This window comes from Constrictibacter sp. MBR-5, from assembly GCF_040549485.1.
Lineage (GTDB): Bacteria > Pseudomonadota > Alphaproteobacteria > JAJUGE01 > JAJUGE01 > Constrictibacter.
Map to the genome: position 1 here is coordinate 1 of NZ_JBEPTK010000006.1, position 115,343 is coordinate 115,343.

The 115,343-nt window shown below is 67.8% G+C and carries 105 protein-coding genes and 1 tRNA gene (1 of these 106 running past the window's edge); 62 read left to right on the forward strand and 44 right to left on the reverse strand.

Annotated elements, in window-relative coordinates; translation table 11 throughout:
* Positions 1-438: 438 nt before the first annotated feature.
* From ABIE65_RS14010 to ABIE65_RS14035, 6 genes are all read left to right on the forward strand, one after another.
* On the forward strand, positions 439-993 hold the full coding sequence (locus tag ABIE65_RS14010) for a hypothetical protein (RefSeq protein WP_354078474.1): 555 nt from the start codon (positions 439-441) through the stop codon (positions 991-993).
* Entirely contained in the window at positions 993-1,262 is a 270-nt protein-coding gene (locus ABIE65_RS14015) for a hypothetical protein (RefSeq protein WP_354078476.1), read from the forward strand. The genes ABIE65_RS14010 and ABIE65_RS14015 overlap by 1 nt, the downstream gene beginning before the upstream one ends.
* A gap of 1,814 nt (positions 1,263-3,076) precedes the next feature.
* Positions 3,077-3,571 (forward strand): Ros/MucR family transcriptional regulator, encoded by a 495-nt coding sequence (locus tag ABIE65_RS14020; RefSeq protein ID WP_354078478.1) that lies wholly within the window; start codon positions 3,077-3,079, stop codon positions 3,569-3,571.
* A 573-nt stretch (positions 3,572-4,144) separates the two neighbouring features.
* Complete coding sequence (locus ABIE65_RS14025) at positions 4,145-5,455, forward strand: MFS transporter (protein ID WP_354078479.1); 1,311 nt, start codon at positions 4,145-4,147, stop codon at positions 5,453-5,455.
* 83 nt (positions 5,456-5,538) lie between these two features.
* Positions 5,539-6,771 carry an MFS transporter gene (locus tag ABIE65_RS14030; protein WP_354078481.1) on the forward strand — a complete coding sequence of 411 codons (1,233 nt, stop codon included), beginning with the start codon at positions 5,539-5,541 and terminating at the stop codon, positions 6,769-6,771.
* A gap of 179 nt (positions 6,772-6,950) precedes the next feature.
* Entirely contained in the window at positions 6,951-7,298 is a 348-nt protein-coding gene (locus ABIE65_RS14035) for a 2Fe-2S iron-sulfur cluster-binding protein (protein WP_354078877.1), read from the forward strand.
* 24 nt (positions 7,299-7,322) lie between these two features.
* Here the strand turns inward: ABIE65_RS14035 and ABIE65_RS14040 are convergent, their stop codons facing one another.
* The 4 genes from ABIE65_RS14040 to ABIE65_RS14055 all read right to left on the reverse strand — a co-directional run bounded on the left by ABIE65_RS14040 (position 7,323) and on the right by ABIE65_RS14055 (position 10,556).
* A complete protein-coding gene (locus ABIE65_RS14040; protein WP_354078482.1) occupies positions 7,323-8,222 on the reverse strand; it encodes a M23 family metallopeptidase in 900 nt (299 codons plus the stop codon).
* A 155-nt stretch (positions 8,223-8,377) separates the two neighbouring features.
* Positions 8,378-8,674: a hypothetical protein gene (locus ABIE65_RS14045; protein WP_354078484.1), complete on the reverse strand. Its 297-nt coding sequence runs from the start codon at positions 8,672-8,674 to the stop codon at positions 8,378-8,380.
* A 258-nt stretch (positions 8,675-8,932) separates the two neighbouring features.
* Entirely contained in the window at positions 8,933-10,261 is a 1,329-nt protein-coding gene (locus tag ABIE65_RS14050; protein ID WP_354078486.1) for a tyrosine-type recombinase/integrase, read from the reverse strand.
* A gap of 220 nt (positions 10,262-10,481) precedes the next feature.
* Positions 10,482-10,556, reverse strand: a tRNA-Gly gene (locus tag ABIE65_RS14055).
* A 178-nt stretch (positions 10,557-10,734) separates the two neighbouring features.
* Between ABIE65_RS14055 and ABIE65_RS14060 the strand changes: the two genes are divergently transcribed.
* The 18 genes from ABIE65_RS14060 to ABIE65_RS14145 all read left to right on the forward strand — a co-directional run bounded on the left by ABIE65_RS14060 (position 10,735) and on the right by ABIE65_RS14145 (position 27,739).
* Entirely contained in the window at positions 10,735-12,120 is a 1,386-nt protein-coding gene (locus ABIE65_RS14060; protein ID WP_354078488.1) for a tetratricopeptide repeat protein, read from the forward strand.
* A 17-nt stretch (positions 12,121-12,137) separates the two neighbouring features.
* The gene (locus ABIE65_RS14065; protein WP_354078489.1) at positions 12,138-13,523 is read left to right on the forward strand and encodes a tetratricopeptide repeat protein; all 1,386 of its coding nucleotides are present in this window, start codon (positions 12,138-12,140) and stop codon (positions 13,521-13,523) included.
* 143 nt (positions 13,524-13,666) lie between these two features.
* Positions 13,667-14,695, forward strand: coding sequence for an amino acid ABC transporter substrate-binding protein (locus ABIE65_RS14070; protein ID WP_354078490.1), 1,029 nt, complete (start codon positions 13,667-13,669; stop codon positions 14,693-14,695).
* 68 nt (positions 14,696-14,763) lie between these two features.
* Positions 14,764-15,966 carry an amino acid ABC transporter permease gene (locus ABIE65_RS14075; protein ID WP_354078492.1) on the forward strand — a complete coding sequence of 401 codons (1,203 nt, stop codon included), beginning with the start codon at positions 14,764-14,766 and terminating at the stop codon, positions 15,964-15,966.
* 1 nt (position 15,967) lies between these two features.
* Entirely contained in the window at positions 15,968-17,071 is a 1,104-nt protein-coding gene (locus ABIE65_RS14080; RefSeq protein WP_354078493.1) for an amino acid ABC transporter permease, read from the forward strand.
* A gap of 58 nt (positions 17,072-17,129) precedes the next feature.
* Entirely contained in the window at positions 17,130-17,858 is a 729-nt protein-coding gene (locus ABIE65_RS14085) for an amino acid ABC transporter ATP-binding protein (RefSeq protein ID WP_502918538.1), read from the forward strand.
* Between the two features lie 12 nt (positions 17,859-17,870).
* Positions 17,871-18,209: a P-II family nitrogen regulator gene (locus ABIE65_RS14090; protein ID WP_354078496.1), complete on the forward strand. Its 339-nt coding sequence runs from the start codon at positions 17,871-17,873 to the stop codon at positions 18,207-18,209.
* A gap of 278 nt (positions 18,210-18,487) precedes the next feature.
* On the forward strand, positions 18,488-19,396 hold the full coding sequence (locus ABIE65_RS14095) for an STAS domain-containing protein (RefSeq protein ID WP_354078498.1): 909 nt from the start codon (positions 18,488-18,490) through the stop codon (positions 19,394-19,396).
* Positions 19,389-19,790, forward strand: a complete 402-nt coding sequence (locus ABIE65_RS14100; RefSeq protein WP_354078499.1) for an STAS domain-containing protein — start codon at positions 19,389-19,391, stop codon at positions 19,788-19,790. The genes ABIE65_RS14095 and ABIE65_RS14100 overlap by 8 nt, the downstream gene beginning before the upstream one ends.
* The gene (locus ABIE65_RS14105; RefSeq protein WP_354078500.1) at positions 19,780-20,199 is read left to right on the forward strand and encodes an ATP-binding protein; all 420 of its coding nucleotides are present in this window, start codon (positions 19,780-19,782) and stop codon (positions 20,197-20,199) included. Before ABIE65_RS14100 ends, ABIE65_RS14105 begins: the two co-directional genes overlap by 11 nt.
* On the forward strand, positions 20,181-21,218 hold the full coding sequence (locus tag ABIE65_RS14110; protein WP_354078502.1) for an ATP-binding SpoIIE family protein phosphatase: 1,038 nt from the start codon (positions 20,181-20,183) through the stop codon (positions 21,216-21,218). The genes ABIE65_RS14105 and ABIE65_RS14110 overlap by 19 nt, the downstream gene beginning before the upstream one ends.
* Positions 21,215-22,441, forward strand: coding sequence for a histidine kinase dimerization/phosphoacceptor domain -containing protein (locus ABIE65_RS14115; protein ID WP_354078503.1), 1,227 nt, complete (start codon positions 21,215-21,217; stop codon positions 22,439-22,441). The genes ABIE65_RS14110 and ABIE65_RS14115 overlap by 4 nt, the downstream gene beginning before the upstream one ends.
* A 75-nt stretch (positions 22,442-22,516) precedes the next feature.
* Positions 22,517-23,431 carry an ABC transporter permease subunit gene (locus ABIE65_RS14120; protein WP_354078504.1) on the forward strand — a complete coding sequence of 305 codons (915 nt, stop codon included), beginning with the start codon at positions 22,517-22,519 and terminating at the stop codon, positions 23,429-23,431.
* On the forward strand, positions 23,431-24,726 hold the full coding sequence (gene livM, locus ABIE65_RS14125; RefSeq protein WP_354078506.1) for a high-affinity branched-chain amino acid ABC transporter permease LivM: 1,296 nt from the start codon (positions 23,431-23,433) through the stop codon (positions 24,724-24,726). Before ABIE65_RS14120 ends, livM begins: the two co-directional genes overlap by 1 nt.
* Positions 24,723-25,571, forward strand: a complete 849-nt coding sequence (locus ABIE65_RS14130; RefSeq protein WP_354078507.1) for an ABC transporter ATP-binding protein — start codon at positions 24,723-24,725, stop codon at positions 25,569-25,571. Before livM ends, ABIE65_RS14130 begins: the two co-directional genes overlap by 4 nt.
* Entirely contained in the window at positions 25,571-26,299 is a 729-nt protein-coding gene (locus tag ABIE65_RS14135) for an ABC transporter ATP-binding protein (protein WP_354078509.1), read from the forward strand. The genes ABIE65_RS14130 and ABIE65_RS14135 overlap by 1 nt, the downstream gene beginning before the upstream one ends.
* Positions 26,296-26,652, forward strand: coding sequence for a DUF6867 family protein (locus ABIE65_RS14140; RefSeq protein WP_354078510.1), 357 nt, complete (start codon positions 26,296-26,298; stop codon positions 26,650-26,652). Before ABIE65_RS14135 ends, ABIE65_RS14140 begins: the two co-directional genes overlap by 4 nt.
* A 133-nt stretch (positions 26,653-26,785) precedes the next feature.
* Positions 26,786-27,739, forward strand: coding sequence for a complex I NDUFA9 subunit family protein (locus ABIE65_RS14145; protein WP_354078512.1), 954 nt, complete (start codon positions 26,786-26,788; stop codon positions 27,737-27,739).
* A gap of 15 nt (positions 27,740-27,754) precedes the next feature.
* Here ABIE65_RS14145 and ABIE65_RS14150 read toward each other — a convergent pair whose 3' ends face one another.
* On the reverse strand, positions 27,755-28,558 hold the full coding sequence (locus ABIE65_RS14150) for an undecaprenyl-diphosphate phosphatase (protein WP_354078514.1): 804 nt from the start codon (positions 28,556-28,558) through the stop codon (positions 27,755-27,757).
* A 292-nt stretch (positions 28,559-28,850) separates the two neighbouring features.
* Here ABIE65_RS14150 and ABIE65_RS14155 point away from each other — a divergent pair, with 292 nt between their 5' ends.
* The 4 genes from ABIE65_RS14155 to ABIE65_RS14170 are packed head-to-tail and all read left to right on the forward strand — an operon-like array spanning position 28,851 to position 36,494.
* A complete protein-coding gene (locus ABIE65_RS14155) occupies positions 28,851-30,293 on the forward strand; it encodes an NAD(P)-dependent oxidoreductase (protein WP_354078515.1) in 1,443 nt (480 codons plus the stop codon).
* 11 nt (positions 30,294-30,304) lie between these two features.
* A complete protein-coding gene (gene gltB / locus ABIE65_RS14160) occupies positions 30,305-34,876 on the forward strand; it encodes a glutamate synthase large subunit (RefSeq protein ID WP_354078517.1) in 4,572 nt (1,523 codons plus the stop codon).
* 59 nt (positions 34,877-34,935) lie between these two features.
* Positions 34,936-35,529 (forward strand): DUF1007 family protein, encoded by a 594-nt coding sequence (locus ABIE65_RS14165; protein WP_354078518.1) that lies wholly within the window; start codon positions 34,936-34,938, stop codon positions 35,527-35,529.
* On the forward strand, positions 35,526-36,494 hold the full coding sequence (locus ABIE65_RS14170) for a nickel/cobalt transporter (protein WP_354078519.1): 969 nt from the start codon (positions 35,526-35,528) through the stop codon (positions 36,492-36,494). The genes ABIE65_RS14165 and ABIE65_RS14170 overlap by 4 nt, the downstream gene beginning before the upstream one ends.
* Positions 36,495-36,521: 27 nt before the next feature.
* Here ABIE65_RS14170 and ABIE65_RS14175 read toward each other — a convergent pair whose 3' ends face one another.
* A complete protein-coding gene (locus tag ABIE65_RS14175) occupies positions 36,522-38,678 on the reverse strand; it encodes a glycoside hydrolase family 3 N-terminal domain-containing protein (protein ID WP_354078520.1) in 2,157 nt (718 codons plus the stop codon).
* A gap of 223 nt (positions 38,679-38,901) precedes the next feature.
* Between ABIE65_RS14175 and ABIE65_RS14180 the strand changes: the two genes are divergently transcribed.
* Complete coding sequence (locus ABIE65_RS14180; protein ID WP_354078521.1) at positions 38,902-39,588, forward strand: fumarylacetoacetate hydrolase family protein; 687 nt, start codon at positions 38,902-38,904, stop codon at positions 39,586-39,588.
* Positions 39,589-39,602: 14 nt separating this feature from the next.
* Positions 39,603-40,421, forward strand: a complete 819-nt coding sequence (locus ABIE65_RS14185; RefSeq protein WP_354078522.1) for an exodeoxyribonuclease III — start codon at positions 39,603-39,605, stop codon at positions 40,419-40,421.
* Between the two features lie 72 nt (positions 40,422-40,493).
* Here ABIE65_RS14185 and ABIE65_RS14190 read toward each other — a convergent pair whose 3' ends face one another.
* From ABIE65_RS14190 to ABIE65_RS14205, 4 genes are all read right to left on the reverse strand, one after another.
* On the reverse strand, positions 40,494-41,525 hold the full coding sequence (locus ABIE65_RS14190) for an SHOCT domain-containing protein (protein WP_354078523.1): 1,032 nt from the start codon (positions 41,523-41,525) through the stop codon (positions 40,494-40,496).
* Between the two features lie 94 nt (positions 41,526-41,619).
* Positions 41,620-42,108, reverse strand: coding sequence for a class I SAM-dependent methyltransferase (locus ABIE65_RS14195; RefSeq protein WP_354078524.1), 489 nt, complete (start codon positions 42,106-42,108; stop codon positions 41,620-41,622).
* On the reverse strand, positions 42,105-42,593 hold the full coding sequence (locus ABIE65_RS14200) for a cyclic nucleotide-binding domain-containing protein (RefSeq protein WP_354078525.1): 489 nt from the start codon (positions 42,591-42,593) through the stop codon (positions 42,105-42,107). The genes ABIE65_RS14195 and ABIE65_RS14200 overlap by 4 nt, the downstream gene beginning before the upstream one ends.
* Before the next feature lie 29 nt (positions 42,594-42,622).
* On the reverse strand, positions 42,623-45,256 hold the full coding sequence (locus tag ABIE65_RS14205; protein ID WP_354078527.1) for an ABC transporter transmembrane domain-containing protein: 2,634 nt from the start codon (positions 45,254-45,256) through the stop codon (positions 42,623-42,625).
* Between the two features lie 179 nt (positions 45,257-45,435).
* Between ABIE65_RS14205 and ABIE65_RS14210 the strand changes: the two genes are divergently transcribed.
* The 18 genes from ABIE65_RS14210 (at position 45,436) to ABIE65_RS14295 (ending at position 66,272) form a co-directional block, all read left to right on the forward strand.
* Positions 45,436-46,659, forward strand: a complete 1,224-nt coding sequence (locus ABIE65_RS14210) for a glycosyltransferase family protein (RefSeq protein ID WP_354078528.1) — start codon at positions 45,436-45,438, stop codon at positions 46,657-46,659.
* A 24-nt stretch (positions 46,660-46,683) separates the two neighbouring features.
* Positions 46,684-47,955, forward strand: coding sequence for a glycosyltransferase family 4 protein (locus tag ABIE65_RS14215; RefSeq protein WP_354078530.1), 1,272 nt, complete (start codon positions 46,684-46,686; stop codon positions 47,953-47,955).
* Positions 47,952-49,088 carry a glycosyltransferase family 4 protein gene (locus ABIE65_RS14220; RefSeq protein WP_354078531.1) on the forward strand — a complete coding sequence of 379 codons (1,137 nt, stop codon included), beginning with the start codon at positions 47,952-47,954 and terminating at the stop codon, positions 49,086-49,088. The genes ABIE65_RS14215 and ABIE65_RS14220 overlap by 4 nt, the downstream gene beginning before the upstream one ends.
* Positions 49,085-49,672 (forward strand): histidine phosphatase family protein, encoded by a 588-nt coding sequence (locus ABIE65_RS14225; protein ID WP_354078532.1) that lies wholly within the window; start codon positions 49,085-49,087, stop codon positions 49,670-49,672. Before ABIE65_RS14220 ends, ABIE65_RS14225 begins: the two co-directional genes overlap by 4 nt.
* Complete coding sequence (locus ABIE65_RS14230; RefSeq protein ID WP_354078533.1) at positions 49,669-50,841, forward strand: glycosyltransferase family protein; 1,173 nt, start codon at positions 49,669-49,671, stop codon at positions 50,839-50,841. Before ABIE65_RS14225 ends, ABIE65_RS14230 begins: the two co-directional genes overlap by 4 nt.
* Positions 50,838-51,638 (forward strand): polysaccharide deacetylase family protein, encoded by an 801-nt coding sequence (locus ABIE65_RS14235; protein WP_354078534.1) that lies wholly within the window; start codon positions 50,838-50,840, stop codon positions 51,636-51,638. The genes ABIE65_RS14230 and ABIE65_RS14235 overlap by 4 nt, the downstream gene beginning before the upstream one ends.
* A complete protein-coding gene (locus ABIE65_RS14240) occupies positions 51,635-52,138 on the forward strand; it encodes a hypothetical protein (RefSeq protein ID WP_354078536.1) in 504 nt (167 codons plus the stop codon). Before ABIE65_RS14235 ends, ABIE65_RS14240 begins: the two co-directional genes overlap by 4 nt.
* Before the next feature lie 3 nt (positions 52,139-52,141).
* Positions 52,142-54,025, forward strand: a complete 1,884-nt coding sequence (locus tag ABIE65_RS14245; protein ID WP_354078538.1) for an ABC transporter ATP-binding protein — start codon at positions 52,142-52,144, stop codon at positions 54,023-54,025.
* An 8-nt stretch (positions 54,026-54,033) separates the two neighbouring features.
* Positions 54,034-55,947: an ABC transporter substrate-binding protein gene (locus ABIE65_RS14250; RefSeq protein ID WP_354078540.1), complete on the forward strand. Its 1,914-nt coding sequence runs from the start codon at positions 54,034-54,036 to the stop codon at positions 55,945-55,947.
* Positions 55,948-55,957: 10 nt separating this feature from the next.
* On the forward strand, positions 55,958-56,956 hold the full coding sequence (locus ABIE65_RS14255) for an ABC transporter permease (RefSeq protein WP_354078541.1): 999 nt from the start codon (positions 55,958-55,960) through the stop codon (positions 56,954-56,956).
* A gap of 1 nt (position 56,957) precedes the next feature.
* The gene (locus ABIE65_RS14260) at positions 56,958-58,124 is read left to right on the forward strand and encodes an ABC transporter permease (RefSeq protein WP_354078542.1); all 1,167 of its coding nucleotides are present in this window, start codon (positions 56,958-56,960) and stop codon (positions 58,122-58,124) included.
* A gap of 79 nt (positions 58,125-58,203) precedes the next feature.
* Positions 58,204-59,418 (forward strand): tryptophan synthase subunit beta, encoded by a 1,215-nt coding sequence (trpB, locus tag ABIE65_RS14265; protein WP_354078544.1) that lies wholly within the window; start codon positions 58,204-58,206, stop codon positions 59,416-59,418.
* Positions 59,415-60,257, forward strand: a complete 843-nt coding sequence (gene trpA / locus ABIE65_RS14270; protein WP_354078545.1) for a tryptophan synthase subunit alpha — start codon at positions 59,415-59,417, stop codon at positions 60,255-60,257. Before trpB ends, trpA begins: the two co-directional genes overlap by 4 nt.
* 24 nt (positions 60,258-60,281) lie before the next feature.
* On the forward strand, positions 60,282-61,235 hold the full coding sequence (gene accD, locus ABIE65_RS14275) for an acetyl-CoA carboxylase, carboxyltransferase subunit beta (RefSeq protein ID WP_354078546.1): 954 nt from the start codon (positions 60,282-60,284) through the stop codon (positions 61,233-61,235).
* Positions 61,236-61,257: 22 nt separating this feature from the next.
* On the forward strand, positions 61,258-62,541 hold the full coding sequence (locus ABIE65_RS14280; RefSeq protein ID WP_354078547.1) for a bifunctional folylpolyglutamate synthase/dihydrofolate synthase: 1,284 nt from the start codon (positions 61,258-61,260) through the stop codon (positions 62,539-62,541).
* Positions 62,542-62,667: 126 nt separating this feature from the next.
* Positions 62,668-64,626, forward strand: coding sequence for a methyl-accepting chemotaxis protein (locus ABIE65_RS14285; RefSeq protein ID WP_354078549.1), 1,959 nt, complete (start codon positions 62,668-62,670; stop codon positions 64,624-64,626).
* Positions 64,627-64,720: 94 nt separating this feature from the next.
* Entirely contained in the window at positions 64,721-65,863 is a 1,143-nt protein-coding gene (locus ABIE65_RS14290) for a zinc-binding dehydrogenase (protein ID WP_354078551.1), read from the forward strand.
* 7 nt (positions 65,864-65,870) lie between these two features.
* Positions 65,871-66,272, forward strand: coding sequence for a TfoX/Sxy family protein (locus ABIE65_RS14295; protein ID WP_354078553.1), 402 nt, complete (start codon positions 65,871-65,873; stop codon positions 66,270-66,272).
* A 66-nt stretch (positions 66,273-66,338) separates the two neighbouring features.
* Here the strand turns inward: ABIE65_RS14295 and ilvC are convergent, their stop codons facing one another.
* From ilvC to miaA, 4 genes are all read right to left on the reverse strand, one after another.
* Positions 66,339-67,358, reverse strand: a complete 1,020-nt coding sequence (gene ilvC, locus ABIE65_RS14300; protein ID WP_354078555.1) for a ketol-acid reductoisomerase — start codon at positions 67,356-67,358, stop codon at positions 66,339-66,341.
* A 1-nt stretch (position 67,359) separates the two neighbouring features.
* On the reverse strand, positions 67,360-67,914 hold the full coding sequence (ilvN, locus tag ABIE65_RS14305) for an acetolactate synthase small subunit (RefSeq protein ID WP_354078557.1): 555 nt from the start codon (positions 67,912-67,914) through the stop codon (positions 67,360-67,362).
* 157 nt (positions 67,915-68,071) lie between these two features.
* Positions 68,072-69,835, reverse strand: a complete 1,764-nt coding sequence (locus ABIE65_RS14310; protein ID WP_354078559.1) for an acetolactate synthase 3 large subunit — start codon at positions 69,833-69,835, stop codon at positions 68,072-68,074.
* A gap of 122 nt (positions 69,836-69,957) precedes the next feature.
* Complete coding sequence (gene miaA, locus ABIE65_RS14315; RefSeq protein ID WP_354078561.1) at positions 69,958-70,956, reverse strand: tRNA (adenosine(37)-N6)-dimethylallyltransferase MiaA; 999 nt, start codon at positions 70,954-70,956, stop codon at positions 69,958-69,960.
* Between miaA and serB the strand changes: the two genes are divergently transcribed.
* Positions 70,955-71,860: a phosphoserine phosphatase SerB gene (gene serB / locus ABIE65_RS14320; RefSeq protein ID WP_354078563.1), complete on the forward strand. Its 906-nt coding sequence runs from the start codon at positions 70,955-70,957 to the stop codon at positions 71,858-71,860. The two genes, miaA and serB, sit on opposite strands and share 2 nt — an antisense overlap.
* Here the strand turns inward: serB and ABIE65_RS14325 are convergent.
* Entirely contained in the window at positions 71,857-73,326 is a 1,470-nt protein-coding gene (locus ABIE65_RS14325; RefSeq protein ID WP_354078565.1) for a DegQ family serine endoprotease, read from the reverse strand. The two genes, serB and ABIE65_RS14325, sit on opposite strands and share 4 nt — an antisense overlap.
* 296 nt (positions 73,327-73,622) lie before the next feature.
* On the opposite strand from ABIE65_RS14325, the gene ABIE65_RS14330 reads away from it, so the two are divergent.
* Both ABIE65_RS14330 and ABIE65_RS14335 read left to right on the forward strand, forming a co-directional pair.
* Positions 73,623-75,050, forward strand: a complete 1,428-nt coding sequence (locus ABIE65_RS14330; protein WP_354078566.1) for an aldehyde dehydrogenase family protein — start codon at positions 73,623-73,625, stop codon at positions 75,048-75,050.
* A gap of 117 nt (positions 75,051-75,167) precedes the next feature.
* On the forward strand, positions 75,168-75,614 hold the full coding sequence (locus tag ABIE65_RS14335) for a MaoC family dehydratase (RefSeq protein WP_354078567.1): 447 nt from the start codon (positions 75,168-75,170) through the stop codon (positions 75,612-75,614).
* Between the two features lie 214 nt (positions 75,615-75,828).
* Here ABIE65_RS14335 and pqqE read toward each other — a convergent pair whose 3' ends face one another.
* The 9 genes from pqqE to ABIE65_RS14380 form a co-directional block, all read right to left on the reverse strand.
* A complete protein-coding gene (pqqE, locus tag ABIE65_RS14340) occupies positions 75,829-76,953 on the reverse strand; it encodes a pyrroloquinoline quinone biosynthesis protein PqqE (protein WP_354078569.1) in 1,125 nt (374 codons plus the stop codon).
* Positions 76,950-77,237: a pyrroloquinoline quinone biosynthesis peptide chaperone PqqD gene (gene pqqD / locus ABIE65_RS14345; protein ID WP_354078571.1), complete on the reverse strand. Its 288-nt coding sequence runs from the start codon at positions 77,235-77,237 to the stop codon at positions 76,950-76,952. Before pqqD ends, pqqE begins: the two co-directional genes overlap by 4 nt.
* Positions 77,234-77,965, reverse strand: a complete 732-nt coding sequence (gene pqqC, locus ABIE65_RS14350; protein ID WP_502918536.1) for a pyrroloquinoline-quinone synthase PqqC — start codon at positions 77,963-77,965, stop codon at positions 77,234-77,236. Before pqqC ends, pqqD begins: the two co-directional genes overlap by 4 nt.
* Positions 77,962-78,897: a pyrroloquinoline quinone biosynthesis protein PqqB gene (gene pqqB, locus ABIE65_RS14355; protein ID WP_354078573.1), complete on the reverse strand. Its 936-nt coding sequence runs from the start codon at positions 78,895-78,897 to the stop codon at positions 77,962-77,964. Before pqqB ends, pqqC begins: the two co-directional genes overlap by 4 nt.
* A gap of 20 nt (positions 78,898-78,917) precedes the next feature.
* Positions 78,918-79,010: a pyrroloquinoline quinone precursor peptide PqqA gene (gene pqqA / locus ABIE65_RS14360; protein ID WP_354078575.1), complete on the reverse strand. Its 93-nt coding sequence runs from the start codon at positions 79,008-79,010 to the stop codon at positions 78,918-78,920.
* Between the two features lie 91 nt (positions 79,011-79,101).
* The gene (locus ABIE65_RS14365; protein ID WP_354078577.1) at positions 79,102-79,788 is read right to left on the reverse strand and encodes a 3-oxoacid CoA-transferase subunit B; all 687 of its coding nucleotides are present in this window, start codon (positions 79,786-79,788) and stop codon (positions 79,102-79,104) included.
* Entirely contained in the window at positions 79,785-80,462 is a 678-nt protein-coding gene (locus ABIE65_RS14370; protein WP_354078579.1) for a CoA transferase subunit A, read from the reverse strand. Before ABIE65_RS14370 ends, ABIE65_RS14365 begins: the two co-directional genes overlap by 4 nt.
* Before the next feature lie 6 nt (positions 80,463-80,468).
* Complete coding sequence (locus tag ABIE65_RS14375; protein ID WP_354078581.1) at positions 80,469-81,524, reverse strand: cyclase family protein; 1,056 nt, start codon at positions 81,522-81,524, stop codon at positions 80,469-80,471.
* Positions 81,525-82,053: 529 nt separating this feature from the next.
* Positions 82,054-82,626 carry a gamma carbonic anhydrase family protein gene (locus ABIE65_RS14380; RefSeq protein ID WP_354078583.1) on the reverse strand — a complete coding sequence of 191 codons (573 nt, stop codon included), beginning with the start codon at positions 82,624-82,626 and terminating at the stop codon, positions 82,054-82,056.
* 104 nt (positions 82,627-82,730) lie between these two features.
* On the opposite strand from ABIE65_RS14380, the gene ABIE65_RS14385 reads away from it, so the two are divergent.
* Positions 82,731-83,612 carry a DMT family transporter gene (locus ABIE65_RS14385; protein ID WP_354078584.1) on the forward strand — a complete coding sequence of 294 codons (882 nt, stop codon included), beginning with the start codon at positions 82,731-82,733 and terminating at the stop codon, positions 83,610-83,612.
* On the opposite strand, the gene ABIE65_RS14390 is transcribed toward ABIE65_RS14385, so the two are convergent.
* The 15 genes from ABIE65_RS14390 to urtA form a co-directional block, all read right to left on the reverse strand.
* Positions 83,590-84,837, reverse strand: coding sequence for an MFS transporter (locus ABIE65_RS14390; protein ID WP_354078586.1), 1,248 nt, complete (start codon positions 84,835-84,837; stop codon positions 83,590-83,592). The genes ABIE65_RS14385 and ABIE65_RS14390 overlap by 23 nt on opposite strands.
* A gap of 54 nt (positions 84,838-84,891) precedes the next feature.
* Positions 84,892-86,031, reverse strand: a complete 1,140-nt coding sequence (locus ABIE65_RS14395; protein WP_354078587.1) for an acyl-CoA dehydrogenase family protein — start codon at positions 86,029-86,031, stop codon at positions 84,892-84,894.
* A 32-nt stretch (positions 86,032-86,063) separates the two neighbouring features.
* Entirely contained in the window at positions 86,064-87,380 is a 1,317-nt protein-coding gene (locus ABIE65_RS14400; protein WP_354078589.1) for a branched-chain amino acid ABC transporter permease, read from the reverse strand.
* Entirely contained in the window at positions 87,377-88,000 is a 624-nt protein-coding gene (gene ureG / locus ABIE65_RS14405) for an urease accessory protein UreG (RefSeq protein ID WP_354078591.1), read from the reverse strand. Before ureG ends, ABIE65_RS14400 begins: the two co-directional genes overlap by 4 nt.
* On the reverse strand, positions 87,997-88,686 hold the full coding sequence (locus ABIE65_RS14410; RefSeq protein WP_354078592.1) for an urease accessory protein UreF: 690 nt from the start codon (positions 88,684-88,686) through the stop codon (positions 87,997-87,999). The genes ureG and ABIE65_RS14410 overlap by 4 nt, the downstream gene beginning before the upstream one ends.
* Positions 88,670-89,203: an urease accessory protein UreE gene (locus ABIE65_RS14415; RefSeq protein WP_354078593.1), complete on the reverse strand. Its 534-nt coding sequence runs from the start codon at positions 89,201-89,203 to the stop codon at positions 88,670-88,672. The genes ABIE65_RS14410 and ABIE65_RS14415 overlap by 17 nt, the downstream gene beginning before the upstream one ends.
* A 13-nt stretch (positions 89,204-89,216) precedes the next feature.
* Complete coding sequence (gene ureC / locus ABIE65_RS14420) at positions 89,217-90,929, reverse strand: urease subunit alpha (RefSeq protein ID WP_354078594.1); 1,713 nt, start codon at positions 90,927-90,929, stop codon at positions 89,217-89,219.
* A 4-nt stretch (positions 90,930-90,933) separates the two neighbouring features.
* A complete protein-coding gene (locus tag ABIE65_RS14425; RefSeq protein ID WP_354078595.1) occupies positions 90,934-91,251 on the reverse strand; it encodes an urease subunit beta in 318 nt (105 codons plus the stop codon).
* A gap of 10 nt (positions 91,252-91,261) precedes the next feature.
* Positions 91,262-91,564 (reverse strand): urease subunit gamma, encoded by a 303-nt coding sequence (locus tag ABIE65_RS14430; RefSeq protein WP_354078596.1) that lies wholly within the window; start codon positions 91,562-91,564, stop codon positions 91,262-91,264.
* Between the two features lie 10 nt (positions 91,565-91,574).
* A complete protein-coding gene (locus tag ABIE65_RS14435; protein WP_354078597.1) occupies positions 91,575-92,453 on the reverse strand; it encodes an urease accessory protein UreD in 879 nt (292 codons plus the stop codon).
* Positions 92,428-93,123, reverse strand: a complete 696-nt coding sequence (urtE, locus tag ABIE65_RS14440) for an urea ABC transporter ATP-binding subunit UrtE (RefSeq protein ID WP_354078598.1) — start codon at positions 93,121-93,123, stop codon at positions 92,428-92,430. Before urtE ends, ABIE65_RS14435 begins: the two co-directional genes overlap by 26 nt.
* A gap of 10 nt (positions 93,124-93,133) precedes the next feature.
* Complete coding sequence (gene urtD, locus ABIE65_RS14445; protein WP_354078599.1) at positions 93,134-93,946, reverse strand: urea ABC transporter ATP-binding protein UrtD; 813 nt, start codon at positions 93,944-93,946, stop codon at positions 93,134-93,136.
* A complete protein-coding gene (gene urtC, locus ABIE65_RS14450; RefSeq protein WP_354078600.1) occupies positions 93,924-95,102 on the reverse strand; it encodes an urea ABC transporter permease subunit UrtC in 1,179 nt (392 codons plus the stop codon). Before urtC ends, urtD begins: the two co-directional genes overlap by 23 nt.
* A gap of 3 nt (positions 95,103-95,105) precedes the next feature.
* Entirely contained in the window at positions 95,106-96,722 is a 1,617-nt protein-coding gene (urtB, locus tag ABIE65_RS14455; RefSeq protein ID WP_354078601.1) for an urea ABC transporter permease subunit UrtB, read from the reverse strand.
* A gap of 155 nt (positions 96,723-96,877) precedes the next feature.
* A complete protein-coding gene (urtA, locus tag ABIE65_RS14460) occupies positions 96,878-98,164 on the reverse strand; it encodes an urea ABC transporter substrate-binding protein (RefSeq protein WP_354078602.1) in 1,287 nt (428 codons plus the stop codon).
* Between the two features lie 379 nt (positions 98,165-98,543).
* On the opposite strand from urtA, the gene ABIE65_RS14465 reads away from it, so the two are divergent.
* The 3 genes from ABIE65_RS14465 (at position 98,544) to ABIE65_RS14475 (ending at position 101,438) form a co-directional block, all read left to right on the forward strand.
* The gene (locus ABIE65_RS14465) at positions 98,544-99,971 is read left to right on the forward strand and encodes an amidohydrolase family protein (RefSeq protein WP_354078603.1); all 1,428 of its coding nucleotides are present in this window, start codon (positions 98,544-98,546) and stop codon (positions 99,969-99,971) included.
* Positions 99,972-100,035: 64 nt separating this feature from the next.
* Entirely contained in the window at positions 100,036-100,437 is a 402-nt protein-coding gene (locus tag ABIE65_RS14470) for a YbaN family protein (RefSeq protein ID WP_354078604.1), read from the forward strand.
* A gap of 122 nt (positions 100,438-100,559) precedes the next feature.
* Complete coding sequence (locus tag ABIE65_RS14475; protein ID WP_354078605.1) at positions 100,560-101,438, forward strand: ImuA family protein; 879 nt, start codon at positions 100,560-100,562, stop codon at positions 101,436-101,438.
* A 90-nt stretch (positions 101,439-101,528) separates the two neighbouring features.
* On the opposite strand, the gene ABIE65_RS14480 is transcribed toward ABIE65_RS14475, so the two are convergent.
* Complete coding sequence (locus ABIE65_RS14480) at positions 101,529-103,070, reverse strand: acyl-CoA synthetase (protein WP_354078606.1); 1,542 nt, start codon at positions 103,068-103,070, stop codon at positions 101,529-101,531.
* A 171-nt stretch (positions 103,071-103,241) separates the two neighbouring features.
* On the opposite strand from ABIE65_RS14480, the gene ABIE65_RS14485 reads away from it, so the two are divergent.
* From ABIE65_RS14485 to ABIE65_RS14495, 3 genes are read left to right on the forward strand one after another with little or no spacing between them, the layout of a single operon-like run.
* Positions 103,242-105,578, forward strand: a complete 2,337-nt coding sequence (locus tag ABIE65_RS14485) for a xanthine dehydrogenase family protein molybdopterin-binding subunit (protein WP_354078608.1) — start codon at positions 103,242-103,244, stop codon at positions 105,576-105,578.
* 45 nt (positions 105,579-105,623) lie between these two features.
* Positions 105,624-106,517: an NHL repeat-containing protein gene (locus tag ABIE65_RS14490; protein WP_354078609.1), complete on the forward strand. Its 894-nt coding sequence runs from the start codon at positions 105,624-105,626 to the stop codon at positions 106,515-106,517.
* Positions 106,514-107,155 carry a LysE family translocator gene (locus ABIE65_RS14495; protein ID WP_354078610.1) on the forward strand — a complete coding sequence of 214 codons (642 nt, stop codon included), beginning with the start codon at positions 106,514-106,516 and terminating at the stop codon, positions 107,153-107,155. The genes ABIE65_RS14490 and ABIE65_RS14495 overlap by 4 nt, the downstream gene beginning before the upstream one ends.
* Positions 107,156-107,160: 5 nt before the next feature.
* On the opposite strand, the gene ABIE65_RS14500 is transcribed toward ABIE65_RS14495, so the two are convergent.
* From ABIE65_RS14500 to ABIE65_RS14515, 4 genes are read right to left on the reverse strand one after another with little or no spacing between them, the layout of a single operon-like run.
* Positions 107,161-107,814, reverse strand: a complete 654-nt coding sequence (locus ABIE65_RS14500) for an aspartate/glutamate racemase family protein (RefSeq protein WP_354078611.1) — start codon at positions 107,812-107,814, stop codon at positions 107,161-107,163.
* Positions 107,811-108,902, reverse strand: a complete 1,092-nt coding sequence (locus ABIE65_RS14505) for an Ldh family oxidoreductase (RefSeq protein ID WP_354078612.1) — start codon at positions 108,900-108,902, stop codon at positions 107,811-107,813. The genes ABIE65_RS14500 and ABIE65_RS14505 overlap by 4 nt, the downstream gene beginning before the upstream one ends.
* 2 nt (positions 108,903-108,904) lie before the next feature.
* On the reverse strand, positions 108,905-109,984 hold the full coding sequence (locus tag ABIE65_RS14510; RefSeq protein WP_354078613.1) for an Ldh family oxidoreductase: 1,080 nt from the start codon (positions 109,982-109,984) through the stop codon (positions 108,905-108,907).
* Positions 109,985-109,987: 3 nt separating this feature from the next.
* Positions 109,988-111,055 (reverse strand): Ldh family oxidoreductase, encoded by a 1,068-nt coding sequence (locus ABIE65_RS14515; RefSeq protein ID WP_354078614.1) that lies wholly within the window; start codon positions 111,053-111,055, stop codon positions 109,988-109,990.
* A gap of 253 nt (positions 111,056-111,308) precedes the next feature.
* Between ABIE65_RS14515 and ABIE65_RS14520 the strand changes: the two genes are divergently transcribed.
* From ABIE65_RS14520 to ABIE65_RS14535, 4 genes are all read left to right on the forward strand, one after another.
* Entirely contained in the window at positions 111,309-112,529 is a 1,221-nt protein-coding gene (locus ABIE65_RS14520) for an MFS transporter (RefSeq protein ID WP_354078615.1), read from the forward strand.
* A 125-nt stretch (positions 112,530-112,654) separates the two neighbouring features.
* Positions 112,655-113,935: an amidase gene (locus ABIE65_RS14525; RefSeq protein ID WP_354078616.1), complete on the forward strand. Its 1,281-nt coding sequence runs from the start codon at positions 112,655-112,657 to the stop codon at positions 113,933-113,935.
* Complete coding sequence (locus ABIE65_RS14530) at positions 113,880-115,226, forward strand: amidase (protein WP_354078617.1); 1,347 nt, start codon at positions 113,880-113,882, stop codon at positions 115,224-115,226. The genes ABIE65_RS14525 and ABIE65_RS14530 overlap by 56 nt, the downstream gene beginning before the upstream one ends.
* Before the next feature lie 46 nt (positions 115,227-115,272).
* A protein-coding gene (locus tag ABIE65_RS14535) for a methyltransferase domain-containing protein (protein ID WP_354078619.1) crosses the window boundary here: on the forward strand, positions 115,273-115,343 show its 5' end (the start). It continues 841 nt past the right edge of the window; only the first 71 of its 912 coding nucleotides appear in the window; its start codon is at positions 115,273-115,275; its stop codon lies beyond the right edge, outside the window.

Below are 115,343 nucleotides of genomic sequence, written 5' to 3' on the forward strand. Positions count from 1 at the left end.
CAGCCGCGCAGCGGGTGCGAGCGAGCGACGCGATGACCGATTTCGACGGTGCCGGCGGGCGCGGCGCAGCCGCGGCTGCCGAAGCCGTGGACGGTGCCAGATACGAAGGGCCGAACCGACTGGCGACAACCCGGTTTTGAGGCGGAACTGGCCCCGTCTTCGGGCCTTCGGCTGGAAGATTCTCAATGCTCGTAGTATCCGAAGGATACTATGGGTTTTGGGGTGCTTTTAGTCGTTGGCTATGAATGAGTAATTACTATGCCTTTTGGGGTGCTTGCCGATAGTCCCGCATAGGGGTCTCTTTGCCATAGCTAACGCCCGCACACGATAAAAGGCGCATCGCGCGGCAGATGATGAGCTTTTCCCGACTTTTTCTATTTCGAATCATACCGCGCGTTATTGTAAATATGAACATGCACCGCATTCAGGGCAAAGAAAATGATAGACCTCTCCGTGGCTGAGCGCGGAAAGCTCGTCGCACGTATTCACCGTCGATCGATCATCCGAGGACAGCACTTGATTTACCCACCATCGAACATCGTTCTTCAACGCGATAACATTCGGTACAAATTTCAAGCGCGCCGGGTCCTCTTTGAAGACCGCCACGGACCGCTCCCTGCTGGGTTCAATCTCCGTAAGATCTGCGACGAGCCGGATTGCGTTTCGTGCTGCCGGCCGATCGACGCAGACCGGCAGTGGGTGAACCGGTGGGTGGAACGGTACCATCCGATCGATCACCGGACGAAACGCTGGCGGCCCCGCATGCTCGCCAGGTTCCAGCGCGAGTTTCGCGATCATCTGATCGGTCAAATCCCCGATCGGCTCAGCCCCATCGACCGCATACGTACACTCCTGGCGATTGATGAGAAGGTCGAAAACTACTTCCGCGCGCCTAGCGGCAACATCAACGAGGGTGAGGGAAAATCATACTTCCAAGGCCCGCAATCCCCGCCAGCTGAAGCCGACGAAGGCTCCGACCAGGCAGAACCATGATGATCCGGATCACGATTGCCGATCGCGTCGTCGTCACGCCGGCGAATATCTCCCTCGCCGCTTCCCGGCTTATCGCGCGAGCAATCGCGGCTGACTGCGATCCCGACCTCACCAGCCCCTTGGAGGTGGTGAGACAAGCGTGGACGGACGTCTATGGCTGCGCGCCGATCGAAGTCAGTCTGGAAGCGGCGACGTTCGGTGTCCACAACAAGGCGGAGGCGCTGATATTCCTGCTCCGGCACGGAAGCATGATCGAGCCACCGCGGTAGGCATTCGCCTGGCCGGATGGATGTTCTGCCCCGGTTGCCCCAACGATCGCCGGACGCGCGCGGTGAGTTCCGACCCCGCAGACTTGGCGTGTCCGTCCACCCCGCTCGTCCACCATCGCAGTGGCTTCAAAAAGTTAACCACGATCAACTTCTTCGAGAGTCGGTCCGCCACCTCTTCGAGGGCGTTGCGTCAACAAGACGGGTGTAGCGAGAGAAGGGTCCTTCCGGAATCCGCAACTGGCTTCGCGCTCTCGATGTTCAGCGTCCAAGTGCGACGTTCGTGGTGAAGTCTGTCCGGATGGACTTCGGCGATCGACAAGGCTCTCCGCAGCGCCGGCTGCGAGGTGGAGATGTACTTTTTTCCAGCCTGCGGCCCTCCATTGTGCATCGGGTGATAGATGATCGGTGATGTACGCGGCGCCGTGACCCTAGATCTACCATCCATTAACAGAGGTCTGACTGATTTCTCCGCATAAATATCCGAACAGCAGGAGAGCAACCGTGAAGCGAGATGAAATTCTATCTGGTCGGCCGCGGCCCCGCACCAGCATAACTGTCGACCTCGGCAGTGACCTATACGAGCGGCTCCGGCAGATCGCTCGCCGTCACAATGATAATATGAGCAATGTCGCCTACGACATGGTCGAACATGCCATCCGACGCGCGGAGGACAACTGAGTTCTGCGATGCACCGATCTTGGGCGTGCCGATGAGCACGTCTCCCGGGCGTCATGCGGCGGATGAAGAAGGCCGCCGTGCCGTTTCAACGATCGAGACCTGGACCGTCCTTCGGTTCCTCTGCATGCTTGGCTGAGCAAGTGAATAGGTCGAATGCAGCAAGACGTGGAGCAACCTGCATCGGCAGCGAGACCGATCCGTGCCAGGTCTGGTTACCGAGTGGACACCAAAGCCGCGAAGAGTGGCGGAAGTGATGATGAACTGCCAAGTGGGGAACGTGGTCGTCACGACGTACCGATTTCGATGGTGGAATGAGTGACGGGTTCATCGATCTAGAATTTCGACAACCCGCGGCCCCACTATTACCGTCTCTGGAGCACTTCCGGAGAACCGACGATGATCATAATTACCATCCCCTGCCCTACTGTTCTTCCAGCGTACAATCCTTATCCCGCTGATCGCTGGCGGTTATCGGCGTTTCAGCTCGCGGACTTTGCCGCGAGATCTAGACGCGATCAAATGACGGAGCGGTTCGGTGCCCGCTGCGTGAGGATCGAAGCGGGCCGCGCAAGTTTTCATTTCGACCGCGAAGCGGACGCTGTCCTGTTCCGCTTACGGCACGGCGGAGAGGTGAGAAAGTCCGGGGTCATTGCTCCGCGCGCCGGCGCCGAGCCACCAAGCGTGGATTGAGTCTATCCACCCGCTATGACACCGTCGTGATCGTGGGCGTCCTGATGCGACGCTTGGCGCAGAGCACTCCGCGATCCAGATGCTGATCAGGATCAGCTTGTCGGGCATCGACGCCGGTAGCCAATGGCGATGAGCAATACAATCCGCCCCCGCCCGCCCTCTGCTCCGAGGAAGCATTCTGCAGAGGCCGAGAACGGGTGTCGGTTGGATCGGCACTAGTGTCCCGACCATCCGCTCCATCCCTGCAACGCCTGGAGAACGTTCTGAACGAGTCTGGGGAAGAAGCCGGAAACGGCTGCCAACCTGGGGTGGCTGTAAATGCCATTTCTACACATAACGACCATAGCCGCGAACTTCGTGTCGTGCGGCGCGTTTCAAACGTTGTGAATGCGGCCGACCGCACTTACTAACCCGATCATCCCTACTGGCCCCATGGAGCAACGTGTATGTCCGATGCTAATTCGACGGAGAACAAGCTGACGGAAGCTAGGCTCGCAGAATTGACCGCGCAGGTCGTATCTGCGTTCGTGAGCAACAACTCGACACCGGCCGCTGAACTGTCGACGATCATCAAGAGCGTCGCTGCATCGTTCACCCGTCAGCAGGAAGTGCCTGAGGCGGAAGAGATCCCCCCAGCGGTATCGATCAGGAAGTCGGTCGCTCCTGATCATCTCGTCTGCCTCGTCTGCGGAAAGCAGCAGAAGACGCTGAAGCGGCACATCTCCACCTCTCACGGGATGACGCCGGCTGAGTATCGCAACACCTTCGGCCTGCGCAGCGACTACCCAATGGTCGCATCTGCTTATTCGACGGCACGTTCGGAGATGGCAAAGCGGATCGGCCTCGGACAAAAGGGTCGTAGCGGTCAGCCCACGAAAGCTCTTCCCGCACCCAAAGGCCGGCGTACGCGCAAGCCCAAGGAGCAGCAGGAAGCAGCATAACGCACGCCGTGGAGGGGAGCCGCGTCGACGATGCGGCTCCCTCTGCCCCTCGCACGGAAGCGAGGCGCGGATGTAGGGGTTGTGCCTTCCTGGGGCGACGATTCTCATGCCGCCCGGAGGCGGCTCTGCGCCCAGACCTTGGCGAGCCATTTCCGCTCCGATCGCAGCCTCCGCCGCATGCATGAACTGCGCGGACAATATGCCGGGGATCGGCGGACAGGACCTCCCTCGAGACAACGATCGGGATGTTGACTGCGATCAACATCCCGATCCCCCCTTTGATCGCCAAGAGCGTCATCGCCGGCGGCGGCAAGCGATCAGCCGCTCCCGCAAAGTTTCCTGGAAACATCCAAGGTGCGTCTAGAGCCCGCCGGGCAACCCGACATTGCGCGTCGGTGACTGTGCTCACTCCGGATACGACGCCGGCAGCCCACATTCTGCCGCGTTGAGTGCTCGTCCAGCCATAGCTCTCCGCTATCGGCCTCGGACAGAACGACAAACTGGTGTTCCGTGGACAGACTCGCCGTCCAACCGGCACATGCCGAGAGTGTCGCGAGCCGTTCGGACATCGCTATGGGCCTGCGGCCTGCATGCGATGCCGGTCTCGTGACGCACGGCGCCCGGTTTGCCGTCGCCGGCTTCCTCACCCTCGCTGCGGGATATCATCTATCCTACCTCTACAAGTGCAGCGGCGCTCTGCTCGGCGACCACCTCCGGCTTGCTTTCACCTTATCGCCAGAGCAGTTGGGCCTCATCGGCGCAGTTCATTTCCTTCTCTTTGCGCTCGTGCAGATCCCCGCCGGCGTACTGCTCGACCGCTACGGGGCCGGCCACATCCAGAGCGCTCTTCTGGTGATCGCCGGAATCGGCAGCGCCCTCTGCGCGTCAAGCGACAACTGGATCATGCTCCTGACGGGGCGCGCCCTTATCGGCGTCGGTGTCTCCGGGGCTCTGCTCGCGGGCCTAAGGTGGATAGCGCAATGCTGCCCTCCTAACCGCCTAGCCCTCGCAAACGGCGTCCTGGTGGCGCTGGGCACGATGGGGGCGGTCAGCGCCACGGTCCCGCTGGAATGGGTTCTCGATGCCGTCGGTTGGCGCGGCGTGTTCGGCGGCTTGGCTCTCGTGGCATTGCTGCTCGCGATCTGCGTCCACACGACAATCGAGGATCGGCCGCCTTCGAACAGTCGGCGGATGCCGACAGCAAATCTGAAGGCCGTACTCTGCGACCGAACATTCCTGCGCGTCGCGCCACTTTCCGCCAGTTGTCTCGGGACGGCCTGGGCCTTTCAGAGCCTCTGGGCGGCACCCTGGCTGGCCGATGTCGAGAAGATGCCACGTGACCTGGTGGTGGGTCACATGCTCATCATGGCCTGTGGGCTCGTCTGCGGCGCCCTTTTCCTCGGATTGGCGGCGCACCGCTTGCGCAGTGTGGGCGTCAGGACGATCGACGTGCTCGCCGGTGCTGCGCTCCTGTTCGTGATGCTTGAGGGGTCGATCCTCTTCCGCGTTGCTCCCCCGACCTACGTCACCTGGGGCGCGATCGGCGCCTTCGGGAGCATCTCCGTCCTGAGTTTCACGGTGATGTCAGAGCGCTTTTGCCTGAACGGGCTCGGATCTGCGAATGCGCTGCTTAACCTGATGCACATGCTGACGGCGTTCGGGATGCAGTGGGTCATGGGTGCCATCGTCGGGCAGTGGCAACCAGACGTCGGTGGCCATTATCCCGCGCCCGCATACCTGGCAGCCCTCTCGATAGCGCTGACGGTGCAACTGGTGGCATTTGCCTGGTTCGCATTCCTGCCGGCGGTGTGGCGCACTCGAGACGATCAACGAGCCCCGCAGCCGGCGATTTCTCCGGGCCAACCCTGCGCTGGCGCAAGCTGACCCGCGCTGCCTCCGAAAGGGCTAGTGTCGCTCCTTGAGTTCCTCTGGCGGAGCGGTTGATGACGAGATTGTCTGGCCGACGGTTGACCGCACTGGTCTGCATCGCGCAAGTGCTGACGATGCTGGGCTTCTCGACCTATCCGGTCCTCCTAGGGCCGCTGCGCGACGCCTGGGCGCTCACCAACACCGAAGCCGGCTGGATCGGCGGCAGCTTTTTTGCCGGCTATACCGTCGCCGTCCCGGTGCTGGTCACGCTGACCGACAAGATAGATCCGCGCCGGATCTGGCTGGTCGGTGCCCTGCTCGCGATCCTCGGGAACGCGGGTTTCGCGGTCTTTGCCGACGGGTTGGGGAGCGCGCTGTTCCTGCAGGCGCTGGCTGGTGCCGGTCTCGCCGGCACCTACATGCCCGGCCTCCGCCTTCTGGCCGACCGCTTGTCGGGAAGCGCCCAGTCGCGCGCCGTCAGCTTCTATACCGCCAGCTTTGGTATCGGCACGGCTTCGTCCTACCTCCTGGCGGACTGGATCGTCGGCGACTTCGCGTGGCGGCTCGCCTTCGCCGTCCCGGCCGCCGCCACTGCGATGGCGATCGTGCTGATCCTTTTGTTCGTTTCCGGGAGCAAGCCCGCCGGGAAGGAAGGTGCACCGGCGGGGCTGCTCGACCTGCGGCCAGTCCTGCGTAATCGGAACTCGATGGCCTATTCGCTTGCCTACTTCGCACACAGTTTCGAGTTGTACACGATCCGCGCCTGGATCATCGCATTCCTGACTTTCTCCGGTGGCGGCATTGTCGAGGGTCTTTTCGGCCCGGCCAAGGTGGCGTTCGCGATGGCGGTGGTCGGGATTGTCGCCATCCTCCTCGGCGGCGAATGCTCAATCCGGTTCGGTCGCAAGCGCACGGTGTCGGCGCTTATGTCGCTCTCGGCGATCACCGGCATTGTCCTCGGCCTTAGCCAGGAGTTCTATCCGCTGGTGGTCGCTGTTGCCCTCCTCTACGGCATGTTCCTCACGTCGGAGAGTGCCTCAGTCACCGCCGGCGCGCTCGGCAACGCCGACCCCCGATTTCGTGGCGCCACGATTGCCGTGCATTCGATGATCGGCTTCGCTGGTGGGATCTTCGGCCCGCCCGTGTTCGGAGCCGTTCTCGACATCGCCGGTGGTGCCGCATCACCCGAAGCATGGCTGACCGCCTTCGTTATCCTCGGTGGGATCACCTTGACGGGGCCGGCTTGGATTGTGCTTTTCCGCCCGAAGGAGTTGGCAGGTGACGGCAACCGCGAGCGACCGGTGCATGCGGGGCCGGGCGTTGAAGTATGAGTGCATCGTGGCTTGCCCGCCCCCCACCTGGAGACTCATCACACCGCTGAGCACGGTCTGTGACCGGCCCGGCCAAGCGTCGAGCAGGAGCGCGCTATACATGGGATGTTGGTGAGTATGACCATCTACACGGGGGTCGCGGCGATCCCCATCTTCTTGGGCTGACAGCGCTGCAGGTAATGATTGGAAGACACACGCCGACTATCACATTCGTCCAGGCTGACGGGGCCAGCCGGCAGATCGTCGCATCGGTCGGAATGTCCCTGATGGAGGTCGCGTTGCGCGCCTCGATCCCAGGCATCGATGCCAAGTGTCGTGGCCATTGCGCCTGCGTCACGTGTCACGTCCATGTCGATCCTGCTTGGCGCGCGGTTCTCGAGTCGCCAACCGCGATGGAGGAAGACATGCTGGATTTCGCCTTCGCCGTCGACGCACGGTCCCGGCTATCCTGCCAGGTGCGGATCAATGATCTCTGCGACGGCCTAAGAGTTGAGGTACCGATGGCGCAGCGGACCCTGGGCCTTTAGCGGGTCGAGAAACCTCCGGAACCGTTAGTAGCTGTAGAGGCGGTTGCGGACCGGGTAGCGTCCATCGAATGTGATCGGCACGCCGGCACCCGTGTCCGGATCTACCGCGTGAATATGGAGATGCGGCTCGGTCGTATTGCCAGAGTTCCCGACCAGCCCCATCAGGTCGCCGACGCGCACGTCCTGGCCGGGTTCGACCCTGACGCTGCCGCGCTGAAGATGCGCCAGTTCGACCTGCAGCCCGCCGCATAAGAGCACCACATGGTTGCCTGCCGGGTTCTCGCGGTCAGCCTCCGGCGGCGGTAGATCCGGAAGCCCGTCTACGGTCGACATGACGGCTCCATCACACGGCGCCACTACCTGCTTCCCGAAGATCTCGTAATTGTCCAGTTTGCGCGGAAGGATCCCCCTGGCGCGGAAGCCTGCGGGGCCGATCGCAGTGATATCGGCCGCGAAACGCTGCGCCTCATGGCTGACATGTCGGTTTAGAAGCATGACGCCACCGCCCTGGCCTACGATGAAGCGGCCGTCCCGGAGCGGAAAAGCGAGGTCAATTGTCCGTCCGGGCGGAAGAAGTCCGCTGACGACATAAGCCAGCGCGGCGCTGAACGCGACGAGGGAGAGAATGGTAGGGAGATGTGTCCAAAGGAACCCTGCGAACGGTGGCGCCCACGGCCGCCGTGCATGGTGAACGAAGGAACGGATGGCCGCCGCCGCAACGAGTGCGAGCAGCGCGAACCGCACGTAGAAGCCTGCCATATCCCAGCGACCGACGAGCATGATCAACGCCACGAATGCGCAGGCGTCGGTCACCACGAGCAGCCAACTCAAAGCAGAAGGCTCGTTCAGCCGCCAAATCCGCCAAGCGTAGAACAGCGGCAGACCGAGGCAGACGGCCAGCAGGATGATGACGAGAGCGATCATAGGCTGCTCTCGAATTCAGCATGCCCATCCGTGTGTCGCCGCTTCTTGGCCAGTCGCCAGAACCGCTGTAGGCGGGTTCGGCCGAGCGTTACGGGCTTCTCCATCTCCGCGCATTGGTCGTGCTATGTGCCTGGGGCAATCAGAAGGCGCGATCACTAGCCGCCTTGATAGTCATCCTCCGCCGCCATGGCGTTGGGCAACTCCCGATCGAGCGCCTCGCGATACCGGACGCAGCCACGGAGAAACTGAGGCCAGGCTGGAACGGCAAGATCGTGCGGAACAGGCTCCGGCAAAAGGCCCCAAAGCTGCGGATGATGCCAGCACAGGTCGTGACCGCTACTATCGCGGTGGGCGCGGATCCCAGCGCGCAGCCGGACGATCTCGGCGACGAGTTCATCGCGCGTGAGGCTGTCAAGATCGTCATCCATTTCGATCACCAACTCTGGCAGCATGACAGTGGAAAATCCGTGCTCCCCCGGTATCGGTTCGCAAGAGGGCGCCGGCAAACAAGGCCGCGACAGGATGGTGAAGCCAAGGGCGCTTCGCTGCATCTGCCACCTTGGGACACATTCTGGACCTGGCCAAGAGGCCGATCCCGCTCGTCTGGCATCTAGGCCACCTGATCATCCGGAGATCCACCCAGCGACGCTTGGAGCGCGTCCAGAGAGCATCTGGGGCAGCAGCCGACAGGGACCGCTGCCCCGCCCCGGCTACGCTGCCTCGACCCTCAGCACTCCGTCCGGGCCAAGCACGATCCGCCGATCGTCGAGATCCGGGTCGAGCAGCCTCAGTTCATCCGCTTCACCCAGCCGGCGCAGATGCCGCCCTGCCCGCTCGCGCTCTTCGACCCAACGGCGCGCCATCTCGACAGTGCTCTGATCATAAAAGTGATCCAGCATCCGCCTGCTGGTGCCCATTAGTTTCGCCAGCACTCCGTCGACGCACCCCCTCCCGACCATGTCGGTGGCGAAGAGGTGGCGGAGGCTGTACGGGCAATAATCGTCCGCCACGGCGTGTCCGAACTGGCAGGCGGCGATGAGGTTCTCGAACGACTTCTTCACCGAGCCGGTTGGCGTGCCATCGAAGCCGGTGAATATCGCGGTCGACGGGTCGAGCTTCCCCTCCTGCGCGTCAGTATGCCGTTTTCGGATTGCAAGGAGGTGCTCAACGACATCATCGTCGATCAGGGCGACATCGCGCCGACCGGTCTTCCCGCCCCGCACACGCAGAACACGGTCGGCAATTCGCACGTCAGCCCAGGTAAGGCCGAACGCTTCATGCGGCCGCAGCCCTGTGTGCCTGACGACGATGATGAAGTCGCGCAAGACCGTCCGTTGGTACCGCTGCCGCTCATCTGGCGCGTTCTGGACGCGCTCCTGGGCGACAGAAATCATCCGCTCATAGTCGGTCGGGCTGATCGCTTCACGCCGGTTCTTCTTCTGCTTCATCGCCGGAACCGTCGGCACATCGGCTTTCTTCAGCCAACCCTTTGTCGCGGCATGATCCAGCAACTGCCGCAGAGCGATGTTCTCCCGGTTCAGCGTTTTCCCGGTGGGTTCCCCGTAGGTCTGCCGCTTTGCGAGAATGCGCTTACCGTTGCGATCGTAGGCGACCTGCTCCGACTGCCGAGGGCGACTGTGGTAGGTCCGCCGCCATTCCAGGTAGGCGGCGATATCGCCCTGAGTGACCGCATCGATCGTCCGGCCGAGTTCCTCGCCGAAGAAGGGGACGAAGAATCGCCGCACCACGGTTTCCTTGTTCGCGTAGTCGGAGTGCGAGGCTACTGACTTCAGGAAGCTTTGGGCAGCGCTGGCGAACGAGGGTTTCCGCACTGCCTTCTCGGCAACTCGATCCCCCTCACCTGCCTGGAAGCGGTTGTACAGGTCGACTGCACGCTGAATAGCGATGCCCAGGTCAGCCGTTCCCATAGAACGCCGAACCGGCTTGCGGCCATACTTGAAGTAACAGTAGAGGGAATCACCGATCATGTCGGCGCGGGTGTACAACTGGAGTCCGGGAAAAATCACGTGTTTCTTCATAATGTGAGCCATGCTTTGAAATCACCAATATCAGCATGGTATCCGAGCCGTCGATAGGCTGTCATTATTCGAAGAGCGAGCCGTGTTGTGCACGATTTGTGCACGACCCAGACTTTTCTAAGCCTTTGATATAGCTGAATCGGAGATTTTCGGGCTGTGCGCGGAAACGCGAAAGGCGCTGGCCCGGCAGGGCTAGCGCCTTGATATTGCTCCGAAAACTTGGAGCGGGAGAAGGGATTCGAACCCTCGACCCTCACGTTGGCAACGTGATGCTCTACCCCTGAGCTACTCCCGCGTCCGCGGCGCCGGTGTTCCCCGGCGTCGCGAGGGCCGGACTATACGCAGGCCGCGCGGCTTTGCAATATGCTTGAAAGCGGTCGGAGCGCGTTTTTTTCCAGCGGCCCCGGACACGGCCGAATCCGGCGGTCCGGAGCCCGCGCCACCGACTTCGGCAGCGAGGAGGGAGGCTCTTCATGTTGATGGATTCCCGCGGCGTCGCCTTCACGGCGGCGAATCAGGCGGCGGTCGACGCCTTCGACAAAGCCGTCGAGGCCTATCTCCGCTTCGGCCGCGACACCGGCGATCGTTTGCGTCAGGTCGCCGCCGTCGATCCGGACATGCCGATGGCGCACGTGCTGCGCGGCTATTTCTTCCACCTGATGGGCAATGCCGCCCTGCAGCCCCGGGCGCGCCGCGCGTTGGAGACGGCCGAAGCCGCCAGCGCCAGGCTCCTGCCGCGCGAGCGCATGCACCTCGCCGCCCTCGCCGCCTGGTGCGACGGCGATCTGTGGCGCACCGTCGGCATCCTCGAGGAACTGCTGATCGACCATCCGCGCGACGTTCTCGCGCTGAAGATCGCCCATTTCATCCACTTCTACACGGGCGAGGTACAGCATCATCGCGACTCGGTGGCACGGGTCCTCTACGCCTGGGACGAGTCCGTCCCCGGCTACGGGTTCGTCCTGGGCATGCGCGCCTTCGGCCTCGAGGAGGCCGGCGAGTATGTCGAGGCGGAGCGGCTGGGGCGGATCGCGGTCGGGATGGCACCGGCCGACGCCTGGGCGGGGCACGCCGTCGCGCACGTGATGGAGATGCAGGGCCGCCACCGCGAGGGGATCGCCTGGATCGCGGCGCACGAGGCGGACTGGGAACAGGCGAACAATTTCGCTTACCACCTCTGGTGGCACCAGTCCCTGTACCATCTGGCGCTCGAGCAGCACGATGCGGTGCTCGACCTTTACGACAGGCGCGTGCGGGCCGACCTGTCGGACGACTATCTGGACATCGCCAACGCCACCTCGCTGCTGCTGCGGCTGGACATGCGCGGCGTCGACGTGGGCGACCGGTGGATCGAGCTGGCCGACAAGGCGCGCACGCGCATCCACGACCATATCTTCCCGTTCATCGACGCACATTTCATGATGCCCCTCGCCGCGACCGGCGACCGCGCCCGGTGCGAGGATTTCATGGTCTCGATGCGGGGCTGGGCGGACGCCCACCGCGAGGCGTCGATGAGCCCGATCGTGAACGAGGTCGGCCTTCCGCTTTCGGAGGCCGTCTATGCCTACGGAACCGGCGACTACGGCGCCGTGGTCGATCTGCTGATGCCGGTGCGCTACCGCATCCAGCGCGTCGGCGGCAGCCATGCGCAACGCGATGTGTTTCAGCAGATGCTGATCGAGTCGGCATTGCGGGCCGGGCGGGCGCCGATCGCGCGGGCCCTGCTGACCGAGCGCCGCGCGACCAAGCCGTTCAGCCCCGCCGCCTGGAAGAACTACGCCCGGGCGCTCGACAGCCTCGGCGACGCCGACGGTGCCGCCGAGGCGCGCCGCGAGGCCGAAGCCCTTCTCGCCGCCTGACCGCAGGAGACATTCGCATGCGCACCTACCCCGATGCCCGCGGTCTGCCGCTGACCGCCGTGGCCGCCTCCGCGGTGGCAGCGTACGACCGGGCCATAGACGCCTACCTCGCCAGTGCGGCGGATACCGGAGCGCGGGTTGAAGCGGTGATCCTGGCGGATCCGGGGATGCCGATGGCGCACTGTCTGGAAGGCTACCTCCTCATCCTCGCCGGCCTGCCCGACACACTCCGCCGCGCACCCGCCAGCCTGTCCGCCGCCCGGCGGCGCGCCGAGGCGGGGACGGCGCGCGAACGGGCGCACGTGGACGCCCTCGCCGCCTGGTGCGCCGGCGACATCCGCGGCACCATCGACCGTCTCGAGGCGATTCTGGTGGAGCACCCGCGGGACATCCTGGCGTTCCGGATCGCCCATTACCTGCATTTCTTCATCGGCGACCTCTTCCAGATGCGGGATTCCGCGGCGCGCGTCATCGCGCGCTGGGACGAGAGCGTCCCGGGATACGGCTATGTGCTCGGCTGCCGCGCCTTTGGACTCGAGGAGACGGGCGATCTCGCGGCGGCCGAACGCGACGGCATGCGCGCGATCGAGATCAACGAGCACGACATCTGGGCGGGCCATGCGGTCGCGCACGTCTTCGAAACCGCCGGGCGGCCGCTCGAGGGCATCGCGTGGATAGACCGCTATCGCAGTGCCTGGGAGGGCCACGGGACGTTCGCGCGCCACCTGCTGTGGCACCGCTGCCTCTATTTCCTGGAGATGGAGAAGCACGATGCGGTCCTCGACCAGTACGACACGCTGGTCTGGACGGCATCCTCGGAGGACAATCTCGATGTCGCCAACGCCGCGTCGCTCCTGATGCGCTTGGAAATGCTCGGGGTCGACGTCGGGCGACGGTGGGAGGCGGTCGCCGAAGTGTCGGCCGGCCGTGTCGGGTTCCACAACCGGCCGTTCAACGACGCGCACATGATGCTGGCGATGGTCCATGGCAGCCGGCGCAATTCGGCGGCACGCATGCTGGAGGAGATGCGCCATTACGCCTCCACGGCCACGACGACGGTGGCACCGATCATGCGCGAGATCGGGGTGCCGCTGTGCGAGGCGATCACGGCCTATGCGGAAGGCGCATTCGGCCGCGCCGTCGATCTCATGATGCCGATCCGCTACCGTTGGTACGTGCTCGGCGGCAGCTGGGCGCAGCGTGACGTCTTTCAGCGCATGCTGATCGAAGCCGCCTTCGCCGCGGGCCGCCTGCCCCTGGCGCGCGCCCTCCTCGCCGAGCGCGTCGCCGTGATGCCGCGCAGCCTGCCGAGCTGGCGGCGGTACGCCACGGTCCTCGATGCTGCGGGCGACCCTGCCGCAGCCTCGGCGGCCAGACGCGAAGCGGATCGGCTGGCCGCCTAGGCCGTTCGGCTCGTGACTATCAGATTGCGGAAGCCCCGGATTCCCGGCACTTTTGTGGCAATACGATGGCGGCGCACTGTTTGCAGGAGCGGACCATCGAACAAGGGCCATGCGAAGAGTGGCCGTCAAACAGGAGGCACAGAATGCAGTTCGGGAAGATCGCGGCGACGGCAGCAGCACTCGCCTTCACGGCCTTTACCGGCACGGCTCACGCCGGGCCAACGATCGACGCCATCAAGCAGCGCGGCGAGCTTCGCTGCGGCGTGAACACCGGCCTCGCCGGCTTCTCGATCGCCGACGGCCAGGGCAAGTGGACCGGCCTCGACGCCGACATGTGCCGCGTCATGGCGGCCGCCCTCCTCGGCGACGCGAACAAAGTGCAGTGGGTCCCCCTGTCGGCGCAGCAGCGGTTCACCGCGCTCCAGTCGGGCGAAATCGACATCCTGTCGCGGAACACGACCTGGACCCTCACCCGCGATGCGTCGCTCGGCCTCGTCTTCGCCGGCGTCACCTTCTACGACGGCCAGGGCTTCATGGTGCCCGCCAGCCTGGGCGTGAAGAGCGCCAAGGAACTCTCCGGCGCCGAGGTCTGCGTGCAGACCGGCACCACGACGGAACTGAACCTCGCCGACTATTTCCGCGCCAACGGCATGGAGTTCAAGCCGGTCGTCTTCGAATCCCTGGAGGAATCGAAGGTCGCCTTCTTCAACGGCCGCTGCCAGGTCTATACGACGGACGCATCCGGCCTCGCGTCGATCCGTGCCGTCGATGCGTCCAAGCCCGAGGACTACGTCATCCTCCCCGAACTGATTTCCAAGGAGCCGCTGGGTCCGGTCGTTCGGCGCGGCGACGAGGAATGGTTCACGATCGCCAAGTGGGCGATCTATGCCACGCTCGAGGCCGAAGAAGCGGGCGTGACGTCCAAGAACGTCGACAAGATGAAGGCGGAGAGCAAGAATCCGACGGTTCAGCGCCTGCTGGGCACCTCCGGCGACATGGGCAAGCTGCTCGGCCTCGACCCCGACTGGGCCTATCGCATCATCAAGCAGGTCGGCAATTACGGCGAGATCTACAACCGGTCCGTCGGCCCCGAGACGCCGCTCAAGCTCGAGCGTGGCCTGAACGCGCTCTGGACCGACGGCGGCCTTATGTACGCGATGCCGATCCGCTGACGACATCGGCCGCGGCCTGACGGACGCACTCCGGCCGGCCGCGGCTCCGCGATCCGGAGGCCGCAGCAATGGCGACCCGCTCCGAGCCCCGCCTCCAGGCGATCGCGGCAAAGCCCGCATCGCCTGCGTGGTGGCGCAATCCCGACGTGCGCGCCGTCATCTATCAGGTGCTCGCGCTGCTTCTCGTGATTCTCATCGGGACCTATCTCGTCTCGATCACCATGCACAATCTCGAAGTCCGGGGCATTCGATCCGGCTTCGGCTATCTCGATCACGAAGCTGGATTCCGGGTCGGGGAGACCCTGATCTCCTACACGGCGGCGGACTCCTACGGCCGGGCGATCATCGTTGGCCTCCTCAACACCCTGCGCGTCTCCATCATCGCCATCGTCCTGGCCACGATCATCGGCACGGTCGTCGGCATCGCGCGCCTGTCGAAGAACTGGCTGCTGGCCAAGCTGGCCTCGGGCTACGTCGAACTCGTCCGCAACATCCCGCTCCTGCTTCAGCTGTTCTTCTGGTACTCGGCCATCACCGGCCTTCTGCCCGCGGTATCGGCGGCGGTGGAACTCCTGCCGGGCATCTATCTCAGCAAGAGCGGCCTGATGTATCCGGTGCCGGTGGAAAGCCCGGCGCACCTGTGGATGGCGAGCGCCTTCCTCGTCGCCGTCGTCGCGTCCGTCTTCTACACGCGCTGGGCGAACCGACGGCAGGAGACGACCGGGGTCCGGCCACCGGTCGTCCAGGTGGTCGCCCTCCTGATCGTCGGCCTCGTCGCCGCCGCCTGGCTCGCCGGCGGTGCCCCGACGGCCTTCGACGCACCGGCGAAGTCGCGCTTCACCTATACCGGCGGTGCGAGCATCTCCCCCGAATTCCTCGCGCTGCTGCTCGGCCTCACCATCTACACGGCCGGCTTCATCGCGGAGATCGTCCGCAGCGGCATCCTGGCGGTGCCATGGGGCCAGACCGAGGCCGCCTCCTCGCTCGGGCTGCGCCGCGGACTGGTGCTGCGTCTGGTCGTCCTGCCCCAGGCGCTGCGCGTCATCGTCCCGCCGATGACCAGCCAGTATCTGAACATCACCAAGAACAGTTCGCTCGCAGTCGCCATCGGCTATCCGGATCTCGTCTCCGTGACCAACACGACGCTGAACCAGACCGGTCAGGCGATCGAATGCATCAGCATCATGATGGGCATCTACCTGACCATCAGTCTCGCCATCTCGTTGACGATGAACTGGTACAACAAGCGCGTCGCGCTGGTGGAGCGCTGACATGAGCGAGACTCAGGCATTTGCCGAAACGCCCGTCGCCGAGCCCACGCGGGTCGATCTTACCCGGGACTGGGTCAGGCGCAGGCTGTTCGACGGTCCTTGGAACAGCCTGCTGACGATCCTGGCGATCGCCTTCCTCGTCTGGGCGGTGCCCCCTGCCCTGAACTGGTTCTTCTTCGACGCCGTCTGGAGCGGCGGCGACCCCGCGGCCTGCCGTGGCGCCGAGGGCGCCTGCTGGGCGATGGTGCACGACAAGTACCGGCTGATCCTGTTCGGGCGCTACCCGTACATGGAGCAGTGGCGTCCCTTCCTCGGCATGCTGGTGCTGATCGCCGCGGTCGCCGTCAGCTGTCGGCGGGCGAACTGGAAGCTGTGGCTGGCGGGGGTGTGGATCGCCGCCTTCGCCGTCTTCTTCGGGTTGATGTGGGGCGGCTTCCTCGGCATGACGCACGTCCGCTCCGAGCTCTGGGGCGGCCTGCCGCTGACGCTCCTACTCGCCATGGTCGGCATCGCCGCGGCCTTTCCACTGTCGATCGTCCTGGCGCTCGGCCGGCGCTCGAAGATGCCGGTCATTCGCGCGATCTGCGTCGTCTACATCGAGTTCATCCGCGGCGTACCGCTGATCTCGCTGCTCTTCATGGCGTCGTTCATGCTGCCGCTGTTCCTGCCGGAGGGCATCTCGATCGCTGCCCTCCTGCGGGCGCAGATCGCGATCATCCTGTTCAGCGCGGCCTATCTCGCGGAGGTCATCCGCGGCGGCCTGCAGGCGCTGCCGAACGGGCAGGTCGAGGCGGCCCAGGCGATCGGCCTCAGCTACTGGCAGACGCAGCGCATGATCGTCCTGCCACAGGCGATCCGGATGGTGATACCGCCGATCGTCAACACCTTCATCGGCCTCTTCAAGGACACGTCCCTCGTCGCGATCGTCAGTCTGACGGACCTGCTGCTCGCGATGCGGCAGGCGGTGGCCGACCCGGAATGGCGCGTCTACTTCGTCGAGGGCTATGTGTTCATCGCGATGATCTACTTCGTCTTCTGCTACTTCATGTCGAAGTACAGCCAGTATCTCGAGCGCGATCTCTACACCGGCAACCGTCGGAGCTGAAGGACACCACGACATGGCGAACGCTGCGATGCCCAGCCCGCTGCCCTCCGACGCGCCGATGGTCCAGCTGATCGGCGTGAACAAGTGGTACGGCCAGTTTCACGTCCTGCACGACATCGACCTGACCGTCGCCAGCGGCGAGCGCATCGTCATCTGCGGTCCGTCCGGCTCCGGCAAGTCCACCCTGATCCGCTGCATCAACCGGCTGGAGGAGCATCAGAAGGGCCGCATCATCGTCGATGGGACGGAGCTGACGAACGACCTGAAGAACATCGACCAGGTCCGGCGCGAGGTCGGCATGGTCTTCCAGTCGTTCAATCTGTTCCCGCACCTCACCGTCCTGGAGAACTGCACGCTCGGCCCGATCTGGGTGCGCAAGACGCCGAAGGCGGAAGCAGAGGCCGAGGCGATGAGCTACCTGGAACGCGTGCGCATTCCCGAGCAGGCCGCCAAGTATCCCGGCCAGCTCTCCGGCGGCCAGCAGCAGCGCGTCGCCATCGCGCGTGCCCTGTGCATGCAACCGAAAGTCATGCTCTTCGACGAGCCGACCTCCGCCCTCGACCCGGAGATGATCAAGGAGGTGCTCGAGGTGATGGTCGAGCTGGCGCACACCGGCATGACGATGCTCTGCGTCACCCACGAGATGGGTTTTGCCCGAACCGTCGCCAACCGTGTCATTTTCATGGACAGGGGCCGGATCATCGAGCAGAACGAGCCGGAGGAGTTCTTCAACAACCCCCGCTCGGAGCGCACGAAGTTGTTTCTGAGCCAGATCCTCCATCACTGAGGGAGTGGCAGCGTGAAACTCGTCATGGCAGTCATCAAGCCGCACAAGCTCGATGCGGTGCGCGACGCACTCACCAATCTCGGTGTCCACGGCCTGACCGCCACCGAGGTGAAGGGCTTCGGCCGGCAGCGCGGCCATACCGAGGTCTATCGCGGTGCCGAGTACGCCGTCAGCTACCTTCCGAAGGTCAAGGTCGAGGTGGCCCTGTCCGACGACCTCGCCGAGCGTGCCGTCGAGGCGATCAAGCTGGCCGCACACACCGGACAGATCGGTGACGGCAAGATCTTCGTCTACGATCTGAACCACGTCGTCCGGATCCGGACCGGCGAGCGAGGCACCGACGCGCTTTAGAATGGCTGCGCCCTCCACGGCGCCGCCTTCGCTCCGCCGGTCGCGCCGCTGACCGGCCCCGGCCGCACGCATCCAGCCGAAGCGACTCCCCCTTCTTCCTCGGGTCGAGCGCCCTTTGCTGCTGTCTCCGCTCGTGCGGCCTTTGCTGCGGGGGCGGATGGTCGCCTCTTGCACGGTCGTTCACTTCGATCCGAACATTATTGCGCTCTCGCCGTTTACCCGCAGGGTAAGGCCCCGTTCCCCGCCTGGGGACCACTTCCCGAACTCAGAAGGTCCTGATGCCGAACTCCTCGAAGAACCTCGACGCACTCCTCCGCAGGCGGTTCGACAGCATTCTCAACGCATGGATCGCCGCCCAGTCTTCGGAAGGCGTGCTGCGCCGGGACCTGATGCGGGAGAGCGAGATCAGGCAGCAGTCGCGGGCCATCCTTGATGCGCTCGCGACCTCCGTATCGCGCGTCGACATCAACGAGCGGATCGATCTCGATGCCGATGAGTGGGCGGACCTCAAGCAGCTTCTGAAGGAAGCCACCGACCGGCGCGTCGAGCGCGGCTTCACGCCGTCCGAAATGGCGACCTTCATCCTGTCCCTGAAGCAGCCCTTCTTCGAGGGCCTCACCAACGAACTGGCCGACTCTCCGTCCGACCTCCTGAAGCAGGCATGGTCCATCAGCCGGATCCTCGACCAGTTGGGCCTCTACACTAACGAGGTCTACATCGCCGAGCGCGAGGAGATCATCCAGCGCCAGCAGACGGAGATGATGGAACTCTCCACGCCGGTGGTTCAGCTGTGGGACAAGATCCTCGCCCTGCCCCTGATCGGGACGCTCGACAGCGTCCGGGCGCAGATGGTCATGGAGAACCTTCTTCAGGCGATCGTCGAGCGTGGCGCCGAGTTCGCCATCGTCGACATCACCGGCGTGCCGACGGTCGACACGCTCGTCGCGCAGCACCTGCTGAAGACGGCGGCCGCGGTCCGTCTGATGGGAGCGCACTGCATCATCAGCGGCATCCGCCCCCAGATCGCGCAGACCATCGTCCATCTCGGCGTCGAGCTGCCGCAGGTCGTGACGAAATCGGACATCCAGAGCGCCCTGGCGCACGCACTCCGCCAGATGCAGGCACAGACATACGCCCAGACGCAGCACGGTCCGCTGTTCGCCGAGCTGGGGCATCATCGTGGATGAGTTCGACCCCGGTGCGGGCGAAGTCCAGATCTTCGAGGTCCAGGACTGTCTGCTCGTCGCCATCCAGGAGGATCTCGACGACAGGGCCGTGCTCGACCTCCAGGACCGGCTGACGGAGCGGATCTCGAAGACCCACGCGCGCGGCGTGCTGATCGACATCTCGGCGCTGGACGTCGTCGACACCTTCATCGGCCGCATGCTCGGGAGCATCGCGCGCATGGCCGCGATCCTCGACGCGGCCTCGGTTCTGGTCGGCATGCGGCCGGCGGTCGCGATCACGCTCGTCGAACTCGGGATGCACCTGGATGAGGTACGGACGGCGTTGAACGTCGACCGCGGGCTGCGCCTGATCCGCGAGCAGATCGATGGCAGAGCGGCGAGCAATGGCCGATGAGCCCGGATTGCGCATCGAGATCCGCCGGCCGCAGGACATCGCTTCGGTGCGTCGCGCCGTCGGCAAGGCCATGGATTCCGTCGGCGCCTCGACGCTCCGCCGAACCCGCATCGTCACCGCGGCGAGCGAACTCGCCCGGAACGTGCTCGTCCACGGCGGTGGCGGGCGCGTAGAGATGCAGGTCGCCGGCCGGGAGGCGCCGAGGGGCAGCGGAGTGATCCTGACCTTCATCGACGAAGGCAAGGGGATCGCCGATATCGAGCTGGCGCTCCGGGACGGCTTCACGACCGGAACCGGTCTGGGAATGGGCCTGGGTGGCGCGAAGCGGCTGAGCGACGAGTTCAAGATCACGTCTGCTCCCGGTCAGGGAACCACGGTCAGGATCGCGAGTTGGCTCAGAAGACCCTAGTCGCCGTCGACGTCCGGGAGCGCAGCCAGGTGGCTGAAGCACGCAGGCGCGCCCTCCTCATGGCGAACGATATCGGCTTGTCGGAAGCCGACGCGGCGCGTGCCGCCCTCGTTGCGACGGAGGCGGCGACGAACCTTTTGCGGCATGCGGGCCAAGGTGAGATCCTGATCGCACCGCGCGCGGACGGCGATATCCGCTCCGTCACCATTGCAGCCCTCGACAGCGGCCCCGGGATGGCGAATCCGGCTGAGTGCATGGAAGACGGCTTCACGACGGGCGACGGACCCGGTGTCGGCCTCGGCACGATCCAGCGCCAGTCGGACATGTTCGAACTCTTCTCCCTCTCCGGGCAAGGCACGGTGGTCGTCGCAACGATCCACCCGCGCCATTCCATCGAGGCACCTGTCGCGCCCCAGCCCTTCCAGCCGCATGCCGGCGGGACGGTCTTCGGATGCTTCGCCGTTCCTGCGGCTGGAGAAACCGCATGCGGCGACGGCTGGGCAGTGCGCCGCAGCGCCGGCATCACCGACATCCTGGTGTGCGACGGCTTGGGACACGGCGCCAAGGCTGCCGAAGCGACCGATGCGGCATGCGTCACGTTCGCAGCGCAGACCGGCGTCGAATCCCTCGAAGAGAGCATGGAGCGAATCGACCGCGCGCTCCACGGCACACGGGGTGCCGCTGTCGCGATCGCGTCGATCGACCATCGCAGATCGCTGCTGAGCTTCATGGGCGTCGGCAACATCTCCGGCTGGCTGCGATGGGACGGCGGCACCAGCCGCACGCTCTCGTACGAAGGTATCGTTGGGCGGAACACCGGGCGGGCGCGGGTGATCGAGTATCCCTACGAGGGTGAGCTTTTGGCCATCTTCGCTTCCGACGGCCTGGGCACCCGATGGGACCTCGGCAAGTATCGCGGCTTGGCGAGCCGCCATCCACTGACGATCGGGGCGGTCCTGTACCGCGATTTCCGGCGCAGGCGGGATGACTGTACCGTCTTCACGGCCCGCATCGCATGAAGATCCCGATCTTCCGAGCGACCCTGCGCACCGGTGCGGATGTCGTCCAGTCGCGCCAGTGGGCGCGGGCGGTGTCGGCGGGGCTCGGGCTCGCCGAGCAGGATCAGACGCGCATCGCGACCGCCGTATCGGAGATCGCACGTAACGCCGTCTCCTACGCAGGCGGCGGTCGCATCGAATTCGGCGTCGCGAACACGAAGACGCGTCCGGCCCTCGTCGTCCAGGTCTCGGACACGGGCCGGGGCATCGGGGACGTCGAGGCGGTGCTGGGCGGGCGCTACCAGTCGAAGACAGGGCTGGGCCTCGGCATTCCGGGAGCCCGGCGTCTGATGGACGAGTTCACACTCGAGACGGGCCCGTCGGGTACGACCGTCGTCATGGCGAAATGGATCGCCGGCAGCGACATGACGCACGACACCCTGAAGGTGAAGGCTCAGCAGGCAGCCGGCCGCCTCGCCCGGATGCGTCAGGCCGATCCGGTGGCCGAGGTCCAGCAGCAGAACCGGGAACTGCTCGAGAGCCTGCAGCAGTTGCGCGTCCGCGAGGAGGAACTCGTCACCGCGAACGAGAAGCTGCGGGCCAATCTCGACGAGAAAGAGGTGCTGCTCCGCGAGGTCCACCACAGGGTCAAGAACAACCTGCAGATCGTCAGCAGCCTCGTGTCGCTGCAGGGCGCCCGTGCCCGCAGTCCGGAGGCGAAGCATGAACTCGCCGCGCTGTCGGGGCGTATCCGGTCGCTCAGCCTGATCCACGACCATCTCTACCATGGCGAGAACGTCGCGCGGATCGAACTCGGAGAGTATGTCGGCGATCTCTGCCGCCGCATCCGCGACGTCTTCGCGGAACCGGATCCGCGGATCATGCTGACATACGACATGCCGCAGATCGTCATTCCCATCGATCTCGCGATCAACATCGGCCTCGTGGTCAACGAACTGGTCACCAACAGCTTCAAGCACGCCTTTCCCGACGGCCGGACGGGGACGATCAGCATCATCGGCGGCCTTGAAGGCCGGCGGCTCTCCATGAGCGTCCGCGACGACGGGATCGGCGCCGGCGCAATCCTGCGCGACCGGACCCGCCGTTCGCTGGGCACCACATTGGTCGAAACGATGGTGTCGCGCCTGAACGGCAAGATTGAAGTCGAGGGAACGGGCGGCACTGCGACGCATATCGAACTGGACCTGCCGGAGCCGGATGCGGCGGACGGTGGAATCGCGTGATTTGACGCGATCCTGCGGGCATGCTGTTCTTTCTGAATGGCCCGTCCGGGCCGCCGAATGCGGGGTGCGGGGGGTATGGAGTATTTTCTCCAGCAGCTCATCAACGGGCTGACGCTGGGAGCGATATACGGACTGATCGCCATCGGCTACACGATGGTCTACGGCATCATCGGGATGATCAACTTCGCCCACGGCGAGATCTTCATGATCGGTGCGTTCGTGTCGCTGATCTCCTTTCTCGTCCTGGGGACGATCGGCCTTACCTGGATCCCGCTCGCCCTGCTGATCGTGCTGATCACGGCGATGCTCTTCACGTCCATCTACGGCTGGGCGATCGAGCGCATCGCCTACCGGCCCTTGCGCGGATCGTTCCGCCTGGCACCGCTGATCTCGGCGATCGGCATGTCGATCTTCCTGCAGAACTACGTGCAGATCCTGCAGGGCGCACGTGTGAAGCCCTTGCAGCCCGTTATCACCGGCGGCTTCGTCGTCGCCGACTCCGGTGATTTCACGGTGGTGCTCAGCTACCTGCAGATCATCATCATGGCGACGACGCTGGCGCTGATGATCGGCTTCTGGGCGGTCATCACGCGCACGCCCTTCGGCCGCTCCCAGCGTGCCTGCCAGCAGGATCGGCTGATGGCCGGCCTCGTCGGCATCAATGTCGACCGAACCATCTCGCTCACCTTCGTCACCGGCGCCGCGCTCGCGGCGGTGGCCGGGCTGCTGGTCACCCTCTACTACGGCGTCATCGACTTCTTCATCGGCTTCCTCGCCGGGCTGAAGGCCTTTACGGCCGCGGTACTGGGCGGCATCGGCTCCCTGCCCGGCGCCATGTTGGGCGGATTGCTCATCGGCCTCATCGAAGCCTTCTGGGCCGCCTATTTCGACAGCGAATACAAGGATGTGGCGGCCTTTTCGATCCTCGTCCTCGTCCTGATCTTCAAGCCGACCGGTCTGCTGGGTCGGCCGGAGGTCGAGAAGGTCTGATGGCCGCGCATCCCGAGCCAGCGCCGCGCATCGACGTCGTCGCCGCACTGAAGGAGGCGGGGCTGGCGGCCCTCGTGGCGTTGGGTCTCGCCATTCCCCTCGTCGGCTTCCAGACGGTCGAGCGGATCGACGGCCTCGGCATCGACACCCGCTTCGGCTGGGTCGCCGTGGCGGTCGCCGCCGTCTTCGCCGGGCGGTTGCTGCTGATCTTCGTGCAGGGCTCCCGCCACTGGGGAAGCCGGCCGAAGCGGCGCTTCGTCCGGCTCGGCGAGAATACCAAATCGCATCTGCGCATCGTCGGCATGATCGGTCTGGCGTTCGGCCTGGCCATGCCGCTGCTGCCGTTCGCCGACCGCTACTATGTCGACCTCGGCACGACGGTGCTGATCTATGTGATGCTCGGCTGGGGCCTGAACATCGTGGTCGGCCTGGCCGGCCTGCTCGATCTCGGCTACGTCGCCTTCTACGCTATCGGGGCGTACAGCTTCGCCCTCTTCGCGATCCATTTCGACGTGTCCTTCTGGGCCGCCCTGCCCGTCGCCGGCATCCTCGCGGCGTTCCTGGGGGTGCTGCTGGGCTTCCCCGTCCTGCGCCTGCGCGGCGATTACCTCGCCATCGTCACCCTGGGTTTCGGCGAGATCATCCGCATCATCCTGCTCAACTGGTACGACTTCACCGGCGGGCCGAACGGCCTGTCAGGCATTCCCCGGCCCAGCTTCTTCGGACTGGAGTTCTCGCGCGGCGAAGGCGGCTTCGCCGCCACGTTCGGCCTCGACTATTCGCCGATGCACCGGCTGATCTTCCTCTACTACGTGATCCTGGTGCTGGCGCTGATCACCAACCTCTTCACCCTGCGCATTCGCCGCCTGCCGGTCGGCCGTGCCTGGGAGGCGCTGCGCGAGGACGAGATCGCCTGCCGGGCGCTCGGTATCAATCCCACGATCACCAAGCTCTCCGCGTTCGCGATCGGCGCCATGTTCGGCGGTTTCGCCGGGGCGTTCTTCGCCACGCGCCAGGGGTTCATCAGCCCGGAGAGTTTCACCTTCCTCGAATCGGCGCTCATCCTCGCCGTGGTGGTTCTCGGCGGCATGGGCAGCCAGACCGGGGTCGTCATCGCAGCCCTGTTCCTGGTGCTGCTGCCGGAGTTCGCGCGCGAACTGGCGCAGTTCCGCATGCTGCTGTTCGGCGGCGCGATGGTGCTGATCATGATCTGGCGGCCGCGCGGCCTGCTCGCGCATCGCGAGCCGACCGTGCGCCTCTCGGACGGACCGCCGGCAGCGGAGCAGTCCGCATGACCGATCCCCTGCTGAGGGTCGAACACCTCACCATGCGCTTCGGCGGTCTCGTCGCGGTCGACGACCTCGAGTTCGAGGCCGCGCCCGGCGAGATCACCGCGATCATCGGGCCGAACGGCGCCGGCAAGACCACGGTCTTCAACTGCCTGACCGGCTTCTACCCGCCGACCGTCGGCCGCCTCACCCTCAGCAACCCCCGCAAGGGCCGGTTCCTGCTGGAGCAGATGGATGGCGACCGCATCGCGCGCGAGGCGGGCGTCGCCAGGACCTTCCAGAACATCCGCCTGTTCTCGCGCATGTCCGTGCTGGAAAACCTGATGGTGGCGCAGCACACCGAACTGATGCGCGCGTCGGTCTTCTCGATCGCCGGACTGCTCGGCCTGCCGAGCTTCACCCGCGCCGAGCGGCAGGCGATCGAACTGTCGCGCTACTGGCTGCACCGGATGCGCCTCGAGGACCGCGCCGAATGGGAGGCCGGCAACCTGCCCTACGGCGCGCAGCGGCGCCTGGAGATCGCCCGGGCGATGTGCACCAAACCGGCGCTGCTCTGCCTCGACGAGCCCGCGGCCGGCCTCAATCCGCGCGAGTCGGCCGAGCTCAACGAGATCCTGCTCGACATCCGGCGCGACCATGGCGTCGGCATCCTGCTGATCGAGCACGACATGAGCGTCGTCATGGGCATATCCGACCATATCGTCGTGCTCGATTACGGCCGGAAGATCGCCGACGGCGCGCCGGAGGCGATCCGCAACGACCCAGCCGTCATCCGCGCCTATCTCGGCACCGACGAGGAGGAGGAGTTGCCCGAAGAGGTGGCGCAGGATCTGCCGCGAGGGATGCAGTGATGCTCGAACTGCGCGGCGTCCACACCTTCTACGGACACATCGAGGCGCTGAAGGGCATCGACCTCGACGTGCGCCAGGGCGAGATCGTCACGCTGATCGGCGCGAACGGCGCCGGCAAGTCGACCCTGCTGATGACCATCTGCGGCAATCCGCGCGCGGCGCGCGGCAGCATCCGCTTCGAAGGACGGGATATCACGCGGGAGGAGACGTTCACGATCGTGCGTCGCGGCATCGCCCAGTCGCCGGAAGGCCGCCGGATCTTCCCGCACATGACCGTGACCGAGAATCTTCAGCTCGGCGCCCTCACCGCGCCGCCCGAGCATTTCGACGCCGACCTGGAGCGCATCTTCGGCCTGTTCCCCCGTCTGCGTGAGCGCCGGATGCAGCGGGGCGGGACGCTGTCGGGCGGTGAGCAGCAGATGCTGGCCATCGGTCGCGCCCTGATGAGCCGCCCTCGCCTGCTCCTCCTCGACGAACCGTCGCTGGGACTGGCCCCGCTGATCGTTCGCCAGATCTTCGATGTCGTGCGCGAGATCAACCGCACAGAGGGCATGACCGTCTTCCTGGTCGAACAGAACGCCTTCCACGCCCTGCGCCTCGCCCACCGCGGTTATGTGATGGTCAACGGCTCGATCACGATGACCGGCACGGGGCGCGAACTGCTCGGCAACCCCGAGGTTCGCGCCGCCTATCTCGAAGGCGGGCATGCGCCGGAGCCGGTACGATGACCGATCTGTTCGGCGCCTCGCCCGGGGCCTATCTGGGCCTCGTCGTCGTCCTCATGGGCTTTGCTGCCTTCATGACGGGGCAGGCGGTCGCGGCGTCCTGGAAGCCGGTCTGGCAGCTCGGACCCTACGGTCTGCTGCTCGCCATGGCCGCACGCTTCCTGCTGTTCGCACTGTTCGACGGTGAGCTGCTGGCGCTGCCCGGCTTCCTGATTGACCTCGTGCTGATGGTCGCCATCGGGCTGTTTGCCTGGCGGATAACCCATGTCCGCAAGATCGTCTCGCAGTATCCCTGGCTCTATCGCCGCAAGGGCCTTCTCGGCTATCAGCCGGGTGCGACGTCCACCTCCGGCTGACGTTCCATCCACCATCCGTCCCGCCCGATATGGCGGCTTATGGCGGCTTTGCTTGCCGGTGGGCGCGCAGCCGATAATATGCGCCGGCTGCAGCGGGTCGCCCCGCCGTCCCGCGATCGTTTAAGGGGGAAGTATGTTCCATCGCCGCGTCACCGTTTTCGGAGGATCCGGCTTCATCGGCCGGTATCTCGTGAAGCGTCTCGCGGCCGAGGGCACCGTGGTCCGGGTTGCGGTGCGCCGCCCGGGCGATGCGGACTTCCTGAAGCCGCTCGGCGCCGTCGGTCAGATCGTGCCGGTCGCTGCCAACGTCCGCGACCCGGCCTCCGTCCGGGCTGCCGTGGCCGGCGTGGAGGCGGTCGTCAACCTCGTCGGCATCCTTCAGGAGGGCGGCAAGCAGACCTTTCAGGGCGTGCAGGCGGAAGGTGCCGCCAACGTCGCCGCTGCCGCACGCGAGGCCGGCGTCGCGCGGCTGGTGCAGATGTCCGCCATCGGCGCCGACGCCCGGTCGGCCTCGGAGTACGCCCGCACCAAGGCGGCCGGCGAAGAGGCGGTGCGCGCCGCCTTCCCCGAAGCGACGATCGTGCGGCCCAGCATCGTGATCGGCCCCGAAGACGATTTCTTCAACCGGTTCGGCCAAATGGCGCAGCTCTTCCCTGCCCTGCCGCTGATCGGCGGCGGCAAGACGCGCTTCCAGCCGGTGGTCGTGGGCGACGTCGCGGATGCGCTGATGAAGATCCTGCGCGACCCGGCGACCGCCGGACAGACCTACGAACTCGGCGGGCCGCAGATCTACAGCTTCCGCGAGCTGATGGAACTCATGCTGCAGATCGTCGAGCGCAAGCGCTGCCTGGTGCCGCTCTCCTTCGGGCTGGCGAACTTCCAGGCGCGCATCCTGGAAAAGCTGCCCAATGCGCCGCTGACGCGCGATCAGGTCAAGCTGCTGCAGAACGACAATGTCGTGAGCGGTACGCTGCCCGGGCTGACCGACCTCGGGGTGGCTCCGACCGCCATCGAGGTCATCCTGCCGACCTATCTCGAGCGCTTCCGCAAGGGCGGCCGGTTCGTCAGGTCGCGCCGCGGCCGCTGACGCTGACGGCGGCGCTCACGCCATCGTCAGGAACGCGAGCATCCCGAGACCGAGCACGATCCGGTACCAGCCGAACGGCGCGAAGCCGTAGCGGCCGACGAAGGCCAGTAGCGACCGCACGACAACCAGCCCGGCGACGAACGCCGCCGCAAATCCGACGGCGATCGTCAGCGTGCCGTCCATGCTCAGCGACTCGCGGTTCTTGTACAGGTCGTAGACGACCGCGCCGAGCATCGTCGGTATCGCCAGGAAGAAGGAAAACTCGGCGGCCGTCTTCCGATCGACGCCCAGCAGCAGTGCGCCGAGGATGGTCGCCCCCGACCGGGACACGCCCGGGATCATGGCGAGCGTCTGGACGAAGCCGATCCCGAGCGCCGTGCGCCGAGACATGCCTTCGACCGAGAAGATGCGCGGCGTCGGCAGATTGCGTTCGATCACCAGGATCGCGATACCGCCGAGGATCAGGCTCACGCACACGACGTAGGGCGAGAAGAGCACGCCCTTGATGAAGCCGTGGGCGAAGAAGCCGATCACTGCGGCCGGCAGGAATGCGATCAACACCGCTGCCACGAACTGCCTCGCCTCGGCCGACCGGCCGAGACTGGCGGCGATGTGCGCGAGCCGCGCGCCATAGACGAGACAGACGGCGAGCACCGCGCCCAGCTGGATCACGACCTCGAAGACGAAGCCCGGCGGCCCCTCGAAGCCGAGGAGTTCGCCGACGAGGATGAGGTGGCCGGTCGAGGAGACGGGAATAAATTCTGTCAGCCCTTCGACGATGCCGAGCAGGAGAGCCTCGGCCAGTTCGGTCAACGTCATGCAGCGCTTTACTTGTCGAGGGGACGGGACTCGGGATTGAGCACGCCGAAGCTCTCGCGAAATGGACCGAACATTGCAAGTGAAAAGACGGGGACGTGCGACGTGTCGCACTCCTGCAATAGGCCCGATACGGGTATAATTTTCGCCCCTGATCTCGCATGCGCCATGCTGTGTGCCGAACAGCGGGCTTGGTCCGTGATATTATGGCAGTTATGCTTCCCTGTTTTGTCGATTATCCTTCGCGAGATCCGTGCAGGCCGTCATATTCCGCAGAGACAAGTCCGAGGATGGCATGGCTGAACGCATGCTGAAGTTCACGGACGTGCCGAAGGCCATGCCCGAGAAGCGGGAGCCCGAGGCGCGCCGGACCGACTTCAACGAGATCTATCAGGAGTTCGCCCGCGAGCAGGCTGCCGTGCAGGCCGCGCGATGCTCGCAATGCGGCGTGCCCTACTGTCAGATCCACTGCCCGCTGCACAACAACATCCCCGACTGGCTGCGCCTGACGGCGGAAGGCCGGCTCGAGGAGGCGTACGAGATCGCCGCCTCGACGAACAACATGCCCGAGGTCTGTGGCCGCATCTGCCCGCAGGATCGTCTCTGCGAGGGCAACTGCGTCATCGAGAAGGGCTTCGAATCGGTCACCATCGGCACGGTCGAGCGCTTCATCACCGAGACGGCCTGGGCCGAAGGCTGGGTGAAGCCGCCGCGGCCGCGCCGCGAGCGGCCGGAGTCGGTCGGCATCGTCGGCGCGGGCCCCGGGGGCCTCGCCGCCGCGGAACAGCTCCGCCGCAAGGGCTACCAGGTGCATGTCTACGACCGGCACGACCGCGTCGGCGGCCTGCTCATCTACGGCATCCCCGGCTTCAAGCTCGAAAAGGACGTGGTGCTGCGGCGCTGGCGCCTGCTCGAGGAAGGCGGCATCACCTTCCACCTCAACTTCGAGGTCGGCCGCGACGCCAGCCTGGAAGAGCTGCGCGGCCGCCACGACGCCATCCTGATCGCGACCGGCGTCTACAAGGCGCGCGAGCTGATGGCACCCGGCGTCGGGCTCGGCAACGTCGTTCCGGCACTGGACTATCTCGTCGCCAGCAACCGCAAGGGCCTCGGCGACTCCGTCCCGGCCTTCGAGGACGGCTCGCTCGACGCGAACGGCAAGCGCGTGGTCGTCATCGGCGGCGGCGACACCGCCATGGACTGCGTGCGGACGGCCGTCCGTCAGGGCGCTACCTCGGTGAAGTGCCTCTACCGCCGCGACCGCGCCAACATGCCGGGCTCGCAGCGCGAGGTGCGCAATGCCGAGGAGGAGGGCGTCGAGTTCGTCTGGCTCTCCGCGCCGGAGGCCTTCGTCGGCGAGGACACCGTGGCCGGCGTCCGCATCATCCGCATGCACCTCGGCATCGCCGACGCCACCGGCCGGCAGGTTCCCGTCCCGATCGAAGGTTCCGCTGCTACGATCGAGGCCGACCTCGTGATCAAGGCGCTCGGGTTCGATCCGGAGGACGTGCCGGCGCTCTTCGGTGCTCCCGAGCTGAAGGTGACCCGCTGGGGCACCATTCGGGCCGAACTGGCCACCGGCATGACCAGCCTCGACGGCGTCTTCGCCGCCGGCGATATCGTCCGCGGCGCCTCGCTCGTCGTCTGGGCCATCCGCGACGGCCGCGATGCCGCCGAAGCCATCCACAGCTACATCCAGGCCAAGATCGGCGCCGCGCCGGTCAAGCTGGCCTCCTGACGGAGGTGATGATGGACCGCATGCCTTCCGCCCCCAGCCTCTCTCCCGCGGACATCGCCGCTGAGGATTTCGTCGCCGAGTTCCGGGCGAACGCCGAACGGCTGGCTGCCGCCGGGCTGTACGACCCCGCGCAGGAGCGCGACGCCTGCGGCGTCGGCTTCATCGCGGCCCTCGACGGCAAGCCGAGCCGCGCCGTCGTGGCCAGCGCGCTGCTGGCGCTGAAGGCGATCTTCCATCGCGGCGCCGTCGACGCCGACGGCCGGACCGGCGACGGCGCCGGCATCCACGTGCAGATACCGCACGCGTTCTTCCGCCAGCACATCAAGCGCATCGGACACGAGCCGAAGGAGGACATCCTCGCGGTCGGCATGCTGTTCCTGCCGCGCACCGACATGGCGGGCCAGGAGCGCTGCCGCGTCATCGTCGAGAGCGAGATCCTGAAGTTCGGCTACACGATCTACGGCTGGCGGCAGGTCCCGGTGCACACCGAGGCGCTGGGCGAGAAGGCCAACGCTACGCGGCCCGAGATCGAGCAGATCATGATCGCGAACAGCCGCGGCGTGGACGCCGAGCAGTTCGAGATCGATCTGATGGTCATCCGGCGGCGGATCGAGAAGGCCGCCCTGGCCGCCGCCATCCCGGACTTCTACGTCTGCTCGCTGTCCAGCCGCTCGATCATCTACAAGAGCCTCTGCCTCGCCGAGCAGCTCACCGAATTCTACCCCGACCTGCTCGACGAGCGGTTCGTCTCGAACTTCGCCGTCTATCACCAGCGTTACTCGACCAACACCTTCCCGACATGGCGGCTGGCGCAGCCGTTCCGGGTGATCGCCCACAATGGCGAGATCAACACCCTGTCGGGCAACGTCAACTGGATGAAGAGCCACGAGCCGCGCCTGGCGAGCCCGAAGTTCGGCCAGCAGATCGAAGACCTGAAGCCGATCGTCCAGCTCGGCAGCTCGGATTCCGCGGCGCTCGACTCGGTGTTCGAGCTCGTCATCCGCGCCGGCCGCGACCTGCCGGCGGCCAAGGCCCTGCTGGTGCCGGAGGCCGCCGCGAACAACCAGCTCCTCTCCGACGAGGTGAAGGCGCTCTACAGCTACTTCAACGCGATCATGGAGCCGTGGGACGGCCCGGCCGCCCTCGCCGCCTATGACGGGCGCTGGGTGTTGGGCGGCATGGACCGCAACGGCCTGCGGCCGATGCGCTACAGCATCACCAAGGACGGCCTGCTGATCGCCGGCTCCGAAGCGGGCATGGTGCGCGTGCCCGAGGAGGACGTCGTCGAGAAGGGCCGGCTCGGGCCGGGGCAGATGATCGCCGTCGACCTCGTCGAGGGCCGGCTGTGGCGCGACACCGAGCTGAAGGAGATGCTCGCCAAGCGCCGCAACTACCGCAAGTGGATCAGGAACATCGTCCACCTGGAGAAGGTGGCGGGCCGCGACGTGGCGGAGACGGCCGAGCTCGAGCGCGAGGAGCTGCGCCGCCGGCAGCTGGCGGCCGGCTGGACGATCGAGGACCTGGAGACCGTGCTCCAGCCGATGGCCGAGGACGGCAAGGAGCCGGTCGGCTCGATGGGCGACGACGCGCCCGTCGCGGTGCTGTCGAGCCGCTACCGCGGCCTGCACCACTTCTTCAGGCAGAACTTCAGCCAGGTCACGAATCCGCCGATCGACTCGCTGCGCGAGCGCCACGTGATGTCGATCGCCACCCGACTCGGCAACCTCGGCAACATCCTCGAGGAGGACGAGGCGCAGTGCCGGCTGCTGCAGATCGAGTCGCCGGTCCTGACCAACGCGCAGTTCGACGCCATGCGCCGCTACATGGCGGACACCTGCGGCGACATCGACGCGACGTTCGACATCGGCGGCGGCGAACACGCGCTGCGCCAGGCGATCGAGCGGATCCAGCAGGAAGCCGAGGACGCCGTCCGCGGCGGCTGCTCCCACCTCGTCCTCTCCGACAAGGCGGTCGGCGCAGAACGTGCCGCGATCCCGACGATCCTCGCCTGCGGCGCGGTGCACACGCACCTCGTCCGGCAGAGCCTGCGTACCTTCACGTCGCTGAACGTCCGCACCGGCGTCTGTCTCGACGTGCACAATTTCGCGGTGCTGATCGGCGTCGGCGCCACCACCGTCAACGCCTATCTGGCGCAGGAATCGATTGCCGACAGGCATCGCCGGGGGTTGCTGGCGCCCCTCACCCTCGACCAGGCGGTGGCGCGCTACAAGAAGGCGGTCGACGACGGTCTGCTCAAGATCATGTCGAAGCTCGGCATCTCGGTGATCAGCTCCTACCGCGGCGGCTACAATTTCGAGGCGGTCGGCCTGTCCCGCGCGCTCGTCGCCGAGTTCTTCCCCGGCATGACCTCGCGGATCTCGGGCCTCGGCCTCGCCGGCATCCAGCAGAAAGTGCTGGAACTGCACGAGCGCGCCTGGGACGAGGAGACGGTCTCCCTGCCCGTCGGCGGCTTCTACAAGTTCCGGCAGAGCGGCGAACTGCACGCCTTCGAGGGCAACCTCATGCACACGCTGCAGACCGCCGTCGCGACCGACTCCTATTCCACCTACAAGCGCTATTCGGAAGCCGTCCGCAGGCTGCAGCCGATCCACCTGCGCGACCTGCTCGACTTCAGCTATCCGGCGGCAGGCGTGCCGCTGGAGGAAGTCGAATCGGTAACCGAGATCCGCAAGCGGCTGGTGGCACCGGGCATCTCGCTCGGCGCCCTCAGCCCGGAGGCGCACGAAACCCTCTCGATCGCCATGAACCGGATCGGCGCCAAGTCGGACTCCGGCGAAGGCGGCGAGGATCCGGCGCGCTACACGCCGCGCCCGAACGGCGACAACGCGTCGTCCGCGATCAAGCAGATCGCCTCCGGCCGCTTCGGCGTGACCGCCGAGTATCTGAACAACTGCTCCGAGATCGAGATCAAGGTCGCCCAGGGCGCCAAGCCAGGCGAAGGCGGCCAGCTGCCCGGCATCAAGGTCTCGGGCCTGATCGCCCGGCTACGGCACGCGACGCCCGGTGTCACGCTGATCTCGCCCCCGCCGCACCACGACATCTACTCGATCGAGGATCTGGCGCAGCTCATCTACGACCTGAAGCAGATCAACCCCGAGGCGCGCGTCTGCGTGAAGCTGGTCGCGCGCAGCGGCATCGGCACGATCGCCGCCGGCGTCGCCAAGGCGAAGGCGGACGTCATCCTCGTTTCCGGCCATTCGGGCGGCACCGGCGCCTCGCCGCAGTCGAGCATCAAGTATGTCGGCGTGCCCTGGGAAATGGGCGTTTCCGAGGTTCATCAAGTACTTATGATGAACCGCCTCAGGCATCGCATCAGGCTGCGGACGGACGGCGGCATCAAGACCGGCCGCGACGTCGTCATCGCCGCACTGCTCGGCGCCGAAGAGTATGGCATCGGCACCGCGTCCCTGGTCGCGATGGGCTGCATCATGGTGCGGCAGTGCCATTCCAACACCTGCCCGGTCGGCATTTGCACGCAGGATGAAAAGCTGCGCGCAAAGTTCGATGGGACGCCGGAAAAGGTCGTCAACCTGTTCTCCTTCGTCGCCGAGGAGGTGCGCGAGATCCTGGCGTCGCTGGGCGCGCGCTCGCTGGAGGAGATCGTCGGCCGCACGGAACTGCTGAGCCAGGTCAGCCGCGGCGCCGCCCACCTCGACGACCTGGACTTCAACGGAATCCTGGTGAAGTCCGCGGTCACGAAGGACTACGGCAACACCTGCACGGTCGAACGCAACGAGGTGCCCGACACGCTCGACGCGCAGATGCTGCGCGATGCCGCACCGCTCTTCCAGCGGGGCGAGAAGATGCAGTTGGCCTACACGATCCGGAACACGCAGCGCGCCATCGGCACTCGCCTTTCCTCGGCGGTGACGCGCCGGTTCGGGATGACGGGGCTGCAGCCGGGCCACGTCACCCTCCGGCTGCGCGGCTCCGCCGGCCAGTCGCTCGGCGCCTTCGCCGTCCAGGGCATCCGCATCGAAGTGTTCGGCGACGCCAACGACTATGTCGGCAAGGGGCTGTCCGGCGGCTCGATCGTCGTGCGGCCCTCGACCGCCAGTCCGTTGGTCACTAACCTCAACACGATCATCGGCAACACCGTCCTTTACGGTGCCACGGCGGGCGAGTTGTTCGCCGCGGGGCAGGCCGGCGAGCGTTTCGCCGTGCGCAACTCCGGCGCCACGACCGTGGTCGAGGGCTGCGGCGCCAACGGCTGCGAGTACATGACTGGCGGCACGGCGGTGATCCTGGGATCCGTCGGCGACAATTTCGCCGCCGGCATGACGGGCGGCATGGCCTTCGTCTACGACCCCGGCGACACCATCGGCAAGCGCATCAATCCGGAATCGGTCGTCTGGCAGCGCATCGAGACGGAGCATTGGTCCGAGGTGCTGCGCGAGCTGATCCAGCAGCATATCCGGCACACCCAGTCGCGCTTCGCCGAACAGCTTCTGGTCGACTGGCACCGGGAACGCGCGAACTTCTGGCAGATCGTCCCGAAGGAGATCCTGGCGAAGCTCGACCACCCGATCACCGCGCCCGGGCAGCCGGCGCTGAGAGCCTAGCGCGACGGTTGGGATCCGCCTCCATCTTCGTTATAAGGTAACGAGATTGGAGGGCCCGCATGGCTTGGTACACGAGGTGCCTGATCGGCGCGTTCGCGGCTTTGGCCGCCGCACCGCCGGCGTCGGCGCATCCGCATATCTGGATCGACGCGACGGTCGCGATCGTCGCCCGCGAAGGGGCGATCCACGAACTCGCCATGGTCTGGAAGTTCGACCCCCTGTTCAGCGGCATGGTCGCCGCCGACTTCGACACGAACCGGAACGGCAGTCTCGATCCCGACGAGATCGAGACCCTCGCCGCCCAGACCGTTCCGTCGATCGCCGAGTACGACTACTTCACGCATCTCCGCGTCGGCGACCGGGAGGTGAAGATCGAGTCGATCCGGGCCTTCCGAATCGAGGTGCACGGCAAGCTCCTCTACTACGGCTTCTCCATCCCGCTCGAATCGCCGGTCGATCCGCGGAAGACGGAACTGTCCTTCTCGCTCTTTGATCAAAGCTACTACACCGACGTCAGCACCGAGGCCGAGGGCGCCATCCGGCTGCTCGGCGACTGGCCCGCGGGATGCGCGGTCGAGAAGGGCGAGGATCTGGGCAACCCGATCTATTTCGGCATGGTCTTCCCCGTCCGTCACGTCGTCAGGTGCGGATGATCGCGCGGCTCATTCTCCTGCTGCTGTTGCTGCTGGCGGCGCCCGTGACGTCCGCCATGGCGGCGAGCCCCTTCCCCTCCGCCGGATCGGGCGGCGAGCGGCCGTCGGCCGCAGCGGCCCCCACCGAGCCGCCCGGTCTCGTCTCGCGCTATCTCCTGCAGCTCCGTCAGGTCCAGGCGTCCCTGCATCGCCAGTTGGCGGGCGCCGCCGGCGATGTCGCGGCGACGGGCAGCAGCGCCGCCATGCTCGCGCTGATCGGCATCGGCTTCCTGTACGGCATCTTCCACGCCGCCGGCCCTGGCCACGGCAAGGTGGTGATCACGTCCTACCTGCTGGCGAACGTCGCCCAGGTGCGCCGCGGGATCCTGCTCGCCGCCACGGCATCGGCCGCCCAGGCCGTGACCGCCGTGGCGCTGGTCGGGGTGCTCGTCCTCGCCCTTGGCATGGCGCAGTTTCAGACGGTGCACAGCGTCTGGTACCTCGAAATGGCCAGTTACCTGCTTCTCCTGCTGGTCGGACTCGCCCTCCTGCGCAATCTCTGGCGCGGCGGCCATTCGCACGACCATGGCCACTGCGGACATGCTTGCGGGCACGCTCACCATCATCATCACGCACCGCCGGCCGCGGCCCGCGACGACAGGCGCGGGTTCCTCGCGATGGTGGCCGCCGTGGGCCTGCGGCCCTGCAGCGGCGCCGTGATCCTCCTGCTGTTCAGCGTGGCGCAGGGGGTCTTCCTGGCCGGCGTCGCCGGGACCATCGCGATGGCGGTCGGAACGGCCATCACCGTCTCCGTGCTCGCGATCCTCAGCGTGGGCGCGCGCGATCTGGCGCTGCGGATGGCCGGGAGCGGCGCCGGACTGGCGCGCGTCCACACCGTCCTCGCCGCATCCGGTGCCCTCGCCATTGCGCTGTTCGGTGCGGCCATGCTGGCTGCGGGTTTGACCGGCGGTCCCCAGCCCTTCTGAGGCGGAGAACGCCCGGACGGCCGCGCCTCAAGCCAGCTGGACCGTCGCCTCCAGCAGACGCGCGGGGTCCGCGGCGGGGCCGACGAAGAACCGGAATTCACCGGGCTCCAGCACGGGCTCCATGTCGGGCCCGACCAGCGCCAGCTCGGCCACCGGCAGCATGATCCTGACGCGGCGCGCCTCTCCCGGCTCCAGCACCGCTCGCGCCAGGCCCTTCAGTTCCATGATCGGCCGCGCGATCGAGGCGACGCTGTCGCGCACGAAGAGCAGCACGGTCTCCTCTCCGGCGACCGGCCCCACGTTGCCGACCTCGACCTCGACGGCGAGCGTGTCCCCGGCACGGAAGACGGGCGGCGACACCTGCAGATCGCTGTAGACGAACTGCGCATAGGACAGGCCGTGGCCGAAGGGAAACTGCGGCTCCACCGGCAGGTCGAGATACTTGCTGGTGTAGTGGTTGTCGGGATGGGCGGGCCGGCCCGTCGGACGGCGCGCGTGGAAGATCGGGATCTGCCCCCCGTCGGTCGGCCAGGATACCGGCAGCCGTCCCGTCGGATTCCAGGCGCCCGTCAGGATGTCCGCCAGGGCGTTGCCGGCCTCGTCCCCCGGAAACCACGTCGCGATCACCGCCGCCGCCTGCTCGAACAGCCATGGCAACGGCAGCGGCCGGCCCGAGACGAGCGCCACCACGACCGGCGTGCCCGCGGCCAGGACGGCGCGGGCCAGTTCTTCCTGCCGGTCCGGCAGTTCCAGCCGGCCGCGGCTCGCCGCCTCGCCGCTCAGCGACGCCGTCTCGCCGATGCAGAGCAGGACGAGGTCCGCCCCGCGCGCCGCCGCCACGGCCTCTGCGATCCTGTCGTCGTCCGGCGCATCGCCCGGGATCAGCGGCAGCCCGGCCTCGTAGGTCAGGTCCCGGTCGGCCATCGCGATCCGCAACCCGTCCAGAAAGGTGATCGCCGCGTCGTGGTTGCCGGCGCCATACCAGGAGCCGAGCATGTCGCGCCGGGCATGCGCCAGCGGGCCAATCACGGCGATGCGGCGCACCGAGTCGGCAACCGGCAGGACGGCGTCGCGGTTGGTGAGGAGCACCATCGACCGGCACGCGGCTTCCCGCGCGAGGCCGCGATAGGCGACGCGCCAGCCCTCGGGCAGCGGAACGGCGCCGCGGCGGTAGGGATCGTCGAACAGGCCCAGCCGCTCCTTCAGCGCGAGGACCCGCCGCACGGCCGCGTCGATGTCCGCCATGTCGACCAGCCCGCGCTCCAGCGCCACCGGCAGGCCCCGCGCATACGCTCCCGACATCATGTCGATATCCACGCCGGCGCGCAGCGCCAGCGCCGCCGCTTCGGCCAGGTCGGCCGCGATGCCGTGCTGGATCAGCTCGCCGATGGCGCCGTAGTCGCTGATCATCGCCCCGTCGAAGCCCCAGCGCTCGCGCACCAGTTCGGTCAGCAGCGGCCGGTTCGCCGTCATCGGGACGCCGGCGATGTCGTTGAAGGCCGGCATGATCGCCGGCACGCCCGCGGCGACCGCGGCGGCGAACGGCGGCAGATAGGTCTCGTGCAGCATCCGCTCCGAGACGTCGACCTGCGCGTAGTCTCGGCCGGCGAGCGGCGCGCCATAGGCGGTGAAGTGCTTCGCCTGGGCCGCGACGCTGTCCTCTGCCGTGAGGTCCGGCCCCTGGAAGCCCCTGACCTTGGCTTCGGCGAAGCGGCTGGCCAGCCACGGATCCTCGCCGGGTCCCTCAACGATCCGGCCCCAGCGCGGGTCGCGGCAGACGTCGAGCATCGGCGCGAACGTCAGCGCCAGGCCGTCCGCCGACGCCTCGATCGCGGCGGCGCGGGCGGTCCGTTCCCACAGGTCGGGATCGAACGCCGCGGCCTCGCCGAGCGGCACCGGGAAGATGGTGCGGTGCCCGTGCACCACGTCGAAGGTCATCAGCAGCGGGATGCCGAGTCGCGTCTGTTCCACCGCCAGGCGCTGCATGCCGCGCGTGGCCTCGCCGCCATAGAGGTTCAGGATGCTTCCCGCGGCTCCGGCGAGGATCTCCGACACGTAGTTGTCGGAGACGGTCGGGCCGGTGACGGCGAAGTCCGCCGACACCATGGTCAGCTGCCCCAGCTTCTCCGGCAGCGTCATCCTGGCCAGCAGCGCGTCGATGCGGCTTTCGGAAACGGAGGCCACGGGCACGCCCTCACGCATAGCGGCGCAGGCTCATGCGCCGGGCACGACTCCTAGCCCATGCGCGTCCCACCCGCCAGCGCTCGTTCCGAGGCACCAGCCTCTGGCTGTACCCTGTGGCGCGCGTCATGCTAGAAGCCCACGGTCCGGCGTCGGGCGGCCTCAATGCGTGGCCGGAGTCGCAAGGCCGGAGCGAAGCCGACACGCAGCCCCGAGGAGACGAGTCTTGACCCGTTACGCCATCCCCGCCTGGGAGCACACCAGCCTGCCCGTGGTCGGCAGCGACGAGCGTTTCCCGGTGCGCCGCATCTATTGCGTCGGCCGCAACTACGCAGCCCACGCTCGTGAGCTCGGCAACGACGAGCGCGACCCGCCCTTCTTCTTCATGAAGCCAGCCGATGCGATCGTCCAGGACGGCACGACCTTCTCCTACCCCGTCGCGACCGACAACCTGCACCACGAGGTCGAACTCGTCGTCGCACTGAAGTCGGGCGGCAAGGACATCCCGGCCGACAAGGCGCTCGACCATGTCTTCGGCTATGCCGTCGGCATCGACCTGACCCGCCGCGACATCCAGGACGTGGCGAAGAAGATGGCCCGCCCGTGGGACATGGCGAAGGGCTTCGACGCCTCGGCGCCGTGCGGAGCGCTGCGCCGCGCCACCGAGACCGGCCACCCCTCCTCCGCCCGGATCACGCTGAAGATCAACGGCGAGGTCCGTCAGGACGGCGACATCGACGCGATGATCTGGAACATCCCGGACACCATCGCCTACCTCTCCGGCCTCATCGAACTGAAGCCTGGCGACCTGATCTTCACCGGCACGCCCGAAGGCGTCGGCCCGGTGAAGCGCGGCGACAAGCTGGAAGCGACCGTGGCGGGCCTCGGCGACCTCACCGTCTCCGTCGCCTGAACCACGCATTCCCGATGGTTTCGACCAGAATCGCGACATGGAACATCAATTCCGTGCGCATCCGGCTGGATATCATCGCCCGGCTGACGGCCGAGCGTCGGCCGGACGTGCTCTGCCTCCAGGAGATCAAGGTCGAGGACCACGGTTTCCCGGCGGACGCGCTCCGGCAGCTCGGCTACGAGCACCAGGTCGTCAGCGGCATGAAGGCGTATCACGGGGTGGCGATCCTCTCGCGGTTGCCGCTCCGTAACGCCGGGACGCTGAACTGGTGCGAACAGACCGATTGCCGTCACGTCTTCGCCGAACTGGCCGACGGGACGGCGATCCACAACTTCTACATCCCCGCGGGCGGCGACATTCCCGACCCCGTCGCCAATCCGAAGTTCGCCCACAAGCTCCGCTTCATGGACGAACTGACCGAGTGGATGGCGCGGCATCTCGATCCGGCGGCGAAGCGCGTGCTCGTCGGCGACCTCAACGTCGCGCCGCTGGAAACCGACGTCTGGTCGCACAAACAGCTGCTGAAAGTCGTCAGCCACACGCCGGTCGAGGTCGAGCGATTCGGCCGCATGCAGACGGCCGGCGCCTGGCACGACGCGGTGCGGCATTTCGTGCCGCCCGACCAGAAGCTCTACACGTGGTGGAGCTACCGCGCGCGCGACTGGGCCGCCGCGGATCGCGGGCGGCGCCTCGACCATATCTGGGTGTCGCCGGCATTGAAGCCGTCCCTGCGCGCTGCCGAAGTGATCAGGGAAGCGCGCGGCTGGACTCTGCCGTCCGACCACGTCCCGGTTCTCTGTGACCTCGACCTGGATTTTTCGGCGGCAGCCTGACGTTCGGTGACGGCCCGGCTTTCGGCGGCGGCTTCGCCCCGCCGTGAGGCCGGCTACAGCACCGCGAATCGGTCAGAGTTCGCGCAGGATCTCTTCGCGCTTCGCCTGGAGCTCGCTGCTGCTGATCAGGCCTTCGTCATGGGCGATCTGCAGTCGCCGCAGCCGATCCAGGACCAGCGAGTTCTCCCAGCGCTTGTGCTGAGACGCATCGCCGCCGGCCGATTCGCCGAAGCCCGGCATGCGCGGCGGCGGCGGCACGGACGGACGACCTGCGGCGACGGGAACGGGCATCGACGACGGCGGTCCCGGCGGCCGCACCGTCGTCTGGGTCGTGACCGGCGGATACACCGGACGGCCCTGGTGCGGGACCGGCGTCGTGTGCTCCACGGCGGCCGGCGCGGCGGCTTGCGACGGCTGCTGCTCCACGCTCGGAGTCGCCGCGGCGCCCTCCTCGGCGTCGGCATCCGCGGGCGGATGCTCCAGCGGCTGGGTCCGGTACGGGCGGGCATAGACCGTCCCGCGCGCCCCCGTCGGCCGCAGTCCCGTCGGCCTGTCGGTCATCCACTGCGCCCGCAGGAATGGATCCTCCGCATGCACCCGCTTGCGGATCGTGACGCTGATCCGCCGCGAGAACAGGACGTAGGCGATCCAGAGCACCACCGGCAGGCCGCGCAGCACCAGGCCGAAACTGCCGCGATCCTGGTATTCCGGCGGAACGCCCGCCGTCATCACCATGAAGAACAGTGCCGCGGATCCCAGGCCGATCAGGGCGGCCAGCAGGAAATGCGGCAGGAAGGACGCCTGCTCGCGCCCCAGCTTGAGCGCCGCTACCCAGGCCGCACCCAGCAGCACCACGTCGAGTCCGAGCACGAACCAGAATTGCGTCGGAATCCTGTGGCCGCCCCAGAGCAGCCGTATGTCCTGCACCACGAGGGCGAGCGGTGCGGCGAACAGGAAGGCCAGCAGGATCAGCGCCCAGCCGAACACACCGTACAACGGATGCTGTCGCGCGACGTCCTCGGGCAGATAGACCCAGCGTCCCGCGCTCGCGGTCCGGCCGGACGCTTCCGTCGTCGCAGTCTGGTCGGTGCCGCTGACTACCATCTGGTCCCGCGCCGCTTGATCGAAGATGAGAGGAAAATATCCGAACCCCGGCCGCATGTCATGACCGCATGCCGCCTAACGCAGGTTGCCTAAGTCAGTCGGAGCGGTAAAGGAAATACCGGCCCGGCGCCACATGGGCCGGAAGTGCCTCGCCCTGCAGGTTCGCGTCGTCGAACGCCTGGTCGGAGACCAGGACGCCGCCCTTCGCGAGCAGCCGGATCACCGCCGGTTTCAGGGCATGGGCCAGACTGCGGCTGGCCGCGGCGTCCCCGCTGCCGATATCCGCGTGAATCAACGCCGCCGAGCCCCGGAAACGTTCGGCCGCGGCCGGCAGCGTCTCGCGGAAGTCGCCCAGGAACAGATGCTCCGCCGGCGGGATGCAGTCGGGATGCGCCGCGACGTGGCGGTCGAACACCAGGATGGTCCGTTCCGGCATTCTCTTGCGCAGATGGTCGTAGGTGCGGCCGTTCCCCAGGCCCACCTCGAACACCGGGCCCGGCAGACGGCAGACCAGTTCCGCCGCCCGGTCCAGGCAGTCGCGCTGCGCTTCGAGTCTCCGGATGGCGCTGTCGAGCCGGCTCATCGCTCCTGCCCGGCTCCCGCCGGCTGCTGCGCGCTCGCGTTGCGCGTGACGGCGTCCCTCAGGTCGCCTGTTGTCTTCTCGAGCCGGATGGCGAGTTCGCGCATGATCTCCACCGCGATCTGCGGGAACTCCGTGATCAGCCTGAAAAACAGTTCCTTGGTGATGCGCAGGGTCACGAGGCGCGAACAGGCGCGGACGGTGGCCGTACGCGGCACGTCGATCAGGATGGCGATCTCGCCGACGATGTCGTTCTGACCAAGCCCGGCGACGCGGATCTGGCCCTGCTGCGAATTCACGAGCACGTCGGCATCGCCCTGAAGCACGATGTATGCGGCATCCCCCATGTCCCCCTGGCGGAACAGGACTTCGTCCTTTTCGAAGGTCATCCGCTCGCTGGTGAAGGCGATCAGCTTCAGCTTGGATGGCTCGATCCGCGCGAACAGCGGGACGCGGCGCAGGATCTCGACTTCCTCGTTGAGCGACATCGACTAGCCTCCCCTCCCCTCCGCGTGGGTCATTCCGCAGCCAGCGAGGCGCCGTCGGCACCGCGCTTCAGCTCCTCGTAGCTTCCCTGGGCGGTGATCCGCCCACCCTGCATAAGGATGACGCTGTCGAAACGATCCCCGTGGGTGACGCTGTCCGCAACCCAGATCACGCCTCGACCCTCTGTCTCATCGAGAACGCGGTCCAACAGCACGGTCCGCGACGCGGAATCGAACGGCGCCGCGGCATCGTGCATGATCATGAGGCAGGGACGTTTCAGGATGGCGCGTGCGATCACCACCTTCTGGCGCTGCGCCAGTCCCAGGCGCCCGCCGCCGATCCCGACCTGATGGTCGAGCCCGACCTCGATCACTTCACGTCGCGCATCGACCTCGTCGACCACCTCTCCGATCAGATCGGCGACCCTGTCGGAGGCATGCGCATGGCCGTGCGCGACCTTGCCCAGGAGGATGTTGTCCTGCAGCGAGGCGGCAGCATTGTACCGATCGGCATCGAAGAACTCGATGGCCGCCCGCAGGCTGTCGGGCAGGTCGCGCGCCAGCATGCGTCGCGCCTCGATGATGCGCGCCTGCAGGTCGGGGCCGAGGACGCCGAGACGGTGCCGCGCCGGGACCAGCAGGAAGGTCAGCGACAGCAGCCGGGCGCGGTCGTCCTTGCTGAGCGCCTGCATGCCCGAGCGGGCGGACCGTGCCAGGATGCCCTGGAATTCCGGCAGGTCCTCCGCCTTGATGAAGCTGTAACGCTCGAAGATCTCCTGTCCCGGGTCGACGTCGCCGAACAGTTCGACCATGGTTTCGGCGACCTCGCGTCCGACGGACACGAGATCTTCCGTGAGGCCGGTCTTGTCGAGGACCTGACGGACATAGCCGTTCGCCGCCAGATTCTCGATGTCGAATACCGGCCCGACGGGCGTGCCGAACAGCAGGTTCTCCGCCAGCGAGGCGTTCTGGTTATAACGATCCTGATCGTAGGGTTCGACGAGTTCGCCCAGCTTCGGATCGCTCAGCCGCTCGCGCAGAGCCGCCCGCGCCGAGAGGATCTTCGCGGCGAGGCCCTCACGCCGCCGCGGATCGATCATGCCCCGCAGGCCGAAGTGATAGAGGTCGCCCTCCAGCCCCACCTTGGTTGCCACGTCCACGAGCAGCGGCACCATCTCGTCGGGACCGGCGACGCCGGCCGTCTCGTAGTCCACCCAGTCGGAGAAATAGTCGTCGATCGGATTTCCGGCGGCCTCGGCCTCGGCCACGATCAGTTGGCGATCGCGTCCCTGCGGGCCCTCCGCGCCGGGCCGGTACTTCAGTCCGAACAGGATGTTTTCCCGGATGCTCGACGAGAACAGGTATGGCGACGGGCCGACATAGGCAATCCGCCGACCGACGACCGCATCGGGAAGATGGGTGAGATCGCGCCCGGCGATCGTGATGCGGCCGCTCACCGGCAGCAAGAGGCGCGCCAGAATCATCGCGAGTTCGTCGCGGCCGCTGCCTGCGGGCCCCAGGATCGCGACGTGCTGCCCGACCGCGAAGCGGAAAGACGCGTTCTCCAGGACGGTTCGGCCGCCGTCCTCCAGGTAGCTCACGCTTTGGCCGACGATCTCGTCGTCGGGACCGAACGGTGCGACCTCCCGGCCGTCGTCGTTCTGCAGCCTCGCATCGAGAATGCCGGGCGGCTCGAACTGCTCGATCACCTGCTCGTACTTGATCCGTGCGTCTTCCTTCTGCTGATAGAACAGCAGCAGTTCCTTCCAAGGTGCCGACATGTCCTTGTACGCGGCGAGCACCGCGACGAGCGCGCCGAAGCTGAGATCGCCCTTGATCACGAGGTAGCCGCCGATCAGGTAGAAGAAGAACGGCGTCAGCTGGGCGATGAAGTTGTTCAGGAACTTGATGACGAACTTGCGATGATAGATCTCGTAGCGGATCAGGTAGATCTTTCCGAGAAGCTCGGAAAACGCCGCCCGATTGTACCGCGTCCCATGGTTGACGCGGATCTCCTGGACGCCGGAGATCGACTCGGCGATGTTTTCCGACAGGCGGCGGACCATGCGCACGCGGTCCTTGGCCAGCATGTTCACGCGCCGCTGCATGCGCGGGATCAGCCAGCCCTGAAACGGGTACAGCGCCACCGCCGCAAGGCCCAGGACCGGATCCTGAACCAGGATGAAGATGAGGATCGTGAGCAGCTGGCCTGCCTGGAAGACAGGCTGCGCCACGGCGTCGCCGATGAAGCCGCCGATCGGTTCGACTTCGGACGTGATCATCGGAATGATCTCGCCCTGGCTCACCCGCTTGAAGTGCGGCAGCGGAAAGCGCAGCACGCGGCTGTACAGCTCGTACCGCAGGCGCCGCAGCATGCGTTCGCCCAGGCGGCCCTTCCAGACGTTGATGATGTACTTGAACCCGCCGTTTATCAGGACCAAGCCGAGGAATATGATGCAAAGAGCGATCAGGTACGGCACCTGGTCGAACTCGTACCCGAGGATTTCCTTCGGGAAATCCTTGCCGTTGATCGCCTGATTGATGATCGTCTTGGGCAGATCCAGCGAGAAATACAGAAACGGAAACGCGGCGAACGTCAGCAGCAGCAGCATCATCTGCTGGCGCAGGCTGTGCGCGAATATGAATCGGTAGATGGTTTTCTGCATGAGGCGCCCCGGCAGCCGGGTACGATCACGAGATTCGCGACCCGTGTAAAGGCTTTCGGCCGGCCCCCGCCAGCCGTTACCCAGCGATCACCGGATCGTGCACGAGGCTTGGCCTATGCGCCGGCCCTGTGCGATAGTCGGCGCGACCGAACGCGTCGCGACCCGATGGGCGATACCGCATGACCGGCCTGGGCGGCCCCAACAAGGTCCTGATCTACAGTCACGACAGCTTCGGCCTGGGGCATCTGCGGCGCTGCCGCGCCATCGCTCACTCCCTTGTCGAGGCGGAGCGGGATCTTTCCGTTCTGATCCTGTCCGGTTCGCCGATCATCGGCAGCTTCGACTTCCGGTCGCGCGTCGATTTCGTTCGCGTCCCCGGCATGATCAAGCTCCGCAACGGCGAATACACGCCGCTTCACCTCCATATCCGGACCGAGCAGACGCTCGCGATGCGGGCGTCGATCATCCAGCACACGGCCGAGATCTTCGACCCGGACCTCTTCATCGTCGACAAGGAGCCGCTGGGACTGCGCGGCGAGGTCGGCGACACGCTGTCGCTGCTGAAGGAACGCGGCTGCCGCCTGGTCCTCGGCCTGCGCGACGTGATGGACGAGCCGGCGCTCCTGGTGCCCGAGTGGCACCGCAAGAACGTGCTCCCGGCCCTGCGCGACCTCTATGACGACATCTGGGTCTACGGCCTGCCGCAGATCTGCAACCCCCTCGAAGGTCTGACGCTGCCGGCGAGCGTGCGGCGCAAGATCACCTTCACCGGTTATCTGCGCCGCGAACTGCCGTCGGCACAGCCGACGCAGGATCTCGAAGCTTTCGTCCAGGAACCTTACATCCTGATCACGGCGGGCGGCGGCGGCGACGGCGAGGAGATCGTCGACTGGGTCCTGCGTGCCTACGAAACCGACGACACCCTGCCGGCACGAGCCCTGATCGTCTTCGGCCCCTTCATGCAGCCCGAGCGCCAGAAGGATTTCCGCGACCGTGCCGAACGGCTGGGCAACGTGCGCGCGATCACGTTCGACGCCCATGTCGAAGGCCTCATCGACGGCGCCGAGGGGATCGTCGCGATGGGTGGGTACAATACCTTCTGCGAGATCCTCTCCTTCGACAAACGGGCGCTCATCGTGCCGCGGACCCGCCCGCGCATGGAGCAGTATATCCGTGCATCGAAGGCGGAAGCTCTGGGACTGGTCCGCATGCTGGCCAACAACGGGCGCCGCGACCCGCGCCGCATGGTGCGCGCGCTGCGCGACCTCTCCACCCAGCCCAAGCCGTCCGAAGTCGATCTGCCCGGCCTGCTGGGTGGGCTCGACAAGGTCAACGCTCTCGTCGCCCCCTGGCTGCGTAGCCGGCGCGGGCCCATTCCGCAGTACGCGCGCGCCCGCGTCTGACCGCAGCCGCCATCGGAACGCGCCGTGACCGTCGCCGTCATTCTCAAGGGCTATCCCAGGCTTTCCGAGACCTTCATCGCCCAGGAGCTTCTCGCGCTCGAGCAGGCCGGCCTGCCGTTCCGGATCGTGCCGCTCCGACACCCGACCGACGGGCACGTGCACGCCATCAACAAGGCGATCACGGCACCGGTCGACTATCTGCCGGAATATCTCTACCGGCATCCGCTGCGGGTCTGGCGGGCCTGGCGAAAGGTGCGGCGCTGGCCGACCTATCGGGCGGCGCGGGCGGCATGGCTGCGCGACATGCGCCGCGATCCGACGCCCAACCGCGGCCGCCGCTTTGGTCAGGCGCTCGTCCTCGCCGCCGAGCTGCCGGAGGATGTCGACCGCCTCTACGTGCACTTCCTGCACACGCCAGCCTCGGTCGGCTTCTATGCGAGCCTTCTGCGGCGGCTCCCCTGGTCCGTGTCCGCGCACGCCAAGGACATCTGGACCATCCCCGACTGGGAGAAGGCGGAAAAGCTCGCCGCGTGCGAGTGGCTGGTCACCTGCACGGCGTCGGGCGCCGAGCATCTCGCCGGGATCGCCCAGCGCGGCGGCCTGCCCGATGACCGGGTCGAGCTGATGTATCACGGGCTCGACCTGTCGCGGTTCCCGGCGCCGCCCGTGCGGCCTTCCCGCGACGGCAGCGACCCTGCCGATCCGGTGCGCATCATGACCGTAGGCCGGGCGGTCGAGAAGAAGGGCTTCGAACAGCTTCTCGACGCACTCGCCGCCCTGCCGTCCACGCTGCACTGGCGGCTCCTGCACATCGGCGCCGGGCCGAAACTCAAGAAGCTGCAGCAGCAGGCGGCGACGCTCGGCATCGCCGACCGCGTGGAGTGGCTGGGGGCTCAGCCGCAGGACGAGGTGATCCGCCGCTATCTCGCAGCGGACCTGTTCGTGCTGAACTGCCGGATCGCCGAGAACGGCGACCGCGACGGCCTGCCGAACGTCCTGATGGAGGCGCAGGCGCTGGGACTGCCCGTCGTCTCGACGCGGGTATCGGCCGTGCCCGAACTGGTGGAACACGGGCACAACGGACTGCTGGCGCCGCCGGACGACCCGGCGGCACTCGGTGGGCTCGTCGCCGAACTCATCCGCGATCCGGATCGCCGCGCAGCCCTCGGCCAGGCCGGCACGGCGGTCGTGCGGTCGCACTTCTCCTTCGAGGGCGGCATCGAACGGCTGGCGCGCAAGCTCGGTCTGGAACGGGACCGATCCCCGACACCGGCGGTCGCCGCAGCCGGGCCGTGAAGCGGATCGCCTTCTATGCGCCGCTGAAGCCGCCGAACCATCCCGTGCCGTCGGGCGACCGCCGCATGGCGCGGCTTCTCCTGGCCGCACTGGCGCAGGCCGGCTTCGCGCCGGACGTCGCCTGCCGCTTCCGCAGCCATCCGCACGGCGAGCCGGGAAATCAGCCGCGGATCGCCGCCGTCGGCGCCCGCCTCGCCGAACGCCTGGCAGCAAGGCTCGCCGGTCCGGCGCGCCGGCCGAGCGCCTGGTTCACCTATCACCTCTATTACAAGGCGCCGGACCACCTCGGCCCCGCCGTCGCCGCCGCCCTCGGGATCCCCTACTTCCTCGCCGAGGCGTCGTTCGCGCCGAAGCGCGCCGGCGGGCCGTGGGATGCCGGCCATCGCGCCGTGGCGCACGCCGTCTCCGCAGCCAGCGCGGTCTTCTGCATCAATCCGAACGACCGCGCCTGCCTGCTGCCGCTGGTCGCCGATCCGGCACGCCTCGTCGACCTGCCGCCCTTCCTGGACGACGCGCCGTACCGTGCGGCCCACGACATCGGCCCCGCGCTGCGGGCGGCCCTGGCGATCCGCTTCGACCTGCCGCCGGACGTCCCTTGGCTGCTCGCCGTCGGCATGATGCGCCCGGGCGACAAGCTCGCCTCCTATGCGGCACTCGCCGACGCCCTGCGGCGCCTCGCCGGCCGCCCCTGGCGCCTGCTCGTGGCCGGCGACGGACCGGCGCGCCCGGAGATCCTGCGGCTGTTCGCGGCCGCCGGCCTCGAAGACCGCCTGTATCTCCTCGGCGAACTCGCCCAGGAAGACCTTCCCCAGGTCTATGCCGCCTGCGACCTGATGACCTGGCCCGCCGTGCGCGAGGCCTACGGCATGGCGCTGCTGGAGGCCCAGGCCGCCGGCCTGCCGGTCGTCGCCGGACGCACGGACGGCGTTCCCGCCACGGTCGCCGACGGCGAGACCGGGTCGCTGGTCACGCCCGGCGACGCGGGCGCTTTCGCAGTCGCGGTCGCGTCGCTCCTCGACGATACACTGCTCCGACAAAACATGTCCGCCCGCGCCGTCCAGCGCATCGCCGCCCGCCACACCGTCCCCGCCGCCGCGGACACCCTGCGCCGCATCATGGAGCCCTGCCTATGACCCTCTTCGCCGTCGTGCGCCACGGCGTCACCGACTGGAACATCGAGGGCCGGATGCAGGGCCAGCGCGACACCGCCCTCAGCGAACAGGGCCGGGCGCTGCTCGCCAAGCGGCGGCTGCCGCCCGAATTCGCGGACTTCGACAGGATCTGCAGCCCGTTGGGCCGCTGCCGCGAGACGGCGGAAATCCTCCTCGGTGCGCCCTGCCCCGTCGACGATCGGCTGAAGGAACTCCATTGGGGCGCATGGGAGGGGCAGCTCCGCGAGGCGCTGCGTGCCGACCCGGCCAGCGGCTTCCGCGAGCAGGAGGCGCGCGGCGTCGATCTGACCCCGCCGGGCGGCGAATCCCCTCGCCAGCTGCAGCAGCGGGTCCGGCCGCTGCTCGCCGAGGTGGCCGCCGCCGGCCGGCCGGTGCTGGCCGTCACGCACAAGGGCGTCATCCGCGCGATCCTGTGCCTCGCCACCGGCTGGAACATGCTGGGCAAGCCCCCGGTCAAGCTCGACTGGGCCTGCGTCCATCTGTTCCGCCTCGACCCCGACGGCACGCCCCGCCTCGAGCGCCCCAACATGAGCCTGGAGCCGTGACCCGGCCCCGCCTCCTCTTCTGGGTCCAGCACCTGCTGGGCATCGGCCACCTGCGCCGGGCCGCGACCCTGACCCGCGCGCTGCGCGCCGCGCAGTTCGACGTGACCCTGGCCTCGGGCGGCTTCCCGGTTCCCGGTCTGTCGGTCGGCACTGCCGACTTCGTCCAGCTGCCGCCCGCCCGCGCCGTCGACGTCTATTTCAAGGACCTGCGCGATGCGGACGACCGGCCGCTCGACGACGCCTGGCGGGCCGACCGGCGCCGACACCTGCTCGACCTCTACGACAGCGTGCGGCCCGACGTCGTCCTGACGGAGCTCTTCCCCTTCGGCCGCCGGCAGTTCGCCTTCGAAGTCGAGCCGCTCCTCGACGCGGCCCGCGCCGACCCGCGGCGCCCGCTGATCGCAGCCTCGGTCCGCGACATCCTCGTCCAGCCGGGCAAGCCGGAGCGTATCGACGAGATGATCGCGCGCGCCGAGCGCTGGTACGATCAGGTCCTCGTGCATGGCGATCCGGCCCTAGTCGGGTTCGAGGAGACCTTCCCCCGCCTCGCCGCGATCGCCGCCCGTGTCCGCTATACCGGCTACGTGGTGGAGAGCCGCCGCCGCCCGACGTCACCCGAGGATGGCGGCGGGGATGGCGGCGAGATCCTGGTCTCCGCCGGAGGCGGTGCGGTCAGCGAGCCGCTTCTGCGCGCCGCCATCGCGGCCCGTCCCCTCACCCGCGCGGCCGCAGCGCCGTGGCGCATCCTCGTCGGCCACAGCCTCCCCGACGCGGTGTTCGCGGACCTGAAAGCCGGATCGGAGGCCGGCGTGACGGTCGAGCGGGCGCGCCCGGATTTCACGCGCCTGCTGCGCAGCGCGCGCCTGTCCATCTCCCAGGGCGGCTACAACACCGTCATGGAAGTCCTGGATGCCCGCGTGCCGGCGGTCATCGTTCCCTATGCCGGCGGCCTGGAGACCGAGCAGACCCTGCGTGCCGAGCGGCTCGCGGCACGCACGACCATCCAGGTGGTGCCGGAAGAGGCGCTGGATCCCGCCCATCTCGCACGCGCCGTCGACAACGCGCTCGCGGCCGGCCCGCCCACACTCGACAGCCTGGACATGGCAGGGGCCCGCGCCACGCCGCGGCTCCTGCGAACGGCGCTCGCCGCGCACCGGCGGACACGATGAGCGCCGCGGCGACCGAGGACTGGGATGCGCTCGACGCCGAGCTGGACCGATGGACCGCCGCCGGCCGCACGGCGACCTTCTGGTGGCGCGACGACGACGCGGTGGACGACACCCCGGCTCTCGGGCGCCTTGCGGAAGCGGCCGACGCCGCGCCGATCGGCCTCGCGGTCATCCCCGCCGGTGCCACCGAGGCGCTCGCCGCACGGCTCGCGGCGCAGCCCGGCTGGACCTGCCTGCAGCACGGTTTCCGCCACGCCAACCATGCACCGCCGGGGGAGAAGAAGGCCGAGTTCGGGGCCCATCGTGCCGTGGCGGACATGCTTGGCGACCTGGCGCACGGCCGCCGGCTGCTGGAGCCGCTTTTCGGCCGGCGCTTCCTCCCGATGCTCGTTCCGCCCTGGAATAGGATCGCCGCCGAACTGGCCGCGGCATTGAGCCGTGCCGGCTACCGCGGCCTGTCCGCCTTTGGAGACAAGGCACTGCCCGCGCCGGGCCTGATCCGGCTGGATTGCCATTGCGACCCCGTCGACTGGCACGGCACGCGGGGGTTCATCGGAGTGCAGGCGGCCTTGGCCCCGCTCCTGCATCATCTGCGCGCCCGCCGTTCCGGCGACGCCCCGGACCGGGCGACCGGGCTCCTGACCCACCACCTCGCCATGGACGACGCCACCTGGAGATTTTGCGCGATGCTTCGGCAGAGAACCGCGCTACACACCGCGGCGCGATGGGTGGCGCCAGCGGCAGCGATCGCAGCCGCTGACGCACGGAACACCGAAGCCGACCGGATCGAGGAATGACCACTTACCGCTATCCGATGTCGTCGCTGGCACCCGACTACGGACGTGCCGCAGGCGGCTTCTTGCTGACGGCCGGGCCGATTCCCTGGCTGGGCGACAGTGGGCTGGCGCAGATCATCCTCGGCGTCCTGGCTCTGGTATTCCTCGTGTTCGGCCTGTCGACGCTGCTGCGTCAATTGACGGCCGTCACTCTCTCCGCCGACGGGATATCGACCTCGGGTCCCCGACCGGCTACCGTGCGCTGGCAAGAGATCGACAGGATCGACCTGCGGTACTTCTCGACCCGCAGGGATCGCGAAAAGGGCTGGATGCAGTTGCGGCTCGGGGGCAGAGATCAGTCGGTGTCGGTCGACTCGACTCTCGAAGGGTTCATCGACATCGCGCACGCCGCCGCCGAGGCGGCCGGGGTGCACGGCGTGACCCTGTCACCCGTCACCGAGGAGAATTTCCGCGCGATCGGCATCGAGCCGCCGCCGCCGTCCACGCCCGTCGGCGACTGAACGATGGCTCACCTCCTCGATGTCCGTGACCTCCGTGTGGATTTCCGGGTCCACGGCGGAGTCATTCGGGCGGTCGAGGGCGTTTCCTTTCGCGTCCCCCACGGCAAGACGGTCGCCCTCGTCGGCGAATCGGGATCCGGCAAGTCGGTCACGGCCCAGGCAGTCATGGGCATCCTGCCGCACGTCGCGAAGATCACCGGCGGCTCGATCCTGTTCGACGACCCCGCGACGCCCGGACAGCCGCCAATCGACATCGCCGCGCTCGACACCGACGGCGCACCCATGCGTAGGCTCCGCGGCGGCCGGATCTCGATCATCTTCCAGGAGCCGATGACCTCGCTGTCGCCGCTCCACACGGTCGGCAACCAGGTCTCGGAGGCCTTGCGCCTGCACCGCGCCGCCGGACAGGCGGAGGCGCGGCGCATCACCGAGGAGATGCTGGCGCTGGTCGGATTTCCCGATCCGTCGCGCGCCTTCGACACCTACCCGTTCGAACTGTCGGGGGGACTTCGCCAGAGGGCGATGATCGCCATGGCCCTGGTGTGCCGCCCGGCACTGCTGATCGCAGACGAGCCGACGACCGCGCTCGACGTCACCATCCAGGCGCAGATCCTCAAGCTCATCAAGGACCTCCAGGCCGAACTCGGCATGGCGGTGCTGATGATCACCCACGATCTCGGCGTGGTCGCCAACGTGGCCGACGAAGTCGTCGTCCTCTATCACGGACGGGTCGTGGAATCGGGGCCGGTGCAGGAGATCTTCGAGGCGCCCGGCCACCCCTATCTGAAGGCCCTGCTCAAGGCCGTGCCGCGCTTCCACATGCCGCCCGGCGAGCGGCTGGTGCCGATCCGCGAAGCGCGATCCGAGACCGGGCACATGATGGCCGCGCGTGAACGCAAACCGGTGGCCGGTTCCCGTCCCATCCTCGACGTCCGCGGGATCACGAAGGAGTATTCGATCCGCAAGGGCGGGATCCTGACCCGCACCCACAGCCAGATCCGCGCCGTGGACGACGTCAGCTTCTCCATCCGACGGGGCGAATGCCTCGGGCTCGTCGGCGAGAGCGGCTGCGGCAAGACCACGCTCAGTCGCATCATCATGCGCGCGCTCACGCCCGATTCCGGGCAGGTCCTCTACGACGACGGCGAGCGGCAGATCGACCTGATCGGTCTCGGCGGCAGGGATCTCTTCGACTATCGGCGGCGGGTCCAGTACGTCTTCCAGGATCCCTACAGCGCGCTCAACCCGCGCATGACCGTGGCGGACATCATTGCAGAACCGCTGATCATACACGGCATCGGCGACGCCCGGCGCCGCACGGAGACGGTCCGCGAACTTCTCAGCCTCGTCGGCCTCGACGTCCGCCACCTCAACCGCTATCCGCACAGCTTCTCCGGCGGCCAGCGCCAGCGCATCGGAATCGCTCGGGCCCTGGCCCTGCGCCCCGACCTGCTGCTCTGCGACGAGCCCGTCTCCGCACTTGACGTGTCGGTTCAGGCGCAGATCCTCAACCTGTTGAAAGATCTGCAAACGACGCTCGGGCTGACCTACCTGTTCGTCTCGCACAACCTCGCCGTCGTCGACTATATGGCGGACAGGATCGCGGTGATGTGCGGCGGCCGGATCGTCGAACTGGCACCGGCCGGCGCGCTCTTCCGCAATCCGCTGCACCCCTATACGAAGGCGCTGCTCGCCGCCGTTCCGGAGCCCGACCTCGCCCATCCGCTCGACTTCGGGCGCCTCATGGACGAGCGGGCGTCAAACCCTGGCGCGTGGCCGGAACCGTTCACGCACGATCCGCAGCGGCCGACGCAATGGCTCGAACTCGGCGACGGCCATTTCGTGCGCGCCCGCCCCTCCGCCGCCCTCGAAAAGCTGGTCGCCTGAGCATGACGATGCGCCGAACCGTTCTCGCTCTTCTGGTCGCGACGGCATGTTCCCTTCTGCCGGCCGCAGGCGCCATTGCGGCACCGGTCGACGAGGCGCCGGTGCTGGCGGCCCGCGTGAAGGACGGCAGCCTGCCGCCCATGGCCGAGCGGCTTCCGCAGACGCCCAATCGGGTCGCCACCCCGTTCGCCAAGGACAAGGCGGGGAAATATGGCGGCCGGATCTACATGCTCATGGGCTCGGCGAAGGACATCCGCCAAGTCTATGTCTACGGCTACGCGCGGCTGGTCGGGTACGACAGGGACCTGCAGATCGTCCCCGACATCCTCGAGTCGGTCGACAGCGAGGACGACCGCGTCTTCACGCTCCGCCTGAGGAAGGGCCATCGCTGGTCGGACGGCCGGCCCTTCACCAGCGACGACTTCCGCTACTGGTGGGAGGACGTCGCCAACAATCCCGACCTCAGCCCCAGCGGCCCGCCGGTCGACCTGCTGGTCGACGGAGCCGCGCCCACCGTGACCTTTCCGGACGCGACCACCGTCCGCTACGCGTGGAAGTCTCCCAATCCGGCCTTCCTGCCGGCGCTCGCCGGCGCGTCGCCGACGATCATTTATGCGCCTGCGCACTATCTGAAGCCGTTCCACCAGCGCTACGCCGACCCGGCGGAACTGGCGGCCCGGGTCGAGGCGGCGCGTCAGCGCAACTGGCAGTCGCTGCACAACAAGGTCGACAATCTCTACCGCATGGAGAACCCCGACCTGCCGACCCTGCAGCCCTGGATGAACACGACGCCGGCGCCGGCGCAGCGCTTCGTCTTCGTACGCAACCCGTACTTCCATCGCGCCGATGCCGACGGACGCCAGCTGCCCTATGTCGATGAGGTCATCGTCAACGTCGCGGCGCCGGACCTGATCTCCGCGAAGAGCGCCGCCGGCGACACCGACCTCCAGGGCCGCTATCTCCGCTTCAGCGACGTGCCGTTCCTGAAGCAGAACGAGAAGCAGCAGAATTACGAGGTCCGCCTCTGGCGTACGGGCAAGGGCTCGCACATCGCCCTCTACCCGAACCTGAACATCGAAGACCCCGTCTGGCGCCAGGTCTTCCGCGACGTCCGTTTCCGGCGAGCGCTCTCGCTGGCGCTCAACCGGCAGGAGGTCAACAAGGTCCTCTTCTACGGGCTCGCCCTCCCCGGCAACAACACGCTGCTGCCGGAGAGCCCGCTGGCGAGCGACGACCTCCGCAATCGCTGGGCGATCTTCGACCTGGCGAAGGCGAACGCCCTGCTCGACGAGATGGGGCTGAAGCGCGGGCCCGACGGCATCCGTCGCCTGCCCGACGGACGGGCGCTGGAGATCATCGTCGAGACGGCGGGCGAGAGCAGCGAAGAGACCGACGTCCTGCAGCTCGTCCACGACAGCTGGCTGAAGGCCGGCATCAAGCTGTTCAGCCGCCCGCTGCAGCGGGAGGTCCTGCGGAACCGCATCTTCGCCGGCAGCACCCAGATGTCCGTCTGGTCGGGGTTGGAAAACGGTCTCGCGACGGCTGCCATGTCCCCGGCGGAGCTGGCGCCGACCAGCCAGCAGCAGCTGCAATGGCCGAAATGGGGCCAGCATCACGAGGCGGCCGGCAATGCCGGCGAGCCGATCGACATGCCCCAGGCGCGCGAACTGATGGACCTCTACAAGTCATGGCGCAACGCCGGCTCGATGGCGGAGAAGGAGAAGATCTGGCGCCGGATGCTGGAGATCCACGCGGATCAGGTGTTCAACATCGGCATCGTCAGCGGCATTCTGCAGCCGATCGTCGTCTCCAACCGCCTGAAGAACGTGCCCGAGAAGGGCTTCTGGAATTGGGATCCCGGTGCGCATTTCGGCATCTATCGGCCGGATACGTTCTGGCTGACCGGCTCGCGCGACCGCTGAGCCGCACACGATGGTCACCTACATCGCCCGCCGCCTGCTGATCATGATTCCGACGCTGATCGCGATCAGCATCATTGTCTTCATCATCATCCAGCTGCCGCCGGGCGACTATCTCTCGACGCAGATCGCCGAGATGCAGGCCCGCGGCGAAGCCGTCGACCAGGGCAAGATCGAGTTCCTGCGCGCCCAGTACGGCCTCGACCGGCCGATGCACGAACAGTATCTCGTCTGGGTCTGGGGCCTCCTGCACGGCGACCTCGGCTATTCCTTCGAGTACAACCTGCCCGTGGCGGACGTCGTCGGCGAGCGCCTGTTCCTCACCTTCGTCGTCTCCTTCTCGACCATCCTCTTCACCTGGGCCGTGTCGTTCCCCATCGGCGTCTACTCGGCTACGCACCAGTACAGCTGGACCGACCACGGCCTCACCTTCCTTGGCTTCCTGGGCTTGGCGACGCCGAACTTCCTGCTGGCGCTCGTCCTGCTCTATCTCGGCAACGTCTGGTTCGGCGCGTCGATCGGCGGCCTGATGGACGAGCAGTATATCGGCCAGCCGATGAGCATGGCGAAGTTCGGGTCGATCCTCGGTCATCTCTGGATCCCGGTGATCGTCATCGGCACGTCGGGCACGGCCGCCATGATCCGGCGCCTGCGCGCCAACCTGCTGGACGAACTGCACAAGCAGTATGTCGCCACGGCGAAGGCCAAGGGCCTGCCGCCCTTCCGCGCGCTGGTGAAGTACCCGCTGCGCATGGCGCTCAACCCGTTCATCGCCGACATCGGCAACCTGCTCCCCCAGGTCATCTCGGGCGCGGCGATCGTCTCGGTCGTGCTGTCGCTGCCCACGACCGGGCCGATGCTGCTGTCGGCGCTGCGCAGCCAGGACATGTATCTGGCCGGATCCTTCCTGATGTTCCTGGCGATGCTGACCGTGGTCGGCGTGCTGCTGTCCGACCTGGCCCTGGCGATGCTCGACCCACGCATCCGCCTCGGCGGCTCGGCGGAGCGCTAGCATGGCCACCGAACCCGTCGATCGCCTGCCCCACTTCGTATCGGACGCGCCGTTCGATCCGTATTCCGTCGAGAAGCTGACGCCGGAGCAGGAGCGCTACTACCACGCCACCCAGTGGCAGCTGATGTGGTGGAAGCTGCGACGCCACAAGCTCGCGGTCTTCTCCGGCATCGTCCTTCTGCTGCTCTACGGTTCGATCCTGGTCACGGAAGTTCTCGCGCCGTACAACCAGGAGAGCCGCGACATCGATCATATCTACGCCCCGCCGCAGCAGGTGCACCTGTTCCACGAGGGCAGCTTCGTGGGTCCGTTCGTCTACGGCTACCGCAGCACCCTCGACATGACGACCATGCAGCGCGTCTATGTCGAGGACGAGAGCAGCGTCCAGCCGATCCGCTTCTTCTGCAGCGGCGATCCCTACTTCTTCTGGGGCGTCATACCCTCCCGCTTCCACCTCTTCTGCCCGGCGGAGAACGGCACGCTGTTCCTCCTCGGCACCGACCGCCTGGGCCGCGACATGCTTTCGCGGATCATCTACGGCACCCGGATCTCGCTGACCGTCGGGCTGATCGGCATCACCATCTCGTTCGCGCTCGGCATCGTCATCGGCGGGCTCGCCGGCTATTACGGCGGCTGGGTCGACAGCCTGACCCAGCGGTCGATCGAGGTGATCCGGTCCTTCCCGGAACTGCCGCTCTGGATGGCGCTTTCCGCAGCGTTGCCAGTGACATGGAGCCCGATCCTCATCTATTTCGGCATCACGATCATCCTCGGGCTGCTCGACTGGACGGGTCTGGCGCGTGCCGTGCGCTCGAAATTCCTGGCACTGCGCGAGGAGGATTTCACGATGGCGGCGACGCTGATGGGCGCCAGCCCGGCGCGCGTCATCGGCCGCCACATGCTGCCCAGCTTCGCCAGCCACTTGATCGCGTCGGCGACCCTCTCGATCCCCGGCATGATACTGGGCGAGACGGCCCTGTCCTTCCTCGGCCTCGGCCTGCGCCCGCCGATCACCAGCTGGGGCGTCCTGCTCACCGAGGCGCAGAACATCAACGCCGTCGTCCTCTATCCCTGGCTGCTGCTGCCCACCGTGCCGGTCATCATCACGGTCCTCGCCTTCAACTTCCTCGGCGACGGCCTGCGCGACGCGGCGGATCCATACAGGTAGGCGAACCGGGACCTTTCCCGGTTGGAATGGCCGGGCCGCAGGGCTATCTTCCGCCACCACGCAAGCCAAGGCCCGCGCCATGAGTCCCGAGCCCAATACCTACCGTGCCGGTCCCGACGAGCGCGGCCATTTCGGCATTTTCGGCGGTCGCTACGTCGCCGAGACGCTGATGCCGCTGGTCCTGGAGGTCGAGCAGGCCTATCGCGCCGCCCAGGCCGACCCGACGTTCCGGGCCGAGCTCGACTACTATCTGAAGCACTATGTCGGCCGGCCGAGCCCGCTCTACTACGCGCAGCGCCTGACCGAGCACCTCGGCGGTGCCAAGGTCTACTTCAAGCGCGATGAGCTGAACCACACCGGCGCGCACAAGATCAACAACGTGCTCGGCCAGATCCTGCTGGCCCGGCGCATGGGCAAGCCGCGGATCATCGCCGAGACCGGCGCCGGCCAGCACGGCGTCGCCACCGCCACCGTCTGCGCCCTCTTCGGCCTGCCCTGCGTCATCTACATGGGCGCCGTCGACGTCGAGCGGCAGGCGCCGAACGTGTTCCGCATGCGTCTCCTGGGCGCAGAGGTGAAGGCGGTCGAGTCCGGCTCGCGCACCCTCAAGGACGCGATGAACGACGCGCTGCGCGACTGGGTCGCCAACGTCGAGAACACCTACTACTGCATCGGCACCGCCGCCGGACCGCATCCGTATCCGGAGATGGTCCGCGACTTCCAGTGCGTGATCGGCGACGAGGTGCGCTGGCAGATGGCGGAGGCGGAAGGGCGCCTGCCCGACAGTCTGGTCGCCTGCATCGGCGGCGGCTCGAACGCCATCGGTCTGTTCCACCCCTTCCTCGACGATCCCTCGGTAGAGATCTTCGGCGTCGAGGCCGCCGGCGACGGCGTCGACACGCCCCGGCACGCCGCGTCGCTGGCCGGCGGGCGCGCCGGCGTACTGCACGGCAACCGCACCTACCTGCTGCAGGACGGTGACGGCCAGATCGCCGAGGCGCACTCCATCTCCGCCGGCCTGGACTATCCGGGCATCGGGCCCGAGCATGCCTGGCTGCACGAGAGCGGGCGCGTGAAATACGTGTCCGCGACCGACAACGACGCGCTCGAGGCGTTCAAGCTCTGCGCGAAGCTGGAGGGCATCCTCCCGGCACTCGAGCCGGCGCACGCGCTGGCGCATGTCATGCGCATGGCGCCGACCCTGCCGAAGGATCACCTGCTGGTCATGAACCTGTGCGGCCGCGGCGACAAGGACGTGTTCAGCGTCGCCCGCTCGTTCGGAGTGGAACTGTGAGCGCCGCAGCCTCCCAGGGTCGCATCGAGCGCCGCTTCGCCGCCCTGCGCGCCGAAGGCCGCGGCGGCCTCGTCACCTATGTCAGCGCCGGCGACCCCGACTACGGCACGTCGCTCGAACTGGTGCGCGGACTGCCCGGCGCCGGTGCCGACGTCATCGAACTGGGCGTGCCCTTCACCGATCCGGCCGCCGACGGCCCCGCCATCCAGGCCGCCGGCCTGCGCGCGCTGAAGGGCGGCATGACGCTGAAGCGCACCCTCGACATGGTGCGCGCCTTCCGCGAGACCGACGGCGAAACGCCGATCATCCTGATGGGCTACTACAACCCCATCCACAATCACGGCGCCGAGCGCTTCGCGCGCGATGCGGCCGAAGCCGGCGTCGACGGCCTGATCACCGTCGACCTGCCGCCCGAGGAGGAGGACGAGCTGCGCCTCCCGGCCGAGGCCGCCGGCCTGCGCCTCATCCGCCTGATCGCGCCGACGACGCCCGATGCGCGCCTGCCCTACGTGCTGGAGCATGCCGGCGGCTTCATCTACTACGTCTCGATCACCGGCATCACCGGCACGCGCGAGGCCGATGCCTCCGCCGTCGGCGAAGCCATGCAGCGCCTCAAGCGGGCCACGGACCTGCCGGTGGCCGTCGGCTTCGGCATCAATAGGCCGGATCAGGCTGCGGCCGTGGCCCGCGTCGCCGATGCCTCCGTCGTCGGCTCGGCGATCGTCCGACGCATCGCGGCGAACCTCGACCCGCACGGCAAGGCCAAGCCGGAACTCGTCGAGGACGTCCTCGGCCTGGTCCGCGACCTCGCCAGCGGCGTCCGCGGCGCCCGAGAGTAAAGAAGCGCAGATGAAGAAGACCGCATGAACTGGCTGACCAACTTCGTCCCGCCCAAGCTGCGCCAGCTCGTTGTCCGCGACACGCCGGAGAATCTCTGGCTGCAGTGCCCGAACTGCTCGCAGATGCTGTTCCATCGCGATCTGGAGAAGGCGCACAAGGTCTGCACCCACTGCGGCCACCACATGCGCCTCGGTGCCAAGGAGCGGCTGGCGCTGATGTTCGACGACGGCGCCTACACCCTCGCCGACCTGCCGCCCGTCCAGTCCGATCCGCTGCGCTTCCGCGACCAGAAGCGCTATGTCGACCGGATGAAGGACGCCCAGAGCAAGACCGGCCTGCAGGACGCGGTGCTGGTGGCGGAGGGCACGATCGGCGGCATGCCGGCCGTCGCCGCCGCCTTCGCCTTCGAGTTCATGGGCGGCTCGATGGGCATCGCCGTGGGCGACGCCATCCTGCGTGCGGCGCGGCTTGCGGTGGAGAAGCGCGCGGCCCTCATCGCCATCCCGGCGTCCGGCGGCGCGCGCATGCAGGAAGGCATCCTGTCGCTGATGCAGATGCCGCGCACCACGGTCGCCGTGGCCGAGGTGCGCGAGGCGGGGCTGCCCTACATCGTGGTGATGACCGATCCGACGACCGGCGGCGTCAGCGCCTCCTTCGCCATGCTCGGCGACATCGCGATCTCCGAGCCGGGGGCCGCGATCGGCTTCGCCGGCCAGCGGGTCATCCGCGAGACGATCCGCGAGACCCTGCCCGAAGGGTTCCAGCGCGCGGAGTATCTTTTCGCGCACGGCATGCTCGACATGGTCGTCCATCGCCATGAGATGCGCGAGACGCTCGGCCGCATCCTCGGCATGCTGATGCACCGTGTCGAGGCGGAAGACCCGATCGCCGACGAACTGTCGACAGTCCTGCCTGACGAGGACGTGCAGGCGCCATCGATTCCTGCGGGCGCCGACGCGGCGGCGAAGCAGGAGTGACGACCCGCGTGGAGGTGTAGGAATGAGCGCCAGCGGCGCCGTTCTGGCGCGGCTGACGCGCCTCCATCCCAAGCTGATCGACCTGTCGCTCGGCCGCATGGAGCGCCTGCTCGAACGGCTCGGCAACCCCGAGCGGCGCCTGCCGCCGGTGATCCACGTCGCCGGCACCAACGGCAAGGGCTCCGTCACCGCCTACCTCGCCGCCATCGCCGAGGCGGCCGGCCTCGCCGCCCACGTCTACACCTCGCCGCATCTGGTGCGCTTCAACGAGCGCATCCGCGTGGCCGGCCGCGAACTGTCCGACGACGCGCTGGTCGAGGTCCTGGAGGCCTGCGAACGGGCCAACGGCGACGACCCGATAACCTTCTTCGAGGTGACCACCGCCGCGGCCTTCCTCGCCTTCGCCCAGGCGCCCGCCGACCTCTGCATCCTGGAGGTCGGCCTCGGCGGCCGGCTCGACGCGACCAACGTGATCGCCCGGCCCGCCGTCACGGCGATCACGCCGGTCTCGATCGATCACGTCCAGTATCTCGGCGACACGCTCACCGCCATCGCCGGGGAGAAGGCCGGCATCCTCAAGCCGGGCGTGCCGGCCGTCGTCGGCCTGCAGCAGCCGGAGGCGCTCGCCGCCATCGAGCGCCGTGCGGCCGAGATCGGCGCACCTCTCCATCGCGCCAGCGTCGAATGGCACTGCACGCGGACCGCCGACGGCTTCGACTGGAAGGACGGCGCGACCAGCCTCTCCCTGCCCCGCCCTGCCCTCGCCGGCGAGCATCAGGTCGACAACGCCGCCCTGGCCGTCGCCTGCATCCGGCACCTCGCCGTCCCCCGGATCACAGAGGCCGCGCTGGCCCAAGGCATCCGCGACGCCCGCTGGCCGGCGCGCCTGCAGCGGCTGCGCACCGGTCCCCTGGTGGCGATGCTGCCGCCCGGCTGGGAACTATGGCTCGACGGCGGCCACAACCCCGCCGCCGGCGCGATGATCGCGCAGTACGCGGCCACCGCCTGGACCGACATGCCGACCCACGCCGTCGTCGGCATGCTCGACACCAAGGACGCCGGCGGCTTCCTCGCCCAGTTGGGCCGCGTCGCCACGACGGTGCGCGCCGTGCCGATTCCCGGCGTGGACGCAGCCCTGCCCCCCGCCGCGATCGTCGCGGCCGCCCGGGCCGTGAACGTCGAATCCCACGCCTGCGCCTCGGCCGAAGACGCCGTCGCAGCGATCACGGCCGATCGCGGCCCCTGCCGCATTCTCGTCTGCGGCTCCCTCTACCTCGCAGGCGCCGTACTCGAAGCCAACGGCTGAGCGGCGAAACCGCGCGAGCGGGACATTTTGGGATCGTCCTCCACTTCGCACCGCAGCAACCGTTAAGCGCGCCTTCAATCCCGGATGCGAGCATCCCGCCATTGTCACGCAAGTGCGGTAGCATCTATGAGACTGAAGTCCCTCGGCCTGCGCATTCAGATCGCGATTCTGGGCGGCGTCGGCGTCGTCGCCACGCTGGCACTGCTCTGCGTCTATCTGGTCAGCGACCTCGCGATGCAGAGCGCGGTCACCACCGCCGCCCAAGCCACCCAGCTGAACCGCCTCGTCGGCGCCGCCGAGACCGAGGCCCTGCAGATGCGCCGCCGCGAGAAGGACTTTCTGCTCCGCCGGTCGATGCAGTACGCGGCCGCCTATGAAGCCGCCGCAGCGCGCGCCGGCGAGGCGCTCGTGCAGGCGAAGGACGTGGCCCTCGCCGCCGCGATCGATGCCGACATCGCGGATGTGGTGGCCGGTCTGCAGGAACATGCCCGCACCTTCGCCCGGCTGGCGGAAGAGGCACAGCGCCTCGGCCTCGATGAGAAATCCGGCCTCCAGGGCGCGCTGCGCGCCGCGGTCCACACCGTGGAAAAGCGCTTCGGCGAGATCGGCAGCGACCCGATGCTCAACCGCATGCTGATGATGCGCCGGCACGAGAAGGATTTCATCCTGCGCGGCGAGCATCGCTATGTGGATCAGCTCGACGCGCGCAAGGCCGAACTGGATCAGCTGCTCGCCGCCTCGACCATGCCGACGGCGATGCGCGCGGAAGTCTCGGCGCTCCTGAACGACTATCAGACGCGCTTCCATGCCTTCGCCGAGACGTCCGAGGCGATGGTCGCCACCACCGCCGAGCTGAGCCGCATCTTCGAAGGGATCGAGCCGCAGCTGGAGCGGGCCGCCACCTTCGCCCGCAGCAGTTTCGACGAGGCGCGTGCCGAACTCGCCACCGTCCAGGACCGCGCACGCAGCACCCTGCTGGCGGTCGGCGCTTTCATCGTCGTGGCCGCGATCGCGCTCAGCGCAGTCATCGCCCGCGCCTTGACCACCGCCCTGCGCGGCATGACCGGCACCATGCAGAGGCTCGCGGCCGGTGACCTGGATGTCGCCATCCCCGGGGTGGAGCTGCGCAACGAGATCGGCACCATGGCGCAAGCGGTCGAGGTCTTCCGCGACAACGCAATCGAGCGGCGTCGTCTGCAAGCCGAGCAGGCCGCCGAACAGGCTGCCCGCCAGGCACGGGCGGAGCGGATCGAGACGCTGATCGCCGGCTTCGACGGCCGCGTCGAAAGCGCGCTCCGGATCGTCGGTTCCGCCGCCGTCGAACTGGAAGCCACGGCCGAGTCGATGGTGTCGCTCGCCCGAACCACCGACGAGCAGGCGAGCGCCGTCGCGACCGCGGCCACCGAGGCGTCGGCCAACGTCCAGACGGTCGCCGCCGCGACCGAGGAACTGCACGCGTCGATCGCCGAGATCGGCGGTCAGGTCAGCCAGTCCTCGAACGTCGCCGGGCAGGCCGTTCGCGACGCCGCGACCGCGAGCCGAACCGTCGGCAGCCTGGCGGAGGCAGCCCAGCAGATCGGCGAAGTCGTGAAGATGATCGCCGACATCGCCAGCCAGACCAATCTGCTCGCCCTCAATGCGACCATCGAGGCGGCCCGCGCGGGTGAGGCCGGCAAGGGCTTCGCCGTCGTCGCCTCGGAGGTCAAGGCGCTGGCGACCCAGACCGCCCGCGCCACCGAGCAGATCTCGACCCAGATCGGCGCCATGCAGACGGAGACCGACAGCACGGTCTCGGCGATCGCCGCCATTCAGAACACCATCGCCGAGGTCAATACCATCGCCGTCGCCATCGCCGGCGCGATCGAGGAACAGAGCGTCGCGACCAACGAGATCGCGCGAAACGTTCAGGAAGCGGCCTGCAGCACCGAACAGGTGACCGGCAGCATCGGCGAGGTCAGCGCGGCGGTGACCCACAATCAGGCGGCCGCCAGCCAGGTCCTCTCGGCGTCCGGCCAGCTCGCCCAGGAGGCCGATTCGCTGAAGCAGGTGGTCGACCAGTTCCTGACGGGCATCCGCGCCGCGTGATCGCGGGGTCGGCCGCGGACCCTCCTGGCGTCCCCGGCCCTGGCCTGCCATCCTCGCCCGCGACGCCGAGAACGACGAAGCAGGGAGCAGGCCAATGGCAAATGCGGATGCGATATCGAGTCTCGAACTCCGCTCGCTGGTGACGTCCACCGGGCGGCTCGAACTCTCGCTCCAACGGGTGACGGTCGCACCGCCTGCGCCGGCCGAAGTGGTCGTGCGGATCGAGGCGTCGCCGATCAATCCGTCCGACCTCGGCCTGCTCCTGGGATCGGCGGACATGGCGACCATCGCCGCCGGCGGCAGCCCGGATGCGCCGACGCTCACCGCGACGGTGCCCGCCGACCGTCTCGCCGGGCTCGCGCGGCGGCTGGACCAGTCGATGCCGGTCGGCAACGAGGGCGCCGGCGTGGTGGTCGCCGCCGGATCGGAGGCGCAGGCCCTGGTCGGCAAGACCGTCGCGATGTTCGGCGGCGCCATGTACACGCAGTACCGGAAGATCGCCGCCGCCGACTGCCTGGTGCTGCCGGACGGCACGTCGCCGGCCGACGGAGCGTCGTGCTTCGTCAATCCGCTGACGGCGCTCGGCATGGTCGAGACGATGCGCCGCGAAGGCCACACCGCCCTCGTCCACACCGCCGCCGCCTCGAATCTCGGACAGATGCTGGTGCGGATCTGCCTGGAAGACGGCATCGCCCTGGTCAACATCGTCCGCAGCGCCGAACAGGCGCAGCTGCTGCGCGACATCGGCGCGCGCTGGGTCTGCGACAGCACGGCGCCCACCTTCGCCGACGATCTGACGGACGCCCTCGCCGAGACGGGCGCCACCATCGGCTTCGACGCCATCGGCGGCGGCCGGCTCGCGGGCACCATCCTCAATTGCATGGAGGCGGCGTTGAGCCGCAACGCGACGGGGTACAGCCGCTACGGCTCGCCCATCCGCAAGCAGGTTTATGTCTATGGCAGCCTCGACACCGGTCCGGTCGAGATCGTGCGCAACGCCGGCATGGCGTGGAGCGTCGGCGGCTGGCTGCTGCCCTGGTTCCTGGAGAAGGTGGGCCCCGAGACCGGCGCACGCCTGCGGCGCAGGGTCGTCGATGGCCTGAAGACCACCTTCGCGAGCCGGTATTCCGCGGAGATATCGCTGGCCGAAGCGCTGCGGCCGGAGAACGTCGCCGCCTACGGTAAGCGGGCCACCGGTGCGAAATACCTGATCAACCCGAACAAGGGCCTGACCTGACACGCCGATGCCCGGCCTGCCGGACAGGGCGCCGACCTCGGCGCGGGAGTTGGCGCTGGAGATCGCCGACCGGATCCGCAGCCTCGGCCCGATCGGCGTCGCCCGCTTCTTCTCCGGCGCCGCGCTGAAGGTCGGCGGCCTGCAGTTCGCCTTCGTCTTCGGCGGTTCGCTCTATCTGCGCACGGACGAACGGAGCCGCCCGGCCTTCGAGGCGGCGGGCTCGGCGCCCTTCAGCTATCCGGGCAGGTCCAGGACCGTGACCGTCGCCGCCTACTACGAGGCGCCGGGCGAGGTGCTGGACGACGACGAGGAACTCGACCGATGGGCCGCCGAGGCCTACCGCGCCGCCCTGGCCGCGCACCGGGCGAAGCCGCCGAAGCGGCCGCGCGGGAAGCCGCCGGCACCATAGCGGGTCCCCAAAACGAAAATGCCCGGCACGAGGCCGGGCATTCGCGCGTCGGATCGTCGACCGATCTCAGTTCTTCGACTTGTCGACCAGCTTGTTGGCGCCGATCCACGGCATCATGCCGCGCAGGCGCTCGCCGACCTTCTCCAGGTCGTGCTCGGCGCCCATGCGGCGCATCGCCTTGAAGCCGGGCTGGCCGACCTGGTTCTCCAGCATCCATTCGCGGGCGAACTGGCCCGTCTGGATCTCGCGGAGGATGGTCTGCATCCGCGCCTTGGTGTCGGCGTCGACGACGCGCGGGCCGCGCGTGTAGTCGCCATACTCGGCCGTGTTGGAAACCGAGTACCGCATCGCCGCGAGGCCGCCCTCATAGATGAGGTCGACGATCAGCTTCACCTCGTGGACGCACTCGAAATACGCCATCTCCGGCGCGTAGCCCGCCTCGGTCAGCGTCTCGTAGCCCGCCTGGATCAGGGCGGAGAGGCCGCCGCACAGGACGGCCTGCTCGCCGAACAGGTCGGTCTCGCACTCTTCCTTGAAGGTCGTCTCGATGATCGCCGAGCGGCCGGCGCCGACGCCGCAGGCGTAGGACAGCGCCAGGTCCATGGCGTTGCCGGACGAGTCCTGCTGGACCGCGACCAGGCTCGGCACGCCGGCGCCGCGCGTGTACTCGGAGCGGACCAGATGGCCCGGGCCCTTCGGCGCGCACATGAACACGTCGATGTCCTTGCGCGGGTCGATCAGGTTGAAGTGGATCGACAGGCCGTGCGCCACCGCCAGCGCCGCGCCGGGGCGCAGATTGTCCTTCAGCTCGCTCTCGTAGAGCGCGGCGTGCCCCTCGTCCGGCGTCAGCATCATGACGACGTCGGCCCACTTGGCCGCCTCGGCCGGCGCCATGACCTTGAAGCCGGCGCCTTCGGCCTTCGTCGCACTGCCCGAGCCGGGGCGCAGACCGACGACGACTTCCTTGACGCCGCTGTCGCGCAGGTTGTTGGCGTGGGCGTGACCCTGGCTGCCGTAGCCGATGATGGCGACCTTCTTGTTCTTGATCAGGTTCAGGTCGGCATCGCGATCGTAGTAGACGCGCATCTCAATTCTTCCTTTCGGGGCAGGCGGTGGCGGGCACCGGCGGCGGCTTCAGACCTTCTTTTCCGCGCGAGATCGCGACGACACCCGTGCGGGCGACGTCGACCAGTCCGAGCGGTTCCATGAGCTTGATAAAGGCGTCGATCTTCTCCGTCGAGCCCGTCATTTCGAAGACGAAGGACTCGATGGTGCTGTCGACGACGCGGGCGCGGAAGACGTCGGCGATTCTGAGGCTCTCGACACGGCTTTCGCCGCGCCCGGAGACCTTCAGCAGGGCCAGCTCGCGCTCGACCCGCGGCCCCTCGTCGGTGAGATCCGCGACCGACCGGATCGGGACCAGGCGCGACAGCTGCGCCTTGATCTGCTCGATGATCATCCGCGTGCCGCTGGTGACGACGGTGATGCGCGACAGGTGGTCGTACGGGTTGACCTCGGCGACCGTCAGGCTCTCGATATTGTAGCCGCGGCCCGAGAACAGGCCGATCACGCGGGCGAGGACGCCGGGTTCGTTCTCCACGAGCACGGCGATTGTGTGTCGTTCGATGGGCTCTTGCAGCATCGGGAAGTGCCTCGCGGCGTGAGGTGTTCAGAGCGCGGGCGACCTGCCCGGGTTATTCCCGCCCGTCATCGTGCGGAGCGCAGCAACGAAGCGATCCAGGGCCGTTGCGCCGGACTGGATCGCGCCGTTTCCGGCCCGCGACGACGAGCGGAGGCGGTCAGACCAGGACCATGCCCTCTTCCGAGGTCGGCGTCGCGATGCGGTCTTCGAGGCTCAGCAGCATCTCGTTGTGGGCGGCGCCCGAGGGGATCATCGGGAAGCAGTTCTCGGTCTGGTCGACCCGCATGTCGACGACGACCGGCCTGTCCGTCTCGATCATCTCGCGGATGACGTCGTCCACCTGGGACGGATGATCGGCCCGCAGCCCGACCAGTCCGAAGGCCTCGGCCAGCTTGATGAAGTCGGGCAGCGACGCGGTATAGCTCTCGGAATAGCGGCTGCCGTGCTGCAGCTCCTGCCACTGCCGCACCATGCCCATCCACTGGTTGTTCAGGATGAAGACCTTAACCGGCAGCTTGTACTGCACCGCGGTCGACAGTTCCTGGATGTTCATCAGGATCGACGCCTCGCCGGCCACGTCGACGACCAGGGCGTCGGGATGCGCCACCTGCACGCCGATCGCCGCCGGCAGGCCGTAGCCCATGGTCCCGAGGCCGCCCGACGTCATCCACCGGTTCGGCTTCTCGAACTTCAGGAACTGGGCGGCCCACATCTGGTGCTGGCCCACCTCCGTCGTGATGTAGACCTGCTCGCGGTCCTTGGTCAGCGCGTGCAGGCGCTCCAGGGCGTATTGCGGCTTGATGATCGTGTCGCTCGGCTTGTAGCGCAGGCAGTCGCGGCCGCGCCATTCGTCGATCTGCTGCCACCAGGTCTTCAGCGCCTTCTGCTCGGCCACCGACCTGGTCTCCTTCCAGCGCGCCAGCATCGCCTCGACCACTGTCCCGGCGTCGCCGATGATGCCCAGGTCGACGCGGACGTTCTTGTTGATCGACGACGGATCGATGTCGACGTGGATCTTCCGGCTGTTCGGCGCGAAGGCGTCCAGCCGCCCCGTCACCCGGTCGTCGAAGCGCGCGCCGATGTTGATCAGCAGGTCGCAGTGGTGCATCGCGAGGTTCGCCTCGTACATGCCGTGCATGCCGAGCATGCCCACCGACTGCGGGTCGGACGCCGGGAACGCGCCGAGGCCCATCAGCGTCTGCGTGCAGGGGAAGCCGGTCGCGCGCACCAGCCGGGTCAGCGCCTCGGATGCTCGCGGCCCCGAATTGATGACGCCGCCGCCGACGTAGAAGATCGGCCGCTTCGCCTCGGCCATCATCTCGACGGCGCGCTCGATCGTGCCGTCGGACGGCTCGACCTGGGGGCGATAGCTGCGGTGCCGCACCTGGTCCGGACCGACATAGGTGCCGGTGTTGAACTGCACGTCCTTCGGGATGTCGATCACCACGGGGCCCGGACGGCCGCTGCGCGCCACGTAGAAGGCCTCGTGCATGATCCGGCCGACATCGTCCGCGCTTTTGATCAGATAGTTGTGCTTGGTGCACGGCCGGGTGATGCCGGTCGTGTCGGCCTCCTGGAAGGCATCGTTGCCGATCAGATGCGTCGGCACCTGCCCGGTGAGGCAGATGATCGGGATGCTGTCCATCAGCGCGTCCGTCAGCCCGGTGACGGCGTTCGTGGCGCCCGGCCCGGACGTCACCAGCACCACGCCCACCTTGCCGGTGGAGCGCGCATAGCCCTCGGCGGAATGCACCGCGCCCTGTTCGTGCCGGACGAGGAAATGGCGGAGCTGGTTCTGCTTGAAGATCTCGTCGTAGATCGGAAGTACCGCACCGCCCGGATAGCCGAATACCGCATCGACGCCCTGATCGAGCAGTGCTCGGATCACCATCTGCGCGCCGGTCATACGTTCTTCGGACATCATATGCTCCTCTTCGACTTCGCCCGGACATGGCGCCCCGGACGGGCTTCTGCCACCCGTCGCGAACCAATTTGCCGCCGCACCGCAGCGGACATGGTCCAGGGAGCGCGCAACCTAGTGACTCAGTTTTGCCCGGTCAACAGGAAACGACGAATAATCGCGAAGATTTCCGGTTCGAGACTTTCCGAAAATTGCGCGTCGAAACGCCGCGCCCCGGGCATTCGGTGCCGAAACCAGGTGAACTGCCGCTTGGCATAGCGCCGTGTCGCCCGCTGCGCCCGCTCGGTCGCCTCCGTCATGGAGAGGTCGTCCCTCAGCAGCCCGGCCAGTTCCGGCACGCCGACCGCCTTCATGGCCGGCAGCGCCGGGTCCAGGCCGCGCCGTAGCAGCGCCTCGACCTCGGTGAGCGCGCCGGCCGCGAGCATCGCCGCGAACCGCCTGTCGCATGCGGGGTACAGCGTCTCGCGCGGCGGCAGCAGCAGCAGCTCCAGGAAGCGGCGGCCCGGCTCGACCGTCCCGGGCATCGCCTGCCAGTCGGCCAGCGGCCGTCCGGTCGCCTCCAGAACTTCCCAGGCCCTGACGACGCGCTGCGGATCCGAGGGCCGCAACCGTTCCGCGCCGGCCGGGTCATGTTCCGCCAGACGCGCATGCAGCGCCGCACTGCCGATCGCGGCGAGCAGGGTCCGCGCCGCCGCCCGCACCGCGTCCGGCACCGGCGGCACCGGGGAGAGCCCGTGGCGCAGCGCATGCAGGTACAGTCCGGTGCCGCCGACCACCACCGGCAGCCGTCCGGCCGCGTGGCAGGCGGCGATCTCGTCGACCGCCAGGGCCCGCCAGTCGGCCGCCGAGCACGGCTCTGCCGGATCGCGGAAGCCGTAGAGCCTGTGCGGTGCCCGCGCCTGGTCCTCGGGCGACGGCTGCGCCGTCACGATCGGCAGGCCGGCATAGACCTGCATGCTGTCGGCGTTGATCACCGTCCCGTCGAACGTCTCCGCGACCCGCAGCGCCAGCGCCGACTTGCCGCTCGCGGTAGGACCGGCAATCACGAGCACCGGCAGTTCCGCGGCGGCTCCGTCGCGTCCGCTTGCGGCTTCGGCCGCGTCGCGGCTACAAGGCGGCATGACCCATGTCCTCGTTCTCGTCGCCGGGGCGGGCTCCGCGCTCGCCCCCGTCCAGGTCGCCGCAGCACGCGACGCCCTCGCCACCGTGGGCGTGTCCCCCGGGGAACCCGCCTGGCTGGCTGCGGACGAAGCCTGCGAAATTACCGTCGCCGGGGCGGCGGCCGACGCCGCCCTTCTCGCCGCCCTCGACGCCGTCCGCGCGGCGCTCGCCGGCGCACCCGTCGACGCCGCCGTCGTCCCGGTCGCCGGCCGGCGCAAGCGCCTGCTCGTCGCCGACATGGATTCCACCATCGTCGACAGCGAGACGCTCGACGAACTCGCGGCGGAAGCCGGCGTGAAGGAGCGCGTCGCACCGATCACCGCGCGCGCGATGAACGGCGAGATCGACTTCAAGGCGGCGCTGCGCGAGCGCGTCGCCCTGCTCGCAGACCTCCCCGCCGAGGCGCTGGACCGGACCTTCCTGAAGGTCAGGATGAACCCGGGCGCCGAGACGCTGGTGCGGACGATGCGCGCTCACGGCGCGCATGCCGTGCTCGTCTCCGGCGGCTTCCGCTTCTTCACGGCGCGTGTCGCCGCGATGGCCGGCTTCCATGCCGATCGCTCCAACGACTTCGAGATCGTCGACGGCCGCCTCACCGGCCGGGTCGTCGAGCCCATCCTCGACAAGGAGGCGAAGGTCGAGGCGCTGCTCGAGACGTCCGCCGCCCTCGGCATCGCCACCGACGATGCGGTGACGGTCGGCGACGGCGCCAACGACCTGCCCATGCTGCTGCGCGCGGGACTCGGCGTGGCGTGGCGGGCGAAGCCGTCGGTGGCGGCTGCGGCCCCCTTCCGCATCGACCACGCCGACCTGACCGCCCTGCTCTATCTCCAGGGTTACCGCCGCGACGAGTTCGCCGCCTAGTTCTTCGTGATTCCGACCGCGATGAAGCGCAGGTCGCCCTTACGGTCGACCAGCAGCAGGACCGAGCGCCGGCCGTCCTTGCGGCTCGCCTCCACCTTCTCGATCACCTGCGCGGGGTCTTCGACGGCGTCCTGATTCACCTCGACCAGGACGTCGCCCTCCTGCACGCCCTTCTCGTCGGCGGGGCCGCCGTCGTCGACCGCTGTGACCACGAGCCCCTCGACGTCCTCGTCGAGCGAGTACTGGCTCCGCAGGGCCGGCGTGATCACCGAGAGCGACAGGCCAAGGCCGGGGATCGCCTGCTTCTCAGCCTGCGGCGTCTCCTCTGAGACCGCGGCGGCCGCCGCCGCTTCCGTCTCCTTCAGTTCGCCCACGGTCAGCGGCAGGCTGATCTCCTTGCCCTTGCGCCAGACTTCGACGGTCGTCTCCTTGCCGATCCGGCTCTCGGCGACGATCCGCGGCAGGCGGCGCATCCGGTCGACGCGCTTGCCGTCGAAGCTCAGGATGACGTCGCCCGGCTGGACCCCCGCCTTCTCGGCCGGCCCGCCCGGCGTGATGCTGGCCACCAGTGCGCCGCGCTGCTCCTTCAGGCCCAGGCTGTCTGCGATCTCGTCGGTCACGGTCTGGATGCGCACGCCCAGCCAGCCGCGCTTCGTCTCGCCGAACTCGCGCAGCTGCTCGATGACCGGCCCCGCCAGCGACGACGGCACCGCGAAGCCGATGCCCACGCTGCCGCCGGACGGCGAGAAGATCGCGGTGGCGATGCCCACCACCCTGCCGTCCAGGCCGACCAGCGGCCCGCCGGAATTGCCGCGGTTGATCGAGGCGTCGGTCTGGATGAAGTCGTCGTAGGGCCCGGAATTGATGTCGCGCTGGCGGGCCGAGATGATGCCGGCGGTCACCGTGCCGCCCAGGCCGAACGGGTTGCCGATGGCGATCACCCAGTCGCCGACGCGCAGCGTGTCCGAGTCGCCCATCTCCAGGAAGGGCAGCGGCTTGTCGGACTTCACCTTCAGCAGGGCGAGGTCCGTCTTCGTGTCGCGGCCGATGATCTCGGCGTCGAACTGCCGGTCGTCGTGCATGCGCACGACGATTTCGTCCGCGTCCTTGATGACGTGGTGGTTGGTGACGATGTAGCCCTCGGGCCCGACAATGAAGCCCGACCCCAGGGACATGGCGCGCTTCGGCGCGATGTTCGGCCGCTGGCGGTCGAAGAAGTCCTTGAACAGTTCCTCCGGCGACCCGGGCGCCGGGGTCGGCATGTCCGGCCGGTCCTCGCGCTTCAGCGTCTGCGTGGTGGAGATGTTGACGACCGCCGGCACGACCTTTTCCGAGAGATCGGCGAAGCTTTCCGGTGCCGGCTTGGCGCCCGCGGGCGCCGCTACGGCCAGGAACAGCGCCGCCGCGGCGGCGGCGAGCGCCCGTCGCAGTGAATGCGCCGAACCATGCGCGGGGGTGCGATGCATGCCTGTTCCTCGATCAGAGCCGGGTGTGCGGGCGGTGCCGCAGCGCCGGACGACGACCGGCGGTGGCGCCACGATATCGTTAAATCGCGGCCGCGGGAAACGCCGCGAACGCGGTCCCGGCACCATCGATGGGACGGCCGCAGCAGACGGCTGGCGCAGACGGCCCGGCCCCGGATAAGCTCGCCGCGCATCCTGCTCCGTCCGCCAGCCGACCGGCCAGCAGGCGCCACATGGCACGCGGGGACACGACGCGCTATATTCCTGCAAACATATCGCAGTGCGAGGGAGAGAGCCGCATGCACGATCTCCAGTTCTACATCGACGGCGCCTGGGTCGACCCGATCGAGCCGAAGGTGCTCGACGTCATCGATCCGTCGACCGAGGAGGCCTACGCCCAGATCTCCCTCGGCTCGTCCAAGGACGTCGACCGCGCCGTCGCCGCCGCCCGCAGGGCCTTCCCGGCCTTCGCCGCTACCTCCGCGGCCGAGCGCCAGGCGCTGCTGCGCCGCATCCTGGAGGTGTTCGAGCGCCGCGCCGGCGAGTTCGCCGAGGCCATCTCGCGTGAGATGGGCGCGCCCGCGACCCTGGCCCGCAACGCCCAGGCCGCCGTCGGCCCGCAGCACCTGAAGACCCTGATCTCGGTCCTCGACCACTACAAGTTCGAGGAGATCCGCGGCAATACCCTGATCGCCAAGGAGCCGATCGGCGTGTGCGGCCTGATCACGCCGTGGAACTGGCCGGTCAATCAGGTCGTCCTGAAGGTCGCCCCCGCCCTCGCCGCCGGCTGCACCGTCGTCCTCAAGCCGTCCGAGATCGCGCCGTTCGACGCGATGCTGTTCGCCGAGGTCTGCCACGAGGCCGGCGTGCCGAAGGGCGTCTTCAACCTCGTCAACGGCGACGGCCCGACGGTCGGCGAGGCGATGTCCGCCCATCCCGACATCGACATGATGTCCTTCACCGGCTCGACCCGCGCCGGCATCGCCGTCGCCAAGGCCGCCGCCAACACCGTGAAGCGCGTCACCCAGGAGCTGGGCGGCAAGTCGGCCAACATCCTGCTGCCCGACGTCGACTTCCAGAAGGCGGTGTCCAAGGGCGTCATGGGCTGCTTCCTGAACAGCGGCCAGTCCTGCAACGCGCCGACGCGCATGTTCGTGCCGTTGGAGCGCATGGACGAGGTGAAGCAGTACGCCAAGTCGGCGGCCGAGGGCATGAAGGTCGGCGACCCGCGTTCCGAGGAGACCCAGCTCGGCCCGGTCGTCAGCCAGATCCAGTACGACAAGATCCAGGACCTGATCCAGGCCGGCATCGACGAAGGCGCCGAACTGGTCACCGGCGGCCCCGGCCGTCCCGAGGGCCTGAACCGCGGCTACTATGTCCGCCCGACGGTCTTCGCCAACGTGAAGCCGCAGATGCGGATCGCGCGCGAGGAGATCTTCGGCCCGGTCATCGCGATCCTCGGCTACGAGAGCGAGGAGCAGGCCATCGAGCTCGCCAACGACACGGTCTACGGCCTCGCCGCCTACGTGCAGTCGGGCAGCATCGACCATGCCCGCAAGGTCGCGGCCCGGATGCGTGCCGGCAACGTGCACATCAACTACCCGGCCGGCGACCCCGCCTCGCCCTTCGGCGGCTACAAGCAGTCCGGCAACGGCCGCGAACGCGGCGAGTTCGGCCTGGAGGAGTTCCTCGAGGTGAAGGCGGTCCTCGGCTACGGCGCCGCCTGACCGTTTCGACGTCCCCGGAACGCCCCGCCGGCATCGTCGGCGGGGCGTTTTCTTTGGCGCGGCTGTCCGTACAATGCGCGCCATCGAAACCCCGCCATTACGAAAAGGGAGAGCCCCATGCTCGTCATCGAGCCCAAGGATCTGAAGGACTATGTCGGCAAGGAGCTCGGCGTCAGCGACTGGGTCACCGTCTCGCAGGAGCGCATAAACAAGTTCGCCGAGGCGACCGGCGACTTCCAGTGGATCCACGTCGACGTGGAACGCGCCAAGCGCGAACTGCCGACGAAGAACACCATCGCGCACGGCTACCTGACCCTGTCGCTGATCGCCGGCCTGACGACGCACGAGATCAAGCGCTCGCGCGGCATCAACTACGGCTCGAACAAGGTCCGTTTCACCAACATGGTCCCCGCCGGCTCGCGCGTACGCCTGCGCCAGACGCTGAAGTCGGTCGAGGAGACGAAGGACGGCGGCTACCGCATGACGACGGACAGCGTCATCGAGATCGAAGGCCAGGACCGCCCCGCCCTGATCGCCGAGACCATGGGCATCGCCTATCCGTGATCCGCTACCGCGTTTCGCCGTCATTGCGAGGCGCGCAGCCACCTCCACCGTCATTGCGAGGAGCGTAGCGACGAAGCAACCCAGGGCCACAGCCCGAGCGCCTCCCCTGGGTTGCTTCGCCTTCGCTCGCAATGACGGAGTTGAACGAAGGCCTCAGAAAAAAGGCCGAAGCGACTGATTTAGAGCAGTTATCGCCCCGCCCTACCGCCCCGCCCTACCGCCCCGCGCGCCGCCCCATCGCCCGGTGCACGAAGGCGGCAGCGTCGTCGCCTTCCCCCGCCCCCTCCAGCACCCCACGATGCGGCGACAGTGCACAGGTCGGGTCGGTCGCCTCGGCGTCGCCCGTCAGCGCGAACGCCTGGCAGCGGCAGCCGCCCCAGTCGATCTCGCGCCGGTCGCAGCTCCGGCACGGCTCCGGCATCCAGCCGGTGCCGCGATAGCGCATGAAGGCGTCCGAGCGGTACCAGATGTCCTCCAGCGACCCGTCGCGCACCGACGGGAAATCGAGCCCCGGCAGCGACTCCGCCGCATGGCACGGCAGCGCTCGTCCCGTCGGCGTCAGCACCAGGAACTGCCGGCCCCAACCGTTCATGCAGGCCTTCGGCCGCACCGCATACTGGTCCGGCGGCACATAGTCGATCGCCAGCCGGCCCGACAGCTGCGCCCGCGCCGCCGCGACCGTCGCATCGGCGGCGGCGACCTGCGCACGATCCGGCAGCAGCGCCGCCCGGTTCACCGCCGCCCAGCCGTGATACTGCACATGCGCGATCTCCAGCCGCCGCGCGCCGAGTTCCAGCGCCATCGCGACGATTTCGTCCAGCCGGTCCAGGTTGCGCCGGTGCACCACGGCGTTGACGGTCAGCGGCAGCCCCTCGTCGTGCACGTGGCCCGCGAACGCCATCTTCATCGCATGGCTGCCGCGCAGGCCCGCCACCTCTTCCGCCTCCTCCGGCCGCGTCCCCTGCAGGCTCAGCTGCACGTGCTGCAGCCCGGCAGCCGCCAGCCCGGCGACCCGGCCCCGGTCGAGCAGCAGGCCGGAGGTGATGAGGTTCGTGTAGAGCCCCGCCGTCTCGGCCGCCTCGACCAGCACCTCCAGGTCCCTGCGCGCCGCCGGCTCGCCGCCCGACAGATGCACCTGCAGCACGCCGAGCGCTACGGCCTCGGCGAACACCCGCCGCCACTCCTCGGTCGCCAGTTCCGCCGACGCCCGCGCCAGTTCCAGCGGGTTCGAGCAGTAGGGGCAGCGCAGCGGACAGCGATGCGTCAGTTCCGCGAGCAGCGCTATCGGCCGCCCGACGCTCGTCGGCTGCTGCTGCTCGATAACCGCGCTAGCACTCATGTCTCCAGGTATCCTTGTCGCACAAGGTCGGCGACGAGGTCCGCCACGTCCGCCCGGATCTCCTCCACCGGCGCGTCGAAGGCTTCGGCCAGTGCCGCGGCGATCGCGGCGACGCTGCGGCCGCCGTCGACCAGACGCAATATTTCGACCGCCGTCTCGTCCGGCGTCAGGACGGTCTCCGGCGCCAGCACCAGCCAGCGCTCGCGCGCCCGGTCGAACCGCAGCCGCACGCCGCGCGGAAACCGCGGAACCGCATCTGCGCCGATGTCACCGGCCGCCGTCATTCCGGCCGGAACGCACCGGGCGGTATGTCGCCCGGCGTCACATAGGCGTAGCGGAGCGCGTCGAGCTGCGACCAGAGCACGTCGCACTTGAAGCGCAGCGAATCGAGGACGGCCGCCTGCGCCTCAGGCGTCCGCGCCTCCCGCTTCACATAGTCGAGCGCGAACGCCGAATCCCGGCCCGCCTGCGGCGGTCGCTTGAGGAAATAGCCCAGCTTCGCCTCGTCGACGAACGGGTAGTGCCGCAGCATGCCGGCGACGCGCTCGGCGATGATCGCCGGCGAGAACATCTCGGTCAGCGACGAGGCCACCGCCTCCAGCACCGACCGCTCGCGCACCCAGCGCACATAGGCTTCCACCGCGAACCGCGTGCCCGGCAGCGCACCCCGCATCGACACCACATAGTCGCGATCGAGCCCCAGCCCCTCGCACAGCGCCAGCCAGCGCGCGATGCCGCCGGGATCGTCCGCCGTGCCGTCGTGATCCTCCAGCCGCGAACGCCATTCGCGCCGCAGTTCCGGCGTCGGCAGGCGCGCCAGCAGCGACGCATCCTTGGCCGGGATCGCCGCCTGATAGCAGTAGCGGTTGAGCGCCCAGGCCTGCACCTGGCCGAAATCCAGTTCGCCGCCGTGCAGCGACCGGTGGAAGGGATGCTTGTCGTGATAGCGCTCGGCGCCGATCGCGCGCAGTGCCGCTTCCAACTCGTCGGGGCTCATCGCCGCGCTGCTCACAGCAGGATCTCCATGCCGTCCTCCGCGACCTCCCAGTCGGCGGCCTCGACCGCGGCACGCTCGGGCGAATCGTCGATCAGGACCGGGTTGGTGTTGTTGATGTGGACGAAGACGCGGCGCCGAACATCGACGCTCCGCAACGCGGCGATCGACCCCGCCGGTCCGTCCATCGCGAGATGCCCCATGCGGGCCGCCGTCTTGGTTCCCGCCCCGGCGCGCTCCATCTCGTCGTCGCGCCAGAAGGATCCGTCGAACAGCAGCAGCGGCGCGCCTTCGATCCGCGCGCGCAGATCCGCCGGCAATGCCGCGCATCCGGGGATGTAGAGAAAGCGGCTCTCCGGCGCCGAGACGCTCCGCACCGAGAGACCGACGACGTCGCCGGTCGCCTCGCCGATGACGAGGTCCTCTTCCCTGCCCTCGAGGTAGAGCGGCACCTTGCCGGGGACGGCGAACGCCTCGATCTCGATCCCGAGCTCGGCACCCGCGGCATCCGCGAGACGCACCTGAGATCCGACATCCAGGCTCCGCCGCGGCACGAGCCCCGCCGCGAGGACGTTGAAGATCGGATTGGCCGCCAGGGTCGCCTGAACTTGGCGCATCCCGTAGAGCGCGAACGCCGCGCCCTCGCGCAGCGTCAGCAGGCCCGCGATATGGTCGACATCGGCGTTGGTCACCACCACCGCGGCGATCGGCGACGACCGGATGCCGCCGCGCGGATGAAGCTGCGGGTTGGCGTCGATCTGCGCTCGCAGGTCCGGCGAGGCGTTGAAGAGCACCCATCGCTCGCCGTCCGCCGAAACGGCGATGGACGACTGGGTTCGGGGTTTGACGGCCGGGTCGCCGGCGCGGGCACGCCGGCAACCCGGTCCGTTGGAGTTCCACTGCGGAAAGCCTCCGCCGGCCGCCGATCCGACGATCAGAACATGCAGCAAGGGACGCTTCCCGCCGCCGTTCAGCCGAGATCGGCGCAGGCGTACGCGTTGATCTCGGTTCCGACCCGGACGATCTCGACCGTCGGCTTCCGCCAGCTGCGCTTCGTCTTCATGCTGTCTCTCCGATTGAAGTGGACACCGAACGATGGTTGGGTCGTTCGGTGGGCAAATCAATCGGCGCGGAGAAAGTTCCTCGGGCCGACCCTATCCGAAGGCGGGCGTCCGCAGAACGCCGCAATCGGGCGCGAAGGACAGCGGCGCGTCGCTCGTGCGACGCATGTCCGCCTCGGTCATTCCCTCGATCATCTCGCGCACCAGAAACCCGTCCGGCGTCACGTCGACGACGGCCATGCTGGTGTAGACGCGGCTGACCACGCCCTTCGCCGTCAGCGGATAGGTGCAGTCGCGCACCAGCCGCGCGCCGCCCTCGCGCGTCACGTGCTCCATGATGACCCAGACCGACTTGGCACCGGCGGCGAGGTCCATGGCGCCGCCGACCAGCGGGCCCCGCCCCTCCATCATCGCGTCCCAGTTGGCGAGGTCGCCGCGCGCCGACACCTGGAAGCCGCCGAGCACGGTCAGGTCGATGTGCCCGCCGCGCATCATCGTGAAGGCCAGTGCGGAGTCGAAGATCGAGGCACCCGGCAGCAGCGTGATCTTCTGCCCGCCGGCGTCGACCATGTCCGGGTCGATGCCGTTGCCCGTGGCGGCCGGGCCGATGCCCAGCAGCCCGTTCTCGGACTGCAGCATCACCTCGCGACCGCCGGGGATGAAGTTGCCGACGAGCGTCGGGATGCCGATGCCCAGATTGACATAGGCGCCGTCGGCCACGTCCTGCGCGCAGCGCCACGCCATCTGGTTCCGGTCGAGCGGTTGCATGTTGCCCTTCATCGGCGCAGATCCGGCAAGGCGACGACCCGTTTCACGAAGATCCCCGGCGTGACCACCCGCTCCGGGTCGAGCGGGCCGTCGACGATCTCGTTGACCTCCACCGCGGTGACGCGGCCTGCCATCGCCATCACCGTGCCGAAGTTCCGCTGGCCCGCGTGATAGGTGAGGTTGCCCCACCGGTCGGCCTTGTCGGCCCGCAGGATCGACAGGTCGGCGGACAGGGCGCGCTCCAGGACATACTCCTTGCCCTCGAACGACCGGACCTCCTTGCCCTCCGCCAGCTTGGTACCGACCGCGACCGGCGTGTAGAAGCCGGCGATCCCCGCCGCACCCGCCCGGATGCGCTCGGCGAGCGTCCCCTGCGGCACGAGTTCGAGTTCGACCTCGCCGCGCTTCCACTGCTCCTCGAACGGCCCGGGCCGCCCGGATCCGGCACGCGCCGAACTGCAGATCACCTTGGCGACGCAGCCCCGCTCGAACAGGGTGGCGACCCGCGTGCCGTGATGGCCGACGCCGTTCACCACCAGGGTCAGCCCGCGCAGGTTCTTCGCCAGCAGCGCCTCCAACAGCGCGTTCGGCGTGCCGGCACTCTGGAAGCCGCTGATCATGACGGTCGCGCCGTCGCCGACGCCGTCGATCGCGGCGTCGGCACTGTCCACCCGCTTGTCGATCACCGGCCGCTACACCACCGCAACGGCGTTGCCGGGCGAACCCACAGCGCCCGGCAGGCGAAGCGGCTGACCCGTCATGAAGAAGCGCGAGCGGCCGTTCGCCTTCAGCCACGGCGCCAGCTCGCCGAACCACCACATCTCGCCCAGCGGCACGCCGATCTTGAACAGGCAGTGATTGTGCAGCGGCAGGGCGGCATAGGTGTCGCCCTCGCCCGGCCGCGCCGGCATCTGCTCGACGGCGTAATTGTCGGCGAACAGGGTCGCGATGCCGCTGTCGGTGATCCACTGCAGCAGCTTCGGGTCGCGGCCGTCGAGCGCCGGGCAGGAACGCGCCAGCGTCGGCCCGTCGGGCTTCTTGTTCATCTCCATGATGACGTCGGCGAAGCCGGTGTAGAGGCAGAGCATGTCGCCCTCTTCCACCACCACCTTGTCGGTGTCCAGCACGCGCATGAAGTCGTCGTAGGTCACGATCTTGCGCTCGCGGCCGAAATGCGACGCCAGGTTCACCATGACGCCGCGGCCGACGATGCCCTTCTCGGCGAACTTCTCGATGCCCAGCCGGCGCGCGCCCATCACGTCCTCGCGCGGGATCGCCTTGCCGGTCTTCTGGTCGTAGTCGACAGGACCGACGATGTCCGTGCCGCCCTGCCAGCCGTTGTAGTAGCGGATCTCCTCGACCCCGTCGCCGTCGGCGTCGAACAGCTGCCCCATGTGGCAGAAGGCGTCCCACTGCGTCGAATATTGCAGCGTCATCAGCACCCGGTCGTCGCAGCCGACGTCGAGATAGCGCGGGTCTTCCATCCGCATCGGGAAGTTGTAGCGGGCGAGGCCGTTCTCCGGCGACGTCGTCGGCTGCAGCACCGGCGGCGTACGGCGCGGGTTCAGCACGTTGCCGCCCGGATAGTCGAGCGGCAGGCTGAGGCAGAAGGTCCGCCCCTCCACGATCTCCTCCTTCGCCCGCATGACGCGCTCGGGCGTCAGCAGGTTCAGCCGGCCGAGTTCGTCGTCCGGCCCGAAATCGCCCCAGTTCGACCCTTCCGGCCTGTGCTTCCAGCGCTGCGTCATGTCCCGCGTTCCCTCTCGTCGTGCCCTGCGGCTTCGTGACCGCGATTTGAACGGACTTTACCCGCCCGCGGCAAGAGGGGGACGACGGGCGGCGCCTGTCCAAGAGGGGGACGTACGCGGCCCCTACCCGAGAGGGGGACGTACGTGGCGCCTATCACTGTCATCCCCGGGCGCAGCGAAGCGGAGACCCGGGGATCCACTCCCAGCCTGTGCGCTTCCCTGGGTTGCCGGGTCGAGCCCGGCAATGACAGTGAAAGTGGCACCGCGCACACTGGCGTGGCGATGGACAAAAGGAATTTATACCGATACACTTCTTCAGCCGCACGCCGGCCAGCTGTTGCACATGGTCAATCGATAGGGAACGTCGCCGCCGCACCGGTTGCACCACCTGCGCGCCCACAGCGGCTCACCCCTATAAAACACCACAAATCCCTATGCTGCCGCTCCGGCCGGCGTGAAACGTTCGGTCAAACATGTTCCACAATGTTTCACACGGGCGAGCGGCACCCCCATAAAACCCCATAAAAACCTATCCCCGCATCCCCCGCGCCTTCTCCATCTCAACCGCGACGAAGTCGTTGCACGCCGGATCGTCCCACGCACGGTGGCGGCCTTCGGCATAGGCGCGCGCGTTCCACAGATAGAGCAGCGCATTGCGCCGCGTCTTCTCGAAGCCGTCGCGCTGCGCGATCACCTTCGCCGGCACGCCGGCGACGATCGAGCCCGGCGGCACGACCGTGCCCTCGGTGACGATCGAATGCCCGGCGACGATGGAGTTCGCGCCGATCACCGCGCCGTCCATGATCGTGGCGCCGATGCCGATCAGGCAGTTGTCGCCGATCGTGGCGCCGTGGATGCAGACCTTGTGGGTGATCGAGCACCAGTCGCCGATGCGCGTCGGGTGCGCACCGCCGATGTGGACCATGGCATGGTCCTGGATGTTGGTGCCGCGGCCGATCTCGACGAAATCCGACTCGGCGCGGATCACCGCATAGGGCCACAGGCTCGCATCCTCGCCGATGCGCACCCGGCCGAAGACCAGCGCCGTTTCGTGGATGAAGGCCGGCCGGTCCAGAACGACCTCGGCTCCGAAACGCGACATGCCGCTCCTCCAGTCTCTCGTGCGCCAGGTGTTTGAATGCCGCTTTCGCAGGCAATCGCCACAGGGTAGCGTCGCCGTCCACCGGAGAACAGGAGCCCCCGGAGGTGACGCTCGCCCGTTTCGTGGCGCGGCGCGACGGCCCCGCGGCCGTCCGGCGCGCGATCCTGCTGCTGATCGTGGCGATGGCGTGCCTGACGGCGATGGACACGATCGCCAAGGTGCTGACGGCGGCGATGCCGGTCATGCAGGTGGCGTGGGCCCGCTTCTTCTTCCTCTTCGTGGCCCTGGCGCCGATCTTCGTCGGCACGCCCTTCCGCAGCCTGATCCGGACGGGCAACCTGCGCCTGCAGCTGGCGCGCGGCTTCCTGCAGCTGCCGGCCAACATCTGCTTCCTGACGGCGCTCTACTACCTGCCGCTGGCCGACGCGGTGGCGGTGGCCTTCTCGGCGCCGCTCTTCATCGTCGCCTTCTCCGCGCTCTGGCTCGGCGAGCGGGTGGACTGGCGCAACTGGACCGCCGTCGGCATCGGCATGATCGGCGTGCTGGTGATCGTGCGGCCGGGGTTCGGCGAGGCGCATTGGGCACTCGTCCTGCCGCTGATCACCGCGATCGTCTTCGCCCTGTTCCAGGTGATGACCCGCATCCTCGGCCGCACCGACAGCAGCCTGACGATCGTGTTCTATTCCAACCTCGTCGGACTGATCGGCACGGGTGCGGTCCTGCCCTTCGTCTGGCAGGCGCCGAGTGTCGACCTCTGGTTGATGATGGCGGCACTCGGTCTGCTCGCCGCCGTCGGCCACTATCTGATGATCGAGGCGTTCTCGACCGCCCCCGCCTCGGTCCTGGCGCCCTTCACCTATGTCGAGCTGATCTGGGCGGCGGCGATCGGCTACCTGCTCTTCGGCGACCTGCCCGGCCCCTATGTCGTCGTCGGCTCGGTCATCGTCGTCGCCGCCGGCATCTTCACCGTGCTCCAGGATCGGTGAGCGGGTTGCCGGCTTCCGACGGCAGATGGGGCGGGTCGCGCCGGAACAGCAGGACGGACGCGACCACCGCCGGCACCGCGGCCAGCAAGAAGCCGAAGGCATAGACGTCGGTGACGCCGAGGATCGCGCTGAAGACCAGCGGGAACGACATCATGCCGGCGCTGCCGAAGGAGAGCACGCCGCCGGTCATGGCGCTGACCCGGCCGTCGGGCGAGATCTTGGCCACCTCGGCCAGCAGCACGCCGTGCCAGCTGACCGCCGTCGCACTGTAGGCGCAGGCCATCAGCACGATGGCTGCGATAGGCCATGTCGGGCCGCTCAGGCCCATGCCGACCGATGCCGCCGCCATGCCGAGCCCGAGGCAGCCCAGCATGGTCCGCGGCGACACGAAGCGGCTGCCCATCCAGCCCCAGAAGATGCGTGCGGGAATCGCGACCGCCTGGGCGATGGCGAAGGCGAAGCCGGCGGTTTCCAGGTCGTAGTGCAGGCCGCCCGTCATGTAGATGACGAAGAAGGAGGCAAAGACCGCCTGCAGCCCGACGAAGGCGAAGGCGGCGATGGCCATGACCCGCAGGTCGCGCCGGCGCAGCACGGTGCGCAGCGTGTCGATGACCGTCGCGGGCGACCAGCGCTGGTTCGGATTGCGATCCTGGTCGAACTCGGCGCGCATCGGCTGCAGCACGACGGCCAGCGTCAGGCACATCAGCGCCCCGATGACGAAGGCGCCGCGCCAGCCGAAATAGGCCACGGAGATCGGCACGATGAGCCCGGCGAGCATGGCGCCGACCGGCACGCCGGTCTGCTTGATCGAGAACATCAGCGGCGCCAGGTGCGGCGGGCTGTAGCGGGCCAGGATCTGCGAACTGGCCGGGGTGGAGGGTGCCGAGCCCGTGCCGATGACCATGGCGGCGATGACGATCACCGGCAGCAGCCCCGAGGTGATCGCCAGCAGGCCGGCCGCCATCATGCAGAGCGAGATCTGGCTCATGCGCAGGGCGCCGATCCGCACGATGAAGGCGCCGCACGACACCTGGGCGAACATGCCGGCGAAGAAGACGCAGCCGGTGAAGACGCCGACCAGCGCCGGATTGATGCCGAGGTCGGCCGCCACCGCCGGCGCGGCGACCGGCATGATCAGGCCGCTCATATAGGCGAACGCCTGCTGCACCAGCATGGCGACGACGGCGATGTACAGAGGGTTCATGCTGGTGACGATCGCGGCCATGTGGGCACCCTCCCGTCCCCGGGAGGTTGCACGGAACGTGCCGTTGACGGGCGGCTAGAGGTAGCGCGAGATGATGAGCTTCATCACCTCGGAGGTGCCGGCGTAGATCCGGTTGATCCGCGCGTCGGCATAGGCCTTGGTGATCGGATACTCCCACATGTAGCCGTAGCCGCCGTGCAGCTGCAGGCACTCGTCGAGCACCCTGCCCTGCATCTCCGAGCACCAGAGCTTGGCGATCGCCGCGGCTTCCAGGTCGAGCTTGCCCTCGCGCAGCAGCTCGATGCAGTTGTCGACGTAGACGCGCCCCATCTGCGCCTGGGCGTGGCACTCGGCCAGCTTGAACTTGGTGTTCTGGAATTCGAAGATCTTCTGCCCGAACGCCTCGCGCTCCTTGGTGTACTTCACCGTCCACTCGATCGCGACCTCGGCCGAGGCGACGGCGCGGATGGCGGACAGCAGGCGCTCGCGCGGCAGCTGCTCCATCAGGTAGCGGAAGCCCTGGTTCTCTTCGCCCAGGATGTTGCTGACCGGCACCCGCACGTCCTCGAAGAACAGTTCCGACGTGTCCTGCGCCTTCAGACCCAGCTTCTCCAGGTTGCGGCCGCGCTTGAAGCCGGCCCGGTCGGCCTCGACCAGGATCAGGCTGGTGCCCTTGGCGCCCTTCGACGGATCGGTCTTGGCGACGACGATGAACAGGTCGGCGTTCTGGCCGTTGGTGATGAAGGTCTTCTGACCGGTGATGACCCAGTCGTTGCCGTCGCGCACCGCACGCGTCTTCACGCCCTGCAGGTCGCTGCCGGTCCCGGGCTCGGTCATGCAGATGCCGCCGATGATCTCGCCCTTGGCCATCGGCGGCAGCCAGGCCTTCTTCAGCTCTTCCGAGCCGTAGGTCTCGATGTAGGGCGCCACGATGTCGGAATGGAGCTGGAAGCCGAGGCCGCTCGCGTTGACCCGCGTGCTCTCCTCGATGACGATCGCGCAGTAGCCGAAATCGGCGCCGGCGCCGCCATACTCTTCCGCGGCGGTCGACAGCAGCAGGCCCGCCTCGCCCGCCTTCAGCCAGACCTCGCGCGAGACGACGCCGTCCTTCTCCCACTGGTCGTGATAGGGGACGACCTCACGCTCCATGAAGCGGGCGACGGCGTCGCGGAAGATGCGGTGGTCTTCGCCGTAGATCTTGCGCTCTGCGGGCATGCTGTGCCTCCGATAGGAAATTCGGTGCGATCTTATGTGCGGACAACCGGCGCTGCCACACCCTGCGGTCGCACCATGAGCACCAGACAGAGCAGCGCGAACACCGCGACGTCCTTATAGGCGACGCCGAAGTAGGCCGACCACAGCGTTTCGAGCATGGCTATCATGAAGCCGCCCGCCGTGGCCCCCGCGACCGAACCGAGCCCGCCGGCCACCGCCGCGGTCAGCGCCTTGAATCCCAGCATCAGTCCCATCGAGAAATTGGCGACGCCGTACTGCGCCACGACGACGAAACCCGCCAGCCCGGCACAGGCCCCGGCGAGTGCGAAAGCGCCGTACCGGACCCTGCCGCCGTCGATGCCCATCAGTGCCGCGGTGTCCGGATCCTGCGACACGGCGCGGTACCGCAGGCCGAAGGGGGTCGCGCCGACGACCAGGACGACGCCCGCGACGGCGACCGCCGTACCGGCGACCAGCACCAGCTGGCGCATCGTCGTCGACACGTCGAACGCGCCGACGCCGACCAGCGTCACGACCTGCGACAGCCCCGCCTGTACCCAAAGGTCGCCGGCGCCCTGCAGCAGGCGCACGCCCTCCGCTAGGATCAGGGCGAGACCGATGCTGGCGATCAGCGGCATCTGCGGGGCCGAGCGGCGCAGCGGCCGGAAGATCAGGGCCTCGCAGGCCAGTCCGGCGGCCGCGCCCGCCACCACCGCCATCGCCAGACCGGCAGCCAGGCTCGGCAGGATCGCGAGCCCGGCGGTCCCGGCCGCGACCGTCGCGATGACCGTCACCACCGCCCCGACCATGGCCATGTCGCCGAAGGCGAGGTTGAAGCGTCCGACGATCCGATGGATCAGCGCATAGCCGTTGGCGAGCAGAGCGTACACACAGCCGAGGGTCAGCGCGTTCAGGATCTGCTGGAGAAGGTAGAGCGCGTGCGGGAAGCCGCTCGACGCGCGTTCCACCGACCGGGAAGCGCTGCCGGGGATATCGACCCGCAACCTCATCCATCGGTCGAGCCAGAAGAGCTCCATCGGGGTCAGCCAGCCGTCGCGATCGGTCGCGACCCTGTCCATCAGGTCGCGGCGGCTACCACCCTGCCCCCCGGTGAAGCCGCATTCGACCCAGTGCTCGCCGTCCGGTTCCTCCCAGTAGACGCGCACGCCGCCGTCCTCGACGGTCTCGCTGCGCACCGCGCCGATCTCGCCGCGCGCAAAGGCGCCCACCGTCAGCCCGCAGAGCCTGGCATGGTCCGGCCGCGGCGCGCAGCCGGCGGCGATCCCTGCCAGCAGCCCCACGACGATGGCCGCCGGCAGCCCGGGCGCTCCGAAGCGCCGGCCTGTCACGCGGCGGTGCGTACCGGCAGGCCTCCCGCCCGGACGACGAAATCGACCACCTCGCGGACCCCGTCGCCCGCCTTCAGGTTGCTGAACAGGAACGGCCGCTCTCCGCGCATGCGCTTCGCGTCGCTGTCCATCACCGCGAGGCTGGCGCCGACGAGGGGTGCGAGATCGGTCTTGTTGATGACGAGCAGGTCCGAGCGCGTGATGCCCGGCCCGCCCTTGCGCGGGATCTTCTCACCGGCCGATACGTCGATGACGTAGATCGTGATGTCGGCCAGTTCCGGACTGAACGTGGCGGCGAGATTGTCGCCGCCGGATTCGATGAAGCAGACTTCCGATGCGGGGAAGCGCTCCACCATCCGCGCCACGGCAGCGAGGTTGATCGACGCGTCCTCGCGAATGGCCGTGTGCGGACAGCCGCCGGTCTCCACTCCCTCGATGCGCTCCGCCGGCAGCGCCCCGGACCGCGTCAGGATCAGCTGATCCTCCTTGGTATAGATGTCGTTCGTCACGACGATCAGGTCGTAATGCTCGCGCATCGCCTTGCAGAGCATCTCGACGAGGGTGGTCTTGCCGGAGCCGACGGGGCCGCCGATGCCGATCCGGAGCGGGCCATGGGTCATGAGCGGAACAGCCTCGTATACTGGGTTTCGTGGAGCATCGAGCACAGGTCGAGCATCGGGGTGGCGCTGCCCAGATCGCCGATGTCCGCGGCGATGGCGGCGGCGGCGGTTTCGGCGACCACCGGTTCCAGCGCCGCCTGTACCCGCAGCCCGTCGGTCTGGCCGAGCGGCACCAGCTTGACCGCCGCCGACACCAGTCCCGCGGCGAATGCCTGCAGGTAGAGCGGAAGGGCCACGGCGAGCGGAATGGGCTGGAGGGCGCACACCGTGCCGACCGCGACAGGCAGCACCGGCACGGTCCCGTCGTCGGCCAGTGCCCGGGCCCAGCGATCGAGGCGCGGGTCTGGCCACACCGCGCGCACCGCCATGACGAAGGACCCGCCCTGCTGGCCGGATTCGAGCGCGAGTTCGGCTGTGGCGCGGAAGGCGGCGCCCAGTCGTGCCGGTCCCAGGTCGCCGCTCTCCGCCGCACGCCACGCCGCGGCGAACAGGATTGCGTCGCTTCGGCCGCTGCCGTGGCGCACGACCGTGCCGATCCAGTCCGCGGCCGTCGTCCTGTCGCGCGCGAGGCCCAGCTCGACCGCCTGTTCCAGCCCGTGCGAATAGCTGAAGCCGCCGATCGGAAACGCCGGCGACAGCCAGGTCTGAAGCCGCAGGGCCGCCGCGGGATCAATCGCCGTGTTCATGGCCGTGGTGATGATGGTGCCCGTGGTGTTCGTGATGATGATCGTCGGCGTGATCGTGGCGGTGATGTCCGTGCCCGCCGCCGTCTCCGGAGTAGGCGCCGCCCTCGGGCTGGAACGGCGCCGCGATCCGCCGCACCTCGGCCCCGAGGCCGCGCACCATCTCCTCGATCACATGGTCGGGCCGAATGCGCAGCATGTCCCCGACGATCTGCGTCGGCAGGTGCCGGTTGCCGAGATGCCACGCGACCCGAACCATGGCATGCGCCGAACCGGCGCGAATCTCGGCCACCGGCTCCGGCGCCGCGGTCACCCGCAGCCAACCGCCGCCGTCGAGTTCCAGCCCGTCGCCGTCCGCCATCGCGACAGCCTTGGGCAGGTCGAGAAGCACGTCCTCCCCGCCGTCGGTCGCGAGGCGGATGCGCCGCCGGTGGCGCGCGTCGAAGTCGAGGACGACCGTGCCCGCCGCTTCGGCCTCGGGCCAATGGCCGGCATGGGCGTGTCGAAAGGCGCGGCGCATCAGGCGGCCCTCCTCAGAACAGAAAGTACCGCTGCGCCATCGCCAGAACCTTCGCCGGCTCGCAGGTCAGCAGCTTTCCGTCCGCCCTCACCTCATAGGTTTCCGGATCAACGTCGATCTTCGGCGTGAGGGCGTTGTGGATCATCGATCGCTTGCCGATGCCGCCGCGCGTATTGCCGACCGCCACCAGTTCCCGCGTCAGGCCGAGCATGCCGGGCAGATCTTCGGCCATCGCCGCCTGGCTGACGAAGGTCACCGCGCTGGCCGCGAGCGCCCGGCCGAAGGCACCGAACATCGGCCGGTAATATTCCGGCTGCGGCGTCGGGATGGAGGCGTTCGGGTCGCCCATCACGGCGGCCGCGATGGTACCGCACTTCAGCACCATGTCGGGCTTCACGCCGAAGAAGGCCGGCGACCAGATCACCAGGTCCGCCAGCTTGCCGACCTCGACCGAGCCAATGTGCTCGGACATGCCCTGCGCGATGGCCGGATTGATCGTGTATTTCGCGATGTAGCGCCGGGCGCGGATGTTGTCGTTGTCGCCCGTCTCCTCCGCCAGCCGGCCGAACTGGCGCTTCATCTTGTCCGCCGTCTGCCAGGTGCGGATCGGTACTTCCCCGACGCGGCCCATCGCCTGGCTGTCCGAGGCGATGATCGAGAAGGCGCCGATGTCGTGCAGGATGTCCTCGGCCGCGATGGTCTCGCGCCGGATCCGGCTCTCGGCGAACGCCACGTCCTCGGGGATCTTCGGGTCGAGGTGATGGCAGACCATCAGCATGTCGAGATGCTCGTCCACCGTGTTCACCGTGAACGGCCGCGTCGGGTTTGTCGACGACGGGATGACGTTCGCCTCGCCGCAGACCTTGATGATATCGGGCGCGTGCCCGCCGCCCGCACCCTCGGTGTGGAAGGCGTGGATCGTCCGCCCCTTGATGGCCCGGACAGTATCTTCGACGAATCCGGACTCGTTCAGCGTGTCGGTGTGGATCATCACCTGCACGTCCATCTCATCCGCAACGGACAGGCAGGTGTCGATGGCGGCCGGGGTGGTGCCCCAGTCCTCGTGCAGCTTCATCGAGCACACGCCCGACTTGATCTGCTCGACGAGGCCCTCCGGCCGGCTGGCGTTGCCCTTGCCCGAGAGGCCGATGTTCATCGGGAACCCCTCGACCGCCTGCATCATGCGGCCGATGTGCCAGGGGCCGGGCGTGCAGGTGGTGGCGTTGGTGCCGGTCGCCGGACCCGTCCCGCCGCCCAGCATGGTCGTGACGCCGGAATAGAGCGCCTCGTTGATCTGCTGCGGGCAGATGAAATGGATGTGGCAGTCGAAGCCACCGGCGGTGACGATCTTGCCCTCGCCCGCGATCGCCTCGGTGCCGGGCCCGACGACGATGGTCACGCCGGGCTGGACGTCGGGATTGCCGGCCTTGCCGATGCCGACGATGCGGCCGTCCCTGATCCCGATGTCGGCCTTCACCACGCCCCAATGATCGAGGATCAGGGCGTTGGTGATCACGGTGTCGACGGCGCCGCCGGCGCGGGTGACCTGGCTCTGGCCCATGCCGTCGCGGATGACCTTGCCGCCGCCGAACTTGATCTCCTCGCCGTAGATCGTGTGGTCCTTCTCCACCTCGATGAACAGTTCGGTGTCGGCGAGGCGCACTTTGTCGCCGACGGTGGGGCCGAACATGTCGGCATAGGCGGCGCGGCCGATGCGGAAAGGCATGCTCTCAGTTCCCCGTGTCCAGCGGGCCCATGACGGCCTGGTTGAAGCCGAAGACCTTCCGGTCGCCCCGATACGCCACCAGCGTCACCTCGCGCGTCTGCCCCGGCTCGAAGCGCACCGCGCTGCCGGCCGGGATGTCGAGGCGCATGCCGCGCGCCCTGTCGCGGTCGAACGACAGTGCGCCGTTCGTCTCGAAGAAATGATAGTGGCTGCCGACCTGGATCGGCCGGTCGCCGGTATTGGCGACCTGAATCGTGACGGTCGGCCGCCCCTCGTTGAGGACCAGTTCGCCATCGGCGGCAATGACTTCGCCTGGGATCATCCCGGCCTCCTCAGCGGATCGGCTGGTGCACGGTGACCAGCTTCGTCCCGTCCGGGAACGTCGCCTCGACCTGCACCTCGTGGATCATCTCGGCGATCCCCTCCATCACCTGATCGCGGGTGACGACGTTGGCGCCGGCCGCCATCAGGTCGGCGACGGAGCGGCCGTCGCGCGCACCCTCGACGACGAAATCAGTGATCAGCGCCACCGCCTCCGGATAGTTCAGCTTCACGCCGCGCTCCAGGCGGCGGCGCGCGACGACCGCCGCCATCGCCACCATCAGCTTGTCCTGCTCTCTCGGCGTCAGCCGCATGTCCCCTCCCTCACATGCTCCAGAGCCGCGGCAGCCGTGCCGGCAAGCCGCCGGCGGCCGCGCGGAACCCGGTCCACCACTGCACGAAGCCGCGGCGCACCGCGAACGGCTCACCCAGCAGCCGCACCACCAGCAGCCCGTTCACGACCGTCGCACCGGCATGGATGCCCTCGCCGGGCAACAGGCCGCGCGCGCCCTCCAGCAACGATGCCGCATCGTCGGCGGCGTAGACGACCGTTGCAAGAGCCGTGCTGCCGCCGAAGCCGGCGCTGGACCCGACGATCGCGGCGATGTCGCCGTCGAGATGCACCGCGTCCGCCCAGACGAGCCGCCCGCCGCGATGGACGCGGATCGCGTCGTGTACCAGCCCGCTCGCGACGCTCTCGCCGTGCGCGCTGCGGCCGAGGACGAGCATCTCGCCGGCGAGCGCCCGTGCGCCGGGCCCCAGATGAATGTCCGTCCGACGGCGCAGCCGCGCGCGGTCGAAGACGATCGTCTCCTGCGGCAGCCACTCCATCCACGCGCCGGCCCCCGCCACGACCGCGATGTCGATGCGGGTGTCGGCGCCCAGCGAGCGATAGATCTTCTCCGCCGCCTGGGTCGTGACCATCGCCCGGCCGCCGTCGGCGACGGCGGCACGAAAGCGCAACCGGTCGCCGCCGGCGAGGCCGCCGCTCGTCGTGATGAAGACGCCGAGCGGCACGTCCCCGGGCTCGGCGCGCGGGAAGGCGACGCGGCAGGGCGTCGACTGGTAGAGATGCACCAGCCGGCCGTCGCCGCCGAACGCCACCTCCGCGACACCGTCGTTGCGGGCGAGTTCGCCGTCGCGCGCACCGTCGCCGACCTCCGCCCCGACCCGGCCTTCAGACCGCCATGCGCCGTCGTACATCGGCCTCGTTCATCTCGGCGCGCGTGCCGGACAGGACCATCTCGCCGCGCTCCATCACGCCATAATAGTCGGCGAGGTCGCGCGCGAACTCGAAATACTGCTCGACCAGGACGATGGCCATGTCGCCGCGCCGGGCCAGGCTGCGGATCACCCGCTCGATGTCCTTGATGATCGAGGGCTGAATGCCCTCGGTCGGCTCGTCCAGGACCAGCAGCTTCGGCCGCATGATGAGCGCCCGCGCGATCGCCAACTGCTGCTGCTGGCCGCCCGACAGGTCGCCACCACGCCGCCGCAGCATCGTCTGGAGTACCGGGAAGGTCTCGTAGATCTCGTCCGGGATACGCCGCTCGCTGCGCGGCAGCACCGAGAAGCCGGTCTGGAGGTTCTCTTCCACCGTCAGCCGCGGAAAGATGTCGCGTCCCTGCGGCACGCTCGCGAAGCCGAGGCCCGCCCGCTTGTGCGTCGGCACGCCGGTGACATCCTGCCCGTCCCACGCGATGCGGCCGCCGCTGACCGGCTGCAGGCCCAGGATCGCGCGCATCAGCGATGTCTTGCCGACGCCGTTGCGGCCGAGGACGCAGGTGATCTTGCCGCGCTCCGCCATCAGGCCGATGCCGCGCAGGATGTGGCTGGCGCCGTAGTGCAGGTGGACGGATTCGACCTTCAGCATGCTCCGTCCCTCACCGGCCCAGATAGACTTCGATGACGCGCTCGTTCGACTGGACCGCGTCGATCGAACCTTCCGCCAGCACGGAGCCTTCGTGCAGCACGGTCGCCTTGCCGCCGAGACTGCGCACGAACGCCATGTCGTGCTCGACGACGATGACCGTGCGCTGGCCGGCGAGGCTCAGGAACAGCTCCGACGTGGCTTCCGTCTCGGCGTCGGTCATGCCGGCGACGGGCTCGTCGAGCAGGAGGATCTGCGCGTCCTGGATCAGCAGCATGCCGATCTCCAGCCACTGCTTCTGGCCGTGGCTGAGCCTGCCGGCCAGTTCCATTTCGCGCCCGAGCAGGCCGATCGTGCGCAGCACCTCCTCGATCCGGTCGTACTGCCGACCCGACAGGCGCGAGAACAGGACCTGCAGGGTGCGCCGGTCGTCGCGTAGCGCCAGTTCCAGGTTCTCGAACACCGAGAGGTTCTGGAAGACGGTCGGCTTCTGGAACTTGCGGCCGATGCCCAGGTTGGCGATCTCCGCTTCGTCCAGGCGCGTCAGGTCGTACTTGTTGGCGAACACGGCCTCGCCCTTGTCGGGCCGGGTCTTGCCGGTCATGACGTCCATCATGGTCGTCTTGCCGGCGCCGTTCGGCCCGATGATCGTCCGCAGTTCGCCCTTTGCGATGACCAGCGACAATTCACTGAGCGCGCGGAAGCCGTCGAAACTGACCGTGATGCCGTCCAGGTAGAGGAACCGGTCGTCGGCCTCCGCGGCCAGCGCCGCCTCGTGCTGCTCCTCGGCCGAGGGCGCCTCCTCAGGCAGGCTGGCGTCGGACATCCGGGGTCTCCTCCGTGGGTGTTTCGGACGGCTCCTGCGATTGAAGAACCTTGCGGCGCGGCGTCCAGCGGAAGCCCACCACGCCGCGCGGGAAGAACAGCGTGCAGGCGACGAACAGGCCGCCCAGGAAGAACAGCCACACCTCCGGCGCGTAGCCGGTCAGCAGCGTCTTGCCGATATTGACGATGAAGGCGCCGATGATCGGCCCGTAGAGCGTGCCGCGGCCGCCGACCGCGACCCAGATCGCCAGTTCGATCGACTGGGCCGGCGAGAACTCGCTGGGGTTGATGATGCCGACCTGCGGCACGTAGAGCGCGCCGGCGATCCCCGCCAGGACGGCCGAGACGACGAACACGAAGAGCTTCGCGCCCGTCACGCTGTAGCCGATGAACCGCACGCGGCTCTCGGCGTCGCGCACGGCGACGAGGACCCGCCCCAGCTTCGACGTAACGATCCAGCGGCAGACCAGCACCCCCAGGCCCAGCGCCACCGCAGAGGCGATCAGCAGGCCGACGCGTGTCGCATGCGCCTGCACGTCGTAGCCCAGGATCTCCTTGAAGTCAGTCAGGCCGTTGTTGCCGCCGAAGCCGAAATCGTTCCGAAAGAAGGCCAGCATCAGTGCGAAGACCATCGCCTGGGTGATGATCGAGAAGTAGACGCCGGTGATGCGCGAGCGGAAGGCGAGCCAGCCGAACACCGCGGCTAGCACCGCCGGCACGACGATCACCATCAGCATGGCGAAGGCGAAATTGTCGAAGCCGTACCAGTACCAGGGCAGTTCCTTCCAGTTCAGGAACACCATGAAGTCGGGCAGGTCGGCGTTGCCGTAGACGCCCCGATCGCCGATCTGGCGCATCAGGTACATGCCCATGCAGTAACCGCCGAGCGCGAAGAAGGCGCCGTGGCCGAGGCTGAGGATGCCGGCATAGCCCCAGATCAGGTCCATGCTGACCGCCAGCAGGGCGTAGCAGAGATACTTGCCCAGCAGCGGGATCATGTAGTCGGGGATGTGCGCGGCCGAGCCGGTCGCAACGACCTGGTTCAGGACCGGGACGAGCACGATTAGCAGGAACCCGACGGCCAGAAAGACGACCCAGCCGGTCGGCGACAACAGCGATCGGCGCGCCGAACCGGTGTCCATGGCTGCGTTTTCCATGGCTCAGGCCTCCGCCGAGCGGCCCTTGAGAGCGAAGAGCCCTCTCGGCCGGCGCTGGATGAACAGGATAATGAGGACCAGTACCGCGACCTTGCCGAGGACGGCGCCTGCGAACGGCTCCAGGAACTTGTTCACTATGCCGAGCGTCATCGCGCCGACCAGCGTTCCGGCCAGATTCCCGACCCCGCCGAACACGACCACCATGAACGAGTCGACGATGTAGAGCTGTCCCAGATTTGGGCTGACGTTGCCGACCTGGCTGAGCGCCACGCCGGCGATGCCGGCGATACCCGACCCCAGCCCGAACGTCAGCGCGTCGACCCGTGCCGAGTTGATGCCCATCGACCGGGCCATGTCGCGGTTCTGGGTCACCGCCCGCATCTGCAGCCCGAAGGCGGAATAGCGGATCACCATCAGGACCAGCAGGAAGACGACGATGCAGAAAACGATGATCGCGAGCCGGTTCCAGGTGATCACGAGGCCGCCGACGATCTCGAAGCCGCCGGTCATCCAGTTGGGGTTGGACACCTGCTTGTTCGGCGCGCCGAAGATGCTGCGCACGATCTGCTGCAGGATCAGGCTGATCCCCCAGGTCGCCAGCAGCGTCTCGAGCGGCCGGCCATAGAGGAAGCGGATGACGCCACGTTCGATGGCGATGCCGACCAGGGCGGCAACCAGGAAGGCCACGGGCAGCGCCGCGACCAGATAGAGATCGATGGCGCCGGGCGGCAGATAGGAGCGGAACACCTCCTGGACCATGAAGGCGCAGTAGGCACCGATCATGATCATCTCGCCGTGCGCCATGTTGATGACGCCCATCACGCCGAAGGTGATGGCGAGGCCCATGGCGGCGAGCAGCAGGATCGAGCCCAGGCTGACGCCCTGGAACACGTTGTAGGCGTACCCCAGCAGTTCCATCTGGCTTTCGATGCGGGCGACCGCCTTTTCGGCGGCCGCGCGCACCTCCGGCTCCGCGCTCTGGTCCGCGGCGACCCGCCCCAGCAGCGCGCGCACCTGCGGGTCGAGCGACTTGCCGAGCGACTCGATCGCCCCGGTGCGTTCCTCCGGGGTTCCCGACGCGAGCAGGCCGGCGTTGAGCGCGAATTCCATCGCTGCCCGAACCTGGGGATCCTGTTCCTTTTCGATCGCCGGACGCAGTGCGGCGACGCTGTCCGCCGAGGCGTAGCGCACGGCCTCGTTGGCGGCGGCGAGGCGTTCCTCGCGCTTCGAGCTGACCAGCCGCAACCGGCTCAGCGCGCTCGACGTCGCCGTCCGCACACGATTGTTCACCTTCACCCGCTCCACCGCGTCACTCGCGGCGGTGCCGAGATCCTCGCCGGTGACGACGTCGGTCAGCGCATAGGCCGCACCCTGTTCCTTGACCAGGACCAGCCGCGAATCGGTCGTGCGGAGATAGAGATTGTTGGCGGCGAGTGCGTCGATCACCGGCAGCGCCCGCGGATCGCCGATGTCGGCCAGCTTGCCGACGGCCGCGGCGCGCTCGGCGTACCCGCCCGTCGCGATGCCGCCGAGGGCGTCGGAGAAATCGTCGGCGGAGGCCGGTGCGGAAACGAACGGCGCGCAGAGGAGGAGTGCCAGAAAAGTCAGGAGCCGGAGCACGGGCTTGTCATCCCCCAAGGGTCGTAGCTGTGCCTTGTTCGGCAGGCAGAAGCGTTCGGCAGGCGAAGGCGTGGCGGTCCGGAGCGGGAAGCGCGGCAACCCGAGGCCGGCCGCGCTCCGCCCTGGCGGTTTCTAGGATCGAAACCCGTTCGCGATCAGTCGGCGAACTTCGGCTTCTCGCAGTTGCCGCAGACCCACGGGTAGGTCCAGTCGGCGGTCAGCTTCGCGCTCTCCGGGATGTAGGGGCTCCAGGCCGCGGCCTTGATCGGACCCTTGGTCTGCCAGACGGTCTCGAACTGGCCGTCGGGCTGGATTTCACCGATCAGCACTGGCTTCGAGAGGTGATGGTTGGTGTTCATGACCGACATGAAGCCGCCGGGCGCCTTCACGGTCTGGCCATACATCGCCTGGCGCACGGCGTCGACGTCGGTGGTGCCGGCCTGCCGGACCGCCTGGGTCCACATCTTGAAGCCGATGTATGTCGCCTCCATCGGGTCGTTCGTCACACGCTTGTCGTCTTTGATGAACGTGTGCCACTGCTTGATGAACGCCTTGTTCTCGGCGTTGTCGACCGACTGGAAGTAGTTCCACGCCGCGAGATGGCCGACGAGGTTGCTCGTATCGATGCCGGCCAGTTCCTCTTCGCCGACGGAGAAGGCGACGACCGGGATGTCCTCGGCCTTGATGCCCTGGTTGGCCAGTTCCTTGTAGAACGGAACGTTAGCATCGCCGTTGATCGTCGAGACGACGGCGGTCTTCTTGCCGGCCGCCGAGAACTTCTTGATGTCGGACACGATCGTCTGCCAGTCGGAATGACCGAACGGCGTGTAGTTGATCATGATGTCCTCGGCCTGCACGCCCTTCGACTTCAGGAACGCCTCGAGGATCTTGTTGGTCGTGCGCGGATAGACGTAGTCGGTGCCAGCCAGCACCCAGCGCTTCACCTCGCCGCCGTCCTTGCTCATCAGATATTCGACGGCCGGAATCGCCTGCTGGTTCGGCGCCGCACCCGTGTAGAACACGTTGCGCGACGATTCCTCGCCCTCGTACTGCACGGGATAGAAGAGCATGCCGTTCAGCTCTTCGAAGACCGGCAGCACGGACTTGCGCGACACGGAGGTCCAGCAGCCGAACACCACGTCGACCTTGCTCACCGTCAGCAGTTCGCGCGCCTTCTCCGCGAACAGCGGCCAGTTGGAGGCCGGATCGACGACCACCGCCTCGACCTTCTTGCCGAGCAGGCCGCCCTTCTTGTTGATGTCGTCCACCATCATCAGGACGGTGTCCTTCAGGGTGCTCTCGCTGATCGCCATCGTGCCCGACAACGAGTGCAGGACGCCCACCTTGATGGTCTCCTGCGCCTGTGCGCCGGAGATCATGACACCGGCCGCCGCGGCGATGCCCGCCACCGCCGACCGCACCGCTCTCCCGTAACTGCCCATTCGGATCCCCTCGTTTCCGTTATGACGAGCTTTTTGCTCCGGAGGGACGAAGCACGGGGCATGCCAAGGGCAAAATTCGGCCGAATGCATCACCGAACGGGCATTTTACTAACATTTCATGAGCAATTTGCGCAGGTCGCGCGCAGAAACTGCGCGAAGTGGAAGACATTGATGTATTTTTAGGCAACACACCCTGATGCCGCAGCGGGCGTCCTTTTTTGGGCTGTGCGACGACAGCCGCGCTGGGAGATAATGGCGCTTCCGGCGTACGGGCGGTTAGACTGAGGCTCGATCCGTCCGGGTGCGTGCCCTGCCAACGGCCGCTGCGCTCCCGACACGTGCCCGTGCCGACGCGCACCGTTGATATCGAGGGAGCCCGATGCTGGACCTGCTCATCCGTGGCGGAACCGTCGTCACGCCATCCGGTGCAGTCGTCGCCGACGTGGCGGTCGCCGGTGAGAAGATCGCAGCGGTAACCGCTCCGGACGCGCTCGGACCGGATGCGGCGGCCCGTACGATCGACGCCTCGGGCAAGCTGGTCATCCCGGGCGGCATCGACCCGCACGTCCATTGTCAATGGCCGATGCCGATGCCCGACGGCAGCACCGGCTACACCGCGGGCCCGGAACAGGTCGGCCGGGCGGCACTCTTCGGCGGCACGACCACCATGGTCGACTTCGCCGTCTGGAGCCCCGGTCTCAGCATCCGGGAGGCGATCGAGCGGCGCGACGAGGACTGGGCCGGCAAGTGCTGCTGCGACTACGCCTACCACGTCATGCTGCAGGGCGAGATCCCGGCCGAGGTCGTGGCGCAGATTCCGGAAATGGTCCAGTCGGGCTACCCGACGATCAAGATCTTCACGACCGACATAACCCCGTCGCGCAAGGGCCGCATGGTCCGCTTCGGAGACATCTGGGAGGTGTTCAAAGCCCTCGCGGCTGCCGGCGGTCTCGGCGTCATCCATGCCGAGGACAACGATATCGTCATGCACATGTACGCCAAGCTGATCGCCGAGGGCCGCGTCGGCTTCGAGAACATGGCGGAGGTGCACAACACCCTATCCGAGGACCTCTCCTTCCGCCGCATCATCCGGCTGGCGGAGAGCGTGCCCGGCATGGCGCTCTACATGATGCACGTCAGCGCCGGGACGGGCGTCGCGGCGATCCGCGATGCGCGCGCCCGCGGCTTTCCGATCTACGGCGAAACGCTGCACCAGTACATGCTGTACACCAGCGACGACTACAAACGGCCGAACGGCCAGATCTACCACACCTACCCGTCGCTGAAATCGCGCGCCGACCAGCAGGCGCTCTGGGACGGCACGCTGAACGGCGCGATCAGCGCCGTCGCCACCGACGAGCTTTGCTGCTCGCTCGCCACGAAGACGGTGGGCAAGCGGATCGACGACACCACCGGCGGCAATGCCGGCGTCGAGCCGCGCATCGCCGTGATGTACACCGAGATGGTCGGCCGCCGCGGCTACAGTGTCGAGAAGTTCGTCGACCTCGTCTCGACCAACGCCGCGAAGCTCATGGGACTATACCCACGCAAGGGCGCCATCGCGGCCGGATCCGACGCCGACATCGCGATCCTCGACCCCGCCGTGCGCAAGAAGGTCCGCAAGGAGGAACTGCACGAGAGCGACTACAGCCCCTGGGAGGGCTGGGACGTTCACGCCTGGCCGGTGGCCACCGTGCTGCGCGGCAAGGTCGTGGTCGAGGACGGCCGCTTCATGGGCGGGCCCGCCGACGGCCGCTGGCAGGAGCGCCGCATCGCAGAGGCCGTCCGGGTGCGCCCCTCGGTATGAACAGGCGTCGGGCTGAACGGACATCGGGCTCAGGCGGCACCGGTTCTCCCGGATAAGGAGCAGCGTGAACGATCGCCACGAAGGCCGGTCGATGTCGCGGGCATTGTGGCGTCTGCTCGGTTTCGCCTGCCTGGGCCTCGCCGGAGCGGGCGTCGTCCTGCCGATCCTGCCGACCACGCCGTTCCTCCTGGTGGCGGCCTGGGCCTTCGGGCGCTCGTCGCCTGAGATGCATGCGTGGCTTCACGCCCATCCGCGCTATGGCGTCTTCTTGCGCGACTGGCAGTCGGAAGGTGCGATCCCGCGGCGGGCGAAGATCGCCGCAATCTGTCTTCTCGCGGTCAGCTGGTCGGTCACCGCCCTGCTCGTCGGCGGCATATTGGTGCCCGCCATTGCCGGGGGCGCCATGCTCCTCGTGGCGCTGTTTCTGATCACCCGGCCCTCCCCGGCCCGCGAACGTAGCGACTAGGCTGGATGCAAGGTGCGGAAATCCCCGGCGCACCTTGATCCTTCGAGCAGGAATCATTAGAACAAAAAAAGAACAGACAATGCATGCCGATGCCATCGGACGAAGCGTCATTGGACAAAGCCATGCGCGACCCTGTCGCACGTGCCGGTCTTGAGACGGACCGTCACGCGGCACTGCGCGCCCGCATCGCCGCCATAGAACGGAACGGCGGCATCCGGGACGGCGTTCGTCCGGAGGGCAAGGCCGCGGCGGTGCCGCTCGGGGTCGAGATGATCGACGCCGCCCTGCCCCACCACGGCATATTGCGCGGCTGTCTGCATGAGGTCGCGGCGGCTGCCGGCGACGGCGCCTGCATCGGCGAGGACGCGGCCGCGGCCGGCTTCTGCGCCGTGCTGCTGGGCCGGCTGGGGCACGACGGGGTGGGCCGCTGCCGGCCCGTCCTCTGGTGCGAGAACCGTGCGGCGAGCGGGCGCGGCGGCCTGTCCGGCGGCGTCTATGCGCCCGGCCTCGCCGCCTTCGGCCTGCGACCGGAAGACCTGATCCTGGCCGAGGCGCGCCGCGACGCCGAGGCTCTCTGGGTCGTCGAGGAGGTTCTGCGTACCCCGACCTTCGCCGCCGTCGTCGCCGAGGTCGATGTGCTCGGCCTCGTCGAAAGCCGCCGGCTGCAGCTGGCGGCGGAAGCCCGCGGCGTCACCGCGATCCTGCTCCGCCCCGGCGGCGCCCGCCTCTCACCCACCGCCGCCGCCACCCGCTGGCGCGTCACCGCCCTCGCCGCCGAGCCTTCGCTGGCGGGATCCCCGGCCAACCAGCCGGCCAGTCAATCGACCGGCCACCCGGCCAAGCGTCCGCGCTGGACCCTGGACCTCCTCCGCAACCGCGGCGGCCGCCCCGGCTCATGGCACGTTATCTGGCACGGTCCTGTGGAAGGCCTCGCGCTGCGCGATGACCCCGGCCTTCCCGCAAAACCTGTCCGGCGCACCCCCCGCTTCGGCTTCGGATGACGCCACCACGGCCGCCCTACCCTCGAAACACCACAAAAAGGAATGTCTGGTAATGGTCGGAACGCCGGTACGGCCGCCCTGCGGTTCCGATCAGATGCGGCGGCCGGCGGCTTCCCAGAACGGCTCTCTCAGTTTCCGCTTGAAGATCTTGCCGGTGTCCTCGCGCGGGAGTTCGTCGCGAAGCTCGATCAGCCGGGGCACCTTGTAGCCAGCCACGTGCTCGCGCAGGTGGCGCTTCACCTCGTCAACGGTCAGGCCTCCGTCGGGCACGGGCTGCACGAAGGCCGCCAGGGCTTCGCCGTATTCGGCATCCGGAATCCCGAAGACGGCACAGTCGCGGATCCCGGGATGGCGGATCAGCACGTCCTCGATCTCCGCCGGATAGATGTTCACCCCGCCCGAGATCACCATGTCGCGGCGACGGTCGCACAGGAAGAGATAGCCGTCGGCATCGAGATAGCCGACGTCGCCATTGGTGATCAGGCCGTCCCGCTCGACGCCCGCACGCTTGTCCTCGTCGTTCTGATAGGTGAAGTCGGGCACGTCGGACCGGCGCACGAAGATCTCGCCAATCTCCCCGGCAGGAAGCTCGCGCCCCGAATCGTCGAGAATGCGGATCGTGGCATTCTCCACCGCACGGCCGACCGACCCGGGCTTCGCCAGCCATTCGGCGGTGGTCGTCGCCGTGATCAGGCTCGACTCCGTGCTCCCGTAATACTCGTGGAAGACGGGCCCCCACCAGTCGATCATCGCTCGCTTGATGTCCGGGGCACACGGCGCGCCGGCATGGACCACGTGCTCGATCGACGATACGTCGAAGCGCGCCCGAACCTCTGCCGGCAGCCGCAGCAGGCGAACGAACATGACCGGAACCATGAACAGGTTGGTGATCCGGTGGGCATCGATGAGCCGCAGCAGATCCTCCGCATCGAAGCGAGGCTGCAGGACGACCAGCGAGTTCTCGGCCGCTGCCGCCCCCAAAGCGTGGCTGTTCGGTGCGGCATGATAGAGCGGTGCCGTCACGACGGTCCGCAGGCCCGGCCGGAAACCCATCACCGGCGCGTTGATCCGGCCGTAGACCGCGCGCTGCTCGGCCGTCCACGGCCTGCGGCGCACACCCTTGGGACGGCCGGTGGTGCCCGACGTGTACATCATGCTGGACGGCGCCTGCCGCGGCGGTTCCGACCAGCGCGCCTGCAGCGCCAGCCACTCCCTCCAGGCGATGTCCCCTTCGCGCGGGGCACAGGCCGGCGGCTCGACGCGGTAGGCGCTCGCGATATGGGCCGGCGTCTCGACCACCAGCACCGCCGGGGGCGCTTCGAGGCTCGCCAGTCCGTCGCGGACGCGATCATGCAGGTCGGCGTGAATGACGAGGACCTTGGCCATCGAATCCCGAAGGACATAGGCCACTTCCTCTGCCGAGAAGTGCCAGTTCACGGGAACGGGATATGCACCGAGGAGGCCCGCCGCAAGCGTCGTCTCGAACAGCGCATGGTCGTTGCGAAGCATCCAGGCCACCGCGTCGCCCTGTCCAACGCCGAGCCCGGCGAAGCCGCTCGCCGCCCGGGCCACGGCATCATCGAGGTCCGCCCGTTCCAGGCGCCGCGCGCCGCTGACGATCCCAGTCTGCATCACAGTTGCCTTCCCGCTTCGCCGAACAGTCCCGTGCGGCATCGGACAAATCGGCGGCGGCGTCAACAGGCGCCCCCTCCATCTCCCGCGGTGGCGGCCACAAGACGCCGATAGTCTGGTACCATCGGCCGCGACTAACCGCGATCGACGAGCCGCCAGGAGATCTCCCAGATGGGCCGTTTCGGTATCAGCCAGCCGGTGCTCCGGCGCGAGGACAGGCGCCTGCTGACGGGTCAGGGACGGTTCGTGGAGGACCATACGCCGGCCGGCACCTTGCACGCCCTGCCCGTGCGCTCGCCACACGCCCATGCCCGCATTCGCTCCCTCGATACGAGCGCCGCCGCGACCATGCCGGGTGTGGTGGCCATCTTCACGGCCAGCGATCTGGATGCCGACGGCATCGGCGCGATACCCTGTCTGACAATCCCGAAGATCCGCGCCGGAACGACCTTTATCCCAAAGCACCAGCCCCTCCTCGCCGGGGACCGCGTGCGCTATGTCGGCGAATGCGTCGCCTTCGTCGTCGCACATTCCGTCGCGGAGGCGCGCGATGCGGCGGAACGCGTCGCTGTGGAGTGGGATGCGCTGCCCGCCGTGACACAGGGCGTCGAGGCCGCCGGTGACGGCGCGGCTCTCGTCTGGGACGACGTCCCCGGCAACATTTCCTTCGAGTTCGAGACCGGCGATGCCGCTGCGGTCGACGCCGCCTTTGCGGCAGCGGCTCGCATCGTGACGCTCGAAGTCGTCAACAACCGCGTCGTCCAGAACGCCATCGAGACGCGTGGCGCCGTGGCATGGTCGGATTCCGAAACCGGAAAGGTCACCTTGCTGACCGGCACGCAGATGCCGCACAAGCTGAAGAGACAGCTCTCACAAGCCGTTCTCAACGTGCCGCCCGAACATGTGCGCGTCCTTGTGCACGATGTCGGCGGCGGGTTCGGGGGCAAGAACTCGCTCTACCCCGAGCAGGCCCTGACAGCCTATGCCGCCCGTAAGCTCGGCCTGCCGGTGAAGTGGATCGGCGAGCGCAGCGACGCCTTCATCTCCGACTTCCACGGCCGGGACAACACCTCACGTGGCGAGCTTGCGCTCGACGCCGACGGCCGCTTCACCGCGATCCGCCTCACGGGGTGGGGCAATCTCGGGGCCTACACGTCGAACGGCGGGCCCGGTTCGCCCACCAGCGTGGTCATGCTGCCGAACGGCTACGCCACACCTCTCGTCCACGTGCGCGTGCGCGGCATGTTCACCAACACCGTGCCGACCGAATCCTATCGTGGCGCCGGTCGACCCGAGGTGACCTATCTCATGGAGCGATTGGTGGACGCCGCCGCGCGCGAGACCGGACTCGACCGCACCGAGCTGCGGCGCCGCAATGCGATCCCTCCGACAGCCTTCCCCTACACCACGCCGACAGGCCTGACCTACATCCAGGCCGACTTCGTGCCAGTCCTCGACCAAGCCCTCGCCGAGGCCGGCTGGTCCGACATGGCCTCGCGCAAGGAGGCCGCACGCGCACGTGGAAAGCTGTTGGGGCTCGGCATCTCCAACTACATCGAACGGTGCGGCGGCGGCGGCGGACTCAGCGAAACGGGCCGCGTCCGCTTCGATCCCGATGGCGGCGTCACGGTCTATTCCGGCAGCATGGCCAACGGCCAGGGCCACGAGACCGCCTTCAGCCAGATCGTCAACGAGAAGTTCGGACTGCCGTTCGAGAAGATCCGCATCGTCGAGGGGGACACCGACCTGATCCCCGTCGGCCTCGGTACGGGCGGCTCCTGGTCGGTTCCGATGGGAGGCGGTGCCATCGCCCTCGCCTCCGACCGCATTATCGAGAAAGCGAAGAGGATCGCGGCACACGCGATGGAGGCCGCCGTCGCGGACATCGAGTTCGCCGACGGCATCTTCTTGGTCGCCGGAACGGACCTGACCATGCGCTTGGAAGCCGTGGCCGCCGCCGCGTCCAACCCCGACAACCTGCCACCTGGCATGGAGCCGGGTCTCGATGCCGAGGAACGGTTCCAGCCCGAGAACTACACCTACCCTTACGGCTGCCACGTCTGCGAGGTCGAGGTGGATCCCGACACCGGATTGGCCACTCTGCTCGGCTACACCGCGGTCCACGATTTCGGACGAGCGATCAACCCGATGATGCTCGCCGGGCAGGTCCATGGCGGAGTAGCACAGGGCATCGGCCAAGCACTGCTCGAGCACACGGCTTATGCACCCGACGGCCAACTTCTTGCCGGCTCCTATATGGACTATTGCCTTCCGCGCGCCGACGACCTGCCGATGTTCCACTTCACCCATCTGGTGAGTCCCTCGCCGTCGAACCCGCTCGACATCAAGGGATGTGGCGAAGCGGGCGCCACAGGGGCGCCGCCGGCGGTTATCAACGCCATTCTCGACGCACTGGCGCCGCTCGGGGTCACCCATATCGACATGCCGGCGACGCCCGAACGGGTCTGGCAGGCCATCCGCGCGGCGCAAAAAGGCCAGAAGGCCTAAGCGACGTGGTATAGCCGGTACGTTTCCCGGAGCTCAGCTGGTTCGATGACGCATCTCGTTTCAACCGCACTCGCCGTCCTCCTGTCGACAGGCATCCTGCCGTTGGCCGCCGAGCCGTTGGGCATCCCGCCGACCTACATGCAGCGCGTGATCACCGCCGACGTTCCGAACGGCGACGCAATCACCCTGCGGGCATGGGTTCCCGGGCTCGACGAGGGGTTCGTCCCGCAAGGACTGACCGTCGCCGAAGGCCAGATCGTGCTGGGTGCCTACAAGGGCGTAGAGGGAAGCGGTTGCCGGCTCTATCGGCTCGACCCCGGAAATGCCCGGGTGACCGGGACCTTCGACATGCCCGCACGCTGCGGCCATGCAGGCGGACTGGCCTACGCTGGCGACGGTCGCCTCTTCGTCTCCGACACCTGGGTTCTGTTCGAACTCGATCTGACGAAGGTGTTCGGGCCCGGCGCGGGCGAATCGGCCGTGGTAAGACAGGTGTCGCTCAACTTCCCGATGCGGGGATCGTTCCTGACCTATAGCGGCGGAGCGCTCTGGATCGGCGAGTATAAGAAGCCCGGCACCGCGCAGATGTGGCGCGTTCCGCTAGAGGCGGTCGAGAAGCCGGCACAGCCACGCGGCCTGACCGAGGCGGACGCCACCACGGTGCTGAAGATAGCGGCGGCTTCCCAGGGTGCGGCATTCGACGGATCAGGTAACCTCTGGCTCAGCCAGAGTTCCAGCCAGTTCGGGCGACTGCAGAAGCTGGATCCGAGCGATGGTCGGGTGCTGGCGGAGTATCGTGCGGTTGCGGGCATTGAGGATCTTGGGTTCGATGCCGAGGGATTGCTGTGGTCGACCTCTGAGGCCGGCTCGCGGCGCTGGCCGAACTGGCCGACCAACTACCCCTTCGTGATGCGATTCGATCCGGCCCGCCTGCAGTGATTCCCGTCGAACTGCCGGTTCTGGCGGCCTTCATCGGGGCATCGCTGCTGCTCGTGCTTTCGCCGGGCCCCGACACCATGCTGATTCTGCGCTACACGATCGGATCCGGGCGCACCGTGGGACTGGCGACCGTCGCCGGAGTCCAGGCCGGGCTCGCTACCCACACCATGGCAGCCGTCGTCGGGCTGTCCCTCCTGATCTCCGCCACGCCTGCCGCTCTACAGGCCATCGCCGTGGCCGGGGCCCTCTATCTCGCTTGGCTCGGATGGCAGAGCTTTCGAGCGGGCGTCCTGCCTCTCGACAGCGTCGCCGGCGCGACTGCCGTGATACCCGCGAAGGCGTTCCGCGACGCCCTACTGACCAACGTGCTCAACCCGAAGGTCGTCCTGCTATTCCTGGCCTTGATGCCACAATTCCTGCGGGACAACGGCTGGTCGGTGCCGACGCAGCTCGGCTTCCTTGGCATCGTCCTGATCCTCGTCAACACGGTCTGGCAGACGATGCTGGCAGTGCTGGCGAACGGCATCCGTCAATGGCTGGGGCGGCCAATCATCCAGCGCGTCGTGTCATGGGCGACCGGAGCCGTCCTCGTCGCGTTCGCGGCGCTGATGCTCCGCGATTTCGTTCTGCCGGCCTGAAAGCGTCAGGCTTCCAGGATGCGCTTCAGCGCGAGGATGCCGGCTTCGGCCGGTGCCAGAACGCGCCTGCCGCTGCGGGTTTCCGCCAATCGCTTGGCGCGGCCCATCGAGAACTGGGCGAACAGCACCGTTCCTTCGACAGGCAGGTCCGCCGTGGCATCCGCAATGATCTCGTCATGCCGCGCTGGGTCGCCGGCCAGCAGTGCCTGGATCGCCTCCGGTACGCTCGCCCCCCGGGCGGTGCATGGCCTGCCGGCCGCCTGCCGCTCGAGTTCGCGGATCAGGAGCGGTGCCGAGTCCGGCGCCGTCGATAGTACCTGAAACGTGCCGTCGGCGGCGAAAGCCGCCTCCACGATCCCCTGGAAGGAGGTCAGGACCGGGATCGAGAGGCCCTCCCTGCCCTTCTCCACCGCAGCACCGAAGAACGATCCGGTGAACAGGATACCTTCCGCCCCGACATCCGCGCTGTGCCGGAGCAGCATCGCGATGCGGCGGTCGATCTCCGCATCGGTAGCCGTGCCGCTGCTCCGGTCGGCATAGAGCGATCCATCGAACAGATGGAGCGGCACGGCATCGGGCCAATGTTCGGCCAGCGCCGCATCAACAGGCGGCATCGAATCGCGCAAAGCGTGGACGAGCCCGATCCGGGGTCCGCTCATCGTTCGTCCTCCAGGAAATATTCCGCACCTGCCGCCTCGGCGACCTCTCTCACCTCGGCCAGGAGCGATGCCGTCATCGGGATGCCGCTTTGCTCGCGTTCGGCGCGCGCCGCATGTTCCGGATCGCCGGGCACCATCACCGGCCGCGCCGGATCCACCGGTGGCGTCGCGTGCAGCCAATCGACGAGGGAATCGAGATCGTCCTCGAACGAGCCCGGGCCGCCGCGGAAGAATGCCGGGTCGATCGCCAGATAGAAGTGGCCGACGTCGACGTACTTACCGCGCTCGCCGGTACGCAGGTTGCGGCCCGCACTCTGCGAACCGCTCAAGACGGTCACGAGCGTCTCCACCATCGCGGCGAGGCCATAGCCCTTGTGGCTGCCGCGCTCGCGCGTGCCCCCGAGCGGCGTCAGGCGCTTGGGCTCCACGGCCAGAGCGGCGTTGGGGTCGGTCTCTGGTCGGCCGGTTTCGTCGTTGGCCCAGCCTTCCGGGATCGGCTTACCCTGCCAGCGCGCGATATCGATCTTGCCGACCGCGACCGTCGTCGTCGCCATGTCGAGCGAGAATGGCGGGTTCCGGCGCCCGGGAGCCGCGAAGGCGATTGGATTGGTCGCCATCCGCGACATGCGGCCGAAGGTCGGCACCATGGTGAGCTGGGTCGCTCCCGTCATCGCCATGCCGATCATGCCGGCGTCCGCAGCCATGCCCGCGTAAATTCCGCACGCACCGATATGATAGGAATGGCGAACCGAGACTGCGCCGACCCCCTCCTCCCGAGCCTTTGCGATGGCCGTCTCCGTTGCAAATTTCGACGAGAGGTGGCCCATCCCGTTGTCGCCGTCGACCAGTGCGAGCGCCGGTAGATCACGGACGATTCGGATTTTCGGAGTCGGGTTGATCCGGCCTTCGCGGAAATGCTTCTCATAAAGCTTGATCTTGCCGACGCCGTGGCTGTCGATGCCGCGCAGGTCGGATTCGACCATCAGCATGACGATGTCGTCGATGTGACTCGGCTCAAAACCCCAGCCGTCGAAGATCGCCGCCAGCTGCCGGCGCAGGGCTGTTGCCGAGACGGTCTTGTCGGCCATCGTCAGCCCTCCAGAAGGAAGGGAGCGTTGCAGCCGCGGGCGACCTGCCGCACTTCCTCCAACAGAGTGTCGGTCATGGGAATGCCCTCCGCCATCCGCAGACGCCGAGAAGCATGCTCCGGATCCCCTGCGACGAGCACGGGCTGACCGTCCTCCGCGGGAGCGGTGCCATGCAGCCAGTCGATCAGCCTGTCCATATCGGCCGTGAAGGCTGCCGGTTCGCCCCGAAAAAATGCCGGGTCCAAGGCGAGGAAGAAATGCCCGACATTGATGTACTTGCCGGGCTCGAGCGTCGTCAGGTCGCGCCCGCCCACGTACGAGCCAGACAGGACGCTTCCGAGGATCTCCACCATCATGGCGAGGCCGTAGCCCTTGTGACTGCCGAGCGCTCGGGTCCCACCCACCGGTGTCATCCGCTTGGGCACGGAGGCGACGGCCGCCGCCGCATCATGTTCAGGCTCCCCGGCCGCGTTCAGGGCCCAGCCGGTCGGCAGCGGTTTTTCGGCGCGACGCGCGATCTGCAGCTTCCCCACCGACACGGTGCTTGTCGCCATGTCCAGGGAGAAGGGATCGTGCGTCCCGGCAGGTGCCGCGAACGCGATCGGGTTCGTGCTGAACATTGGCTCGCGCGCGAAGGTCGGTACCACCGCACGCTGGGAAGTGCCGGTAACCGCAAGGCCGATCAGGCCTCGCTCCACCGCCATGGTCGAATAGACGCCGGCAGCGCCGTAATGGTTGGAGTTGCGAACGACGGCGAAGCCGACGCCGCAGTCCTCGCACTTCTCGATTGCGGCCCGCATGGCCATTTCGGCCGGCGGATGACCGAGGCCGTGGTCAGCATCGATCAGGACGAAGGTCGGACCTTCTTTCACGACCTGGATGTCGGGCTGGACGTTCAACCGACCCTGGCGGCGATACTGCTCGTACTGGGGCAGCATGCCGATGCCGTGGCTGTCGATCCCGCGAAGATCCGTCTCGACCATCAGTTCGACCGTCGTGTTCACATGTCTTTCGGGCATGCCCCACGCCCGGTAGACCTCGGCGATCTGGCGCTTCAGCGTAGCTGGTGAGACCATGATCATGGCTCAGTTCCCCAGCAGAAACGGAACGCCCGCATTCTGCGAGACGAGGCGCACCTCTTCGAAGAGGGTGTCCGTCATCGGGATGCCGGACTTCGAACGTTCCTCATAGCTCGCATATTCCGGGTCGCCGGCGACCAGGACGGGCTGCGCCGGATCGGCCGGCGGCGTTTCGTGCAGCATGTCGATAAGCCGGTCCATATCCTCGGCGAACTCGCCCTCCTCGCGAACAAGGTCGGGGTTGAGCGCGAGGAAGAAGTGACCGATGTCGTTCTGGTCACCGGCCTTGCCCGTTGCTGGGTCGACCGCCGCCAGCCAGGACCCCGTCAGCGTCGAGCACAGGATCTCGACCATGGCACCCAGGCCATAGCCCTTGTGGCTTCCGAGTTCGCGGGTGCCGCCGAGCGGCGTCAGGCGGCGAAGCTCGAACGCGCGCTGCGAATCGGTCATGGGCCGGCCGTCCTCGCCGAGCGCCCAGCCCTCCGGAACCGGCTTTCCGGCGCGGCGCGCGATATTGACCTTGCCGAAAGCCACCGTCGTCGTCGCCATGTCGAGCCAGAATGGCTTGTTGCGCTTCGCGGGCGCCGCGAACGAGATCGGATTCGTGCCGAGGCGAGGTTCGCGCCCGAAGGTCGGAACGAGAATAGGCCCCGCATTGGTTGCGCTCATGCCGATGACACCCTCGCGGGCAGCCATCAACGTGTAGTAGCCGGCCGCCCCAAAGTGATTCGAGTGAGCCACGGCAACCACGCCGATACCGCTCGCCTTCGCTTTCTCGATGGCGAGTTTCATCGCCTTCACGGAGGGCGCGTGGCCGAGGCTGCGGTCGGCATCGATCATCGCGACCGACTTCCGCTCGCGAACGATGCGGATGTCGGGGCGAACGTTGATCTTGCCCTCGCGGAACCAGCGGTCGTAGGTCGGAATCATCCCGACGCCATGGCTATCGACACCGGTGAGGTCGGTTTCGACCATCACCGTCACGGCGGTCTCGGCATGCTCGGCCGACATGCCCCATGCCAGAAAGATCGAGCTGAGCTGTCGGCGTAGCACGTCCGCGGTGACGACGATCATCGGCGTTCCTTCCTTCTTCGTTGGGCCGCCGGAACGTTGCACCAACCCGGCCGTTCGCGCCAGTCCCGCTACCCCCATGGCCTTCCTGGCTGCATACGCCTCTGTTTGGCTGGATCGGACGGATACTTGACGTTGGCGGCGGCCCGCCCGTCGGTCCCCCATGAGCAAGCTTCGGGTGGTCTGGGAAGCCGCATTGCGGCACGGTCGCTACGGGCATCGACCACAGCGCCGGTCGGGATCAAGGGGGAGTGCGATGCGGGCGGTGCCCTTCCACGGCTGGTACATCGTGTTCTGCGCGTTCCTCGTGGCCCTTTTCGGCTGGGGATTCGGCTTCTACGGATCGGCTGTCTACCTGCACTATCTGCACGAGCGCCATGGCTGGCCGAGTTCGATCATCGCGGGCGCGGTGACGACGTATTACTTCTTCGGCGCGCTCCTGTTGGCGTTCGTCGGTAGCACCTTCGAACGGTTCGGGCCGCGGATCGTGGTCACTGGCGCCTGCATCGCGATGACCGGCGGGGTCGCGCTGATCCCGTTGCTCCAGGAGGCGTGGCAGCTCTATCCGGTCTTCATCCTGATGTCGGTCGGCTGGACCGGGATGAGCACGGTCGCCGTCAACACGATGGTGGCGCCGTGGTTCGAGCGACGGCGGGGTCTGGCGATCAGCCTAGCCCTGAACGGAGCCAGCGTCGGCGGCGTGCTGGTCGCTCCGCCCCTCATCATCCTGATCGATCTGCTCGGGTTCGCGAACGGCCTGTGGGCAGCTGCCATAGTGGCGCTGCTCATCCTGATGCCGCCCGTCTGGCTCCTGCTGCGGGGCAGTCCGGCCGAACTCGGACTTCATCCCGACGGCGCAGCGGCGGACGCCGATGATGGCCGGGCTGGACCATCTGCACCAACGCCGCCCTGGCGCGTCCAGAACCTCCTGCGCGACCGCAACTTCTGGACCATCTCCGCGCCTTTCGCGCTCGGCCTCACCGCCCAGGTGGGATTTCTCACCCATCAGGTGGCATACCTTTCGCCCCGCATCGGTGCAGCGCAGGCGGCACTCTGCGTGAGCCTTTCGACCATTGCCGCCGTCGGGGGCCGCGTCGGCACCGGGATCTTCATCGACCGGGTCGACCGGCGGATGGCGGCATCTGCCAATTTCATGATCCAGTGCGCCGCACTCGTGCTGCTCCTGCGTGCAGAGAGCGCCTGGGAGATTTACACTGGATGCATCCTCTTCGGCCTCGGCGTCGGCAATCAGATCACCCTGCCCGGCCTGATCGTTCAGCAGGAGTTCCCGCGCGCACATTTCAGCCGGGTCATCGGCATGGTCGGTGCCATCAACCAGTTCACCTTCGCCTCGGGCCCCTCGATCCTGGGCTTGATCCGCGATCGGACGGGCGGCTACGAGGCCGCCCTCGCTCTGTGCCTCGGCCTGCTGCTCGCTTCTGCCACTCTGGTGCTGGTTCGAAGACGCGACGGATGATGAGCCGAGGCACAGGAATTGCGTGCTCGGCACGGCGCAATGCATCTACTATGCGCGCCGTTCCTTGTCGAGAAAGCGGAGCCTGCCGTGTGTCACCTGACCCTGTGCCCGTGCGAGGACACGCAATGAGCGCCCCGTACGAAACGGACGCGCTCTCTGCCGGCGCGGATATCGCCGCCGGCCGTATCACCTCGGAATACCTCGTGCGCAGCTGTCTCGAGCGCATCGAGGCACGGGAAGGTGCCGTCGGGGCGTGGGAGTATATCGACCCAGATCAGGCACTCGCCGAGGCTGCCAGCCGTGATGCCGAGGCGCCGCGCAGCCCCCTTCACGGGGTGCCGGTCGCGGTCAAGGACATCGTCGCGACACACGACATGCCGACCGGCAACGGCTCGCCGATCTATGCCGGCCATCGGCCTGCCTGGGATGCGGCATGCGTCGCGCTTCTGCGTTCGGCCGGGATGGTCGTGCTCGGCAAGACCGTCAGCACCGAGTTTGCGATGCGCTTCCCGGGAAAGACGCGCAACCCGCACAATCCGGCGCACACTCCCGGCGGTTCCTCGAGCGGATCAGCGGCGGCCGTGGCGGACGGAATGGTGCCGCTTGCGATCGGAACGCAGACGGCGGGCTCCGTCATCCGCCCTGCGTCCTATTGCGGCTGCGTCGGCTTCAAGCCCACCTATGGACGCATCGCGCGGGCGGGCGTCAAGATGCTCGCCGAATCGCTCGACACCATCGGCACCATGGCACGCACCGTGCCCGATGCAGCGGCATTCGCAGCGGTGATGGAGGGCATTCCCGTTCCGCCCTTCAACGCCCGCTCGGACCCGCCGCGCGTCGCCTTTTGCCGCAGTCCCGCATGGTCCGATGCCGAGCCAGAACTCGAGCCTGCAATGAATGAGGGCTTGGAACGGCTGCGGGCCGCGGGAGCTCAGATCGTCGAACGGGAGTTGCCGAAGTCGTTCGACGAGGCTGGCGACGCCCACAATGTCGTCATGGTCTACGAGGGCTATCGGTCCCTGGCCTGGGAGTTTCTCGCCCGGTCGGAACAGCTGAGTGATGCGATCAAGGCGTACACGGGCCCGGGTCGAGACATGCCGCGGGAACGGTACGACTGGGCCCGCCGGGTGCAGGCGACCTGTCGTGCCGAGTTTTACCAGATGTTCCTCGGTATCGACGTTGTTCTGACGCCGGCAGCACCGGGAGAAGCGCCGGGCGACCTGTCGTTCACCGGCTCCCCCGTGTTCAACCGGATCTGGACCCTTCTCGGCGTGCCCTGCGTAACGGTGCCCGGCTTGCAGGGTCCCCGGGGCTTGCCGATCGGTATGCAGGTCGTAGGTCCTGCCGGTCATGCCGCCGCCGTGCTGGGCGCCGCCCACTGGATTCATAACGCCCTCACCCGCTAGGCCATTTTTCATGACCGAACCCTGCGATATGTCCGCCCTCGAGGCGGCCAAGGCGATCTCTGACGGCCACCTGACGTCTGAAGCGCTGGTCCGCTCGTGCCTGTCGCGCATCGAAACGCGTGAACCAGAAGTCGACGCCTGGAGTGCCCTCGACGCTGACGCGGCTCTCGCAGAGGCCCGGCTCCGGGACGCTTCGCCAACGGCCGGCCCGCTGCATGGGGTTCCGGTCGGCGTAAAGGACGTGATCGATACAGCCGGCCTGACCACCAGCTACGGCTCGCCCATCTATGACGGTCACCATCCGTTCGCGGACGCCAGCTGCGTTGCCTTGCTGCGTGCCGCAGGCATGGTCGTGCTCGGCAAGACCGTCACGACGGAGTTCGCCAATCGGCACCCCGGCCGCACCCGGAACCCGCACAATCCAGCGCATACGCCCGGCGGCTCTTCGAGCGGCAGTGCCGCAGCCGTCGCCTGCGGCATGGTCCCTCTCGGAATCGGCACACAGACCGGCGGATCGGTGATTCGACCTTCGGCCTTTTGCGGCGTCGTAGGATTCAAGCCGACCTACGGCCGTGTGCCGCGGACCGGTCTCAAGTTTCTGTCCGAATCGCTCGACACCATCGGCGTCATGGCGCGGACCGTGCCGGATGCAGCCGCATTCGCCGCCATCCTGGAAGGGACAGCGGTAGCCGCGCTTCCCGAGCTTCAGGGTCCTCCCAGGATCGGGGTCTGCCGCAGCCCGGCATGGGCCGAGATCGAGCGCGACGGCGAGGCCGCGCTTCGCGACGCGTCGGCGCGGTTTCGGGAAGCCGGCGCGATCATCAGCGAGGTCAATCTGCCGCGCACCTTCGATGACGCTCCCGCTGCCCAGATGGCCATCATGGCCTACGAGGGGGCGCGCGAGCTCGCGGCAGAACGCGAACAGAACTGGGATCAGCTGAGCCCGGCCTTGCGGCAGTCCATCGTCGAAGGTCTCGGCATCAGCCGCGAACGCTACGATAAGGCGCGATCCACACAAGCAGCCTGTCGGAGCAGCCTGTCAGACGCCTTCGGCAGGATCGACGTCATCGTGACACCCGCAGCGCCCGGTGAGGCGCCGCTCGGTGTCGGGTCTACCGGCTCCGCCAGCTTCAATCGCATCTGGACCCTGATCGGGGCGCCATGCGTCACCGTCCCCGGCCTCTCGGGCAAGCGGGGCCTGCCCATCGGCACGCAGTTCGTCGGTCTTCCCGGACAGGCGGCCTATACGCTCGCTTGTGCCCATTGGGCGCACGGCGTTCTCACCCGATAGTCCGGCCAATATTTGCGGCGCCGCCCGCGCCGACCATATGAGGCGCATGACCGGATTCCGCTCAGCCGACGACATGGAGATTTTCGACCGGCGCCTCGTGCGCCGGCACAGGGACCG

Coding starts and splice junctions, on each gene's coding strand:
- trpB (WP_354078544.1), top strand. CDS start 58,204: ATGAGTCCCGAGCCCAATACCTACCGTGCCGGTCCCGACGAGCGCGGC.
- ABIE65_RS14240 (WP_354078536.1), top strand. CDS start 51,635: ATGACCACTTACCGCTATCCGATGTCGTCGCTGGCACCCGACTACGGA.
- ABIE65_RS14020 (WP_354078478.1), top strand. CDS start 3,077: ATGTCCGATGCTAATTCGACGGAGAACAAGCTGACGGAAGCTAGGCTC.
- ABIE65_RS14120 (WP_354078504.1), top strand. CDS start 22,517: ATGGAGTATTTTCTCCAGCAGCTCATCAACGGGCTGACGCTGGGAGCG.
- ABIE65_RS14525 (WP_354078616.1), top strand. CDS start 112,655: ATGAGCGCCCCGTACGAAACGGACGCGCTCTCTGCCGGCGCGGATATC.
- ABIE65_RS14485 (WP_354078608.1), top strand. CDS start 103,242: ATGGGCCGTTTCGGTATCAGCCAGCCGGTGCTCCGGCGCGAGGACAGG.
- serB (WP_354078563.1), top strand. CDS start 70,955: ATGACCCATGTCCTCGTTCTCGTCGCCGGGGCGGGCTCCGCGCTCGCC.
- ABIE65_RS14015 (WP_354078476.1), top strand. CDS start 993: ATGATCCGGATCACGATTGCCGATCGCGTCGTCGTCACGCCGGCGAAT.
- ABIE65_RS14505 (WP_354078612.1), bottom strand. CDS start 108,902: ATGGCCGACAAGACCGTCTCGGCAACAGCCCTGCGCCGGCAGCTGGCG.
- pqqA (WP_354078575.1), bottom strand. CDS start 79,010: ATGAAGACGAAGCGCAGCTGGCGGAAGCCGACGGTCGAGATCGTCCGG.
- ABIE65_RS14285 (WP_354078549.1), top strand. CDS start 62,668: ATGAGACTGAAGTCCCTCGGCCTGCGCATTCAGATCGCGATTCTGGGC.
- ilvC (WP_354078555.1), bottom strand. CDS start 67,358: ATGCGCGTCTACTACGATCGCGATGCCGACCTGAACCTGATCAAGAAC.
- ABIE65_RS14170 (WP_354078519.1), top strand. CDS start 35,526: ATGATCGCGCGGCTCATTCTCCTGCTGCTGTTGCTGCTGGCGGCGCCC.
- ABIE65_RS14050 (WP_354078486.1), bottom strand. CDS start 10,261: ATGAAGAAACACGTGATTTTTCCCGGACTCCAGTTGTACACCCGCGCC.
- ABIE65_RS14475 (WP_354078605.1), top strand. CDS start 100,560: ATGCGCGACCCTGTCGCACGTGCCGGTCTTGAGACGGACCGTCACGCG.
- ureC (WP_354078594.1), bottom strand. CDS start 90,929: ATGCCTTTCCGCATCGGCCGCGCCGCCTATGCCGACATGTTCGGCCCC.
- urtD (WP_354078599.1), bottom strand. CDS start 93,946: ATGTCCGACGCCAGCCTGCCTGAGGAGGCGCCCTCGGCCGAGGAGCAG.
- ABIE65_RS14410 (WP_354078592.1), bottom strand. CDS start 88,686: ATGAACACGGCGATTGATCCCGCGGCGGCCCTGCGGCTTCAGACCTGG.
- ABIE65_RS14150 (WP_354078514.1), bottom strand. CDS start 28,558: ATGACGTTGACCGAACTGGCCGAGGCTCTCCTGCTCGGCATCGTCGAA.
- ABIE65_RS14415 (WP_354078593.1), bottom strand. CDS start 89,203: ATGCGCCGCGCCTTTCGACACGCCCATGCCGGCCATTGGCCCGAGGCC.
- ABIE65_RS14480 (WP_354078606.1), bottom strand. CDS start 103,070: ATGCAGACTGGGATCGTCAGCGGCGCGCGGCGCCTGGAACGGGCGGAC.
- ABIE65_RS14330 (WP_354078566.1), top strand. CDS start 73,623: ATGCACGATCTCCAGTTCTACATCGACGGCGCCTGGGTCGACCCGATC.
- ABIE65_RS14035 (WP_354078877.1), top strand. CDS start 6,951: ATGATTGGAAGACACACGCCGACTATCACATTCGTCCAGGCTGACGGG.
- ABIE65_RS14225 (WP_354078532.1), top strand. CDS start 49,085: ATGACCCTCTTCGCCGTCGTGCGCCACGGCGTCACCGACTGGAACATC.
- ABIE65_RS14155 (WP_354078515.1), top strand. CDS start 28,851: ATGGCTGAACGCATGCTGAAGTTCACGGACGTGCCGAAGGCCATGCCC.
- ABIE65_RS14465 (WP_354078603.1), top strand. CDS start 98,544: ATGCTGGACCTGCTCATCCGTGGCGGAACCGTCGTCACGCCATCCGGT.
- ABIE65_RS14075 (WP_354078492.1), top strand. CDS start 14,764: ATGGCGACCCGCTCCGAGCCCCGCCTCCAGGCGATCGCGGCAAAGCCC.
- ABIE65_RS14425 (WP_354078595.1), bottom strand. CDS start 91,251: ATGATCCCAGGCGAAGTCATTGCCGCCGATGGCGAACTGGTCCTCAAC.
- ABIE65_RS14390 (WP_354078586.1), bottom strand. CDS start 84,837: ATGGCCGCGATCGTCACCAGCATGAACCCTCTGTACATCGCCGTCGTC.
- ABIE65_RS14245 (WP_354078538.1), top strand. CDS start 52,142: ATGGCTCACCTCCTCGATGTCCGTGACCTCCGTGTGGATTTCCGGGTC.
- pqqE (WP_354078569.1), bottom strand. CDS start 76,953: ATGAGTGCTAGCGCGGTTATCGAGCAGCAGCAGCCGACGAGCGTCGGG.
- ABIE65_RS14435 (WP_354078597.1), bottom strand. CDS start 92,453: ATGTACGACGGCGCATGGCGGTCTGAAGGCCGGGTCGGGGCGGAGGTC.
- ABIE65_RS14280 (WP_354078547.1), top strand. CDS start 61,258: ATGAGCGCCAGCGGCGCCGTTCTGGCGCGGCTGACGCGCCTCCATCCC.
- ABIE65_RS14515 (WP_354078614.1), bottom strand. CDS start 111,055: ATGATCGTCGTCACCGCGGACGTGCTACGCCGACAGCTCAGCTCGATC.
- ABIE65_RS14250 (WP_354078540.1), top strand. CDS start 54,034: ATGCGCCGAACCGTTCTCGCTCTTCTGGTCGCGACGGCATGTTCCCTT.
- ABIE65_RS14510 (WP_354078613.1), bottom strand. CDS start 109,984: ATGATCATGGTCTCACCAGCTACGCTGAAGCGCCAGATCGCCGAGGTC.
- ABIE65_RS14200 (WP_354078525.1), bottom strand. CDS start 42,593: ATGTCGCTCAACGAGGAAGTCGAGATCCTGCGCCGCGTCCCGCTGTTC.
- ABIE65_RS14430 (WP_354078596.1), bottom strand. CDS start 91,564: ATGCGGCTGACGCCGAGAGAGCAGGACAAGCTGATGGTGGCGATGGCG.
- ABIE65_RS14255 (WP_354078541.1), top strand. CDS start 55,958: ATGGTCACCTACATCGCCCGCCGCCTGCTGATCATGATTCCGACGCTG.
- ABIE65_RS14115 (WP_354078503.1), top strand. CDS start 21,215: ATGAAGATCCCGATCTTCCGAGCGACCCTGCGCACCGGTGCGGATGTC.
- ABIE65_RS14070 (WP_354078490.1), top strand. CDS start 13,667: ATGCAGTTCGGGAAGATCGCGGCGACGGCAGCAGCACTCGCCTTCACG.
- ABIE65_RS14365 (WP_354078577.1), bottom strand. CDS start 79,788: ATGAAGGGCAACATGCAACCGCTCGACCGGAACCAGATGGCGTGGCGC.
- ABIE65_RS14140 (WP_354078510.1), top strand. CDS start 26,296: ATGACCGATCTGTTCGGCGCCTCGCCCGGGGCCTATCTGGGCCTCGTC.
- ABIE65_RS14290 (WP_354078551.1), top strand. CDS start 64,721: ATGGCAAATGCGGATGCGATATCGAGTCTCGAACTCCGCTCGCTGGTG.
- ABIE65_RS14490 (WP_354078609.1), top strand. CDS start 105,624: ATGACGCATCTCGTTTCAACCGCACTCGCCGTCCTCCTGTCGACAGGC.
- ABIE65_RS14190 (WP_354078523.1), bottom strand. CDS start 41,525: ATGGTAGTCAGCGGCACCGACCAGACTGCGACGACGGAAGCGTCCGGC.
- ABIE65_RS14520 (WP_354078615.1), top strand. CDS start 111,309: ATGCGGGCGGTGCCCTTCCACGGCTGGTACATCGTGTTCTGCGCGTTC.
- ABIE65_RS14135 (WP_354078509.1), top strand. CDS start 25,571: ATGCTCGAACTGCGCGGCGTCCACACCTTCTACGGACACATCGAGGCG.
- ABIE65_RS14235 (WP_354078534.1), top strand. CDS start 50,838: ATGAGCGCCGCGGCGACCGAGGACTGGGATGCGCTCGACGCCGAGCTG.
- ABIE65_RS14025 (WP_354078479.1), top strand. CDS start 4,145: ATGGGCCTGCGGCCTGCATGCGATGCCGGTCTCGTGACGCACGGCGCC.
- ABIE65_RS14145 (WP_354078512.1), top strand. CDS start 26,786: ATGTTCCATCGCCGCGTCACCGTTTTCGGAGGATCCGGCTTCATCGGC.
- ABIE65_RS14105 (WP_354078500.1), top strand. CDS start 19,780: ATGGCCGATGAGCCCGGATTGCGCATCGAGATCCGCCGGCCGCAGGAC.
- ABIE65_RS14260 (WP_354078542.1), top strand. CDS start 56,958: ATGGCCACCGAACCCGTCGATCGCCTGCCCCACTTCGTATCGGACGCG.
- ABIE65_RS14205 (WP_354078527.1), bottom strand. CDS start 45,256: ATGCAGAAAACCATCTACCGATTCATATTCGCGCACAGCCTGCGCCAG.
- ABIE65_RS14210 (WP_354078528.1), top strand. CDS start 45,436: ATGACCGGCCTGGGCGGCCCCAACAAGGTCCTGATCTACAGTCACGAC.
- ABIE65_RS14325 (WP_354078565.1), bottom strand. CDS start 73,326: ATGCATCGCACCCCCGCGCATGGTTCGGCGCATTCACTGCGACGGGCG.
- gltB (WP_354078517.1), top strand. CDS start 30,305: ATGGACCGCATGCCTTCCGCCCCCAGCCTCTCTCCCGCGGACATCGCC.
- pqqD (WP_354078571.1), bottom strand. CDS start 77,237: ATGACGGCGGCCGGTGACATCGGCGCAGATGCGGTTCCGCGGTTTCCG.
- ABIE65_RS14165 (WP_354078518.1), top strand. CDS start 34,936: ATGGCTTGGTACACGAGGTGCCTGATCGGCGCGTTCGCGGCTTTGGCC.
- ABIE65_RS14040 (WP_354078482.1), bottom strand. CDS start 8,222: ATGATCGCTCTCGTCATCATCCTGCTGGCCGTCTGCCTCGGTCTGCCG.
- urtE (WP_354078598.1), bottom strand. CDS start 93,123: ATGCTGAAGGTCGAATCCGTCCACCTGCACTACGGCGCCAGCCACATC.
- ABIE65_RS14080 (WP_354078493.1), top strand. CDS start 15,968: ATGAGCGAGACTCAGGCATTTGCCGAAACGCCCGTCGCCGAGCCCACG.
- ABIE65_RS14375 (WP_354078581.1), bottom strand. CDS start 81,524: ATGACGCAGCGCTGGAAGCACAGGCCGGAAGGGTCGAACTGGGGCGAT.
- ABIE65_RS14380 (WP_354078583.1), bottom strand. CDS start 82,626: ATGTCGCGTTTCGGAGCCGAGGTCGTTCTGGACCGGCCGGCCTTCATC.
- ABIE65_RS14310 (WP_354078559.1), bottom strand. CDS start 69,835: ATGTCCGAAGAACGTATGACCGGCGCGCAGATGGTGATCCGAGCACTG.
- ABIE65_RS14130 (WP_354078507.1), top strand. CDS start 24,723: ATGACCGATCCCCTGCTGAGGGTCGAACACCTCACCATGCGCTTCGGC.
- ABIE65_RS14395 (WP_354078587.1), bottom strand. CDS start 86,031: ATGCCCGCAGAGCGCAAGATCTACGGCGAAGACCACCGCATCTTCCGC.
- ABIE65_RS14095 (WP_354078498.1), top strand. CDS start 18,488: ATGCCGAACTCCTCGAAGAACCTCGACGCACTCCTCCGCAGGCGGTTC.
- urtA (WP_354078602.1), bottom strand. CDS start 98,164: ATGGGCAGTTACGGGAGAGCGGTGCGGTCGGCGGTGGCGGGCATCGCC.
- ABIE65_RS14065 (WP_354078489.1), top strand. CDS start 12,138: ATGCGCACCTACCCCGATGCCCGCGGTCTGCCGCTGACCGCCGTGGCC.
- urtC (WP_354078600.1), bottom strand. CDS start 95,102: ATGGAAAACGCAGCCATGGACACCGGTTCGGCGCGCCGATCGCTGTTG.
- miaA (WP_354078561.1), bottom strand. CDS start 70,956: ATGCCGCCTTGTAGCCGCGACGCGGCCGAAGCCGCAAGCGGACGCGAC.
- ABIE65_RS14185 (WP_354078522.1), top strand. CDS start 39,603: ATGGTTTCGACCAGAATCGCGACATGGAACATCAATTCCGTGCGCATC.
- ABIE65_RS14335 (WP_354078567.1), top strand. CDS start 75,168: ATGCTCGTCATCGAGCCCAAGGATCTGAAGGACTATGTCGGCAAGGAG.
- ureG (WP_354078591.1), bottom strand. CDS start 88,000: ATGACCCATGGCCCGCTCCGGATCGGCATCGGCGGCCCCGTCGGCTCC.
- ABIE65_RS14500 (WP_354078611.1), bottom strand. CDS start 107,814: ATGAGCGGACCCCGGATCGGGCTCGTCCACGCTTTGCGCGATTCGATG.
- ABIE65_RS14295 (WP_354078553.1), top strand. CDS start 65,871: ATGCCCGGCCTGCCGGACAGGGCGCCGACCTCGGCGCGGGAGTTGGCG.
- ABIE65_RS14195 (WP_354078524.1), bottom strand. CDS start 42,108: ATGAGCCGGCTCGACAGCGCCATCCGGAGACTCGAAGCGCAGCGCGAC.
- ABIE65_RS14010 (WP_354078474.1), top strand. CDS start 439: ATGATAGACCTCTCCGTGGCTGAGCGCGGAAAGCTCGTCGCACGTATT.
- ABIE65_RS14045 (WP_354078484.1), bottom strand. CDS start 8,674: ATGCTGCCAGAGTTGGTGATCGAAATGGATGACGATCTTGACAGCCTC.
- ABIE65_RS14085 (WP_502918538.1), top strand. CDS start 17,130: ATGGTCCAGCTGATCGGCGTGAACAAGTGGTACGGCCAGTTTCACGTC.
- livM (WP_354078506.1), top strand. CDS start 23,431: ATGGCCGCGCATCCCGAGCCAGCGCCGCGCATCGACGTCGTCGCCGCA.
- ABIE65_RS14530 (WP_354078617.1), top strand. CDS start 113,880: ATGCCGCCGCCGTGCTGGGCGCCGCCCACTGGATTCATAACGCCCTCA.
- ABIE65_RS14060 (WP_354078488.1), top strand. CDS start 10,735: ATGTTGATGGATTCCCGCGGCGTCGCCTTCACGGCGGCGAATCAGGCG.
- accD (WP_354078546.1), top strand. CDS start 60,282: ATGAACTGGCTGACCAACTTCGTCCCGCCCAAGCTGCGCCAGCTCGTT.
- ilvN (WP_354078557.1), bottom strand. CDS start 67,914: ATGCTGCAAGAGCCCATCGAACGACACACAATCGCCGTGCTCGTGGAG.